The organism is Campylobacter iguaniorum (genome assembly GCF_000736415.1).
In the GTDB taxonomy this organism is placed as follows: Bacteria; Campylobacterota; Campylobacteria; order Campylobacterales; family Campylobacteraceae; genus Campylobacter; species Campylobacter iguaniorum.
Genome location: NZ_CP009043.1, coordinates 1,380,175 through 1,495,517 on the forward strand (window position 1 = coordinate 1,380,175; position 115,343 = coordinate 1,495,517).

Here is a 115,343-nt window from a genome sequence, read left to right on the forward strand (position 1 = left end):
GAGTAGATAGCGAAGAAAATACATTTATAGAAATCGACGAGCTAAGAGCTGTGATGAGTATGAAAAACCGTATAAAAAATGAAAAATTTGTAGTCGGTAATGTCGTAAAAGCAGTGATAAAAAGTGTTCGCTTAGACAAAAAAGACGGCATAAAAGTAGAGCTTTCAAGAACATCGCCAAAATTTCTTGAAGCACTTTTAAAAGCTGAAGTCCCAGAGATAAAAGACGGCGGCGTCATCATCCAAAATAGCGCTAGAATACCTGGAAGAAAAGCGAAAGTAGCTCTATTTTCAACCACTCCAAACATCGATGCAGTAGGCGCAACTGTAGGTATAAAAGGTGTGCGTATAAATGCAGTCAGCAACGAACTAAACGGAGAAAATATAGACGCGATCGAGTATAGCAGCGAGCCAGCGATTTTTGTAGCGCGCGCCCTTGCTCCAGCTATCGTAAGCAGTGTAAAAATAGATGATAAAAAAGCTATCGTCTCTCTTGTGCCAGAGCAAAAAAGCAAAGCCATCGGAGCTAGTGGTATAAATATCCGCTTAGCAAGTATGCTAACAGGCTATGAGATCGAGCTTCACGAGGTCGGCTCAGCTCAAAAAGAGATAAACAACGAAGAGGGTCTAAAAAACCTAAAAGCACTATTTGGCGAGTAAACTTAACCAAATTTGAAGTCTATTTTAGGCTTCAAATTTAACTTTTAAATTCGTTTAATTTAACTCCAAATTTAACCCTAAATTTGACTTACGACTTTACAAGGATTTCCATACGCTTTTGCGTTTGATGCGATGTCCTTTACTATCACACTTCCAGCACCGATCAGCGTGTCATCGCCAATGCTTTTGCCTTGAATTACGCAGCTTCCTATACCTATCCAAGCTCTTTTGCCTACTTTTACATTGCCAGCTAGGGCTACTTTAGGGCAGATATGAGCGAACTCACCCACCACGCAGTCATGCTCGGTAACTGAGCCTGAGTTTAAAATCACGCCGTCGCAAATCAGCGCATTTGCATTTATCACAGCGTTTGGCATAATGGCAATGCCGCGTCCAAGCTTAACACTACTTGAAATCACCGCACTTGGGTGGATTAAATTTACCACGTTAAATCCAGCAGACCTAACCTTTTCTTGCAACATTTGTCTAATTTTGCAATTGCCAATTGCAATAAAAATATCAAATTTAGGTAAATCTGGGCTAAATTTAAGCTCACTGGCATCATCTAAAAAAACAATCTCATCATAGCCAACGCTTCTTGCCACGTCCGCCACGACTTGCCCATGCCCGCTAAATCCATAAATATAAATTTGCTTCATTTTATTTAATTATGTCCGTTAAATTTCTCAGTTGTAGCCATTCCGTCTTTGCTGATTCCATCTTTCTTTATCACTTTTTTAATGGTTAGAAGAGCGATTTTTAGATCAAGCATAAATGATAAATTTTTAGCATAATAGCTATCAAATTCAAACTTTTTAGCCCAGCTTATGGCGTTTCTTCCATTTACTTGAGCAAGTCCAGTTATGCCTGGACGCACACTGTGGCGGAGCTTTTGCTCATCATTATAAAGCCCCAAATACTCTATCAAAAGTGGTCTTGGACCAATAAAACTCATATCGCCTTTTAGCACGTTAAAAAGCTGAGGAAGCTCATCTATGCTAAGACTTCTTAAGGCTTTGCCAAACTCGCCAAGCCTGAGTTCATCGCTTAGCAAATTGCCGTTTTCATCTTTTGCATTACTCATCGTTCTAAATTTATATATATTAAATATTTTTTCGTTTTGCCCAGGTCTTGCTTGGGTGAAAATCACAGGCGAGCCAAGACGTTTTTTGATAAGAAAATACGCTACAATCATAATAGGCGACGATAAGATTATCAAAAAAACCGCACCAACAAAATCAAAAAATCTTTTAAAAAACGCTCTATACATCCAAAAACTCCTTATAAACTTTAAGGTATTTTTCTACAATTATAGGCTCATCATAGTTTTCAAGCACCAGCTTTCGCCCATTTTGCCCCATTTCCAAAACCATTTTTTCATCATCAAGCAAAATCTCTATTTTTTTAGCCAAATCTGCACTATCTTTTACCTTGCAAACTAGTCCATTCACGCCGTCCTCCACAGCTTCCACACACCCAGAGGCGCCACTTACCACGCAGGCTTTTGCCATACTCATAGCTTCTAAAACAGTCCTTGGAAAACCCTCTTTATAACTTGGCAAAGCGTATATATATGCACCTTTTAAAAGCTCTTTTACATTGTCGCTCCACTTGATCCACTTGACGTTTTGGTTGCGTAAAAACTCACTTGTAGCACTGCTTGGATTGCCCTCATAAGTATCTCCCACAAAGACAAACTCGCAGTCCAAGCGATCTTTTAAGATATTTGCTGCTTCATAAAACTCTCTTACGCCCTTATCCCAAAGTGCCCTACCCATCATCAAAACAACTTTTTTATCACCAAATTTATAAGCTTCCACCTTCTTGGGATCAAACAAATTTGCATTTACGCCTACGCTTTTTATGCGTCTAACCTTTTTTTCTTCTATCAAAGATTTGCTAAGCATGTAATCAGGATCGCTGTCATTGACAAACACGCAAGCATCGCTCATCTTGAATGCTTTTTTGTATAGCATTTCTATGGCTTTTCTTACAAGCATGGATTTTAGGTCATTATGGATGTAAAAACTCCCCATGCCCTCGACTAAATTTATAACAGTTTTTATACCAACTTTTTTGGCTGCAAATGTGCCAAAAACATTTGATTTGTGCGCTCCAGTTTGAAGCATATCTAAGCTTAGCTCTTCTAATGCAAGGGCTAAATTTTGCGTATCACGGCTGACTTTTAGCGGATTTAGGCTGGCTTTGTCTAGCTCGTAAATGATAGTTTTAAACTCGCTTTTGATATTTGGAGCATAAGCCCCATCTGGAATGATAGCAAAAACCTCATGTCCACGCTCTTTTAAAGCTCGCATTATAGGGGCTCTGAAGTAATACACGCTCATATCAGAGTGTGATAAAAAACCAATCCTTGCCATAGTTAGCCTTTTAACTTATAAACTTTTGCACTTGGGTCTAAAATAACTGGCTCAAACAACTCTTTATCATAGTTTTCAAGTACAAAAAGCTGGATATAAGCTGAGTTAAACGCCTCTTTATCCATTACCAAAAATCTACCATAATCAGTCATATAAACGACGTAAAATCTACCATTTTCATCGATATTATGAACCTGCTTTTGTAGTTTCATATCCTTATCATACATGGTTTGCACGTAAGTATTTACCCTAAAAGTTTTCCCTGAAAACGAGACAGTCGTAACATCGTTTGCTATGGTTAGTCCCTCGCTCAAGACTATTCCATTTGAACCTTGCATAAATGAAGTCGAAACTATAAAAAACGGATCTGCATACTCCTTGCCACTAAGCAAATCAAGCCTTGAAAACTTCGCAACAACTGGAAAAATCCCCATCATACGATCAGGAAGATAATAATAAACATCTCTAGTTTTTGGAGTTGTAATATTTAGATCACCTAAATTTAACAAAAAGTCATTTATGTTTGTAGCGTTATAATCTTTTAGCATCTCTTTTAAATTTGAGTTAAATTTATCAGTGTAGCTTTTTTCAGTGTATTCTACTTCCAAACGCCCCATTTTGGCTGATTTGACTTGATTGTTTGCAAGAGCGAAACTTACAGCGAAGTTATCCTTGCCAAGGTGTTTGCCTCCGTCAATGAGAGTTTTGGTATCGCTATAATATCTTATAGCATATCCATAATCCCACCACGCAAGTGTGTAGTCTTCTGGCTGAGCGATCTTTTTTAGTCTATCCAAAACTGAAACTTCGCTATTCATAAAAACGCTCAAAGGCTTATACTCGTAAACATGCACAAACGACGGACACAAGGCAAACAAGCTTAATGGAAAAAGCAACATCGCAGAGATATCTTTTCTAAATTTAAGGTAAAATAAAAAATACGCTATAACAAATATAGGCAAAATCAGCTTAAATTCATCTATCATAACACCATTGCCAAGCTGTACCAAACCTAATATAACAATAGGCAAAAATGTGAATATAGATATAAGATAAAGTGCGATTTTTCTTTGTTTTTTGTCTATTTTGATTAAATTCACAAGGCTAATTAAAGCATATCCAAAGCCAAGAGCCATCATCGGAACCGCATATATAGTAAATCTAAGCCCACCTTTTAAAGCCAAAAATCCAAGCCCTATCATAGGAAGCGCGACTAAAAATATGCGGTTTTTGAGGCATAACAAAGTATAGCCGATGACTGAGATCAAAAATACAATTTCATGTCCACTAATCCTTTTGGCAAATAGTCCAAAATCCACAATGCCTGATTCCATGATTGTTTGATTGACGTTAAAAAACTTAAACACAACCCCATCGCTATCACTCACTGAGCGAAATACATAAAATTTGAGCTGGAACCAAATCGGATTTAACCCACCAAAAAATACAAAAATAGAGCCGACTAAAATAGCTAAAATTATCATAGTTTTTAAATTTATAAACCTTGAGCCAAATTTAATAAACAAAAACAAAGCTACAATAAGCAAAGCCCTTACGAAATACTCAACTCCAGTAATGGCTAAAATCATAAATAAAATTGCTTGATAATTTAAGATATTTTTTCTATCAAAAATCAAAGTATAAAGCAAGAAAAAGCCTGTAATTGCAGCGTTTAAAGAGAAGCTTGATGGATACCACCAGCTAGAAATCAACATAGAAAACGCAATAATCAAAAACGATCTCAAATCCCTTTTTACGCTCAGTCTAACTAGTCCCCAAAATGTAAAAATCGGCAATGAAATGATAAGCATATCAGTATCATAATATCCTGCCATAGTGCGGTTATAGTAGCTGTTTGCGATACTTGCGACAAGCGCTGCGATAAATCCTGCAGACGTTAAAGAGACCTCTTTTGCCATTAAAATAATAGGAATCACCACAAGTCCAGCCAAAAACACGCTTAGATATACCATCACAGTTTCTAGGCTAAATGGGCTAAATTTGACCACCAAATAGCTAAGAGTAGAAAGTGGAGTGCCATAGTAGCTCAGATCATTTGGCTGGTGAAATCCAGCTATCATATCCCTTGCGCCCTCAGCGTAAGCGTAGCCGTCATTTGTGCTTATCATAAGCTGATTATTCCAAAAAAACTCAGCATAATCACTCGCCCAGTAAATCCACTCAAACCTACAAATCACGCTAAAAGCGTAAGCTAGAATGATGAGAAGCAAGGTTTGTGATCTAAAAATCATCAAAAAGTTAGCTAAGTTTTTCATAAATTTCCTCTAAATCTTTTATAAGTTCTTTACAAATTTGATTTTTATCAAAAAAAGAGGCTCTTATGATAGCGTTTTTTTCATAAATTTTCACCCATTCTGGCTCGTCAATGGCTTTTTGCATAGCGTTTATCGTGGAGCTTTCATCATCTACGCCGACCAAGACGCCCCACTGACTATCTCCAAGAAGCTCTCTAGCTCCACTTTTGTGATCGCTTGATATGACAAACCTACCGCAAGCAAGCGCTTCAATAAGTGCATTTGAAAAGCCCTCAAACAAGCTTACAAAGACAAAAGCATAGCATTTACTCATATATTTATAAGGATTATTTTCAAAGCCAAGAAGCTTAACACGCTCACTTAAGCTTAGCTCATTTATAAGGTTTTGCAAATAATCTCTCAAAAGCCCATCGCCGATGATGAGAAGGTCTTTATCGCAGTTTTTAAGCTTAGCGTAAGAGCGTATCAAAAGCTCATGATTTTTGCCACTATCAAGCCTACCAACGCTCAAGAAAAACGGCTTTTCATAGCTTATAGGCTCGCTTGCTTTAGCTCTGACAAGGTCTAAATCCAAAGCGTTATAAAGCACACGCATTTTGACTGGATCGATTCCAAAATTATCTTTGAGATCATTTAGATTTCCAAGACTGTTTGGGTAGATAAAATCAGCCTTTGGATAGAGCCATTTAAGCAAAAATTTGCTGATTTTTGATTTAAAATTTGGCTCTTTGTATAGCACGCTTGGGGTCGAGCATTCATTCATGATTAGTGGCTTTTTATCACCAAAAATCCTGGCTAACCCAGCCACATAACAAGGGCGATTCATCCAGACAAAGTGCATATCAATGCCTAAGCTTTTGCAAAGTTTTTTGTATTTTAAGCCCAAAAATGGAAGCTTTAAAAGCTTGATAAATCCATTTTCAAATGGCGCTGATTTTTCGATATAATGGACTTTTACATTACTTGGAAGCTCATAAAAGATAGTGTCATTCATAAGCACCAAATGAACCTCATAAAACTTCACAAGCTCACCAAGCAGATTTGCCACGACCCGCTCAGCCCCACCAGCACCCATAGAATATATAAATACACTTAATTTTTTCATAAAAAATTCCTAATCATTTTTCACACTCTTTTATAAATTTATACCATTTTTGTATTATATTTTTTATATCAAATTCATCTCGCTTTAAATTTGCATTTTTAGTCAAATTTTCTCTTAAATTTTCATCTTTTAGGACTTTTTCTAGCTCACAAGCAAAACTTTTCGGGCTAAAATCACTACTTATAAGCCCATCAAAGCCGTTTTTTATAAGCTCATTTGCACCATTTGTCGGCGTCGCCACCCGCAAAACGTCATAAAAAATAGCTTCGACAAGCACATTCCCAAAGCCCTCGCTTTTTGAGCTAAGAGCAAGGATTTTAGCCTTTTCATAAAGCACGCTTACATCATTTACGTGACCCAAAAACTTCACTTCAAGCTCCAAATTTATCGCCATTTGTTTAAGCTCATTTTCCAAGCTTCCACTTCCAGCTATCCACACTTCCCAGCCTTTAAGCAAACCTCTATCAACCAAACTCAAAGCTTGCAAATATATATCATATCCCTTGACATTTTCAAGCCTACCGACGCTCAAAATCACATTTTGCTTTGGCAAATTTAAGCTTCCTGATTTAAAAACTGGATTATACATCAAGGCTTTGTTTTTGACAAATTTATAATACTCAAAATCCACCGCACTAAGTACGCTAAGCCCGTCCGCAAATTTGTAGCTAAAATCCCGTATAAATCGCCAAAATTTAGACTTCAAAAGGTCATGACTGACGTGCTCTGTGACTATCAAATTTACCTTCATAAACGCAGTTGAGATGATTAAATTTATATTTGTTTGATCCATAAACGAGATGATGACGTCTGGTTTTTGACTTTTTATATACTTTCTTATTTTGATAAATTTACTAAATTTAGTCCAAATACCACTTTTTTCATATATATTTAAATGCGTCTTTTTGCAATCAAATTTATATAGCCCCAAATCCTCTTCAAAATAGACTATTTCGCAGCTTTCCCCACACTTTATAAACTCATTGCAAAGTGCTTCTAAAACACGCTCGCTGCCACCATTTCTAATGGCTGAAATAAAAAACATTATCTTCATTTTTTGGCTTTTTGTATGAAATCTACCCACTGATTTTGGATAGTTTTTATGTCAAATTCGCTTTGTCTAACTCTAGCATTTTGAGTCAAATTTGCGTCTAAATTTAGTGCTTCTTTAAGCTTTTTTGCAAAACTTTCAGGCTCAAAATCACTACTTATAAGTCCATCAAAACCGTCTTTTATCAGCTCTTTTGCGCCGCTCGTTGGCGTCGCCACCCGCAAAACATCGTAAAAAATCGCCTCTATAAAGGCATTTCCAAGCCCTTCAAATCTCGAGCTAAGAGCTAGGATTTTGGCTTTTTTATAAAACTCATCGATATTTTGCACCATACCGCAAAACTCAATATCAAGGTTTATGTTTTGAGCTGTTTTTTGCAGATTTACTCTCTCATCGCCATCGCCTAAAATAGCGATTTTCCAGCCTTTTAGCTCGTTTTGGAGCAGTTTTAAACTAGACAAGAATATATCGCAACCCTTTGGCTCAATCAGTCTTCCAACAAAAATTATAAGATTTTCTTTAGGCTGGCTTAAATTTGACGGGACGAAATTCATCGGATTGTATATTATTTTAGTATTTTTGACAAATTTATAATACTCCAAATCCTCTTTTGTCAGCACGCTAAGACCTGTAGCAAGTGGATAAAATATGCGTTTTAAAATACGCCATTTTAGGCTCAAAAACTTACAATAACTATGCTCAGAGATAAAAATAGGCGTTTTAAGCCAGGTACTTGCGGCAAGAACAAGTAGATTTGTGCTATCCATGAAGCTTATTACAGCGTCAAATTTGCCACCATTTATCACATTTCGCAGTGCTAAAATTTTACTAAAACGCTTTTTGAGATTGCCGATCAATCCAAAATCACTAACCCCATACTCTAAACTCATCAGCTTTACATTTTGGTTTATTTCATAAAACGGCTTAGCATCATCAAATCTCAGTAGACTGATCTCATGAGCGTTTGAGAGGGCATTTGCTAACACACTAGCCACTCTCTCAGCGCCACCAGCCCTAAGAGTCGAAATCACAAATAAAATCCTCATCTAACCTCGCTTTTTGGTCTAATTATACCCAAAATTTTGCCTTTTAACATGACTCTTTGGCTCCTCGAAAACACTAAAAACAAGCTTAAAAAATATCCAACAGCTAAAAATATTAAACTATAAAGCCCAAATCCCCACCAATTGCTGATTTGAATAAAAGTTTTTAGCCAAAACATCAAGCCTAAAATCGCCCCAAAAATCGCAACATTTCTCACAAAAATAGGATAAAAAATCCCTAATCTTTGCTCTAAATTTAACCCAGCATTCATCACGTCAAAGCAAATAATACGCAAAGCATAGGCAATGCTTGCAATAATAGCGATACTAAATAGCCCACCACCATGAAATTTCAGCCAGTAAATTTGAGCCAAAACCACACCCACAGACATTATCATATTTGCCACGGCTGGGCGTTTAAGCTTGTTTGTAACTGTGTTTAGGCTAAGAAGCGGCTGCATAGAAGCTATCAAAATCACAGGAGCCAAAGCGACCATAGAAAGCTCATAAATGAAGCTGATTTGCTCACTTGATTTAAACGGCAGCCAAAGTGAGTAAAACTCCACGCCAAGGCTAGCAAAAATCGCAACTGGCGTAATAGATATAAAAGCCAAAGTCTTTAGAGCAAATTTCACCTCAGCGACCAAGGCGGAGATATTTTGCTTAGAATAAAGCTCGATGAATTTAGGCACAAAACTAGCCCCAACCGTGCCAATGAATGACTCAGCTATCATAATAGCAGCCTTTGAAACCGATAAAACGCCCATTGAAGCAGCACTTATAAAGATGTTTGCAAGAAGCAGATCAACGCCGTTTATGAGCGTGTGACTAAGCATATTGAAGCTATTCCAAGCTCCGGAGCTTACTAGCTTTTTTATCAAGCGTAGGCGAAAAAGTCTAGTCCTAAAAACAAGCCCAGTATTTAGCTTTTTGGTGATATAAATCGCACTGACAAACACAAAAACCGAAGCCGCCAAAGCACTAATAGCAGTATAAAATATCATCGGCTTAAAAACACTAAAAAGCACCACCAAAAGCCCTGCAAAAATCGCCGAAGAGATAGCGTTTCTTACTGAAATCATATAAAGCTTGTTTTTGACAAAGGCGCTCACGGTCAAAACAGCATTAAACAGCCCCAAACAAAAATTGATAAAATAAAATAGCATTGTTAGCTTGACATCGCCAACAAGGGCGTCTGAGACGTTTATAAACTCTTTTAAATTTAGCAAGAAAATAGCACTAAAGGCACAAATAATCAAACAAAATATAAAATTTACCAATAAAACCGATGAATAATATTTGCTAGCTTGAAGCAAGTTGCCCTTGTGATACTCGTAAGCCACGAAGCGACCAGCCACTGAGTTTATGATGATTGTTAGGATATATCCATAGCTCACAAGTGAGTTTGCAAGCCCCAAAAATCCATAAGCTTCATCGCCTAACACCTTTAAGATAAAAGGCGTTAGAAAGAAGTTTATAAGCATTTGGATAGTAAAAACTACGATGCTAGAGATGAGATTTAGAGCCATTTGTGTAAAGCTAAATTATTTTAGCTTTTTCTCCCACTCTAGCGCTGAGCTGATGATAAGCTCTAGGCTATCTTTTTTTGGTTTCCAGTTTGTTTTGGTTTTTAGCTTATCAGCATTTGAGATTAGCACAGCTGGATCGCCATCACGCCTACTAGCGTTTATGACTTTAAAATCCACGCCACTTACTTTTTTAGCAGTCTCAATGACTTCAAATACGCTAAATCCCCTACCATAGCCCACGTTAAATATATCGCTATCATTTGAGCTAAGATACTCAAGCACCGATAAATGCGCACTCGCAAGGTCTTCTATATGTATGTAGTCACGCACGCAGGTGCCGTCTTTGGTCGCATAGTCAGTCCCAAACACGCTCATAGACTCTCTTTTACCAGTTATTGTTTGTGTTGCGACTTTGATAAGATGGGTTGCGTTTGGATAGTTTTGACCGATTAGTCCATCGCTGCTAGCTCCTGCGACGTTGAAATATCTCAAAATCCCATATTTGAAATTTGGATTTGCCGCGGCGGCGTCTTTTAAAATCCATTCAGTCATAAGCTTGCTTTTGCCGTATGGATTTATAGGATTTTGAGGGCTTTGTTCGCTTACTACGCCACTTTCTGGCTCGCCGTAAGTCGCAGCTGTAGAGCTAAATATAAATTTACCCACGCCGTATTCTATCGCCAAATTTATCAGATTTGCAGCGTTTGCGGTGTTGTTTAGATAGTATTTGAGCGGTTTGACAGTGCTTTCAAACACTTCAATGAAAGCCGCAAAATGTATAATCGCATCAAATTTATGAGTTTTAAAAATCTCTCTTAGGCTAAAAGTATCGCTCAAATCACACTTTATAAACTCAAATTTACCCACGCTCTCAAGAGTTATTAAAGCCTCCTTGCTTCCACTGTAAAAATTATCAATCACAGTGACGCTATCATTCCCACGCTCAAGCAAAGCCTTTAGCACGTGTGAGCCGATATATCCAGCCCCGCCAGTTATCAAGATGTTCATTTTGTCCCTCTTATTTAGCATTAAATTTGGGCAATTATATCTTGTTTGGGCTTAAATATCACGTTTAAAAATAAAAATAGCAAGCAAAAATAAAATAATAAAGCCAAGCAATATTAAATTTAACACTATCCAGCCGCCATTTGCTAGGACAAATCCCACGCTTGAGCTTGCAAGCAAATTTGCCCCAAAAACGCTGATAGCATTTAGCCCTTGTAAGCGAAGTTTATGCTCTGAGTTTATAGCATTTAGCATAAATGTTCCACCATTAAAACTAAACGCCCAGCCTATACCAACAAGCACCAAACTCACCCAAAATCCCCAAAAACTAACACTAAAAATCGCTACAAAAACCGCAATCAAATAAAATAAAATCCCAAGCAAAATCAGTCTAAAAGGTGATAAACTCTTTAGAAAAAATGCCAGAAATAAGCTTGGTGCATACATCGCTATGAAGTGCCACACAAGCACACTTTTAGCTGCGTCGTAGCTAAATTTATATTGGCTCATCGCAAGCGGAGCAGCATTCATAATGAGCGTCATATAAGCAAACCCAAATGCACAAGCCATAGTTGCAAGGATGAAATTTGGCTCTTTTATACACGTCATCAAAGGAGCTTTTGGGAGCTGATTTGTGGGCTTTAGTGGAGTTAGGGCTAGGGGTAAAGTGATAATAAAATTAATCACGCAAAGTAAAAGTGCAAATAAAAATGAGCCAGCAAAAGGCGCTTCAAACATCATCGTGCCGATATTTGCCAAATTTGGGCCCAAAACCCCACCCATTATTCCGCCAGCCACGATGAGCGCTGTGGCTCTATTTTTGTCATTTTGAGTGGCTAAGCTTAAAGCTTCGCTGGCTAAAAATCTATAAAATTGATTAAGTGCGGTGAAAAATCCAAGCAAAAAAGTAGCAAAACAAAATAGATAAAATAGTCCATTTATCAGTGAAAATATAGCAAAAATAGCGCCCAAAGCACCAATCAAAGAAGCCCACAAAAAGACCTTTTTTCTACCAAATTTTTGCATTAAATTTGATGAAAATAAAACTGCGATAAAAGCCCCACAAAGTGTCGCAGAAATAGGAAACGTGGCAAAACTACTACTATAGCAATTAGGACAACTAGGAGTTTTAGAGTACAAAACGCCATCCAGCAGCCACTTGCCAGCTAGTCCACTACTAAAAGTCAGCAAAGAAACAACAGCTCCGCTAAAGCCTTGCCCTAGAAGCAGTAAAATTATATTTTTGTTTAGAAAGATAAATTTATGCAATTTTAAAATGTTTTACCTTAATTTTAATTATTCGTTTAAAAAGCAAACACTCCAAAAAATAAAAATATCACTACAAATATAGCAACAATGATGTTGTTTGCTATAAAATCAAATATCGCCCTAAAAGTAGCCTTGATGCAAGCGTGACTAAAAGCCCCTTTTAACTCCAATATCGTTTTTAAATCCTCTGCTTCAAACAATCTAATATAGTTTATTTTTTCTTTTTCCATAGCCATTTTATAAGAAAACTCATCAAATACACCAATTTCTTTGCTCAGTGAGTAGAGCATACCATAAATCCCGTCCATCAAAGCTGCGTAAGATGAATAGTCGCTACGTGCATTTTGCATTTTTAAATTTGCTAGCAAAAAGCGGTAATTATTTATCAAATCAATATTATTTAAACCAATTTGTTTTGAAATCAAAAACACTTTTAGCTCTTTCAAATCTTCATTGCCAGCAAGTCTGCCTTTGGCGTATTCATCGATATAATCAATATTTGATCTATCAAATTTATCCATCAAAGGCGACCCAAAAGCAAAAGCGCACAACAATGCTGTTATCACGCATATTTTCATTTACGATTTTTCTACTATTTTTTCAGATATATAGTACAAAACGCCAATATAACAAAAAATATAACAATGCCGACCATTATCCAATCACTTGAAGTAAAGCTCATATTAATCCTTTTAATTGATTTGCTTTTTGCAATATATAAACTATCCTACCAATCTTTTTTCTTGCTTTCTAGCTTTTCGTCCATGTATTCCCAGCCTTTTACGCACCACTCTAGCTCGAAACTACCTTTCGCATATCTATCTGTACATTCCCATTTGCCTTGACCCAACTGCCTAAAAATCGCGCCCTCATCGTAGTATTTACGCTCTTGCTTATTGCTTGCTTCATAGACTGGCCACGCGCTTAAAGAGATGGCAAAAAAACTGATTAAAAGTATAAATTTTCTCATTTTAAATCCTTATTTTGATAGTATTATATCACTTTTTACTCGCAAAAACACTGGAAATCTTGGTTTATTAAATTTAGTCAAATTTTGGTATTTATACGTGATGATTGAACCGATTTTTGGCGGGTTTGCCCTTTGAAAGTCACTAAATCCTGAGCCGATTTTGAAGCTAACGCCACTAAAAATATCCTTGCAGACTAATGAGCCTAAAACGCCAGCATATTTGCCATTTCCTTTACGCAGCTCCACGACTTCGCACTCGCTATCTTTAAACTTTTTGAGCTTTAATATTTTGGAGCTTCTACCGCCGATATAAGCAGCGTTTGGGTCGCGTACGACTATCCCCTCACCACCTATAGCAGTAACATCATCAAGAAAATCAAAAGCCATTTGATTTGAGCTGACTGGTTTTTGGTCTATTACATTAATAAATTTATTTGGATTTTTAGCCAAAAACTTACGCAAAATCTCAAGCCTAGCCTGCAGATTTCCACTAACTTGTGGTAGGTCAAATATCATAAACTTAATGCTTTGCCACTCATTGCTTGGATGGGCATCACTTACGATGCTTGTGATTTTTTCAAACTCTCCACGCTGGCTCCACAGCTCACCGTCGATCATAAACGGCGGGAAACTCTCTAGCCACCAAATAGGAGCATTTATGATTTTACCATTTTTGCTTTTTAGATTTTTGCCATCCCAGATAGCGCGCACGCCGTCAAATTTTTCGCTCATTACCCAGCCGCTTAGATTTTCATCTTTATACTCTTTTAGGAGCATAACCTCAGCGTGTAAAAAGCCAAAAAGTAAAGCAAAAACAGCTAAAAATCTCAAATTTAGCCCTTGATTTGGTAATAATCCAAATACCAATCGACAAATTTAGCCACGCCGTCATTTACGCTTGTGTTTGGTTTGTAGTCAAAATCCTTAACCAAATCACCCACATCGGCGTAAGTCGCTGGCACGTCGCCTGGCTGGATCGGCATGAGATTTTTGTTTATCTCTTTGCCAAGTCTTAGCTCAATAGCTTTGATATAATCAAGCAGTTCTACTGGGGAGTTGTTGCCTATATTATAGACTTTGTACGGAGCACTTGAAGTGGCTGGATCTGGGACTTTGGAGTTCCATTTTGGGTTTGGCCCTGCTGGATTATCAATGCATTTTATCACGCCTTTTACGATATCGCCCACGTATGTGAAATCTCTTAGCATTTTGCCGTAATTATACACATCTATGCTCTTATCATGCACGGCAGCATCAGTGAATAAAAACAGCGCCATATCAGGTCTGCCCCAAGGTCCATAAACGGTAAAAAATCTAAGTCCAGTAGTAGGCAGCCCAAAAAGATGGCTATAAGTGTGCGCCATTAGCTCGTTTGATTTTTTGGTCGCAGCATAAAGGCTGATTGGGTGATTTACGCTCTCATGAGTGGAAAACGGCATATTTTCATTCAGTCCATAAACTGAGCTTGAGCTTGCATAGACTAAATTTTGCACGGCATAGTGGCGGCAACACTCTAGGATATTGACAAAGCCAGTTATATTGCTATCTATATAAGCATGTGGATTGATGAGTGAGTAGCGAACCCCAGCTTGTGCAGCGAGATTTACTACAACGTCAAATTTAGCCGCTTCAAAGAGCTTTTTCATAGTATCAAAGTCTTCTAAGTTTGCCTTAAAAAAGCTTAAATTTGGATATTTTTCAGATTTTATAAGCTCATTTTCTTTGATATTTTGGCGTTTTATGCCAAGCTCATTAAGTCTTGCGTATTTTAAATTTACATCGTAATAGTCATTTACGCAGTCAAGCCCGACGACCTCATCGCCACGCCTAGCAAGCTCAAGGCTTAGATGAAATCCGATAAATCCAGCCATTCCTGTTACTAAAATTTTCATATTTTGCCTTTAAATTCGTTTGATTTTATAAACAAGAGAGTTTGAGAGATCAAAATCTCTAAATTTATCATGTGCCACAGCCAAAACCACAGAATCAAACTCGCTAAATTTAGGCTCATTTACAAGATTTATGCCATACTCTCTTATCACATCATCATTATCAGCCCACGGGTCGCACACGCTCACATCGCAGCCAAAATCCTTTAGCTCAGTGATAACATCTATTACGCGTGAGTTTCTGATGTCTGGGCAGTTTTCTTTGAATGTTATACCAAGCACCAAGACTTTTGCACCATTTACTTTTAAGCCATTTTTTATCATCAGTTTTACAGCCTGATCAGCATGATAAATGCCCATATTATCGTTTATTCTGCGACCTGCTAGTATCATTTCAGGATGATAGCCAAGCTCTTGAGCCTTGTGAGTTAGATAATACGGATCCACGCCGATACAATGCCCACCCACAAGACCTGGACGGAAGCCCAAAAAGTTCCATTTAGTACTTGCTGCGTCAAGCACTTCGTTTGCGTCGATATTCATCTTGTTAAATAGCATCAAAAGCTCATTTACAAAGGCGATATTTATGTCACGTTGAGTGTTTTCGATGACTTTGGCAGCTTCTGCTACTTTAATGCTACTTGCTTTATAAACTCCAGCTTTTATGATTTTAGAATACACAGCTTCCACAATTTCAAGGGCTTTAGGGCTACTTGCTGAGATGATTTTTTTGATTTTTGTGACGGTATGCTCTTTATCGCCTGGATTTATACGCTCTGGGCTATATCCACACTCAAAATCCACGCCAAATTTCAGCCCACTTGTCTCTAAAACAGGCACGCACTCATCTTCAGTCACGCCTGGATAAACAGTGCTTTCATAGACGACTATATCACCCTTTTTTAGCACTTTTGCGATGCTTGCACTAGCTTTATATAATGGAGTTAGGTCTGGGCGTTTGTTTTTGTCAATCGGAGTTGGCACTGTAACTACGTAAAAATTGCACTCTTTTAAATCATCTAAATTTGAGCTAAATTTCATGCCATTTTTGATAACTTTTGCCATTTGCTCGCTGCTTAGCTCAAGCGTCCTATCAATGCCGTTTTTTAGCTCATCAATGCGTCTAGCGAACAAGTCAAATCCGACCACGCTAAACTCATCACTAAAAGCAGCCGCCAAAGGCATACCAACATATCCAAGCCCGATAATACCGATTTTTATATCTTTCATTTTTACTCTTTTTTTAAATTTTGTAAATTATACGTTAAAGTTTTATAAACTTTCTTTAAGCCTTGCTATCTCATCATCCACAAAAGCCCCAAACACGCTCGTGTAACTCATATCTGGCTTTTTATCTTTCAAAAACTCACTCATAACCACGATATAATCAGCGTAATCATCACGCGTCAAATTGCCCCTTAAAAGCTCGTATTTTAAGAAAAGCCAATACGTATTTAGCGTGTCACTCTCGCAATATTCGTTGATTTTTTCTATTTTGTTATCGTAAAACATTTCAAGGACTTGGTCGCCATGCACGTCGTATTTGCCAGGGAGATTTAGCGCCGCACAAAGCGTGTCAAGCTTCAGACCGCCAACAGCCTTAAAATCGCTAATGTGATCTAATAAATCAAGATGAAAAACACCATCATAGCGGCTGCGATAATTGCACCATTTATCCTTGCCGTTTTCCTTGTCGTTTGTGCTAAAATACGCGCTTGATTGCAGGTTGTATTTCATCGCTCTAACCATAAGCATCGGCAGGTCAAAGCCACGACCATTGAAGCTGACAAGACGCGGATTAAATTTGTTGATAAAATCGATAAATTTAGCGATTTTTTCTTTTTCATTGTCACCTTGCATGGTCGAAACTCGCAAAAATCTACCAAATCTATCTGCCATCACAGCCGAAATCGCCACAACTTCGTGGTAGCAAACTGGCAAAAACTCACTTCCGCTGCTTTCTTTTTGCAAATTCATAGCCGCAGTTGAGAGCTTTTTGGGGTCGATTTGCCCGTTTTTTTTGCATACTGCGACCACTTCAGGTGGCAAAGTCCGCTCTAAAAGCCTAGCATCAGGAATGGTTTCGCAGTCAAAAACACAAATATATTCGCTCATTTTTTTACCTTTGATTTTTGCATATTTTACACAAAAGTTTGTTTTTATCTAATTAATTATATAATTTAAATTTTTTAAAGAGGTATTATGAGAGAGAAAATAGAGTATTTTTTGGTTTTATTTGTCATAAAACTTAGCAAAATTATGCCAAGCAAATTTATCTATTTTTTGCTTGAAAAAATTGCAATTTTACTATTTTATATACTCAAATCAAGGCGAAATTTAGCCATAACAAACCTAAAAAATGGACTAAATTTAAGCGACCAAGAAGCTTATAAAATAGCCAAGCAAACATTCATCAGTGTATCCAAGACAGCTTGCGAGAGCATACTTATTTTTAATGATAAATTTGATTTTGATAAGATGATAAACGATAAAGATATTATCAAACAAACATTCCAAAATCTTAGCTCAAACAAATCAGCCCTCATCATCACAGCTCATTTTGGCAATTGGGAGGCACTCTCTCACTACGTCGCCAAGATAGGCTATCCGCAACTCGTCATCGCCAGAGAGGGCAATAACCAGCTTATAGAAACCAAAATTACCAAACCATCAAGGCAAAAATTTGGCAATATTTTAGCCTACAAACATGAAGCCATGAGCAAGATGGTAAAACAGCTCAAAAATGGCGGACTTATCGGGCTTTTGCCAGATCTTTTTGCTGGTGGTGCAAACAGCATAGTGACGAACTTTTTTGGTAACCGTTGTCGCACGACAAAATCAGTAGCATCTTTGGTGCTAAAATACCAAATTCCAGTCATTGCGATATTTTTCAAAAGAACTCAAAATGGCACTTATGATCCAGTGATTAGAAAATTTGATTTTGAATTAACTGGCGATAAAGATTTAGACACACAAAACATAGTCCAAGCTTGCAACGATACCATAGAAAGCGTCATAAGAGAGTCTCCAGATCAGTGGTTTTGGATGCATAATAGATGGAAAAATGAGGATTTGGACTAATGAGGGCTCTTATTTTAAGTGACGGCAGAATCGGTCATGAAAACCAGCCAATAGCCTTTTGCAAACTCAAAAATATAGATTATGATATATTGTACGTGAGTTATAAGCTTAAAATACTAAAAACACTTTCGTACATTTTGGATTTTTTTGGGGTTTATATTAAGATTTTTGGCTCTGAGCTGGTCTCAAATAGCTATGATATAGTAGTCGGCGCTGGAAGCGGGACGTATTATCCGCTTAAATTTTACGCAAAAAAACTAAATGCAAAAAGTGTAGCGATGATGAATGCCAAAGGCTATAAAAACAGCTTTGATCTGATGTTTGTGATGAGTCACGACGCCAAAAACTTAGCTCCAAACTCCATCTTGCTGCCAGTAAATGCCAACTACAAAAGCCAAAATCACTTTTATAAACCAAGCAAACCAGCCATTAGCTTCATTATCGGCGGGACAAACAAGAACTCGCAGTTTGACGAAGCAAAAGTTTTGCAAACCATAAAAGAGATAATGAGCAAATTCAAAGACCATGAAAAGCTCATAACCACTTCTCCAAGAACCCCAAAAAGCCTAGAAAACGAGCTTGAAAAGCTAAATTTCGACTATAGTGTGATTTATTCCAAAAATAAAATAAATCCGATTGATGATTTTTTAGAATTTAGCGATTACACTTTTATCACGTCTGATTCTACTTCGATGATAAGCCAAGCAGTGTGCTGGGGCAACGCTAACGCGCAGGTCATTAACTACCAAAAAGATGGTTCAAAATTTGGTAAGTTTATCTCAAATTTAGCCCAAAAAGGCTACTTGCATATCTATGATGGAAGTGTGCAAAAAACCACTAAATTTGACCTAATATCAGCATTTAAGAAAGTAAATTTATGAAAATAATCCAAATGCTACCTGAGCTAAAAGAAGGTGGCGTAGAGCGTGGCGTAGTCGATATCAACAAAGCCTTAATAAAAGCTGGCGTCACCTCAATAATCATGAGCAATGGCGGCAAATTAGCAGAACAAATCACAAAAGACGGTGGAGAGCACATCAAATTTGACCTTGCTAGCAAAAACATTTTTAGCGTCATTTGGCGAGTTTGGAAGCTTAAAAAACTACTAAAATCTATAAATCCAGATATCATTCACGTGCGTAGTCGCGTCCCAGCGTGGCTAGTATATTTGGCTAACAAAAGCCTAAAAATCAAAGTCGTAAGCACAGTTCATGGGCTAAACTCACCAAATTTTTATAGCAAAATAATGATAAAAGCTGATGCGATCATCACACCAAGCAACTGCGTAAAAGAGCACATCATCAAGCATTTTGACACTGATACTAACCTCATCACAGTCGTGCCAAGAGGCGTGGATCTAAGCGCCTTTGATCCGAGCAATTTAGACGCTGAATTTATAAATGAGTTTAGGCAAAAATATAAAATCTCAAAAGATGATTTTGTCATCTCAAATATCGGACGCATAACGGAGCTAAAGGATTACGAAACATTTATAAAAGCCACAAACGAGCTTAAAAAAATAAAAAAAGTCAAAGCCTTGATAGTGGGTGGCGTCCATCCTCGCAAACAAAAATATTATCAAAGCTTAAAAGATTTAATATCAAATTTAGGCTTAGAAAACGAAGTGATTTTCACAGGCTCGCAGAGCAAAATAGCCGAAATCTACTCTATCTCAAACGTCGTTGTAAGTAGCTCCAAAAAGCCTGAAAGCTTTGGTAGAAGCGTGGCTGAAGCTCTAGCACTAAATACTCCAGTCGTCGCCTCAAACCACGGCGGTGTAAAAGATATAATAATAGATGCCAAATTTGGATACTTTTTTGAGATAGGCGATTTTAAGGGACTTTGCGATAAGATTTTACTTGCAAATGAGCTTAAATTTGATGGATTTAAATACATAAAAAACAATTTTTCATTTAAACAAATGTTTGATAAAACTATGGAAATTTACAAAAAGGAATTGTCTTGACACAAAAAGTAATGCAATATTTTAAAGAACAAAATCCGCAAATTTTGATATTTAAATTCTTTCTTTTTATTTGGATTATGAGTATTCCATTTAAAAATTCAATTTACCAAATTTCTTTTGTAATATTAAATTTATTTTTTATAACACATCTTTTATATACAAAAAACTTCAATAGCATAAAAGATATTTTATACAAAACAAGATTTTTAACCATAGCTTTTATAGGTATTTTTTTATCTATGATTATCTCAAATTTGCTAAATTTGCAATACATATCCACAAAAAGTTGGAGCTATATTTTTCTTTTTATTTTTAGATATGGGACAATATTTTTGGCTTTAGCATATTTTTATAAACTAGAATATTTTTCAAAAAAAGAGATTATATACTTTATTTTTTCTGGTTTAATCTTGCTTGCTTTAACTTCTATTTTTTACATCATCAAAGATCTTGAAATGACTAGAGGTTTAAGCGGATCTCTTGGTAGTAGAACTGGTTTTGGACTGTTTATGGGGCTTGGACTTGTTTTAAGCTTTATTGTGATTAAGCATAAAATCCTAATGCCAGCTTTAACTATATTTTTTATTTTCTTTACTATTTTTTCATTCGCAAGATCATCTTGGGTAGCAAGCACTGTAGCCATAGCTGCTTTTATATTATTAAATTTAAAAACAATCCGTAAAAAAGATATTTTATTTTTAATTACACTATCTGCTCTTATACTTATATTGTATTTTGGCTTTGAATCATTTCAACAAAGATTTGCCACACTTATGGAAGGCAACTCAACACATAGATTTTTTATATGGTCATATTGCGTGGATATGATAATGCAAAATCCAATTTTTGGATATGGGATGGACGTTTTTAGAAATCTTCCAAATAGCCCTGCTTTGCTATCTCCAGATTGGAATTCTACTCATAATATGATTTTAGAATCGCTACTATATACAGGACTATTTGGGGCTATATTTTGCTTCTGGCTTGTTTCAATAACATTTTTCAAAACACTTAAAACAAAAAATTATCAACTATTTGCAATTTTTACATATATATTTGTGGTTTCACAGTTTGATTTTGGTGCATATATGTCAAAAGAGTTATTAAGCTTTATTGTTATTTTTACATTTTTAGCCTATAGTTCAAACTTTAAGGAGTCAGTGTGATTCGTATAATATTATCTATAATTGTGGTTTTTCTTTTAATAACTTTTATCATTTTTTCTATACGTTTTACATGGTGGAGAAAGAACGTTAGCTACGAGTACCCACGTATTTTGATGTATCACATGATAAGCGAGCACTTACCAAAAAACAAGTCTAAATTTAACCGCTTAAGAGTCAAGCCAAAAGAGTTTGAAAAACAAATAATCTGGCTGAAAAAACATGGATTTACCAGCTACACCTTAAGCGAACTTGTAAATTTAAAAGAAATCCCACCAAAATCAGTAGTTATAACTTTTGATGATGGTTACAAAGACAACTTCACAAACGCTTTTACCATACTAAAGAAGCATAATTTCAAAGCAACGATTTTTATCGTAGTAGATAGATTTACCAAAAACTGGGCGACTGATAAAGATCTAAATGAATCAAGCGATGAGCTAAACGCAGAAGAGATGCTAAGCAATGACGAAGTGGCTCAAATGATAGCCAGTGGGCTTATAGAGATCGGATCACACACTATGGATCACGCAAACTTGCCAGCTCTTAGCACTGATGAAAAATGGGCGCAAATACAAAAATCAAAAGAAAATATAGAAAATATTTTTGGGACGACTTGTGAAACTTTTGCCTATCCGTTTGGATTTTTTGACAACGAAAGTGCATTAGCTGTGGAAAAAGCTGGATACAAAGCAGCAGTAACCACTAAAAATGATGTTTATAAAAAAAGCGTTTATAACAAATATAAAATGCCACGTATAATGATTTCAGGTCGCCAAGGAATGCTTGCGTTTAAACTAAAGATAAAAAACGGACGTGTTAGGTGAAAATAGCCTATTTCTCATGCTCTACCATATATGGCGGAGTTGAAAAAATCATCATCGAAACGTTAAATGAACTTTGCAAAGATAATGAAATTTTACTCATAGTTCCTCGTGGTTGTCAGTACAAAAACCAGCTTGATTCTAAAGTCACAATCTACGAATACAAAAGCTATGATAAAAGATATAATCCATTTTTATATGCTGAAATTTACAAAGTTTTAAAGGATTTCTCAGCTCAAATTTTGCACTCTCACGCTGCAAAAGCCACACAAATCGGCTTTGTCATATCTAAATTTATGGATTTTAAGTTTATAGCGACTAAGCACAACAACAGAAAAGGCAAGATTTTTAACCGTGTTAAAAATGTGATTTGTGTCTCAAAAGCTGTGGCTAACACTGTGAATCACGAAACAAAAACGCTATATTTTGGTATCAAAAATCAAGCTATCAAAAGAGATTTACCTGATATTTTCACCATTACTGCTGTTGGCAGACTAGATCTTATCAAAGGATTTGACCAGCTTATAAAAAGCGTTCAAATCCTGGATTTTCCATTTATTTTGCAAATCATCGGCGATGGCAAGGAAAAAGAAAATCTGCAAAATCTTATAAATGAGTTAAGCTTAAATGATAAAGTAAAGCTCTTAGGATTTAGAAGCGACATCGCGCAAATCCTAGCAAACTCACACCTTCAAGTCATAAGCTCACTTAAAGAGGGATTTCCAATAAGTTTAATAGAAGGGATTTTTTACTCCCATGTTTTAATTTCAACGCCAGTTGGCGGCATAGTTGAGATTTTAGATAGCAATTTTTTTATAGAAAATAATAATTTTGCAACTAAAATAGAAGAAATCTACCAAAATTATAATGATTTTAAAACCAAATTTGCTCAAACTCACTCTAAATTCAGACAAATTTTAACATTTGAAAACTATATTTTAAATTTAAAAAATTACTATAAGGAAGTTAAGTGAAACCACTAAAAATAGTACACTGCGGTATTTTTAATGAAAAAACCAATGGCAAGGAATTTTATTCACAAGACCGTAAAATCTCTCATGGTTTGCACCAAAATGGTCATTTTGTCTATGATTTTAGCTATAGAGATGTAGAAAGAGGACTTAGAAAATTTGGTTTAAAAAACTTGAGTACCAAAAAAATGAATCAAAAACTAATTCAAATTTGTAAAAATTTAAATGCTGATTTATTACTACTTGGCAAAGCAGAGAAGATTGAGCCAGACACGATACAAAGCATAAAAAATGAGCTGCCAAATATCAAAATCGCACTTTGGTATGTCGATCATCTAGAAGAAAACCAAGCTTGGTTTGACAAACTTAAGCTAATTGATCTGTTTTTCTATGCAAACGCCCTTAATCTACAAAAGCTCTCAAGCAAATACCCAAATGCAATATTCTCATTTTTCCCAAATATCAGTGATGAGGCTTTTGATTTGAGCTTAAATTTAGAAAAAAATATCGACGTTATTTATATCGCTAGAGATTATAAAGAAGATGTTCGGTTTAAATTCGCCACTATGCTAGATGAATTTTGCAAACAAAACGATATAAAACACAAAATTTATGCCAGCTTAGGTAATCCACCGATTTTTGGTTATGAGTTTGCAAAAGCCATAAATAGTGCTAAAATAGCTATAAATTTCAACCGTGATGATGAGCTAGAATGCACAAAATCCAACAAACTTCTTGGAGCAAGCGATAGAATGGCGCAGTTTATGGGATGTGGTACTTGTACATTTAGCCCACGTATAAATGGCTTTGAGAAATTCTTTACTGACGGCAAAGATATAGTATATTTTGATAATCCGCAAGATTGTTTTGATAAGATAAAAGAATATCTAAAAGATAATAAATTTAAACAAATTGCCAAAAATGGTAGAGACGCTACACTAGATTTAGCAAATGCGAAAAAAGTAACTAAATTTATGGTAGAAACTATACTTCAAAAACAATTCAGTCAAGATTACGAATGGAGAGAATTTATGTTTAAAAACGGAGATAAAATATGAAAATACTTCATACTTTGCACTGGGTGCAGTTTGCTGGTACTGAAAAAGTATGCGTCGATCTTTGTAATGAGATGAGTAAAAATCATGATGTATTTCTACTCACGAACAATCAGATAAAACCTTATATAAACAAAAAAGTGAATTTGGTCGAAGTTGATTTTCAAAACAATCGCTATAATCCATTTTTTTTATATAAAATAGCTAAAATAATAGATGATATAAATCCAGATATTATCCACTGTCACAATACAAAAGAGTTAGAAATAATATACAACACTAGAATTTTTACAAAAAGAAAAATACCTATAGTTGCTACAAAACATACATTAAGAGCCAAAAAACGATTTAAAAAAGCGGATTTATGCGTGGCTATTTTAGAAGATACAAAAGAAATTTTAAAAGAAGGCTCAATCATAATCAAAAATGGAATGGCATATAAAGAGCCCAAAAAATTGCAAAGAGATAATAAATTTTATATTATTAGTGCAAGCAGATTATCGCCTGTAAAAGGAAATCAAATAATCATAGAAGCACTTTCTATGGTAAATTTTGATTTTAAATTTGATATTTTTGGACAAGGCGAACAAAAAAATGAACTGCAAAATTTAATAAATTCATTAAACCTGCAAGACAAAATTACACTTCAAAGCTTTAGCGATAATTTACAAGATCATCTTTTTAGCTGTGATGTCCAAATAATCGCTTCGATTTTTGAACCTTATGGACTTACTGCGATTGATGGAATATATTATTCACCACTTTTACTATCTACAAAAACAGGAATTTGCGCTCAAATTTTACCAGATGAATTAATTTTTCAAACAGATCCAAAATCACTAGCCAACAAACTAAACGACATATACACAAACTATAATGAGTATAAAGAAATATTTGCAAAAATCAAAGCAACAAAGGATAAATTTAGCGTAGAAGCAATGGCAAACAACTATCTAAATGCTTATGAAAATTTGATAAAAGATATGAAATGATATATTTATTATACTTTATATTAGTGGCTGGATTTACTGGCTTTAGCTTGCGTTATAACTGGTGGCGAATGCCACAAAGCTACGCCAAAGCAAGAGTCTTGATGTATCACTCAATCAGCGAGCATTTTGGTGAAAGGCACGATAAATGGCGAGTGAAGCCAAGCGATTTTGAAGAGCAAATATCATGGCTACACAAAAACGGATTTCAAAGCTTCACTATAAGCGAACTAGCAAATTTAAAAGCCATTCCAAATAAATCAGTCGCCATAACATTCGACGATGGATACGGCGATAACTATGACGTAGCTTTTAAAATTTTAAAAAAATACAACTTCAAAGCTACTATATATTTAGTGCCAAATCAGAGCTCAAACCACTGGGAAAAGCAAAACACAAATCACCTTGCAAATATGCTAAATACTGAGCAAATTCAAAAGATGCAAAGCTCAAATTTAATAGAGTTTGGCTCACACACTTCAAGCCACGTAAATTTAGCCACTATAAACGCAAATGAGCTTCAAAATGAGCTTCAAACCTCCAAAAAAGATGTAGAAAACATCACGCAAACGCCTTGCACGGCATTTGCATATCCATACGGCAAATATAATGAAAATATCAAAAATGCCGTTATAAATGCAGGATATAAAAACGCTGTCATCGTCAAACGTGGGCTTTATACTCCAAATGATGATAAATTTGAGATAAAACGCATCGGAGTTTTGGGCACTGAGAGCTTTTTTGACTTTTACCTTAAATTTACAAGGATAAGGAACAAACTATGATAAAAGCTTCAGTCTATATCATCTGCCAAAATGAAGAAAAGCATATCAAAAGATGTTTAGAGAGCGTAAAAGACTTTGATGAAATCATCATCGTCGATAGTGGAAGCAGTGACAAAACGCTTGAGATAGCTAGCGCCTACACAGATAAGATTTTTCATCAAGATTTTTTAGGTTATGCTAAGCAAAAAGAGTTTGCCAAAAATCTTTGCTCGCATGAGTGGGTGTTAAATTTAGACGCCGACGAAGAGCTAAGTAGTGAGCTAAAAAATGAGATAATCACCACTATCCAAAATGACGATTGCGACGGACTTGAAGTAAATATATTTAGCAAATATTTAGGCAAATTTCCAAATAAGCTTTGTAAAGCCATAACAAGAATAAGATTTTTTAGAAAAAATCTCGGCTCGTATGGAGCAAAACTCGTCCACGAAAGCATCTCCTTAAATGGAAAAGTAAAAAAAAGTAAAAACTTTATTTACGACCACGGACTCACAACAATCCAAACGCAAATAGATAAAATAAACTCATATTCATCTCTTAGAGCTAGCGAAAAATCAAACAAAAATAGATCCGCATCATCTTTAAAGCTTATTTTTGTCTTTCCTTTAGCGTTTTTCAAATCCTATATTGTAAGGCGAAATTTTTTAAATGGAAAAAGAGGCTTTATACTCGCTGTTATTTTGGCTTTCTACGCATTTTTAAAAGAGGCAAAACTCTACGAACAAAATTTAAATAATAAAAAGAATTAATCTTTATATTTGTATAAATTTATTAAATTTATACAAATTTACCTTATTCTGATTATTCTAATAAAAATAAATTATTAATTTAAAAAAATTAAGTTAAATTTATCTCATTTATTTTTTAGTTACTTTTTTAGTTATATAATTTTAAAATTAAAAATTTTATTTAAGGAAAATAATTATGAAAAAAGTTTTATTTGCTTCAGCTTTAGTTGCTTTTGCTTGTTCTGCTGCTTTTAGCGCTGATGGTGCTACACTATTTAACAAATGTAAAGCCTGTCATGGTGCAAAAGCTGAAAAAGTTTATCTAAACAAAGTTCCAGCTTTAGTTAGCGTTGATGCTGCTGAGAGACTTGCTCTAATGAAAGAGTACAAAGCTGGCACTATAAATGGTGGCAAAGGCAAATTCAACATGGGTGCAGTTATGAAAGGTCAAATGGCTAGCCTAAGCGAAGCTGATATGGCTGCAGTAAACGACTACATCTCAACTCTAAAATAACTTACTGGTGGGCTAGTCCCACCAAATACTTATAAAAATTTATCACAAATTCAGATTATTACCATTATAATACAGCATTATTTTTTTGCAAAAGGATTAAAAATGAAAAAAATGTTAATTATTTCAGCAATCGCTGCTTTAGCATGTAGTTCAGTTTTCGCTGCTGATGGCGCAACAATCTTCAAAAAATGTGCTGTTTGCCACGGTCAAAAAGCTGAGAAAAAATACCTAAACAAAGTTCCAGTACTTACTGAGATCGATGCTGCTACTCGTCTAGCTGATATGAAAGCTTACAAAGACGGCTCTCTAAACGGCGGTAAAGGCAAAGTTGGTATGGGTGGAATCATGAAAGGTCAAATGGCTCCATTAAGCGACGCTGACATGGCTGCAGTCAATGACTACATCTCAACTTTGAAATAATTCAAAACTTAATCAGGTGGGCGATAACCACCTGATTTTTTCTTCAGTATCTCTTCTTTTCGTTTTTCCATATTATAAGCATCATTTAGTGCGTCTTCACTATCAAATTTCGTTCCATCAAGAAACTTAGAATAATCATCAAACTGTCTACTTTTTATCCCCCAAAGCAAGCCAAAAAGAGCTAAAGCTCCAAGCAAAGTCGAAATTCCCAGCATTATTGCGATTATTGCACCCATTTTTATCCTTTAAATTTAACTCTCAAAGCAGCTGAGTTTATCACCACTATGATCGAGCTTAGCGACATAGAAATCGCTGCAAATAATGGTATAATAAATCCAGCCATAGCTAGAGGCACAGTCACGGCATTATAAACAAGCGAGAAAGCAAGATTTTGTTTGACTGTTTGGAGTGTCATTTTTGAGAGTAAAATAGCGTTTTTGAGCGAGTTTAAATCATCATTTAGAAGCACCACATCGCTTCTCTCCACACTCAAAGCTGCTCCACTTCCAAGGCTTATCCCCACACTCGCACTACTTAAAGCCACTGCATCATTTATCCCATCTCCTACCATCACGACTGGCGATTTGTCGTTTAGCTCTTTTACGATTGTAGCCTTTTGGAGCGGATCTTTTGAGTAGTAAAACTCGCTAATACCAAGCTCATTAGCCACTTTTGAAGCGACTTTTTCATTGTCTCCTGTTAGCATTATTACCTTAAATTTATTTGCTTTTAGCGAGGAGATCACATCTTTTGCTTCGCTTCTTAGCTCATCTGCTAGCTCAAAGACAGCCACGACTTTCTCATCTATGCTAAAGCAATATAGCGAATTATCACTGCTAAACTCAAACCCAGACATAAAATCCACGCTTCCACCTTTTAGAGCTTGATTTTTATACCTAGCGCTAACGCCTTTGCCTACAATGTTTTGCACATCTTTTAGCTCGTAAATTTCAGCGTCCAAACTACTCATCACAGCCTTAGAAATAGGATGAGTCGAAACGCTAAGAAGCGAATAAAGCAGACTCATATCAAACTCATCAAATTTGGTCGCTTTTACCACTTTTAGCTTTGATTTTGAAAGTGTTCCAGTCTTATCAAAGACAATAGTTTGGCACTTTGCAAGGCTTTCTATGATTTTAGCTTCTTTAAAGACGATTCCCTTTTTTAGCCCTACCCCAAGACCGACTAAAGTCGCAACCGGCGTGGCTAGAGACAAGGCACAAGGACAAGCGATGATGATGACTGAAACAGCGATTATAATGGCGTTTGAGACGCCTGTACTAAAAGCCCAAAACAAAAATGTAAGCAAACCAAGAGCAAGTATGGTAAGAGAAAATTTAGCTGAAATTTGATTTGCCATTTTTTCGATATTTGGTTTTTTTAGACTTGCACTCTCTAATAAAGCGATGATTTTGCTTAGCATTGAGGCCTCAAAGCTAGTAGTGACTTCATACTCCAAGCTCCCGTCCAAGCATATCGCGCCGCTTGTTATCACACCCTTTGGAGCTAAAAGCACAGGCAAACTCTCACCACTCAAACTAGAATAATCAAAGCTCCCAGCTCCAGCTACCACGACCCCATCTATCAGCACTCTTTCTCCTGCTCTTACGATGATGATATCACCTAGCCTCACGTCATTTACGCTTCTTAGCTCATAAGAGTTTCCTACTTTTACACTCACTTCGTTTACTAGCATTGAGCTAAGGCTATCAAGGCTATCGATCGCCTTTTTTTTGCTTATTACTTCAAGAAATTTACCTATAAAAACAAAGGTGATTATCATCGCCACTGAGTCGAAATACACCTCACCATTCCTGCTAAGCATCGCATAAACTGAGTAAATATAAGCTATACTCGCCCCAGCTGCCACGCTTAGATCCATGCCTACAGTTTTGTTTTTTAGCCCCACGTAAGCTGAGCGGAAAAACTCACTTCCAGTGTAAAATAGCACCGGACTTGCCAGCACAAACTCAGCAAAATGCAAGATATCTTTGATTTCTTTACTCATTCCGCTAAAATATCCGCCATAAAGTGCGATCGCCACCCACATTATATTCATCGTGCAAAACACGCCCACAAGCATCTTTGCATAAAACTCACGCCGCTTTGCGCTGGCTCTAGCCTCTGCTTTGTTTGGGTCGTATGGGACTGGATTGTAGCCAATTGATTTGATTAAATTGAGGATTTCTATGAGCTTAATCGTGCTATCGTCCCACTTGATCTGAGCTTTGTTTGTAGCGGCATTTATGGATATTTCGGTGACGCCAGCAGTGTTTGCAAGGACTTTTTCATTTAGCCACACGCAAGCTGAGCAGTGAATCCCGTCTATGATGAGATAAATTTCGCTAAGCTCCCCATCACTTTTGACATAATTTTTATAGAAATTATCTACATTTTCAAAGCTTGAAACACTGGCTTTTACGTGGTTTTCCTTGCCAAGCCTCTCATAAAACTCGCCAAGCCCATTTGAGTTTAAAAATCCATAAACATTCTTACAGCCATTGCAGCAAAACTCATTTCCAAGCCCGTCTTTGATGATACCGCTATCATCAAAGACGCCCTTGCAGTGAAGACATTTAAATTTACCCATAAAATCCAACTTTTAAATTTAGCTGATTATATAAAAATATCGCTTAATATAAAAAATAATTTGTTCTAATTTTGTCACAAATAAATTTTAAAAACTACTTTTGTAGAATTAGGCAAGAAATTTGGACTATCATTCTAACGATATTTTTTACTTTTATCGTATAATATTTCAAAATTTAGGAGTATAAAATGCAAAGCAGAAGAGAATTTATGCTAAATTTAACCAAATTTGCAGGAGGGCTGGCGATCATGAACTCAAATTTATTTGCCGCTAATAAAGAGCAAATCCCAAATATAGTCTTAAATAATGGCGTGAAAATGCCTATTTTAGGCTATGGGACATATAAAATCACAGGTGATGAAGCGACTTCTTGCACACTTGAAGCCCTAGAAGTAGGCTACAGACTCATCGATACAGCCCAAATGTACCATAACGAAAGCGAGATAGGCGTAGCACTAAAACGCGCTCAAATACCAAGAAATGAGCTTTTTATAACCACCAAATTATCTTCAAATATGTCATACAAGCAAAGCATAGAGAGCGTAAATTTATCTATGAAAAAACTAGGCTTAGACCAGCTTGATCTCTTGCTTTTACACTGGGATTTTAGCGACTCATTACAGATGTATAAAGCTATGGAAGAAGTCCATAAAAAGGGCATTGTAAGAGCTATTGGTATTTCAAATTTTAGCGCTAAAAAATATATGGAATTTATACAAAACGTAGAAATATTACCCGCCATAAATCAAGTAGAAGCTCACGTTTTTACCCAACAAAAAGATTTACAAAAAGTATCTAAAAACACTATTTTAGAAGCTTGGAGTCCATTTGCAAATGGCAAAAATGGGTTTTTCAAAAATGAAATTTTAAGCCAAATAGGTAAAAAATATGGAAAAACAGTAGCCCAAATAGGACTTAGATTTTTGATACAAAACAATATAATCGCGATCCCAAAAACCACCAAAAAAAGCAGAATGATCGAAAATATAAATATTTTTGATTTTAGTCTTGATAGCATGGATTTAGCTCAAATTTCAGGCTTAGATATGGATAAATCGCTCTTTGGGTGGTATGAGTATAAATAATTTTTAAGATTAAAAATAAAATCTAAGATTTAAGATTGCGAATTTAAGCAGTTTAAATTTTAGATTTCTTGACAAGTTTATAAAATTTGTATAAAATCTCAAAATTAAAACTACATAACACTATTCATTGTGACTGCGTATTATCACAAATTTTAAAGAGGTTTAATGGAAAATAAAGACAATGTCAAAGAGCAAAACGGGCATGCAAATGCTTCAAATGGTAGAAAACAACACACTCGCACACATATCCCTGTAGATGGTTACAAAATCGAAGAATTAAGACAACTTGACCTTGATAGTTTGGTATTTATCGCTGATGAAGTTGGCGTCGAAAATCCACGCGAATTTCGCCGTCAAGAGCTTGTGTTTGAGATACTAAAAGCTCAAACCAAACAAGGCGGTTTCATACTTTTTACAGGTATTTTAGAAATCGTCCCAGATGGTTATGGCTTTTTAAGGGCGACTGATGCAAATTTAAGCGATTCAGCAAACGATACTTACGTAAGCCTAAGCCAAATCAAAAAATTTGCCCTTCGTGTGGGCGACATCATCACAGGACAAGTTCGTGAGCCAAGAGAGCAAGAAAAATATTACGCTCTTTTAAAGATTGAAGCAATAAACTATAAATCTATCCAAGAAGCCAAAGAAAGACCACTTTTTGACAATCTAACACCTATTTTCCCTACTCAAAAACTAAAATTAGAATACGATCCAATGAAGCTCACTGGTAGAGTTCTAGATCTTTTCACACCTATTGGCAAGGGTCAGCGTGGACTCATCGTCGCCCCTCCAAGAACTGGTAAAACCGAGCTTATGAAAGAATTAGCTCACGGAATAGCCAAAAATCACCCAGAAGTAGAGCTTATGGTTTTGCTTATCGATGAGCGTCCTGAAGAGGTCACTGATATGCAAAGATCAGTCCATGGCGAGGTATTTAGCTCAACTTTTGATCTTCCAGCTATCAACCACGTTCGCGTCGCTGAGCTTGTCATCGAAAAAGCAAAAAGAACAGTCGAAATGGGCAAAGATGTAGTCATCTTGCTTGATAGTATCACCCGCTTGGCGCGCGCATACAATACAGTCACTCCAAGCAGCGGTAAAGTACTAAGTGGTGGCGTGGATGCAAACGCACTTCACAAGCCAAAACGCTTCTTTGGAGCCGCTAGAAACATCGAAAACGGCGGAAGTCTTACTATCGTGGCAACTGCTCTTATAGACACAGGCTCACGTATGGACGATGTGATTTTTGAAGAGTTTAAAGGCACAGGAAATAGCGAAATCGTGCTTGATAGAAATATCTCCGATAGAAGAATTTATCCAGCTATTAATATCCTCAAATCAGGAACTAGAAAAGATGAACTTCTTCAAGGACGTGATAATCTTGGTAAAATTTGGGCTATAAGAAACGTTATAGCGACAATGGAAGACATAGAAGCACTCAAATTCCTATACTCAAAAATGCTAAAAACAAAAAGCAATGATGAGCTATTAAATAGTATGAACGATTAGGATTTAGCTTGAAAGCCTTAGCACTCAAATATCGCCCAAAAAGCTTTGATGAGCTTATCGGTCAAGATATCGTAGCTAGTAGTTTATCTCACGCACTAAACTCAGGCAGACTCGGTCATGCTTACCTTTTTTCTGGGCTTAGAGGAAGTGGCAAGACAAGCAGTGCTAGGATATTTGCTAAGGCGTTGCTGTGTGAAGCTGGAGTGAGTGCTCATCCATGTGAGACTTGCGAAAACTGCAAAATGGCAAACGAAGGTCGCCATATGGATATCATCGAAATGGACGCCGCAAGCCACCGCAAAATCGACGATATAAGAGAGCTTATAGAACACACCAAATACTCTCCATCAAGTGCTAGATTTAAGATATTTATCATAGATGAAGTTCATATGCTTACTCGTGAAGCATTTAACGCTCTTCTAAAAACCCTCGAAGAGCCACCAGAATATGTCAAATTTATCCTTGCGACAACTGATCCGCTCAAGCTTCCAGCGACCATACTTTCAAGGACACAGCACTTTAGATTTAAGCCTATAAGCAAAAATGACATTGTCAAGCACCTTGAGTTTATTATGAATAAAGAGGGTATTCCTTTTGAGCCAAAAGCACTTGAAATCCTTTCAAGAAGTGGTTCTGGAAGCCTTAGAGATACTCTGACTTTGCTTGATCAAGCCATCATATTCTCACGTGAGTCAGTCACCCAAAAAGCAGTCACTGATATGCTTGGCCTCCTTGATCCAGACCAGATAGAAAAAATCATAAATGTCATATCTTCAAGAGATAAAAACGAGCTTTTAGCACTTTTAAGAGAGCTTAGTGGTAGCGACGCAGAGCTCATCATAGACGAGCTTATAATAAATTTGAAAGATAAATTTATCAACCAAAATTCAGAGTTTAGTTTGCTTGTTTTTGAGAGATTTTTTAGAGTTTTATCAGAAGCAAAAAGTATGCTAAGTCTTGGCAGTGACCCTGAATTTACCCTTTATGTAGCGTTATTTATGATGCTTGAAGCATTTAATCTAACAGATATAAACGACGCTATCAATGAAAATTTAGCTCCAAAAACGACTTCTATAAGCAGCGTTTTAACACCAAAACCAGCCCAAATAATACCTCAAAAACCAGCCCAAAAATCTCCTTATGAGATGTTTGTAGCTGGGATTTATGATAGAGATTATGAGCTTGGAAAGTGCTTTGATGAGTGCATAGAGTTTGTGGAATACAAAGATGGTACACTTGTTTTAAGCTCAAGTGCAAGCGGGCAAAATCAAGAGATCTTGAGAAAATCATCTAAGATAATCATGGAAATTCTCAAAAAATCATTTAGTCAAACCGCCAAAATCCAAATCAAAAAAGCTGATGATACCCCAAAGACAAATGAAGAAAAAGTAAACGACGCTATGCAAAAGCTTTTGGCAACGTCTACAAATTTAGAAGTAAATAAAAAAGATATAGAACCTGCAAATTTAGAAGTAAGCAGCGAAGAAATAAAGCCAGTAAATTTAGAAGCAAATTTGCAAAATACACCAGCAAAAGAACCAGCTAAAATCAGCTTAGATAATATCAAAAACGATGAAAGCTCCAATATAAAATCAAATATAAAAGAGCTTTCAAGACTATTTGGCGAACCTGAAATTATAAGAAATAGCGATAATTAATCGCTATTTTGTTTCTAAATCCCACGCTAAGACTGTGTTGCCCTCACTGTCGCTTACTGCGTCGCCCATACCCATTATATTGTATCCAGCGTCCACGTAATGCACCTCTCCAGTCACGCCGCTAGCAAGGTCGCTTAGCAGATACATTCCACTTTTGCCCACATCTTCGGTGCCTACATTTCTTTTTAGCGGTGCGTTGCACTCATTCCATTTCAAAATCATTCTAAAATCACCGATTCCACTAGCAGCTAAAGTCTTGATAGGTCCTGCGCTTATGGCATTTACACGGATATTTTGCTTGCCAAGGTCGTGAGCTAGGTAGCGAACACTACTTTCAAGAGCGGCTTTGGCTACGCCCATTACGTTGTAATGTGGAACAAATTTTGGCCCACCAAGATAAGTTAGAGTAAGAATAGAGCCACCATCTTTTAACACTGGTAAAACCGCCCTTGTAAGGCTAATAAGTGAAAACACGCTAGTTCCCATCGCGATATCAAAAGCCTCTTTTGTAGTGTTGATAAACTCACCCTCAAGTGCTTCTTTTGGTGCGTAAGCCACAGCATGCACGACGAAATCTATCTCGCCAAAATCAGCTTTAATCTTATCAGCCAAGCTGTCCAAATGCTCTTTGTTATTCACGTCAAGCTCATATATAAGCTCACTTCCAAGCTCACTAGCGATTGGCTCGACACGTTTTTTGATAGCGTCATTTAAAAATGTAAAAGCAAGCTGGGCACCTTGATCCTTGCAAGCTTTTGCGATACCATAGGCGATACTCATTTTATTTGCAACGCCGACTATTAACCCCTTTTTGCCATTCATTATCATAAATTTTCCTTTTTAAGCTTTGATTAGTTTGATGAAATTTTCCACGTCCCAGCTCGCAGTGCCGACCAAAACGCCATCGCAGTTTGGAATTTGGCTTATATCAGATATATTTTTTTCATTGACGCTTCCACCGTATAAAAGCGGTGCGTTACACTTGCTAGACATAAACTCCAAAACGCCACTTATGACTTCCACGCTTGCACTTTTGCCTGTGCCAATAGCCCAAATCGGCTCATAAGCGATGATTAAATTTTCATATTCTAAATCGATATTTTCTAACTGCTCGCTTAAAAACTCCTTTGTAGAGCCATTCATGTGAGTGATATCATCTTCGCCGATACAGTAGATGATGTCCCAATTTTTTGATTTTGCAAAGTCAAATTTAGCCTTTAAAAGCACGTCACTTTCCCCTAAAGCTCTTCTTTCGCTATGACCGATAAGAACTGTAGTTATACCGAATTCATCAATCATATCAGCGCCGATTTCGCCTGTAAATGAGCCATTATCGCAAGGATAAAAGTTTTGCACGCCTTGAGTAAATTTAAACTTATCTTCACTCAAAGCGCAAAACGGAGGAAATACAAGAACACTCTCACCGTTTAACGCTGATGAGAGTTTAGTTCCATACTCTTTGAAACTTTTTCTTGTGTGATTGCATTTTAAATTTGCTGCATAAATCATTCTTCTTCCTTTAAAAGAACCTTAACTCCTGGTAGCTCTTTGCCCTCTATTAGCTCCAAACTCGCCCCTCCGCCAGTAGAGATAAAGGTAATCTCATCAGCATCACCTGCACGCTCTACCACATCAGCAGTATCGCCACCGCCGACAACAGTAGTCGCAAAGCTCTCAGCGATCGCGTGGCTCATTTTCATGCTACCTTTGCTAAATTTATCCATCTCAAAAACGCCCATAGGACCGTTCCACCAGATAGTTTGAGCATCGCTCAAAACCTCACGGAAAAGTCTCACGCTAGCTGGCCCTATATCAAGCCCCATCCAGCCATTTGGGATCTCTTGGGTTGAGACATATTTGATAGCACTATCAGCGCTAAATGTCTGAGCTGCTACCACATCGACTGGCAAGTAAATTTTAACCCCAAGCTCACGGCCTTTTTTAAGGATATTAGCTGCTTCTTCAAGAAGCTCTTCTTCAAGAAGCGAATTTCCGATATTTTCGCCCATTGCTTTTAAAAATGTAAACGCCATACCACCACCGATGATGAGTTTATCAACTCTTGGGAGCAGGTTTGTAAGCGCTTGGAGCTTGCCACTTACCTTGCTACCGCCAGTTACAGCTACAAATGGACGCGCTGGACGCTTGATAAGATTTTGAGCGAATTCAATCTCTTTAATTAGCAAAAATCCAGCAGCTTTATGCTCGTTGTCATAAAGTTTTGTGATAGCATGAACCGATGCGTGAGCTCTATGGCACACGCCAAATGCGTCATTTACGTAATAATCACTAAATTTAGCAAGCTCGCTGGCTAGATTTTCATCATCTTTTGTCTCGCCTTTTTCAAAGCGTAAATTTTCTAGCATCATCACTTCGCCATGCTTTAAATTTGCCGCCTTTGTTTTAGCGTCATTTCCTATCACGTCGCTAGCAAAAATTATCTCTCTATCAAGAAGTCTGCTAAGGCGTTTTGCCACTGGAAGAAGTGAAAATTTATCCTCAAAGCCGTTTTTTGGGCGACCTAAGTGACTAGCTAAGATAACGCTGCAGCCTTGATCTAAGACGTATTTTATGGTTGGTATTGCTGAGCGAATTCTTCTATCGTCAGTTATATTGCCAAACTCATCCATAGGCGTATTAAAATCACATCTGATAAATACCTTGCTACCTGCTTTAAACTCAATATCTTTTATTGAAATTATTACGCTCATTCTATCTCTCGCTTATAAATTTAGCCATTTCAACAAGCCTTGTGCTATAGCCCCATTCATTGTCATACCACGCCATGATTTTTATCATATCACCACAGATAACTTGAGTAAGGTCAGCAGCTACGATACTTGAGTAGCTAGAAGTGCAAAAATCACTACTTACTCTCTCATCAAAATCAACTAGCATAATGCCTTTTAGGCTTGTTTTACTAGCATTTACAAAGGCTTCATTTAGCTCTTCTTTACTCACGCTTTTACCCAAAACCGCTGTCAAATCCACCATAGAAACATTAGCTATCGGCACTCTGACGCTTTGACCGTGAAGTTTGCCATTTAGGCTTGGCATTACTAGTTTCATAGCTTTTGCTGCGCCTGTGCTTGTTGGGATTATGTTTTGTGCTGCGGCTCTACTTCTTCTAAAATCCCTGCATTTTACATCTACTAGGCTTTGTCCGTTTGTATAGGCATGAACTGTAGTCATAAGACCTTTTTGGATACCATAAAGATCTTCAAGAACCCTTGTTACTGGGCCAAGACAGTTTGTAGTGCAGCTTGCATTTGAGATGATTTTTTCGCCGTTATATATATTTGAGTTTACACCAAGTACAAAAGTCGGAGTATCATCTTTAGCTGGGGCACTCATGACGACCTTTTTCGCACCTTGTTTTAGGTATGCTTCGCACTTCTCAGTAGTCAAAAACTTGCCAGTACATTCTAGCACGACATCAACCCCACTTAAATCAAGGTCGCTTATCTCTCTAGTGCTATATACTCTTATTTTCTTTCCATCAACATCGATATAATCATCATTTATAACATTTACTTCTTTATTAAATTCACCATGCACAGTGTCGTATTTGAGCAAATATCTAGTCATTTTACGCTCAGCTGTGTCGTTTATAGCCACAAGCTCGTACGCTGGATCATTTAAAATGATTCTAGCAGCACATCTTCCGATTCTTCCAAATCCATTGATTGCAACTTTTAATGCCATTTTATTCCTTTTTTGGGTATAATTAAGCTTAATTTTACTAAAAAAAAGGTTAAAATATATTGAATATAGCAATTTTTGGCGGAAGTTTTGACCCACCACATAATGCTCATGACATCATAGTAAAAGAGGCTTTGCTAAATTTAAAAATTGATAAGCTCATTGTAATCCCAACATACCTAAATCCATTTAAAAGCCAGTTTGGAGCCAGCCCAAAAGAGCGTCTAAAGTGGTGCCAAACCTTGTGGCAAAATCTGCCAAAAGTGCAGATTTCGGATTATGAAATAATGCAAAATAGAGCAGTTGCTAGCATCGAAAGTGTAAGGCATTTTAAGCAAATTTATGAGCCAAAGATTTGCTACCTTATCATCGGCGCAGACCAGTTAGAAAGCTTAGAAAAATGGTATAAATTTGATGAGTTAAAAGATGAAGTTTGTTTTGTCGTAGCAAGTAGAGATGATATAGAAGTGCCATCAAATTTGCAAAAACTAAACATAAATGTTAGAATATCTTCAACAAAAGTTAGAGATGAGCTTAAATTTGACCAAATTCCAAGCCAAATCTTAGATGAAGTTACCAAATTTTACAAGGAAAAAAATGCAAAATAGAATAGAAAAAATAGTTAAGCTTTTAGATGATAAAAAAGCCGAAAACATCGAAGTAGTCGATATGCAAGGCAAGGAATATCTAGCTAAATTTGTCATCATCGCTACTACTTTGACAGGTCGCCACGCTTATGCACTTTTAGACGATCTAAAAACAGAGCTAAAGCCTGATGGCGAGGAGTTTTTAGGCGTAGAAAGTAGCGATGATTGGACTGTAATCGATCTTGGCGATATTATGATCCACCTTATGAGCGAAACTTACAGAGCAAAATACAATATTGAAGAGTTTTTAAAAGAGCTTAAAAAATAAATTTGGGTATTGCTACCCAAATATTTTCCCTAAAATATATCCGATAAAAATCAACCAAATAAATAGTATTGTCGCTAGGATAAAAGGCGTTTTGCCAGCGTTTTTAAGAGCGTTTTTGGTGATTGTAAGACCAAGTGCTCCCATAGCCATGCAGAGCAAAAACGTGTCTATGAAGTTTATAAAAGGTAAGGTGCTGCGTGGGAAAAATGGAAGCGAGCCGACTAAAACTGCGACTAAGAACCATACCGCAAAGTATGGAAAAGACGCCCTTAGACCGCCCTTGCCTTTTTCTCCTATGAAAAATAAACTAAAAATAGATAAAAATATCAAAAACGGCACAAGCATCAAAACTCTAAGCATTTTTGTGATGACTGCGATCTCGCCAGCCTTGTCTCCTATGGCATTGCCAGCTGCGACTGCGTGGGCTACTTCGTGCAAGCTGATACCACTCATAAATCCAGCCGCCGCCTCGCTAAGTCCAGTAGCTCCAATAGCAAAGCCAAGTGGATACAAAAACATTCCCAAAGTCCCAAACACAACCACAGTGCAAACTGCGATGCCAACTCTATTTGCTCCACCTTTTGTGACGCTCTCTGTAGCTAGCACGGCTGCAGCTCCGCAAATGCTTGATCCTGAGCTTATCAAAACTGCTGATTTTTTATCTAGCCCAAGCCTAAGACCTAGAAAGTAGCCGATCAAAAACGTGCTAAACACGACTATGAAAGCTGAGATAATACCGCCAAATCCAACGCTCAAAGCATCGCTCACGGTAAGTCTAAAACCATAAAATATAACGCCAAGTCTGAGAATTTGTTTGGTGCAAATGGCTAAAACTCCACTACGTGCTATAAATTTGACCGTGGAATGAGCCGTGTTGCCAAGAATCGCGCCCAAAATAACAGCGATGATAAGCGGAGATATCCCAAGACCTGCAAACGCTGGTAAATACGACAATCCAAGAGCAATAGAGCTTAAAATAAATATAAACGCCCAAGCGTTTAACCGCCTTTTTTTGTATATATTTTTGTGATTATTCATAACTTGCCTTTTAAATTTGGTGGAATTATATCTTAAAATCTTTGATATAAAAAATATATTTTTTATGTTATAATCATATATTTTATATATAAGGATATGGCGTGACAATCAAGCAAATCGAACACTTTTTAAAGCTATACGAATTAAAAAACGTAAGCCAAGTCGCCAAGTCTTTTGACATCTCACAATCAGCAGTTTCAAACTCAATAAAAGAGCTAGAAAGCTCATTAAATGGCAATCTTTTTGATAGAATTGGTAAAAATTTGATACCAAATCAAAAAGGCAAGCAGTTTTTTGAAGAGGTTTTGCCACTGTATAAAAACATAAAAGAGCTAGAAGAAAGAATGAAATTTGCAAGGATTTTGAGACTAAATTTACTCTCTAGCCAAAACGTCGGCGTCTATCTTTTATCAAATTTAATAGGCGATTTAGCAAGGCAGTATAGCCTTAAATTTGCCATTGCAAACACCCACAAAATCATCACCGAAATCTTAGAGCATAGGTGTGATGTAGGACTTATAGAAAGCAATATAACCAGCCCAAATATAACCAAAATAAAAATTGTAAACGATGAATTAGTCGTGGTTTGTGGCGATAAAAGCTTTGCAAATAAGAGCTTTTATATCGATGAAATCGCTGGATTTGAGTGGATCATGAGAGAAGATGGATCTGGCACAAGGCAGACATTTTTAGCTGGGATCCCAAAGGGCGTGGAGATAAATGTGGTCTTAGAAATCAACTCAACTGAAGCCATAAAAAACGCCATAAAAGGCAAGAGATTGTTTAGCGTTTTGCCTAAATTTGCTCTTGAAGACGGCATCTATCCGCTCAAAATCAAAAATATCAAATTTAGCAGAGATTTAAGCATAGTTTTTCACGCTAAGAAGGCAAATGACGATAAATTTATGGAGCTAATCACAAGGCTAAAAGACAGCCTGGCTGCCTTTTATAGCTTTAGTGTTCCATCTTGTCTTTAGCAGTGATACCCATCAAATTTAGGGCCACTCTAATGCTAAGAGCCACGACAGAAAAGAGTTTTAGTAGTTCATCTTCGCTATGGCTTCCTACTACTCTGTTTTCGTTGTAGAATTTATGGAAGCTTGCGCTTAGAGATTTGAGATAATCAGGTAATTTGTGAAGTGCTCTTGAATTATAAGCATCTTCTAACACTTCAGGCAAAGTCAGTGCCTCAAATAGCAAATTTTTGCCATTTTCATCTAAATTTGCCAAGCTTGCATTTGCCACGTCTTGTGGGGATTTGCCAGCTTTTGCAAAGACTTGATTTACCCTTGCGTGAGCGTAATTGATGTAAAAAATCGGGTTTGAGCTGTCTTGTTTTTTAAGCTCGTCGATATCAAACTCAAGGCTACTTGTATTTGCTTTGGAAATAAAAATAAATCTAAGTGCGTCGCTGCCGATCTCTGCAAGGATATCACTCATCAGCACAGCAGTTCCAGCGCGCTTACTCATTTTAAATGGCTTACCGTCTTTGAGCAAGCTTACCATTTGCATCAAAATCACTTCAAGCTTGTTTTCATCATAGCCTAAGAAGCGTATCGCAGCCTTAAGCCTTGCGATGTATCCGTGATGATCTGCGCCCCAGATATTCATATATCTTGCGTAGTTTTTTTCAAATTTAGCATTATGATAGACGATGTCGCCAGCCAAATATGTCGGTCTGCCGTCATTTCGCACGACGACTCTGTCATTGTCATCGCCAAGCTTGGTGCTTGCGATATAGACAGTATCATCTTTTTTATACATTTCGCCGCTTTGCTCAAGCTTGGCAATAGTCGGCTCTAGCTTGTCATAAAGTGCCTTTTCGCTAGCCCAGCTCTCTATAAAAATCCCAGCGTCACCAAGATCTTTTTTGATGATTTTTAGGACTTCGTCTTTACCAAAATCTGCAAGCTCTAAATTTCTACTCTCATCATAAAAAATCTCTTTGCCAAATTTCTCAAACGCCATTTTCGCAATTGGCTCTATGTATTCGCCTCTATAGTATTTTTCTGGATATTCCACGCTTTCATTAAAAAGCACCTCTTTAGCATACAAGCTAATAGACACTCCAAGCAGATCTATCTGATTTCCAGCGTCGTTTATATAGTATTCTGTGGCTATATTTTTGCCGATGTGTTTGCCGATGCGAGCTAGTGTATCGCCATAAACTGCACCCCTAACGTGACCTATGTGAAGCGGGCCAGTTGGGTTGGCGCTGATATATTCGATAAATAAGCTATCACTCTCATCAAATTTAGCTGAGCCAAATTTATCCCCGCTTTGCAAAGCCTGATTTGCCAAAGAGTCCAGAAACTCGCCATTTAGCTTGAAATTTAGATATCCATTTACACTAAAAACATCAAAAAATTTATTGCTATCAAATTTAGCAGCCAAATCTGCCGCAATCACGGCTGGAGCTTTTTTCAGCTCACGAGCCAGCCCAAAAGCAAGCGGACTTGCATAGTGAGCTAGGTTTTTGTCTTTTGGTTTTTCTAAGACAAAATCACGCTCTAAAACATTATAAATTTCACTTTTAACAGTGTTTTTCATCAAGCGTTCTTTGTAGTTTCAGTTGTATTTTTTACCTCAGCATCTTTTGAAGTGGTTTCGATTTTTTCTACTGGAGTTTCATCTTCCATCTCTTTTTTGAAAGATTTTATGCCTTTACCAACGCCTTTTGCAAGCTCTGGAATTTTTTTAGCCCCAAACAATAATACAATAATAGCCAAAACTATCAGCCAATGCCCCATACTAAAACTACCCATTTTATCTCCTTAAATTTAGTGATTTATTCTAACACATTTTTATAAATTTAGCAAACATTCCAGTTCTCTACAACGGCGTTTATATCGTAATTATCGCTTCTTACGCCAATTGATTGGAATATCGCTTTTAAGCTCTCATAAGACTTTTGCAAATCTTCATTGATGATGATATAATCATACTCATCTATATGACCCATTTCAGTAGCGGCGTTAAATAGCCTATTTTCGATGACCTCATCGCTATCTGTACCGCGTGATTTCAGGCGTTTTTTTAGCTCATTTCTGTCTTTTGTAGTGACAAAAACTGAAGTTATAATGTCATTATAGATCTTTTTAGCTAGATGAAAGCCTTGCACATCTATATCAAAAATAACGATTTTGCCTTCTTCTAAAGCGGCTTGAACGGGCTTTAAGCTAGTTCCATAATAATTTTTATGTACGCAAGCCCACTCTAAAAATTTACCCTCTTTTATATCGTTTTTAAACTCTTCTTCGCTGATATAATAATAATTCACGCCCTCTTTTTCGCCATCTCTTATTGCTCTTGTCGTGCTTGAAATAGAAAAATAAATATTGTCAAACTCGCTCATGAGCTTTGAAAGCAAGGTACTTTTGCCACTTCCACTTGGCCCACTGAGTAATAAAATTTGTCCACTCACGCCTTTTCCTCAAAACTTATATTTATTTTGATATTTAAATCTTTTAAAACTTCTTTTAACGAACTAGAGTTTAAAGACATAGATATCTCATCTGAAATCTTCTTTGCGATACTGCTTTTTATTCCGTTTATATCATCAGATTTTTGAGCTAAATTTGGCGTTACTTCTTCATTTAAAGCTACTTTTACATCATTTTCATCTAGCTCTTCGATCTCTTTAAAACTCTCAAAATCTGGCTTAGAATCACTACTAATCATACTTTCATCTTCTTTTGGGGCTTCGTCTATGGTTTCAAAGTCAGAATCATCAATCTCGTCTAATTCATCATTTAGCTCTTCAAGATTAGGCAAATCTTCTAGCTTCATATCTTCTAATTTCACATCTTCTTGCTCGGCTTCATCTAACTCCAAATCATCTTCTATCGCCTCAGCACTTACATCCATATTGTCTATCTCTTCAAGCATATTGCTAAGCTCGCCAAGCTCATCATCTTTGCTATCATCTTTCTTTTCTAGAGCAGGTTCGTCTTCTAAATTTAACTCTTCTTCTAAACTTGGCTCTTCATCCAAATTCAACTCTTCCAAATTTGGCTCATCTTCGAGCTTCATCTCATCTAAATCTTGCATGACCTCTTCATCATCGCTTGTTTCTTTAGGCTCTTCATTTTGATCTTCTATCTTCTCTATCTCTTCTTCTTGGATAGTTTCATCAACTTGAGGCAACTCCTCAAGCTCATCTAAAGATTTGCTAGTTTCTTCTTTTTCATCAAAGTGATCAAGCTCTAAATTCTCATCATTTAGCTCATCAAGATCAAGCTCGTTTAGCTCTTTATCTGCGTCATCATCATCTTGGAATTCTTCTAAATCATCAAGGCTTAAATCGCTGAAATTTTTACTATCAAGATCGCCAAATACATCGTCATTCAAATCTTGAAATTCGCCAAATTCATTTCCTAATTTGACATTATTATCCAAATTGCTATCACCATCTAATGGCTTTAGATCATCTATGTTTTGGAAGCCGTCAATATCGGGTTTTGTAGTCTTAAGTGTTGCTTTTTCTACCATATTTATAAAATCAGTTGGCAAAAATGGTTTTTCTAATACAAAATGCTCATCCAAGCTTTCATGTTCTCTAGGGACCAAATACACAACATTTTTTGCATAAGCATGATAATTGGCGTCTGGCTCAAATAATCCGCTATCGCATATAAGTAGATCATTGCCTAACTCTATATCTTCAAGGCTATTAACTTCTGTAAAATCATAACCTAATTTTGAAAGACTAATACCAACCAAGCGAGATACTGCTGGATTATCATTTAGCAACGTGACTTTCATATTTGGCTCCTTAAGAACTATTTTCATTATTTTACGCTATTTTTTATTATTAATAGCTTTATTTAAAAAAATAAGCCCGGCATATCGTTTAACACTTGCATCATAAGAGTGGTAAAAAGCTTAATAATAGCTGAAATTATAGCTGTTAAAACCATAAAAGCGATAGCGATTTTGATCGGAAATCCAACGACAAGTAAGTTAAATTGTGGCATTGTTTTCATAAGCATACCAAAAATCAAATCCGCCAAAAGAGAGAGTGCAAGGATAGGAAATGAGATAATAAAGCCAAATAAAAAGAGATTCATCACGCCTTTTGCCATGTATTTAACTAAATTTTGATCTGGATAAAATCCACCAAGCGGGATAAATTCCAAAGAATAAGCGATAAACTGCAAAACAATATGATGGCCATCAAACAGCAAAAATGCAAGCAAAACGATGAAATTTAGTATATTTGAGATGAGTGGTGTATTGACGCCGCTTTGTGGGTCTATCACGCTCGCCATGGAAAATCCCATTATCATCGAAATCTGCTCGCCAGCAAGTTGCAAAGCCCCAAAAACAAGCATAAGCAAAACTCCAGCACAAATCCCAAACATAAGCTCACTAAGAGCTTCAAGCACCAAATAAACTATCTGCAAATCAGCTAAATTTGGCGGTGGGCTAGCAAGAGGAAATAAAAAAATACTAAGCATAAAAGCAAGTGCGGTTTTGATGATGATTGGGATTTGAGTATGGCTAAAAAATGGGAAAAATATCATAAGCGCGCCAGTTCGCACGAATAACAAAAAGAATGTGATTACATTATTTTGCCCGAGATAATTTACAAATTCCATAGCCCTACTTAAAAATGATTTGTAAATTTAGCTAAATTTAACTTAGATTTTCTAGTATTTTGTCATGAAGTCTAAATTTGAAGTCGCATTTGGCAGCTAGTGCGTCATCGTGAGTGACTAAAACAAGCGCTGCATTTTGGGTTTTGACATAGTCAAATATCACGTTCATGACTTCACTCGCGGTCTCTTTATCAAGGTTGCCAGTAGGCTCATCAGCAAAGATTATGCGTGGCTTTTTGCTCATCACTCTTGCTATGCTAATTCGCTGTTGCTGTCCACCGCTAAGTTCGCCAATTTTTTGATTTATTACCTCATCGATTTTGAGCTGTTTGAGTAAATTTGTATCGATTTTTTGACCACTTAATATATTTGCAAGTTCGATATTTTCATAAGCACTAAAGCCTTTAAAAAGATAATGCGCTTGAAAAATAATACCAAAATCAAGTCTGCGAATCTTCAAAAGCTCATTTTGTTTTAGCTTATAAATTGGCTTATCATTGTAAAAAACCTCTCCACTTTGCGGTTTTAGAAGTGTCGATAAAATATGTAAGATTGTGGATTTGCCACTACCACTTACGCCTGTGATGGCTGTGGTGGTAGCTGGCTGTATGTTTAAATTTATGTCGCTAAAAAGCGGATAATCAAATTTATGTGATAAGCTTACCGCTTTTAGCATGAGATTATGCCATTTGAGCTGCTACTTCAGCTGCAAAATCTTCAGTCTTTTTCTCTAAGCCTTCGCCTACTTCAAAACGAACATAGCTTACGATTTCGATGCTACCACCAAGTTTTTTAGCCTCATCAGCTACAACTTGCTCGATAGTTTTTTTGTCATCCATTACATAAAATTGTCCTAGAAGTGTAAGACGTTGGTCAAGTTGAGTGTTATCAGCGATATATCTGTCGATTTGACCTGGCAAAATTTTATCCCAAATTTGCTCTGGTTTGCCTTGTTTTTTAAGCTCTTCTTTTAGATGCTCAGTAACTTTAGCTATGATGCTATCGTTTAGTTGAGCGCGGCTTGCAAACTCAGGTATTTTGTGAAGTGGTTTTTTAAGACGCACTAGCTCTTCGTTTTCTTTCTCAAGCTCACCTTTAAGTGCTAAATACTCTTTTTCGACAAAATCAGCGTCAAATTCTTTATAGCTAATAACTTGAGGTTTCATAGCAGCTGCGTGCATACAAAGGTTTCTTAAAAACTCATGTATTTTTGATGCAGTCTCTTCGCTATCGCAAGCAGCACCGATCAAAACACCAACGCGGCTATTTGAGTGGATATATCCAGCAACAGCGCCTTTATCTCCAGCTTTTATAGTTTCAAATCTTCTTACAACTAAATTTTCACCGATAGTTGCGATTTGGCTTTGGAAGAACTCTTCAAATTTAACACCATTTATTGAGCTTTCTTTAAGCTCTTCAACTGTGCTTATATTGTTTGATTGCACATGAACAGTTGTGTTTTTCACTAGATCAACAAATGTTGCATTTTTAGCGACAAAGTCAGTTTCTGAGTTGATTTCAGTTATAGTCGCAGTTTTGTTATCACTACTTACGACTACGCTTACAAGACCTTCGCTAGCAAGGCGGTCAGCTTTTTTAGCTGCCTTGCCAAGACCTTTTTCTCTTAATATATCAACTGCTTTTTCCATATTGCCTTCAGCTTCTTGTAAAGCTTTTTTGCAATCCATCATTCCAGCTCCGGTGCTTTCGCGGAGCTCTTTTACCATACTTGCACTAATTTCCATTATTGCTCCTCAAAGTCAGCTTCGCTCATAGCCTCAGCTACAACTTCGTCTTTTTCTTCTTGGCTAACTGGAGCTACTTCTTCAGCCGCAGCGTCTTGATCTCTAAGAGCTTTACCCTCGTTGATAGCTTCAGCCATTTCTTGGCAGAAAAGTTGAACGCTTCTTATAGCATCGTCATTTCCTGGGATTGGAAAGTCGATAGTGTCTGGATCGCAGTTTGTATCGATTGGAGCAACAACTGGCATTCTTAGTTTGTTTGCTTCAGCAACAGCGATTTTCTCTTTTACTGTATCGATGATAAACATCATATCTGGTAAGCTTTTCATATTTCTAATACCGCCAAGAGTGTCTAGTAGTTTCTCTTTTTTGCGTCTTAGCATCAAAGCTTCTTTTTTAGTTAATAAATTTATAGAGCCATCTTCTTCCATAGCTTCGATAACTTCAAGTTTTCTTATTGATTGTTTGATTGTTCCAAAGTTTGTCATCATACCGCCAAGCCATCTGTGATTTACATAAGGCATACCGCATTTTTCAGCGTATTCTTTTACTGCTATACCAGCTTGTTTTTTTGTACCAACAAATAGTATAGTTTTGCCCTCAGCAGCAGCGTCTCTGACAACATTATATGTATATCTAAAATATCTGATAGTTTTTTGTAGGTCTATTATATAGATACCTTTTCTCTCGCCAAATATGAATTTCTTCATTTTTGGGTTCCATCTGCGTGTTTGGTGACCGAAATGCACACCACATTCTAGTAAATCTCTCATAGTAACCATGAGTTTCTCCTTGTAAAAAATATTTAGTTTCTTCCTCTGTGCCCCTTAGTGGCGTGTTTGCCACAACTAAATAAGGACTGACACATGTGAAATGAAGCTTGGATTATACTAAATTTTATATAAATTTAAACTAAAACTAAGTTTGCTAAATTTAGATTTATTAAATTTGAATAGGAATAATTTTATCTTATTTTAAGAAGCATTTCTGTATCATTCGTACTATGATAATAGATATCAATACTATTAATAAAGGAACTATGAATGAAAAAACTAACCGCACTTTTGTCCTTATTTGCTGCTTCTGCCCTAATGGCTGATATAAACGTCTATTCATCTCGTCATTATGACTCAGATAAGCTAGTAATCGATGCATTTACCAAGCAAACTGGCATAAAAGTCAATGTCATTCAAGACAAGGTTCAATCCCTAATAGGGAAGCTTGAGCTTGAGGGCAAAGACACTACGGCTGATGTTTTCATGACTGTTGGTGTGGGAGATTTATACACTGCAAAGGTAAAAGGACTACTCCAACCAATAAACTCAAAAATTATAGACCAAAACATTCCGTCAAATTTAATGGATGCAGACAAAAACTGGATAGGCGTGACTTATAGGGCTAGTATTTTAGCCTATGATCCAAGCAAAACAGACGTAAAAGAGCTTTCTACTTATGAGGCGTTGAGCGATGCTAAGTTCAAAGACCAAATTTTAACTCGCTCATCAACCGCGTCGTATAATAGGCATTTAATTGCGTTTTTGATAGCAAAAGACGGCGAGGAAGCAACTCAAAAATGGGCTGATAATCTAGTAAAAAACTTCGCTAGAAATCCAAAAGGCAATGACCGCGATCAAGCAAAAGCCATAGTCGCAGGAGAAGGCAAAATCGCTATCATGAATAGCTATTATATAGGTAGAATGTCAGTTTCAAAGGATCCAATAGACCAAGAAGTTTATAAAACTCTTCGCATATTTTTTCCAAATCAAAATGACGGCGGAACTCATATAAACTTAAGTGGTGCTGGCGTGACAAAATATACAAAAAATTACGCTGAGGCGGTTAAATTTGTAGAGTTTTTGAGTACAAGTGAGGCTCAAGAACTGTTTGTCAATCACAACTTCGAATTCCCAACCAATCCAAATGTAAAAATCCCTCAAACAATGAAAGATTGGGGTGAATTTAAAGTAAGCAATATAAGCTTTGATGAAATAGGCAAAAACCTTATCAAAGCTGGGCAAATAGCTGATAAAGCCGGCTGGAAATAAGCCTTGCTAAAGCTAAAAAATCGTATTAAGATGCTGGATTTTTGGAATCTGGCATCTTATTTTACCTTGCTTTTGATAATAGCACCGATATTTTATATCTTGCTAAATATCTTTAATAGCTCAAGCGAACAAACTAGCTCTTTGCTTGATTCTAGCTTGAATGAATACCTTATAAATAGCTCTATTATCGTATTTTTCACGGCTTTATTTACCACTATTATTGGAGTTTTTCTAGCGTATTTTGAAAGTTTTTATGAGTTTAGATTTAAAAAATTTTTCAAATTTGCTTTAGTGCTTCCGTTTGCCGTGCCAAACTATCTTTTTGCTTATATTTACGCTGATTTTTTCAGCTATTCTGGCTGGCTTGTTGCGTGGCTTAGAAGTGAATTTGGTATAAAAGTGCACTTTGATATGATGAATATTTATGGAGTGATTTTTATCTTTACAATCTCGTTTTTTCCATATGTTTATATTATTTTGCGTGGATTTTTGGCTAAATTTTCTGTAAATTTAATAGAGAGCGCAAAAAGCCTTGGTAAGAGCGATACTTATATATTTTTTAAGGTTATCTTGCCACTTAGCAGGGCTGCTATTGTAGCTGGAGCTTCGCTTTGCGTAATGGAGAGCTTAAACGCATTTGGCACGCCAAACTACTATGGCGTGCATGTTTTTAGCACTGGGATTTACAAGGCTTGGGTCGGATACTCAGACATAAATGCAGCTATTAAGCTAGCTGGGATTTTACTTTTAATTGTGTTTTTCTTTTTGTTTGTAGAGAGGATTTTTAGGAAACCTACTATGATGACTACGAGCAAAACTCGTCGCCAAAAGCTGCAAAAACTCTCTAAAAAATCCGAAATTATTGTAATTGGAGCGTTTTTTGCAGTATTTTTTATCAGCTTTTTATTTCCGATGATAAATTTACTCGTATGGATAAATAGAAGTTTTGAGAGTACCAACTGGGCTCATGTCTTTGATATCAGCCAAAACACGCTACTTCTTACGATTTTTTCTACGATTTTTATCATCGTTATAAGCTTGTTTTTGACCTTGGTTTCACGCTTTCAAAAAGGCAAGGCAAAGCTACTTTCAAATTCGCTAGCAAATATCGGCTACAGTGTGCCTGGAAGCGTGATAGCTATAGGTATGCTTATGATTTTTATATGGTGTGACAAGCATCTAGCTAGCGTTTATGGCTTTTTGGGCATTGAAAAAAGCCTATTTTTGACCCTAAGCCCCGTGATACTGATATTTGCTTATGTGATTAGGTTTTTATCGCTTGGATATAATGGCATAGAAGCTGGGCTAAAAGCCTGTAACAAAAGCTGTTATGAAGCTAGTTTGAGCCTTGGATATGGGCGTTTGGCGACATTTTTTAAGGTGGATTTCGCGATGATTAAGACCAGCATTTACAGTGCTTTTATACTTATATTTATAGAGATTATCAAAGAGCTTCCGCTCTCTTCGCTGCTCTCCCCGCCAAATTTTAGAACCCTTGCTTTTGAGATAGACAGATACGCCAGTGATGAGCAGCTTGCGATGACTGCCGTGCCGTCTCTTATCATTATTGTATTTTGTTTTGTGCTTTTGAGTTTGTTTTATAAAATCCAAAAAAAGGATAAAATTTGAGTTTTTTACATATTAGTGAGCTTGATTTTGGCTACGAAAAAGATAAAATCATAAATAAATTTAATCTCAGCCTAGAAAAAGGGCAAAAACTTGCAATTTGTGGTGCTAGCGGAAGTGGCAAAAGCACTATTTTGCGTCTTATTTCTGGGTTTGAAATGGCTAGTAGTGGACGCATAATCCTTGAGGGCAAAGACATCACATTTACCCCGCCGAACAAAAGAAATATCGGATATTTGTTTCAAGATTACGCGCTTTTCCCGCACCTAAATGTCAGTGAAAATATAGCATTTGGGCTAAAAAATATCATGAAAAAAAATGAGATAAAAGATGTGGTAAATAGGCTGCTAAAAGTAGTGAGCCTTGAGTCATACGCCTCTTCTTACCCACACGCACTAAGTGGCGGCCAACAACAAAGAGTAGCTCTAGCAAGAGCCCTTGCCCCAAGCCCCAAGCTACTGCTTTTAGATGAGCCATTTTCTGCGCTGGACTCACACCTAAAAGATGAGATAAGAAGCGAGATAAAAGAGATTTTAACCTCTTTTGAAATCACCTCTATCTTAGTTACTCACGATCAAGACGATGTGGAGAAATTCGCTACAAGTTGTATCAAACTAAGTGCTTGATTAGGATTTACTTAGCTGTGAGTTTTCTTTGATACGCTCTAAACCTTCAAAGATCCCAGCTATTTTTTGAAGGTCTTGAGCTTGCAAGTTAATATCTTTTTTGGCTAGTAAAATCTCTAAAATTTGAACATTTCCGCCAAATATCGAGCCAAATTTTTTATCATTTTGGATTATTTTAAGCGTGTCTAAATCCTGCGTTTTAAACTCATCATACATATTTATCCTTAGTTCAAATTTTCAAATCGCCGTCTTTGATGAAGCCAAATTTACGGAACATTATATCAAGCCCAAAGACTAAAATTAAAGGCGCTAAAATCTCCAAAATCATAACTCCCCAAAACGCATTTGCTCCACCTGCCCCAAATGTCTGGATCTGCCCTACAAAGCCACTAGTTCCCATTCCAGCACCAAATTTAGTACATTCTAGCTCAAAAATAGTAGTCGCAACCGGTCCTAAAATAGCCGAAACTATGATAGGTGGCAACCAAATAATAGGCTTTTTGAGTATGTTTTTAAACTGCAACATCGAAGTGCCAACAGCCACTGAAATAACCATGCCTATGTTATTATCCCGCCTTGACATCACAGCAAAGCCAAGCATTTGCACGCAGCACCCGACAACAGCAGCCCCACCAGCGATACCGTCCAAATTTATCCCGATAGCTATCGCAGCGCTCGAAATCGGCGCAGTCAAAGCCATCCCCATCAAGACAGCCACGACGATGCCCATCACAAATGGCTGCTTTGTGGTCGCACTACTCACAAACTCGCCAAGCGTGGTAGTCACAAGATGCACGCTATCAGCTATCAAAAGATAAAACATGTAAGACATAAAAAGGCTAAAAAGTGGCACCAAAACGATATCTAAAGGCGTTTTTTTGCTCATCACATATCTTAGCACCAAGCTAGCACAAATCACCACAAAATAAGTAACAAAAGGATCATTTATCGCTCCGCACAGCCCACCAGCAGCCGCGACGCATATCATTTTTATACCATTAAATTTCAAAGCCCAAGCAATCCCCACGCCAATACCAACGTGAGTTAGCCCTTTTAATATCCCGCCCAAATCACTCAAAACGCCAAATCCACTAAGCTTACCAATTTGGTCAAATATTACTCCTATAATAAGCGTCGCAAACAAGCCATACGCCATGCCATTCATCGATACAATGATATAGTCCCAAACCCTCTTCATAGCTCCCATTTACAAACTCCTTTTTGTATTTTAGTCCCTCAAATAAGCAAATCCGCAAAACCTGCCAGTAATAGCGTCTCTTCTATATGAGTAAAATCTCTCATCGCAATGCGTGCAAATTTGGCTAAATTTATAACTCGCTACGCCCAAGCTCTCAAGCTCATTTTTCAAAGCTGCGTCCATGTCAAATTTAGCTCCATTTTTAAATGCGTTAAATGCTCCAAGATCCAAATCCCCTATTTCATAACAATTTCCCTTGATATTTGGGCCGATTATCACTTCTAAATTTGCTGGATTTGAACCCATTTTTCTTATGGTTTTGCTTAAAATTTTGCTGATTACTCCAGCGCGTCCTGCGTGGATCACTGCGACTTTTGGAGACGCTCTATCAAGCACCAAAATCGGCGAACAATCCGCCACCATCACGCAGATCGCCACGCCCTTTAGGCCAGTTATGAGTGCGTCACAAGGCGGGATTTTAGCGTCTAAATTTGAGATTTCACTCACCACGTCGCTGTGGATTTGCTCCATAAAAATAAGCTTTTTTGCCCCTATTTTTTGCCTTAAAATCTCTCTATTTTGCTCCACATTGCCCAGCTCATCGCCGACATGAGTGGCTAAATTTAGCCCAGCGAATTTACCCTTGCTAACCCCACCAAATTTAGAGCTAAACCCAGCAAAAGCAAAGTCATCATCAGTACAAACTAGCATAAAAATCAGCCTTCTCCCAGCTCAGCTCATCTTTTTTGGGCAAATTTAGCATTCGCTCCAAATACCTTGCCAGCAAATCCGTTTCGATATTTACCCGCCTGCCGACTTCAAACTCCCCAAAAAGACTGTCTTTAAGGCTGATTGGGATTATTGTCAGACGCACAGAGTCGCTTAGGACTTCATTTATCGTCAGACTCACGCCCTCGACTGCGATAGAGCCTTTAGTAGCGACAAGGTGCATTATGTTTTTTGGTAATTTGATGTAGAAATTTACCCCAGTTTTTAGTGGTTCGATTTTGGTTATCACGCCAAGCGCGTCGATGTGTCCTTGCATCAAATGCCCGTCCAGCCTATCTCCTAGCCTCATGGCTGGCTCGATATGCACTCTATTTTTGTAGTTTTCTATGGCTAGAAGCTCTTTACTTTCACTACTAAGCTCCACGCTAAATCCGCCTTCACTCACACTAACCACGCTCAAGCAAGCTCCATTTACAGCGATACTATCGCCAAGATTTGGCTTAAAATTTGCTGCCAAACTCAAGGTCTTGCCGTCAAATTTGACTACTTTTGCTATCTCTCTTATAAGTCCATTAAACACGTTTTTTCCTAAATTTAATTGCGTAATTATATGTAATTTATGCTTTTTTTACAATCAATTCTATGAATTATTTTACTTTGCATTTAACCCAAAATGAGCTTATATCGTTATAAATTTATAATTTTAAAAGCAAAGTATAATGATTTAGTTTAAATTTGTATCAAATTTACACAATTTGGCTTCTTGATAAAATAAAAAAGAGTTTAAATTTATCCCAATTTATACTTTTTTTACACTAAATTTGATAAAATGTCAAATTCGAAAAAAATAAAGGTTTTATTATGAATTATGATGTGATAGTTGTCGGTGGTGGACACGCTGGAGTAGAAGCAAGCCTAGCAGCTGCTAGAATGGGCGCTAAAACCATGCTTATAACCATTCTGGCTGAGCAAATCGGAGCTGCGAGCTGCAACCCAGCCATCGGAGGACTTGCTAAAGGTCACCTTGTCAAAGAAATAGACGCACTTGGCGGACAAATGGCGCTTACTACTGATAATTGTGGTATTCAGTTTCGCCTCTTAAATGAGAGCAAAGGCCCAGCAGTACGTGGCTCACGCGCTCAAATCGACATGGATAGATATAGAATTTACATGAGAAATATCTTGCTAAATACGCCAAATTTAGAGGTCACTCAAGAGATAGCTACTGAGATTCTTACTCAAAATGGCGAGATTTGTGGCGTAAAAACTCACCTTGATAATACTTATAACACCAAAAAACTCATCATCACAACTGGTACATTCCTAAACGGTCTTATTCACGTGGGATTTAACAAGCTTGAGGCGGGTCGCGTGGGTGAGCTAAGTAGCAAAACGCTTTCAAGCTCGCTTAAAAGTCTAAATTTTGAAATGGGCAGACTAAAGACTGGCACATGCCCAAGAGTGCTAGCTAAAAGCATTGATTTTAGTGTGCTTGAATTACAAAACGGCGATGAAAATCCAGCTCCATTTAGCTTCCGCACAAAGGATTTTAACCCAACGCAACTCCCTTGCTACATCGCATACACCAATGAAACCACTCACGACATAATCCGCTCAAACTTCGATCGCGCGCCACTTTTCACAGGTCAAATTCACGGAATTGGCCCAAGATATTGCCCAAGTATTGAAGATAAGATAAACCGCTTTGGGGATCGTGACCGCCATCATCTTTTTATCGAACCTCAAACTCTTGAAGCCACAGAATACTATATAAACGGCTTTTCTACAAGCTTACCATACGACGCTCAAGTAGAGATGCTCCACTCAGTAAAAGGCTTCGAAAATGCTAAAATCGTTCGCCACGGATATGCGATCGAGTATGACTACGTCGCACCAACAGAGTTAAAACACACTCTTGAAACCAAAAAAGTAAAAGGTCTGTATCTAGCTGGTCAGATAAATGGCACCACAGGATACGAAGAAGCAGCAGCGCAAGGGCTAATGGCTGGAATCAACGCAACCCTAAGCGTCCAAAACCGTGAACCGCTCATACTAAGACGTGATGAGAGCTACATCGGCGTGCTTATCGATGACCTTGTCACAAAAGGCACAAAAGAGCCTTATAGAATGTTTACAAGCAGGGCTGAGTTTAGGCTACTTTTACGTGAAGAAAATGCAAATTTGCGTCTGAGCCAGTATGGGCATGAGATCGGACTTCTTCCGCAAGATGCTTATGAAAATATGATGAAACTAAAGGCAAATTTAGAGCGTGGAATGGAGATACTTCTGACTAAAGAGCTTAGCCCAAATAAAGAAAATTTGGCATTTTTAGCCAGCATGGATGAAGACGCTATAAATGAAAAAGTAGCACTCCAAAAAATAGTGGCTAGAAAAAGCTTCACCATAGAAAAACTAAAAAAGCTTGATGAATATTTCGCAAATTTAGATGATGAGAGCCTAAATTTAGTGCTTACTGAAGCCAAATACTATCACTACATCGCCCAACAACAAATCGAAGTAGAAAAGATGAAAGGGCTTTTAGATATCAAAATCCCAAGCGATCTTGAGTTTAAAAGTATAAGCGGGCTAAGCAACGAAGTAGTAGAAAAGCTAAATAAATTCGCCCCACCTACTCTAGCAGCCGCCTCAAACATCAGCGGAATCACGCCAGCAGCCATAGACATACTTCACATCGCTATAAAGTATCACAGCAAAAACGCTAAATGATAAATGCGTTTATATCTGGATTTAGCCTTGGGCTGTCGTTTATTTTAGCCATTGGCGCTCAAAATGCCTTTGTGCTAAAACAAGGCATCAAAAAGGAGCATATTTTGGCTGTCGTGCTGATATGCTCGCTATCTGACGCTATTTTAATAAGTCTTGGCGTGGGTGGATTTGGCTATATATCTAAAGAATTTCCATATATAAATTTGATAGCCAAATACGGCGGATTTGCATTTTTATTTATTTATGCTTTAAAGAGCTTTTATTCATCCCTTAAACTCTCTCACCAAATACCAGATAGCCAAAACTCACATTCAAGTTTAGCCAAAATAGCGCTCGTCACGCTAGCCTTTACTTGGCTAAATCCGCACGTTTATCTTGATACTGTGATGATAATTGGCTCATTTTCGCTTAAATTTGGCGAGTTGGCTTGGTATTTTGGATTTGGGGCGATGAGCGCTTCTTTTGTATTTTTCTTTAGTCTTGGATACGCAGCTAGAGTTTTGATACCACTATTTCAAAAGCCATTGTCTTGGAAAATACTTGAGTTTATCATAGGAGTTATTATGCTGAGTTTAGCCATTACACTTTTGTTATCATAAAATAATAAATTAAGAATAAAATTAGCATATAATAAATTTTCTTACAAAAATCAATAAATTAAATAAATTTTTAATTATAAAATGATAAAATTGTAGGTTCTAAGCTGGTTTTGCACTATTTAGGATAAATTTTGCAATTTTAGTTTATTACAAATTATTAAATTTGATAGATACAAAAAATAAATAAATAATCAAATTGAAAGGAAAAAAATGTCTGTTAAGAAGCAAGAAAGACGTGATTTTATCGGCATGGCGTTCGGCGCTGTTGCTGCTGTGGGCGGCGCTTTTGCTCTTGTTGGTATGAAAAAGTCTTGGGATCCACTTCCAAGCGTAAAAGCAGCTGGTTTTACGACTGTGGATCTAAGCCCCATGCAAGCAGGAGAATTTCGCCAAGTAGAGTGGCGTAAAAAGCCTATTTTTATCATCAAGAAAAATGCTGATATGAAACCAAACCCAGCAAGAGATGTAGTAATAGGCGAGGACAAATACATGGTAGCAATCGGCCTTTGTACTCACCTTGGCTGTATTCCTAGCTGGAGCCCAAGCGATATGATGTTTAAATGCGCATGTCACGGAGGCGAATTTGACGCAAGTGGAGTAAATACATTTGGACCACCACCAAGACCACTTGATATTCCACCATTTAAAATAGACGGCACTAAGCTTGTTCTAGGCGAAGAAGGCCCAGAATACAAAAAACTAGCCGGCATAGCGTAAGGGAGGAAAAATGGCACATATTACAAAAGCTACTAGCGTTAAAGATTGGTTTGACCAAAGAATCGCTCTAACAAAATTATGGAACGTTCTAGCCGGTCAATACTGGATCCCAAAAAACATCAACTTTCTTTGGGCAATGGGCGTTATTTTGACTGTTTTATTTACAGTTTTATTTGTAACTGGACTACTACTTGTAATGTACTACAAACCAGATGCAAATTTAGCATTTGATAGCGTAAACTACACTATCATGCAAGAAGTCGAGTATGGCTGGCTATGGCGTCATATGCACGCAGTTGCAGCTTCAGTTATATTCCTTATCATTTATATCCACGCGTTTGTAGGAATTTATTATGGTTCATACAAAAAAGGTCGTGAGATGATATGGATAAGTGGTATGCTACTTTTCTTAGTTTTCTCAGCTGAGGCATTTAGCGGATATATGCTACCTTGGGGACAAATGAGCTACTGGGCAGCGCAAGTTATCACTCAACTTTTTGGTGGTGTTCCTGTGATCGGTGATGCTCTTGTAGAGTGGATTAGAGGAGATTACGCAGTTAGTGATCCTACACTTACAAGATTTTTTATGCTTCATGTTTGCTTACTTCCTATAGTACTTATCATGATAATCGTGATCCACTTCTACACTCTAAGAGTTCCTCACGTAAACAACCTTGAGGGTGAAGAGATAGATTTTGAGCTTGAAGCTGAAAAATACCTAAGTGGCGATACAAAAAATTCAAAAGTTATTCCATTTTGGCCAGGATTTTTAAGTAAAGACTTCATGTATGTAAGTTTCTTTATGATATTCTTTACATATTTAGTAGGTTTCCACTTTGGCTTTGCTATGGATCCTATCAACTTCGATCCTGCAAACGCTGCAAAAACTCCTACACATATCTACCCTGAGTGGTATTTCTTGTGGCAATATGAGATTTTACGTGGATTCTTCTTCGATATTGGACCTATGAAAGCTGCAGATCTTGGTGCCTTAGCTATGGCATTTGCTGGTATTTCACTATTTTTCATGCCGCTTTATGACAGAAGTGACGTTGTCGCTCCAGCTCATAAAAGAAAAGGATTTTTCGTATGGTTTTGGTTACTTATAATAGACCTTATCATCCTAACAGTATATGGAAAACTTCCACCAACAGGATTTAACGCATGGATTGGATTCTTCTCTTCTGTTGCTTATCTAGCACTATTATTAGTCGTGCTTCCTGTTATAACAATCATGGAAAGAAAGGGGAATAAATGAAAGAGTTAAAGGCGTTTATAGTAGTAGTTATAGTTACAGGTATAATCTACTGGGGAGTTGAGCCTTACGCACATTCAGTTTTAAACCCTCACGTTGAACCTGCAAATTTTGACTTCGCTAAAGAAGATGTAAATTTAGCAAAAACAAATGAGCAAGCTGCAAATAAAGCTCTAGAAGCAGCAAAAGCAAGCGGCAATGAAGATATCATCAAATCAGCTACAAAAACTCTAAATGATACTAAAGCAAATTTAGACAAATATACAGCGTTTTGGAATGATATAAACTCAATTGACCTTGCAAAAGGTGACGCTGCAAAAGGCGCTGAGCTAGTAAATGCTGCTGGATGTACTGGATGTCACGGTATCAAAACCGCTAATATCCCAGCTCCAATGGACGATAGAAGCGCTAGCGAAAGCTTTGGCGTAACTCCTCCAGATCTAAGCGATATAGGCTATTTATATGACCCTAAATTCCTAGCTGCACTTATCAAAGATCCAGCTATAGCACTTAAAGTTAGTCATAAATTTAACGACAATAATCCATTCCCAATGACTGCATTCATGGGCGCTGGTGGTGATCTAAATGCCGAAGTAGCTGACCTTGTAGCGTACTTCAAAAGCATAGCTCCAAAAGAGATGAGCGACAAAGAAGTCTTCGTAAATAGCTGTTCAAGATGTCACGATATGAAATACGCAAACGTATTTACAAATGGCAACAAACAAAGCATAGCAGCTTATCTTGGTATGACACCTCCTGATCTATCTATGTATATCAGATCTAGAAGCAATGATTATCTAAACAACTTCATCAACGATACTCAAAAAATGCTTCCAGGTACTGCTATGCCTCGTGTCGGCTTAAATGAAAAAGCCCAATCACAAGTCATATCATACATGGAAAAAGTCGGCGATAGCAAAAAGGCTGAGAGAGAAACTACATCACTTTATATGATGGGCTATTTCTTAATCCTTGGCATCTTCGCTTGGGCTTGGAAAAGAAAAATCTGGTCTAAACTTCATTAATATTTAGTGGAATTTAATCAAATTTAGCTTGGGTTTGCGGATCTCCGCCCCCCCCCCCCAAGCTTTTATAAATTTATCCTTAAAACAAAATTCAAATACAATAACTCCACTCTAAAATAAACTAAAATATATTAAGATAACAAGTGTTAAATTTGTGATATATAAATTTATTTTTATTATTACCGATTTATGAATAAAATATAAGGTGTTTAAATGTATTTAAATCTGCAAAGAGGATTTTCGTACGACGCATTGCAGTTTATGCAAAAATATAAACCATATGTAAAAGGCAACATCGAAATAGACGTGGATACTGTTGTCATCGACAAACTTTTATACCTAAACTCTAGCAAAGTAAATATATCGGCTACTGATATAAAATTAAAAAATGGTGAATTAATTATAAAAAATGATGAAATATCAATCGCTAAAGGCAAATTAAGCTTTTTGACTTACGGCGTCATAGATGATATGACAATTAGCCAAACTAACGATATCTTAGGAAATTATAAAAAGCCAGAACCTAATAAAAATTTGGAGTTACACATATCTACACCATTTTTGCAAAACATAAGCTACGCAAATAAATTCACTCCAGATGCTGAGCATTATGAGATTAAAAACTACTCAAACCCAAACCAAGCAATCCCAAATTCCTACTACCTTAACTCCTATGCAAACTCAAATTTAATCAACACCAAATTTGGTAAAGCTGAATTATTTTTAGATTTAGCTGGGGATAATGATAAATTAGGCGTTGGAAGCTTTAACTCAAATTCACAGCTATTTAGATTTGATAGTGATGGCAATGGGTTTGTAGATAAAAATGATGATTACTTTGATAAACTAAAAGTTAGGGCTTATGATGAGAATGGAAATGAGATAATAAAGAAGCTTAGTGAAGTAGTTGATAGTATAAATCTAAAAGATTTTATAGATAGTAAAAGTAATGCCTTAAATAAATGGAAAAAAGATGTAAGTGGCAATGGCTGGGATGAAAAGACATATAAACAACAATTTGATATGATAAACTCATATAATCCCTATTCTAACTTTAAAGCTGAAATTAGATATGAGAGTATGAATAACAATGATATAAAAGAGCTTTCTAAACTAGCTGATAAAGATGGCTGGATAGATGCTTCAGACTTACAAGGATTAGCAAATCTGGCTTATGCCAAAAAAGGATTTAATGGCAATTATAAATTAGAAGAGCTTAATTACTCAAATGATAAAGTAGGCTCATATAACCAATACTCTAAATTTAACTCTTTATATGAAGATTATATGGCTGAGATTAATGCATTAAATGGATTTTTTGATAGTTATAAACAGAGTGCTAGTAGTGAGATTTTAGCTGAGTTTGTGGATATTATAAAAAATCCTAGCCTTAAATCAACTCTAATGCTAAATTTAGAAAAAGAATTCACCAATCTAACTGGCCTTAAATTTACCCTAGCAAACCTAGAAAAAGTCAAAAATAGCTTTGAGAGTGATAGAAGTTTAGCAGCTAATATGCTAAAAGACACAGACGCACTAAGTGCTATAAGAATAAACAAAAATGGAACATTTACTCTTAGATTTAATAGTGGAAGAGAGATAAATGTAGATAAGCTATATAAAGATAGTGGCAAAGCATTTGATATTGAGCTAAATATAAACGCTGATTTTATGAGTGAAGATGAATTAAATCAAAGCTTAGATTTAAGTGTAAGTATGGCAAATATAAAAGATAAGCTTACAGGCGAAGTACAAACAAAATCTTTAAAAGAGCTTGGAGTAAAGATAATAAATAAACTATTAAATGGTAAATTTGCACTTCATACAAATGATGGTAAAAGCATAATAGTAGATCAAATTTACACTAAGATAGATCAAAATCAAGATACAAAAGAAAATAGTGGATTAAATAAAGAAGATGATAAATTAAACAGACAAAACAATGAATTAAATTTGATAAATGATAAAGTTAGATTTTATCCCAAACCTCTTAGGGTTTGGGCGTAAATTTTAGGCATAAAAGCTCAAAGCTGGCTCATATATGAGTCATCATAAATCCCATCAGTTCGCTCTTTTACCGTTTTATCCCAGCCTGGAGCTATGGTTTTTAGCTCCTTAAATTTGCTTAGCAAATGCTCGTTTTGTTTTGGTGCGTAAAATAGCTGATTTACCTCCATTACGCTCATATTTGCCGCGTCTTTTTCTATCACTTCTACCACATCTCCAGCCTTGCAACTCCCAGCACTCAAAACACGGTAATACCAGCCAGTAAGCCCAGTTTTGAAAATCTCTTTTGTGAAGTTTTTCTCATCCCAAACTCCAGCTATCTTAAAACAAGGCTTTCTTGGTTGGCTCACTTGCAAGATAATAGAGCCGATTTTATGCACGTCGCCCACGTGGACGCTATTTTCATCCATACCATCGATGCAGAGATTTTCGCCCATGAAGCCTATTTTCATCTCTTTACCAAGATATTTACTCCAAATTTCATAATTTTGCAAGCTATTTGCAAACACAGCTTTTTGCTCTCCGCCGTGGTGTTTTGTGTCGCTTATCTCATCGCCTTCAAAGCCACTTTTAGAGCAAAACAGCTCACCCTCTACGCTATTTTTAAGCATTCCAGTCTCGAAGCTCACATTTGCGCCATTTACCTTTTGAATCTTGCCGATATGCAGTGAATGCACCCTCATCTAATCTCGCCTCCAAAAAACACTTTCATCATCAAATTTGCACTTTCTTTGGTTAAATTTGATATAAATTTATCCATGACTGGTTTTTCTTTCCAGATTTGCTTGCTCACTCCAGATAGGCTAGCTAGCTCATCTTTAGCCTCTTTTATGCTTTTTACATCATCGATTAGCCCCAAGCTCACAGCCTCACTGCCCAAAAATACTCTTGCATTTGCCCAGTTATCTTTAGCTTTTACATCAAGCCCTCTAGCACTCGCCACATCGGTATAAAACATCTCGTAGCTTCTATCTATCAGCCCTTGAAGCTCTGCTTTTTCTTCATCGCTCCACTGCCTTGCAAATGTCCCAGCTTCTTTAAATTTACCAGCTTTTATGGTTTGGGCTTTAATACCGATTTTATCGGCTAACTCTTTGATATTTGCACCTTGCATTATCACGCCAATCGATCCGATGAAGCTACCGCGGTTTGCGTAGATTTTATCCGCCCAAATCCCAGCATAATAACTCCCACTAGCCATTGTTCCACTCGCATAAGCTATGGTTGGCTTTTTGCTTGCAAGCTCTTTTATCGCGTCACTCATCGCAATACTTGGCGACAATGCCCCACCAGGACTATCAATATCTAGCAAAACGCCCTTTATACTATCATCATCCATCGCAGCATAAATCTCGTCCAAAACCTCATCAGCCAAAACTATCTCGCCTTTAATGTCAATAGTGGCTAAATTTGGCACTTTTGGAGTGCTTGAGTTTGCCAAAATCAGCACAACAATCAAGAAAAAAATCGAACTTTTAAAATAAGTATTGACAAACTTAAAAACAGCCACAAATGGCGCAAAAATCATCTTTAAAATTTGCATAATTCACCTTTGATATATAAATTTTTAACCTCCTTTGTATGGAGTATGAGTTGCAAGGCAAGTTGATCTAACTCTTGCAAATTTAACCCACCAAACACGCTTATATCGGCTTCTTTACCAACTTCTATAACCCCATTTTCTAGCCCTAAGGCCTTAGCCCCCCAGCTTGTAGATGCGCTAAGAAGCGTTTTTGCAAGGGCTAAAATCTCCATATCGCTATGAGTAAATAAACAAGCCCTAAGCTCATCAAAAAAGTTAAGAGTGTTGTTTGAGCTAAGTCCGTCTGTAGCGATGTTTACAGGGATTTTAGCATTTAAAACTTTTTGCAAATTTAGCTTTTTTTTGCTTAGAAGTCTGTTTGAGCGAACGCAATGAGTTATAGAGTGAAATTTGGGGTCAAATTTACTAAGATAATCATCAGCAAAAACGCAGTGCGTAAAAAGAGTTTTAGCCCCCTCAAAATACGCTAAAAATGAGCTTGGATCATACATTGGCTTGGCAAATTTATTGAAGCTCATAAGCCAGTTTTTAAACTCGCCATTTCCGCTTTCTAGCCAGTTTTTTTCATGTTCACTTTCTAAAAAGTGAGTAGAAATTACCAAATTTTGCTCTTTGGCCAAATTTAGCGCCATTTTAGTAAGTTTTGGGTGAGTTGAGTAAGGCGAATGCACAGAAATCGCTGGGATAAATTTATCACTTTTAAAGTTATTTGCCCTCTCAAATCTATCCATAAATTTATCCCAATTTGCCCCTACCGCCTCATCACTTGAGCCCAAAATCTCACTAAAAAACACAAATCTCGCTTGTGAGCTGGCACAAATCTCAATATCACTCCCAAAGCTAGAAATCTCGCCGATAGTCCCCACGCCGCTTTTCATCATCTCTAAAATAGCGTTTTGCATGGCTGATTTTTTAGCCTCAGCGCTCAAACTTTCTCTATTATTTATCACGCTTTTAAGCCAGTTTATGAAATCGCCATAACTCAGGCTTGAAACATTTGAGCTAAACTCAAGATGAGTGTGCGGATTTATAAATGCTGGCATCAAAATATCATTGCTAAAGTCCAAAATTTCAGCATTCGGATAAGTTTTTGCAAGCTCGTCAAATTTAGCAATACTACGAATTTTCTCATCAAAAGCAACTGCAAAATCTTCTAAAATATCAAATTTTTCATTACAAGTTATTATATATTTTGCTTTTATGATTTTCATTATTTATCCTTTAAGAGCCAAAGATTATAGCAAAAATTTAGCAATATTTTTGTACAATCTTAGTTAAATTATTTTTTAAGGATTAAAATGAGCGATCAAATGAAAATCATGGTTATCCAAGGACCAAATATCAATATGCTAGGCAAAAGAGAGACTGGAATCTACGGTCATATGACTATGGAAGGCATACACGAGCAAATGAAATCAGTCGCTGATCAAGCTGGCGTGGAGATCGAGTTTTTCCAAAGCAATTTTGAGGGCGAAATCGTAGATAAAATCCAAGAGTGCCTTGGCGAATTTGATGGTATTATCATCAATCCAGCAGCCTACACTCACACTTCTATCGCTATAAGAGACGCTATCTCAGCAGTCAAGCTTCCAGTTATCGAAGTACATATCAGCAACATTCACCAAAGAGAAGAGTTCCGCCAAAAAAGCCTTATAGCTCCAGTAGCTGCAGGTCAAATCGTAGGTTTTGGGCCAGTTGGATACCATTTAGCCATGATGGGAATGCTTCAAATTTTCGAGCAAATCAAAGTAGTAAGGGCTAGAGCCGAACAAAATGCGTAATTTTATCTTAAAAGATGAAAATGCCGTATTTTTCGAGTGCGGTTACTCTTGCGATAATGAAATTTTTATAAGCGTTGATGGGCGTGGATACTTCATCACAGATCCACGCTACTACATAGAAGCCAAAGAATGCGCGAAAAACTGCGAAGTCATAGAAGCCAAAGGCAACTTAATCAAAGAAGCTAGGCTGCTTCTAAGAAAACTTGGCGTCAAGATGATCTGCTTTAATCCAAACGATTTTAGCCACATGGAGTACAATCTTCTTAGCTACAATCTTGGGGTGCATTTCATCCAAAGACCAAATTTTTCGCAGATAAAAAGAATGGTTAAATCTAAATTTGAGATAGAAATTCTTAAAGACGCGGCCAAATTTGGTGCTGAGAAATTTGACGAGTTTGGCGAGTTTGTAAATAAATTTGGTATTGGAATGAGCGAAAAAGAGCTAAATTTTCACGCTCAAAATATCTTTAAAGGCAGTGGCAAATTTGGTCTAAGCTTTGCGCCAATTGTAGCGATAAACGCAAACGCAGCCAAAGCTCACGCACTTCCAAGCGACACTATTTTGCAGCTTGGCGACCTGCTTTTGCTTGATGCTGGAATCACTTATAAAAGATTTTGTTCAGATAGGACAAGGACAGTTTGCGTGCAACCTGGCTTTAAATTTGACAAAAATCAAAAGTTTGATGACGCCAAAAAAGATGAAATTTACAGTATCGTAAAAGAAGCCCAAAAACTAGCTATAAATGCCGTAAAACCAGGCGTACAAGCTAGTAAAATAGATACAATTGCAAGAGAATATATAGCCAAATTTGGCTATGCAAAAGAGTTTTTCCACTCCACGGGTCATGGCGTAGGACTTGACATACACGAGCTGCCAAACATAAATGCCAAAAGCAGCGTGATCTTGGAGCCTGGAATGGTCTTTAGCGTTGAGCCTGGGATCTATTTGGAGGGCGAATTTGGCGTTAGGATTGAAGATGTCGTCGTAGTCACAGATGATGGATGTGAAGTTTTATAATGCAAACTTTAAGGCTATTTGAAGCAAAAAGCATCATAAAATCAAAGCTTTTTCCATCATCACGCAAAAGCGTAAACGCGTATAAATACCAAGCCCTCATCGGACTTGGTGGCAACATCGGCGATACGAAAAAACGCTTTGAGATGTTTTTATATAAAATCAAGCAAGATAAGAGATTTTTTATAAAAGAATCATCAATTATACTGAAAAATAGTGCGTTTGGATTTAAGGAGCAAGATGATTTTTTAAATGCTGCCTTGCTGCTAGAAACCTCACTTTATGCCGGAGAGATTTTGAAGCTTATGCAACATTTCGAGCAAATTTTTAAACGCAAAAGAAGCTTTAAAAATGCTCCAAGAACGCTTGATTTGGATATTTTATATTTTAGTAAAAAAACAAGAAATTCACCTAGACTAAAGCTTCCCCATCCTGGAGCTAGCAGCAGACTAAGTGTTATCATCCCAATTGGATCGATGAAAGGAATATAATGGCTACAGTGCTGAAAACCTTTACTGGTGAGAGCGCCATAGAAGCGCTTAAAAGAGCAAAAGAAGAGTGTGGCGAAAGCGCTATGCTAGTCACAACAAAGCAAATTCAACCAAAAACGCTCAATAAAAAACCAGTTTATGAAATCCTTGTAAGCGTAGAAGTAGATGAAAAGCCAGCTCCTAGCAAAGAGAGCATAGATAACATAAAACAGCAAATTTCAGCCTACACAAAAGGTAGCTACACAAAGTCAGCCGCCCAAGCCCTACCACAAGCCGATGAGAGCGTACTTCTAAACATTTCAAAAGCAGCTAAAGAGATAAGCAAGGTAGCAAACGTCACCCAAGCTCAAATAGATAATGTAACAAACGGCGAAGAATACAATAAAAAAATCGATGATGTAGCCAAACAAGTAAATAAGCTAAATGACAAAATTTCGCTCATCGCTGATATGATTTGGGATGATAGAAGTGAGCTTAGAGATGATATAACCATACCTCCTGAGTTTTCTACCATATACAAGCTTGCTAAACAAAGCGGTATGAAAAACGAGCATTTAAAATCAATAATGCAAACAACAATCCAAAATATGCCAGCTTCTATGAAGGCAAATGGAACTGCTGTAAGAAGGTATTTTTACTCACTTTTAAGAAATATGCTTCCTTGCAGAAATGAGAATTTAGATACCAAAAAACAACGCATAATGATGTTTGTCGGCCCAACTGGAGTTGGTAAAACAACAACGCTTTCAAAACTAGCTTATAAATTTGCCCACAGTGGCGATGTGAGATACAAAACAGGTATAATCACTCTTGACACTTATAGATTAGGAGCAGTCGAGCAGCTCTTCCAATACGCCAAAATAATGAGTATACCGATACTTGATGCCATTGAACTTGAAGATTTCAAATCAGCCCTAAAAAGTCTTAGCAATTGCGATTTAATCTTGGTCGATACCATGGGAAGTAGCCAATACGACAAAGAAAAGCTAACAAAACTAGATAAATTTCTAAAAGGCTGTGGAGCCAAAATAGATGTAAATTTAGTCCTTTCAGCTGGATCAAAGGTAGAAGATTTGCTTGAAATTTACGATAATTTTTCGTTTTTAGACATTGACACTCTTATTATCACCAAATTTGATGAAACAAAAATCTTTGGCAATGTCTTTTCATTAGTTTATGAAACGAGCACGCCAGTGAGCTTTTTTTCTATAGGGCAAAACGTCCCAGATGACATAGTGGAGGCTAGAAGCGAGTTTTTAGTCGAGTGCGTTTTAGAAGGGTTTAGCAAAGGAGATGATGATGGATCAAGCAGATAAATTAAGAGAGCTAATGAGCTCAAACAAACCAGCAAAATCCACTCATTTCATAGCCATAACAAGCGGCAAAGGCGGAGTTGGCAAATCAACAATTAGTGCAAATTTAGCCAATGTCTTAGCCAAAAATGGGTATAAAGTAGGTCTTTTTGACGCTGATATTGGGCTTGCAAATTTAGACGTCATACTAAATGTCAAACTCAAAAAAAATCTTTTAAATGTGCTAAAAGGCGAGTGTGAGCTTAAAGATATACTAATAAAAGTCAAAGAAAATTTGATCCTCATACCCGGAGATAGTGGCGATGAGATATTTAAATTTAACGACCAATTCATACTAGAAAGATTTATAAGCGAAGCTAGCGTGCTTGATGATCTAGACTTCATCATCATCGATACTGGTGCTGGAATTGGCTCAAATACCCAAGTATTTTTGCAAGCTTGCGATGAGATTATCGTAGTCACAGTCCCCGATCCTGCAGCTATAACTGACGCTTATGCCACCATAAAAGTCACATCAAAAATGAAAAAAAATATATACATGATGCTAAATATGGTAAAAAACGAAACCGAAGCCGTGCGTATCTTTGAAAATATCAAAAAAGTAGCCAAAGCAAATATACCCCATGAGCTTGATCTTGAGCTTCTTGGATATATCGAGCTAGATAAGATGGTCTCAAAAAGCATAAAACAAAGAACTCTTTTTAGCGATGACGCACCACATATCAGCCCAAGCATAGAGCTAAAAAAAGCAGCCAGCAAATTGCTTTATAAATTGGAACGAAAAGTGCTTGACGATACGCAAGATAGAAGTTTTAGTGGCTTTTTTAAACGTCTTGTGGAACAATTTTAATCAGGTTGGACAATTGAAAACAGATAATTTCATAGCTTTTTTTACTGTTTGTGGATTTTTTATAGGACTTATGTTTGTCGTCATAAAAATAAACGATCCAGTTGAACTAGTCTTTTATACATTGCTTATCACATTGTTTTTTTATATCACAATTCACATAGCTATCATGAACTATGTAGATGCGAGCAAGACAAACGCAGCTAGATTTAACAAAGATAAATATGAAGAGGTAAATGACTACCTCATCAATGAACTAGCTATAAGAGAAAAAAAACTAGAAAGCATCATATCAATCACTCCAGAAAAAATAATACTAAAAAAACAAGGCAAAAAGCATGAACGAGTTAAAGCAAAAGCAGCTTGATGCCTACCAAATGACTCTCAAAAAAGAAAGAGATGATTTAGTACTATCATATATGCCAGCGCTCAAAGCAATGGCTTTTAGGCTCAAAACTAGACTTCCAGCATTTATAGATGCAAATGATCTCATAAGTATCGGCGCAACCCAAATGGTAAAACTATCCAAAACCTACGATAAAGAGCAAAATGACAACTTTTGGGGCTATGTCAAACAAAGAGTTTATGGCTCTATGCTAGATTATTTAAGAGGGCTTGATACTCTTAGCAGGGGCGATAGAAAGCTAGTAAAAGAGATAGACGCGGCAATAAATGATTATTTTAATAAATTTGAATGCGAACCAGATGATGCCTACCTTGCAAATTTACTTAGCATAGAAGAGAGCAAAATCAGAGAAACAAGAAATCTAAGCGATGTTTGCGTAGCACTTCCTTTAGATGAGCAGTTTGAGATACTTAGCGATACAAATGTAGAAAACAAGATAGAAAAAGACGAGCTTATAGAAAAAATTTCAGAAGTTTTAAAAGACTTCAACGAACGCGAACAGATGATAATACAACTGTATTATTACGAAGAATTAAGTTTAAAAGAGATAAGTGATATTTTAGAAATCACAGAGTCTAGGATTAGTCAAATTCACAAAAGACTCATAACTAAAATTAGAGAAAGGCTAGGATTTTAATGGCTGATATTTTAAGTCAAGAAGAGATTGATGCCTTATTGCAAGTCGTAGATGAGGATGGCGATACCGCAGCCGTATCAAACGATACACCCATAGAAGAGCAAAAACAAGTCATCATATATGACTTCAAGCGTCCAAACCGCGTCAGCAAAGAACAACTTCGTGCAGTAAAAGGCATACACGATAAGCTCTCACGCAACCTAGCTAGTCAAATTTCAAGCATTATGAGAAGCATCGTTGAGATCCGCTTGCACTCAGTAGATCAGATGACTTATGGTGAGTTTTTGATGAGTTTGCCAAGCCCTACTAGCTTTAACGTCTTTTCTATCAAGCCACTTGATGGAAACTGTGTTTTGGAGATAAATCCAAGCATCGCCTTTCCTATGATAGATAGGCTTCTTGGCGGCAATGGCGATGGATTTGAGAGCAACAGAGAGCTAACAGACATCGAGATAAATTTGCTTGATGCAATTTTGCGTATAATGATGCAACGTCTAAAAGAGTCATGGTCAAGCATCACAGATATGTATCCAAACGTAGAAGCCAAAGAAAGTAGCCCAAACGTCGTCCAAATCGTAAGCCAAAACGAAATCGTCATCATGGTCGTTATGGAGATCATTATCGGTAATTCAAGCGGAATGATAAATTTATGCTATCCTGTTATCTATCTTGAGCCGATCCTAAGCCGCCTTGCCAACCGCGATATAATGCTTGGCGAAACAAGTGCAAAAAAAAGCCGAAATAAAGAGTTAAAGACGCTAATCGGACGTGCAGAAGTGCTATATGAAGCGATTTTAGGCAAAAGCGTGATTAGCGTAAGCGAGTTTTTAAATTTAAAAGAAGGCGATATACTAAAGCTAGATAGAAGTGCTGATGATAAAGCTATTGTCTGCATAGATAAAAAAGACGTTTTCTTAGCCGAAATCGGTCTTCATAGATTTAGAAAATCTATCAGAATAGATGAGCTTATCAAAACAGATAAAGATGAAATAAAAACCATACTAGAGCAATACGAAGAAGACAGAAAAGCCAAAATAATGGCTTATCAAGAAGAAGAAAATAAAGAACCTGAGGAAGATGACGATGATGAATAAATTTTTAGACATTTTTACAAATGAATGTAAAGCAACCATTGAAGGTTTGACTGGTCATACCCCAAGTTTTGGTAGTGTTGCTGAGTATGATGCCCCTACTCAAGATGGCATTCGCTCGCCTATAGTCATGGCAAATATCGCAGTAAGTGGCGATCTAAATGCTAAACTAGTCTTGCTCGCTACACCACTTCTAATAAGTGCTATAAATGACTGGATGCTTGGTGAAGAAGAAATAACTGGCAATGAAGATATAGGCGATGATGAACTTGACGCTAGCAAAGAGATATTTTCTAATATATTTAGCGCTATTTCATCAAATATCAATGCTCAAAAAGACATGCCAAAACTTAGTTTTGAAATACAAAAAGTTAGCTTTTTAGACGATACTCAGCCAATAGAGTTAAGCTCTTATGAAAAGTTATTTTTATATCAAGTTGGTATCGATGAGATTTCGGAGCAACTTGGTTTAGCGGTTGATTTTGCTTGTTCTAAATTTTTTAACAAATCAGAAGAGGTAGCGCCCAAAAAAGAAGAAGCACCGAGCAAAAAAATAGAGATAAGCGAAGAGATAAGAAATATCGGACTCATCATGGATGTAAGGCTTCCTATAAGGGTTCGCATAGGCTCAAAAAAAATGCTTTTAAAAGATGTTTTGTCTATGGATATCGGCTCAGTTATCGAGCTAAATCAGTTAGCAAATGACCCGCTTGAAGTCTTAATCGGAGATAAGCCAGTAGCTCTTGGGGAAGTGGTGATAATAGATGGAAACTTTGGCGTCCAAATCACAGAAATAGGAACCAAAAAAGAGAGACTAGAGCAGTTGAAATAATTGCTCTAGTTTTTAATCTTCTAAATTTAAATCATCTAGATCAAAAAACGTATCTTTGTGTATATTTTCAAAAGCAGCTTGTAAGCTGGTGAATAATTTTGGATTTTGGCTTTCTAAATTTGCCAAAAGTTCCTTTGTCTCATGTCTAGCGTGCGGCATTTTCACATCAAATCTCATCGCTGGACAAGCCTCATCGCCAATGACAAATAGCTCATTTCTAGTAGCATTATCTCTTAGCTGACGCTCACGCACATTTATAAGTGGACGGATCAAAATAAGACCGTTTTTGGCTTTGTATTTTGGAGCTAGGGTTCTTAGCGCTCCATTATAAGTGAAATTCATAAAAAAGCTCTCAGCAGCGTCATCAAGATGATGAGCGATAGCAAGTTTGTTAAATCCATGCTCCAAAGCATAAGTATAAAGATATCCACGTCTCATACGGCTAAAAAAACTACAAAAGCTCGAATTCTTACGAATCTTATCCTTGCTAATTTCAAAAATAGAGCTATCAATCACGCTATGCTTGATCCCATGCTCTTCGCAATGCTTCGTAAGATAAGCGTAATCCTCACCCATGCCATAGCTCAGCGTAACAGCTTCAAACTCAAATTTCTCTGGAGTTACGTTTTGAAAATGCTTCAAAATATGAGCAAGTGCTAGGCTATCTTTGCCACCACTTAGCCCAAGAAGTATCCTGTCGCCCTTTTCAAACATCTTATATTTGGCGTTTGTTTGACCAACTTGACGGATAAGTTTTTTGCTTAGATCTATCATAGATACTCTACCATACCAAGAACAAATTTAGCTGATTTTTGAGCTACTTCTTCAAGGAATTTATCAAAATCAATCTCCGCGCCACCATTTGCTTCATCGCTGATAGCACGCATTAAAAAATACGGGATATCAAGAGTAGCGCATACTTGACCCACGCTAGCACCCTCCATCTCGACAGCATCAGCATCAAAAGTTGATTTGATCCACTCTTTTTTCACAGGGTCACATATAAATTGATCCCCGCTAGCTATAACTCCACCGACAAGATTTATGCCATTTTTAGCAGCAACTATTTTAGCAATCTCATTAAGCTTATCATCTGTTTTTTCATAGACATTTATACCAGGGACATAGCCATAAGGATGCCCAAACGCACTTATATCAAGATCGTGCTGAACTGTGCTTGTAGTATAAAGGATATCGCCGATTTTTAGCTTTTCATTTAAAGCCCCAGCAACTCCTGTAAATAACAACATCTCACACTTAAATTTTTCTATAAGCAATGTAGCAGTTAGCGTAGAGTTTACCTTGCCTATCTTTGAATAAGCTATAACAAGGTCATGATTTTTATATTTAGCTAAATAAAACTCGTTTTTAGCGTATTTTACAGTTTCGTAATTTTGAAGTTTATCTAAAAGTGGGGCTATCTCATCTGACATAGCCCCAAGGATTGCTATTTTCATGCTAGCTCCTTTAGCGCCTCTTCAAGTGAGCTTAAATTTGATATGCTAAATGTAGGTTTTGATGTGATTTTTTTATTCATACCTTTTAAAACACTAGCTCCAAACTCAATAAAACAATCTACTTCATCTTCATAGTTTTTGATACTTTGTTTGTATAAAACTGGCTTAACCAACTGCTCTTTTAGAAGCTCAAGCGCATCAGATTTTGTAGAGTATTTGTGAGATGTTACGTTTGAAACAACCGGAGCAAAGCTATCTTTTATAACAGTTTTTAGCTCATCAGCAAGGCTCAAACTCGCCTCTTCTAAAATAGGGCAATGGCTAGCCACGCTCATATCAAGTAGCATTGCTCTTTTAGCTCCAGCTTCTTTGAAAGTGGCTTCCAATGACGCTAGATCATCTTTTACTCCAGCTACTACTATTTGGCCATCGCAGTTGTAGTTCGCAGCCCAAACGCTCTTATTTGAACGTGAATTCAGGCAAATTTCTTCTACTTTTTCATCTGATAAACCAAGTATAACCATCATTCCAGCTCCCTTACCCATGCAAGCTTTAGTCATAAATTTACCACGCAAATTTACAAGTTTGATACACTCAAGCATATCTAGCCCACCACTCACACCAAGAGCAGAAAACTCACCCAAAGAGTGACCTAGGCTAAATTTTGGGGTTAAATTTGATGAATCTTTAAAAGCAAGATAAGTCATAAAAGAGTTTAAAACTATTGCTGGTTGGGTAAATTCAGAAAGTCCAAGTTTGTCATTTTCTTTAAACATTAACTCTTTAAAGTCAATACCACAAAAATCACTCGCACTATCTAAAAGCTCTTTTGCCACACTGAAATTCTCATAGATTTCAAGACCCATGCCAAAGCTCTGAGAGCCTTGACCTGGAAATAAAAATGCACTATTCATTATATTTCTTAGTGATGATGTTTTCCGCAGCATCCGCCGCCATCTTTGTCATGATGCTCGCCACCACAACACTCATCTTTGTCATCATGATGATGGTGTCCGTGTCCGCCGCAGCACTCATGACCCTCTTCATGGTGGTGATGACCATGACCGCCACATCCGCATACGTGAGGCATAGCTACGACGCCAGTTGCTTCTTCATCAGCGTCAGCATCTCTATTCTCAGTTACTTTTACATTAAACTCTAAATCTTTGCCAGCGTAAGGATGGTTGAAATCGACTGTGACTTCATTATCACTGATATTTTTTACTGTTACTCTTACAGTGCTTCCATCTTCTCCCTCACCAAAAAGCTCCATACCGACATTTAGCTCAATACCAGCAAATTGCTCTTTTGGAAGCACTTGAAGTGCACTCTCATCATACTCGCCAACACCATCAGCTGCTAAAATAGTAACAACTGTGCTTTCTCCAGCTTTTAAATTTAAAACACCAGCTTCTAAAGCTTCTAAAACTTGATTTTTTCCACTTACAAATGCTATTTCTTGTGAATCAATATTTGACTCTAAAAGTTCGCCAGTTTTAGCGTCTTTTAGTTCATAAAACATTTTTATTACTTTTGACATTTATATTCTCCTAAAAATTTAAATATTTATTTGCGATTTGGTGAAGCTTTTGCTTCTTTACTATCTGGGTAAGCTTGTTTTAATGCCCCATAAAATTTATTGGCACTTTTTTTGTCACCAGTTTTATCAAAGCTAATTGCTGTATGATATAAAAGCTTTGGCATATAATCTGCCTTATCATATAGCTCTACACTATTTTGATAATACGGTATAGCTTGAAGATAGTTTTTTTGAGCATATTCTATCTCACCAAGCATAAAATTTGAATATGCTGGTTTGTGATTTTTATCTGCCAAATGCTCAAAATACGCTTTTGCGTTTACGTAGTCTTTTTTCTTATATGCATTGTCTGCATCTTTTAGTATATCAGCTAAAGATTTACCATCTAAATTTGATTTTTTTTCTATATTATCGCTTGGTGTTTGTTCGTTTTGACCTGCGACATTTCCAGTTTTACTAGAGTTTATAGAATCAATTAAAGAGCTTAACTCAGAAATTGCTTTGGTAATTTTTTTGTAATTTTCTTCTTGGATAGCTTGATTTTTTTTAACAATCTTTTTTAAATCTGTAATTTCATTAGTGACATTTACATCATTAATATTGATTTTATTTTCAAGCTCAGAAATTCTAGTATCTAAATTTACACTAGATTGATTTAATCCATCTACCACGGTTCGAAGTCCCTCTATACTCTCTTGAGCATAGCTTATATCGGATTGAACACTTCCAATATTTTGGTTTAATTTTTCGACTTTTTGTTTGTTTTTTAATAGAATTTTTTCGTTTTCGGTAAGGCCGTAAGGATTTTCTTTATCAAGGTTGCCTGCATCAAATACTGAAACTTCAGCATTTAAAGTTACAGCCCATAAAAGGGCTATAACTAATAAAGTTCTTCTCATAAATTATGGAAGTACTTTGAACTCGTCGCGACGATTTTGAGCGTCACAAGCTTTTGTTTTTTCAGTACATACAGGTTTGCTCTCACCATTACTTGTAATTTCAATTCTATCAGCACTAACACCTTGATTTACTAAAGCATCTTTAGCAGCTTTAGCTCTTTTTACGCCTAGAGCGTAGTTGTATTCATCACTACCCCACTCGTCGCAGTTACCTTCAACCATAACTTTAAGAGCGTCTGCACCATTTTGGTTAAATAGTGAAGCGTTTGTATTTACAACACCTTGCATATCTGAACGAATGTTAAATTTGTCAAAATCAAAGTAAACATTTTTTACTTGGCTTTGTATTTGGCTTGCAAGAGCACTTAATCTTTCTGCATCACTCATATCAGTACTTGACATAGAGCCTGAGTTATTGTTTGCATTGGCATTCATGTCTACTTCTGGAGCTTTTGAGCTACAACCAGCCATAAACAAAGCACCAGCAACAGCTGAAACTAAAACTAAATTTTTCATTTCCTAACCTTTAAATAAAAATTTGTCGCAATTATATCATATTTTATAATTTTTGCATCACAAAAAAAATATTTTTTTAAAATTTACCAATCTATAGATTGTAATTTACCAATTCTTAAAGGAAATTGAAAACTTTTATTTTCATTTACCCTTATTATACCAACAGCACTTTCGTTGCCAGAATTCTTGATAAATACGATACTACCGCCATCGCTTGAAAATCTAGGATACGTATTTACACCACTTCCAGTAAGCTGTCTTATATAATCACTTTTTGTGGATATAAGATACAAATTAAATGTTTTTGTGCCATATTCATTTGAGCTTTCACGACTTGAGTAAACTACATAATTTTGGTAAGTTGTAACTGAGTTGTTATTTTTGCCGTGAAAAACCATTTGCTCGACAACTCCGCCATTTACACTAGTTGTAAATACATTTGGGTAGCCCATTCTATCACTTACAAATACAATTTTTGTATCATTTTCTACGAAATTTCCATTTACATCTATGCCTTTGAAATTTGTAATTCTAGTTTTTCTATTTGTTCTTAAATCATACAAAAATATATCACTTTGGTCATCTGGTGCCATAGTAAGAAGCAGTTTGCTACCATCTTTGCTCACATCAGATGCGACTATCATACCTGAACTTGTTGTGATTTTTGTTTTTTGACCAGTTCTTAGATCATATCTAAAGAGTGTTGGAACTGATTTGATATATGAAGTGTAATAAAATGCACTTTGGTCTTTGTTTGCCCATTTTGGGAAGATGTTTAGGCCACCACTTAAAATAACTTTTTGGTATGTCAAAGTATAATCAGCCACTATGATATTGCTTTTGCCTGGAGATGTATATTGAGAAATTATAATAGATTTATCCATCCAATCAATCGGTGATAAATTTAGATTTCTTGCTATATCAGCAACGCTAGTGTGAGCCAAAAATGGGTATTTTGCAAGCTCTGATTGAGTGAAAGCACCCTCATATCTAGTTGTTCCATTTTTTGCATTTATAAGCTTAACTTTTAGAGCTAAGCCGCTACCTTGATTTGTTATAGCATATCGCAAGATAAGTTCTGGATTTTTGCTATTTGCTAAATTTGTCTTATAATCGCCATCATAAGTGCTAGTATAATAATCCTCTATAACCTCAAAAGAAGAGCCGACCTTCAAATCCCCAATCATAATCTTAAAAAATTTATTTTTAAGACCAGCGTTTGAAAAATTTGTTGTAGCATCTTGAACCAAAATCCTTGGTAAAACTACGCCACGATTCACAACTTCAATAGTCGCATCAGCAGCGCTCAGGCCTATACAAAAAGCCACCAATAACAATAACTTTCTCATTTTTTCTCCGTATTAATCAATTTTATCTATAAGCATTGTAGAAATGGTTTTCGCGCTTCCATCTGGAGGAGCTGGAAAATCCACATCTTTTAAATTTTCTAAGAAGTCTTTTACTTTATTATTAAATTCACTGTTCAAAGATTTTTCGTCGATATTGTAACTAAGTTTTCCAAATTTATCTATAATAAAAGTTACTTTTGCTTTATCATTTGTATCTGCTTTATATCTGACCCATCTTTGTTGTATGATTTCTGTGATATCACCAAAATATTTATTGTATTCACCAGTCATTCCAGCTTTTGGTGCTTTTGCGGTTATGTCTTTTTGAAGTGCATTAAATATATCGCTTGCACTTTTTGTAGAACTAGTCTTTGCATCGCTTTTTTTATTGCTTTGAACTGCAGCTGGTTTAGATTTTTCTGGTTGTTTTATTGGTTTTACTTCACTAAAAAGATTACTCAAATTTACACTTGGTTTTTCTTCAACTACTTTTTTGACAGGCTCTTCTTTTGGTTGTGGCTCCTTAGGAGCTGAGTCTTTGTTTGTAGTTTTGGATTTATCCTCTGTTGGCTGATCTTTTTCTTCAAGCTTTGCTTCTACTTTTTTCTCTGCTTGTTTTGGAGCAACTACAGTATCAGCAACCTCTGTTTGAACTATAAAAACATCCATAAAAGCGTCTTTTTGGTTTGTATATTTTTTCGGCTCTTCTCTTGTATAAATCTTAAAAAAAAGAATAAAAATAACAAGCATATATAAAACAATAGCAACAATAAAAGAGTTAAATGTCTGATATTTAACTCCGATTTGTGTAGATTTTTTAGCCATTTGTTTCAAGTGCGACTTTAGTAAAACCAGCGTTTTTCATGCTTTTAAGAACAAACATAACATCATCATACAAAAGTCTTTTATCAGCTTTTATATACACAGGTGAGTTTTTATCATATCTTTGCGAGATAAGCACTAAGTTATCAGCTAGTTCAGATAACTTCATATTACTTTGGTCTATATAGACGGTTCTTTGGGCGTCTATCCTAACTGTTAAAGTCTTTAAATTTTGCGATACTACCTTTGTTTTAGAACCATCTGGAAGAGTTATTTGCTCTTCATAAATGATTGCTGGAGTTGTAACCATAAGTATGGCAAGCAACACAAGCATAATATCGACAAGTGGAGTTATATTTAACTCCGGAGTTTCATCAAGATTGATCATTATTAGTTATTGTCTTCTTTAAGACTTAATAAAACATTAGCTTCTCTTCTTATGAGAGATAAAACTTCATAAGCTTTTCTTTTTATAAGAAGGTTAAAACTATATGCAGGAATCGCAACAAATATACCACATCCTGTAGCAACAAGTGCTTCAGAAATTGCAGGAGCTATAACGCTAAGTGAGCTACTTCCACCACCAGCTCCAAGTCCTGAAAACGTCTCTAATATGCTAACAACTGTTCCAAAAAGCCCTATAAATGGAGATGTTGATGCTATTATAGAAAGTGCTGTTAAACCACTAGTGGCATTTGCTTCAGCTAAACTTATACAGACCTCAAAACGCTCTTTTGTAGGATTGTCGGTAGCACATTTTTTCAAACTAGAATCCACGCTTACTGCTTTTGCACCCATAAGTATAGACTCTAGTGCAGCTTGCTCACGTTTTTTCCATGAATTTAAACCAGTATATCTTGAAAATAATACTGTAAAACTAATAATAAAGTATAGAGACAACCAAGTTAAAACTATGATTGTCACTACACTACTTTTAGATAAATAATTTAGAAAAAGGTCTAAAAAACCTAACACTATTTTGCCCTTGCAGCATTTTCTATGCGTGATAAAGCAGTAGCAAATATTCCATTTCTATCGCTCATACTACTCACAAGCTCTTTTGCTTTTTCTATGGATTGTGCTAATTCACTTTCTGTATTACCAGATACATAAACAGCACCGTCAGCCAAAACAACGATTTTATTTTCGTCTATTTTAGCATATCCCCAGTCAATAGCAACAGCATCATGAGTACCGTCAACATTTTCTATATCAACAACGCCAACTCTCAAAAGCGAAACAAGCGAGGCGTGCCCAGGAAGCACACCAAATTCACCTTCGCTGCCAGGAAGTACTACCATTTTGGTATCATTTGAAAATATAAGTCCCTCAGGAGTTACTATTTCTAAATGTATTGTGTTCATATCGCTTCCTTTTTGGCTTATGCCTTCATCTTCTCAGCTTTAGCGATCGCCTCATCAATATTTCCTACCATATAGAACGCATTTTCTGGTAGATGATCATATTTACCTTCTAAGATACCTTTAAAGCCAGCAATAGTCTCTTCAAGGCTTACATATTTACCAGGACTTCCTGTAAATACTTCAGCAACGAAGAATGGTTGAGATAGATATTTTTCTATCTTTCTAGCTCTATCAACTGTAAGTTTATCCTCTTCACTAAGCTCATCCATACCAAGAATCGCGATGATATCTTGCAAATCTTTATATTTTTGAAGTACGGCTTGGACTCCACGAGCTATTCTATAGTGCTCTTCACCAAGAATTTGGGGGTCAAGCATTCTTGAAGTAGAATCTAGTGGATCAACTGCTGGATAAATACCTTTTTCAGCAATAGAACGGTTAAGAACTGTTGTAGCATCAAGGTGAGCGAAAACTGTCGCAGGCGCTGGGTCAGTAAGGTCATCAGCTGGAACATAAACAGCTTGAACTGATGTAATAGAGCCTTTTTTAGTTGAAGTAATTCTCTCTTGAAGTTTACCCATTTCACTAGCTAGTGTTGGTTGATAACCAACCGCACTTGGAATACGACCAAGAAGAGCTGACATTTCTGAACCTGATTGAGAGAAACGGAAGATGTTATCAATAAACATAAGAACATCTAGTCCCATCTCATCACGGAAATATTCAGCCATTGTAAGACCAGTAAGAGCAATACGGTTTCTTGCCCCTGGTGGTTCACTCATTTGTCCGTAGCATAGAGCAACTTTATCCAAAACGCCAGATTCTTTCATCTCGTTATAAAGGTCATTACCCTCTCTTGTTCTTTCACCAACACCAGCAAATACTGAGTAACCGCTGTGTTTGAATGCAACATTGTGGATAAGCTCCATGATGATAACTGTTTTACCAACGCCAGCACCACCAAATAGTCCGACTTTACCACCTTTTGCATAAGGAGCAAGTAAATCAACTACTTTAATACCAGTTTCAAATATTTCACTTTTTGTACTTTGCTCTTCAAAAGCTGGTGGATCTCTATGGATAGACCATTTTTTATCAAATGACTCTTCAGAGCCTTCATCTATCAAATCTCCAACAACGTTGAAAATTCTACCAAGAACTTTTTCGCCAACTGGAACACTAATAGAAGTACCAAGAGCTGTAGCCTCTAAACCTCTTGTAAGACCTTCACTCATATCCATAGCAATTGTTCTTACACGATTATCGCCAAGGTGAGCAGCAGTTTCAAGAATAAGTTTATTTGTCTTGCCTTCAACTGTAAAATTTACTTCAATAGCTTCGTTAATCTTAGGCAAGTAGTCTTTGAAATCAACATCAACTACAGGACCTATAACTTGGCTAATAATACCTTTCATTATCACTCCTTATAAAATTACTTCATACTCTCGACACCGCTTATAATCTCTATAAGTTCTGTCGTAATGCTTTCTTGTCTTGCTTTATTGTAAGCAAGTTGTAACTCTTTAACTCTAGCTTTTGCATTGTTTGTTGCATTATCCATAGCTTGCATTCTTGAGCTGTGTTCAGCTGCTAAAGAATCAACTAAAGCATAATACATACTATATTCAAAATACTTTTTCATAAGCTCATCAAGTATTTTTTCGTCATTTTCTGGCTCTATTTCGATAAGAGAGCTAGAAATGCCGACATTATCGATAGATGGAACATCAACAGGAACAATATCATTTACTCTTATTTCTTGAGAAATCATATTTTTATAACCATTGTGAACCAATATAACTTTGTCAGTTGCTCCAGATACAAAATCATTTATAGCATCGCTAATGACTTGTTGTGCTTTTTCATAAGTTGGAGCCGAGCTAACGCCTCTGTAGCTTTCTAGTATTTCTATACCTTGAAAGTTAAAAAACTCAATACCTTTTTTACCAACTGCTCTTAATCTAACTTTGATTTTTTTAGATTTATACTCTTCTATCATATTTCTTATAGTTTTGATAGTAGAGATGTTAAATCCGCCACAAAGTCCCTTATCAGCAGTAACAAAAATGATATCCACTTTTGAAACAGGAGCTTCTAAATCAAAAAATTTGCTATCTTTGCCAACTATTTTGAATTGGTTGATTTTATAAGCTATTTCGCTTATCACCTCATTTATCTTAAGAGCGTAAACACGAGAGTGACGAGCTGCTTCTTCTGCTTTTTTAAGTTTAGCAGTAGAAACAAGCTTCATCGCTTTTGTTGTTTTTTGCGTGTTTTGAACGCTCTTAATCTTCCTTTTTATATCTTTTAAATTTGACATATCTTAGCCTTATTCAGCGCTAAATGTTGCTTTAAATTCATTTAATGCTTTAATTAACATTTCCTCGATATCTTTATCAAGCGCTTTTTTAGTTCTAATTTGTTCAAAAATTTCTGGATATCTTGCTTCTATATATGGATATAGCTCAGCTTCAAATTTAGTCACAGCATTTACTGGAACATCATCAAGATATCCTTTGCTTCCTGCAAAAATTATAATAACTTGGTTTTCAACTGGAAGTGGGCTATATGGAGGTTGTTTAAGAACTTCAACCATTCTTTGACCACGCTCTAGTTGTTTTCTACTGCTCTCATCAAGATCACTTGCGAATTGTGCGAACGCTTGAAGTTCACGGTATTGAGCAAGGTCTAGTCTTAGCGTACCAGAAACTTTCTTGATAGCTTTGATTTGAGCTGAACCACCAACACGGCTTACTGAAAGACCAACGTTGATCGCTGGACGAATACCTGAGTTGAAAAGATCACTCTCTAAGAATATTTGACCATCAGTAATAGAAATAACGTTTGTTGGGATATAAGCTGAAACGTCGCCTGCTTGAGTCTCGATAATAGGCAATGCTGTAAGGCTTCCTGCTCCAAGTTTATCACTTAGTTTACTAGCTCTTTCAAGCAGTCTTGAATGTAGGTAGAAAACGTCGCCTGGATAAGCTTCACGACCTGGTGGTCTTCTTAGGATAAGTGACATTTCACGGTAAGCAACTGCGTGTTTACTCAAATCATCATAAATGATAAGTGCGTGGCGTGAGTTATCACGGAAATATTCACCCATAGTAACACCAGCATATGGAGCTAGGTATTGAAGAGCTGCAGCGTCACTTGCACTTGCATTTACTACAATTGTATAATCCATAGCACCGTATTCTTCAAGTTTTTTAACAACTTGAGCTACTGTTGATTGTTTTTGACCGATAGCGACATAGATACAAACTACATCTTGACCTTTTTGGTTGATTATAGTATCTATCGCAACTGTAGTTTTACCAGTTTGGCGGTCACCGATGATAAGCTCTCTTTGACCTCTACCGATTGGAACAAGACCATCAATAGCTTTGATACCGGTTTGCAATGGCTCATGAACTGATTTTCTAGCCATGATACCTTTTGCTTTTTCTTCAATAAATCTAGTTTCAGTAGCTTCGATAGCGCCTTTTGCATCGATTGGCTCACCAAGAGCGTTTACAACGCGACCTATCAAAGCATCGCCAACTGGAACACGAAGAAGTTTGCCAAGTCTTTTTACGCTTGAACCTTCTTTGATTTGGCTTGATTTACCAAGAACAACGATACCAACGCTGCTTTCTTCAAGGTTTAAAGCCATGCCTTTTTCGCCGCTTTCAAATTCAACCATTTCGCCAGCCATGACATTTTTTAGTCCATAAACATTTGCAACACCATCAGCGACTGATATTACTTTACCAGTTTCTTCTACATCAACGCTTAAATCGTAGTTTTCAATGCGTTCTTTGATGATACTGCTAATCTCGTCAGCTTTTAATTTTACACTCACGCTTTTACTCCTTATTAAATTGCTTTTAAAATATATTCGCTCATTTGAGCTTTAAGTCTATCTATAGAGAAACTAACCTCTACTCCTAAATCATCTAACTCTATTTTTATTCCATTGTAATCGTTTTTAATCTTTTCAAAATCTATTTTTGATCCAAATTTAGAAGAGAATTTTTCTTCCAACTGAGCTTGTTGATTTTGATTTAATTCAAAGCTACCAGATATTAAGCCCGTAAAAGCATTATCTCTGATTGATTTTTGATATGAGAATTCTTTTGAAATTTCTGGTATTAAAGCAAGTCTTTTATTGTCTCCTAATAAAGATATAAAACTGCGAATTTTATCAGAACCATTATCTAATAAAGAATATACAAAATTTGCCTTTTTAGCTCCATCTATATCTGGAGAATCAAGTATAACTTTAAGTTTTTCTATCTTAAAAGCCGATGCAAGAGTCACTAAAGCACTCTCTACTCTATCAAATTCATCAGAATTTAGACTAGCGATTAGAGCTTTTACATATTTTTTAGCTACTACTTCTTTCATTAACTAACCTTTTTTAGTACTAAATTTACAAACTCATTTTGATCAATCTTAAGAGTATCACCAGCAAATACCTCTTCTAAGACTTCATTTACAACGCTTCTAACAATCTTTCTCTCTTCAAAAGATTTTTGCTCTTCAAAAGATTTTTCTAAAAGATTTAGCTCGTTTTGAGCTTCAGCATTTATTTTAGCTACCAAATGCTCAGCCTCTTTTTTTGCAGTTTGTATAAGCTCATTAGCGTTTGATTTTGCTTCTTCTACTTTTCTTAGAGCATCTTCTCTTTGAGCTTTAGAAGCACGAAGTTTATCTTGGATAGACTCTAGTCTTGCTGAGATTGAGTTTATTCTGCCTTTGTAAGCATTTTTTACAGGTTCTGCTATAAGATAGTACAAAATACCAGCAAAAATAACAAAGTTGATGGTTCTAGCAACTATGTCATAATCAGGCTCACCAGCTGGAGTAGATGCGAACATAAAAGCAGGAACTAATAGCAATGATAAATATTTTTTCATTTTAATCCCTTACATTCTTGATAGTTTAGCACTAAGGCTGCTTTTAAACTCTGGAAGTTTTTCTAAAAGCATACTTTTTAGCTCAGCCTTTTTGCCTGCTAACTCTTTTGCAAAAAGCTCATAATCGGATTCTAAAGCATCTTTTTTTGCTTGAACTTTTTTAGCAGCCTCTTCTTTAGCCAAGCTTGAAGCTGCTTGCTTTATAGAATTTGCTTCATTTCTTGCCTCAAGTATTATTTTATCAACTTCTGCTTTGCACGCTCCAACGTCGCTAGCATTTTTACTTGCGCTCTCTTCATCTTGTTTTATTGATGTATTTCTGTCATCAATAAATTTTAAAAGAGGCTTGTACAACATAGAATTTAGAACAAAAATCAGTCCTAAAAAAATCACAACCGTAACTAAAAGCAACGGTAGATCAATTTGTAACATTAAATCTCCTTAATAATTTCGTCAACAAATGCAATATTAGGTGAGTATTTTACAATATTAAATACTAAAATTTACTGAATTTTTTCAATTATTTTTATCAATGTACTAATTTCTTCAGTATTCTTTATATTTAATATAATCTTTTTGCCATTTATTTGGCAATCTAAACCAATATTTTTTATTTTATCTTTTAGCAAATTTAAACCATCACTGTAATCTTGTTCGGCTTTTGAAATGTTGGCTGGTTTTTGATCTTTGCTCTTTAGTCTTTTTACCAAATTTTCAGTATCACGCACATTTAGTCTTTGACCGACTATGGTATCGACGATCATTTTTTCATCATTTTTTTCAAGACCGACAATGATTTTAGCGTGACCTTGAGTTATTTTGCCATCTTCAATTAGCTTTTTTGTGCTTTCATCTAAATTTAGCAAACGAAGCGTGTTTGTGATCTGTGTTCTACTTTTTTTGATGATATTTGCTAGGGCTTCTTGAGTTATTTTGTACTCATCAATAAGCTCTTTATATGAGTTTGCAAGCTCGATTGGGCTTAGGTTTTCTCTTTGGATATTTTCGATTAGCGCAAGTTCGCGTAAATTTTGATCTTCTAAATTTGCAACTATTGCCTTTATGCTATCTCTTCCAAGAAGTTTTGTAGCCCTAAATCTACGCTCGCCAGCTATCAAAGTATATCCGCCATTTGAGCTTTTAACGACGATGATAGGTTGGATAAGTCCGTGTTTTTCTATACTAGCAGATAGCTCATTTAGAGCTTCTTCATCAAAGTGCTTTCTTGGTTGGTATGGATTTGGAGTTATTTTTGAAATTTCTATATCTGCTATAAGGTCTTTGTTTAACTCTTTATCATAAGCATTTTCCACATCTTCAAGTATCGCGCTGAGTCCTCTTCCTAGTGCCATTTTTACCCCATTATCGAATAAGCTAAATTCTGATACGCCACACTACCGCTTGATTTTATGTCATATAAAATAACTGGTTTTCCAAAGCTTGGACTTTCAGCTAGTTTGACATTTCTTGGTATGATGACAAATCCTTCATCTGAATTTGCTTTAAAAAGCTTGTTTTCAAAGTGTTTTTTGAGATCAGCGACGGTTTCTTTTGATAAGTTGTTTTGCGCACTATACATTGTAGGCAAAAAGCCTTTAATGGTTAGTTTTGGGTTTATTGATTTTTTTATAACCTTTATAGTATTTAAAATTTGTGCCAAACCTTCCATCGCATAAAACTCACACTGAATCGGTATAATAACGCTATCGCTAGCACTAAGTGCATTTATAGTAAGACTTCCAAGAGCTGGTGGACTATCGATAATCAAAAAATCATAATCATCTCTAAGCTCGGCTATTTTATTTTTCAAAATTGCTTTATAATCTTTATTTTGTTCGTTAAACTCTTGCTCGATTCCTACTAGACCGATATTTGATGGTGCTAGATGAAGAGTTGATATCTCAGTTTTTAGTATGATTTCACTAAGTTTTTTTCTACCAGTTAGTACGTGATAGATGTTAAACTCATAATCACTTCGGCTAAATCCCAAACCAGTTGTCGCATTGGCTTGTGGATCTATATCTACTAGAAGGACTTTTTTTTCAGCTACTGCTAAAGAAGCAGCCAAATTTACAGCAGTCGTTGTTTTTCCTACGCCACCTTTTTGGTTGGCAATGGTTATAACTTCACTCATCTTAAAGAATATACCTTTTTATTATTTATCATTATCGAGCCGTCCTCTAGCAAAATAGCGTCTTTAAGACTTACTGGCTCTCCACCAATATGAGCATCAAATACCTTGGATTTGTCAAATTCTATCAAATATTTGCTAAAAATTTGCTTCCACGAAAAGCCTAAATTTAAATACTGAATAAATCCATTTACAATATTTTGTGGTGAAGTTTCGATATCTAGGACGTTTGCAAAGCTCGGAGAGTTTTTTAAATTTATCCCAATTCCGCAAATATATACATTTTTTATTTTAGTTGTTATCACTCCACCGATTTTTTTGTCACCTAAATAAAAATCATTCGGCCATTTGAGCCAAAGCTTGGAGCCACAGCTCTTTAAATATTCGCTCATCAAAGCCGCAAAATATATGCTAGCTGAAGCTGGTTTTAGGTCACTTGGCAATGAATTTTCATCAACGCAAAAGCTAAAATACAGATTCCCCTCTTTGCTTTCCCACTCATTTCCACGACTTCCAACGCCGTTTGTTTGGACTTTTGCAACTAGTGCAAATGGTGGATTTATCGCTCCGCTTCTCACAGCGCCGATAAGCTCATCTTGCGTTGAAACGCAACTCTCAACAAAACTTACTACCAACGCTTAGCCTTTTTCCATTTATATAATCTTTTGCTTTTAGCTCTTTTTTGCCCGGCTCTTGAATGGATTTGATTTTGATAGATTTTTTAGCACAAGCCACGACAAATCCATCATCGCTGATAGCTAAAATCTCTCCAGCGTTTCCATTTAAATTTGATATTTCTAAAGAAGTGATTTTCGTGCCATTAGCTAAAAACACTCCAGGCCAAGGATAAAAAGCTCTAAATTTAGTCCAAATTTCATCCCCGCTTAGCTCAAAGTTTATAAGCCCGTTTTCTTTTTTGATTTTGCCACATTTTGAGCTTAGAGCATTAAACTGCGAAACTCCATTGATTTCATCAAATTTATCCAAAGTTTTTATGGTTAGCTCTGCTGCCATTTTAGAAAGCTCATCAAAAAGCTGCGAAACACAAAACCCACTAATATCCAAAACGCTAAAGCCCAGCATATCGCCATCATCGAGTCCCACGCCCATTCTCATGGCAGTTACTCCACTAAATTTTTCATTTTTTAAAATGGCTTCTTGAATCGGACTAGCACCTCTAAATTTAGGCAAGATTGAAGCGTGTAAATTTATACAAGGCGCAATCTCTAAAATATTTTTAGGCAAAATCTGACCATAAGCTGCAACCACGATAAAATCAGGTTTAAGTGAGCAAATTTGAGTATAAACTTCATCATTTTTTAAATTTAACGGCTGAAAAATTGGAGTTTTGTAGCCGTTTTCAAGCATAAATTTTTTCACATCGGGTGGGGTTAAAACCATTTTTCTGCCAACTGGTTTGTCTGGCTGAGTAAAAACTCCTACGACTTCATAATTAGATCTAAAAAGCCTTTTAAGTATGGTAGTTGCGTAATCAGGCGTCCCCATAAAAACGATTTTTTTCACTTTTTACCTTTAAAAATCGTACCGCCAATTTGGTTGTCATTTAACAAAAACTCTCTAGCCACGCTAAGATCAAATCCACTAGCTAAAAACATATCTTTGCCGTTTTGCATCAAAAACGCGGCAGCTTGGAGCTTCGTCGTGATGCCACCAGTTCCATGTGAGCTGCCTACTTCACTTCTGTTTTCTTGCTCTTCTTGGCTGAGTTCATGGACGACTGGGCGGATTTTTGCGTTCTTATTAGTGCGTGGATCGCTGTCATAATATCCATCAATATCGCTTAAAATCACTAGCAAATCAGCATCGAAATAAAACGCGACCGAGCTTGAGAGTCTGTCATTATCGCCATATAAAATTTCGCTGATCGCCACTGCGTCGTTTTCATTTATGATAGGGATTATTTTATTTGCTAAAAGCCCATTGACGACATTTAGCGCATGATTTGTCTTTTTTCTTGAGTCAAAATCCGCAGCAGATAAAAGTAATTGCGCTGCTTTTTTGTCCCATTTTGCAAGCGTTCGGCTGTAGATTTCCATCAAATACGGCTGACCTATGGCTGAGAGGATTTGCTTGTTTATGACTGTAGTTCTTGGCAAATCGAGCTTAGTCTGACCAGTGCTGATAGCCCCAGAGCTTACCAAAATCACTTCAAATTTATCGCTTAAATCACTTAAAAATTCGCACAGCCCTGCAACTCGTTTTTCACTGATAGTGTGGTCGTCGCTGATGACGTGAGAGCCGACTTTGATGACGATTCGTTTCATTTGTAATTTTACCTTAAATTTAGAGATAAGTTGGTAATTATACTATTTTGCTACTTAAATTTAAGAGGTTTTGTTTTATTAAAATTCCAAATATATATAATGCATTCAGTGCATAATATTGGATAATTTTTGAATACACATGATAAATTAGCCCAATTTTGGGCTAATTTACTCACCTTTTATAATCTCCAAAAGTCCAAATTTTAACTCTTTTAGATTTTCATTTGTTACGCTTGATATTGGCATGACAAAAAATGGTTTTGTATGGTCGTATTCATAGATTTTTTGTTTGGTTTCCAAGCCAAATTCAGCCAAAAACTCTTCTATTTTTTGCTCGGCGTCACTGCTAGCATCAAGCCTTGTTAAGGCAATAGCAAAGTCACGTTTAGCTAAATTTGGAGAGAATTTTTCCACTTCGCTTTTGAGCGTTTCAAACTGCTCTTTAAGCGAGCGATAATTTGCCAAATCTATCATATAAAGCAAAACTTTTGTTCGCTCAATGTGCTTTAAAAACTTAATTCCAAGCCCTCTACCGTCGCTAGCACCTTCGATAATGCCAGGAATATCTGCCATGATAAATCCGCTAAACTGATCGACTTCGACAAGACCTAGCTTTGGGGTAAGTGTGGTAAATTCATAGTTTGCGATCTGAGGTTTAGCATTTGAGATAGCTGAAATCAAAGTTGATTTGCCGACATTTGGAAATCCAACAAGTCCTACATCAGCGATAAGTTTTAGCTCAAGACGGATATTTTTGCTCTCACCTGGAAGTCCTGGTTGGGCTTTGGTTGGAGCTTGATTTACGCTGGTTTTGAAGTGAACATTGCCAAGACCACCTTTTCCGCCACTCAAAAATAGCTCTTTTTGTCCCTCACTAGTCATATCCAAGAGAAGCTCATTTGTATCAGCGTCATAAACAGCAGTTCCAGGAGGAACGATGAGCTCTAGATTGTCGCCTTTGCGTCCAGTCATGTTGCGTGGAAGTCCAGGCACGCCGTTAGCGGCTTTCATGGCTCTTTTGCCTTTATAATTGGCTAAAGTATGTGTGTTATTATCTACGATGAAATAAACATCGCCACCATTTCCACCATCGCCACCGTCTGGCCCACCAAGTGGAACGTGTTTTTCACGGCGAAAACTAGCACATCCAGGACCGCCTTTTCCACTACTTACACTAAAACTTGCGCTATCTACGAACATCTGTTTTCCTTAATACTTTGGAGAATTATAATAAAATTTTGATTAAATTTAAATAGAAGAGGAGAAGCCCTAAGAGTAGGGCTATAAAAATTAAGCTGCTGGATAAACAGAAACTTTCTTTCTGTCTTTGTCTTTTCTTTCGAATTTTACAAATCCATCAACAAGTGCGAATATAGTATGGTCTTTGCCCATGCCTACATTGTTACCTGGATGTGTTGCAGTTCCTCTTTGGCGGATAATGATATTTCCAGCTCTTACAAACTCACCACCGAATTTTTTAACACCTAAGCGGCGACCTATACTATCACGGTTATTTTGGGTTGAACCTTGACCTTTTTTGTGTGCCATTCTTTACTCCTTAGGCTTTTATACTTGCAACTTTAACGCGAGTGTATTGTCTTCTAAAACCGCGTTTTAATTTTGAGTCTTTACGTCTGCGTTTTTTGTAGATAACAACTTTTTTGTCTTTACCTTCGCAAACTACTTCTAAGACGACTTTTGCACCCTCAACAAATGGTGCACCTACCTTTAAACTGCCGTTATTTACTGCTAAAACTTCAGTAACTTCGACACTTGCTTTTGCTTCAGCGTCAAAATGGTCTAAATTTAGGAAGTCGCCCTCGCTAACTTTATACTGTTTTCCGCCGTGTTTGATAATCGCGTACATCAAACTATCCTTTATAAATTTGGTAGACCAACAAGCATTTCTAAATTTAAAATAGAGAAAATTTTGGGAGCTTATTTGGCTATGAAACGTGGATTATACTCAAATTTGCATAAATTTAAGTTGAAATTATATATAAGATTGTTAATAAATTTGAATTTTGAATATAAAAACTATGAGAAAAACTCTCCGTAAAGGAGAGTTTGAGAATTATAGTTCTGGTTTTGGAGTAGCTGAAGTACTTCTTGGGAACATTGGGTAAGTAACTTTTGGCATTGTACCAGTTAGTGAGTTCAAGAAAGTTACGATGCTTGCAGCTTCTGCGTCACTTATCTCGATACCAAGTTGAACGCTACCCATAGTTTTAACTGCTTCTTCAAGTGACCATATAGCACCATTGTGGAAGTATGGAGCAGTTTCAGTTACGTTTCTTAGAGTTGGAGTTTTAACCATTCCATTTGCATCACCTTTGAAATCTCCGATGTTTGCGAATTGGTATTTTCCAGCAACTTCAAATGCTTGCATAGTACCACCAAGATTTACACCAGTATGGCAGCTTACACAGCCTTTGTCTATGAATAATTTTAAACCAGCTTTTTCAGCTTTGTTTAGAGCTTTTGTATCACCTTTTAGGAATTTATCAAATTTCGATGGAGTAAGAAGTGTTCTTTCAAATGCTGCGATTGAGTCAGCTATGTTGTCGAATGTAACACCTTCGTTGCCATAAACTTTTTTGAACTCTGCAACATACTCTGGCAAAGAAGCGATTCTTTCAACAGCTAGTTTAGCTGGAGTTGCCATTTCTGGTTCAGCTTCGATTGGTCCTTTTGCTTGATCAACTAAAGTCATAGCACGGCCATCCCAGAATTGTGTTGTATTTAATACTGAGTTATAAACTGTTGGTGAGTTTAGGTGATGTGGGTTAGCAGTCCATTTGTGACCAACTGCAGCAGCTACACCGTCAGTACCGCCAAGACCTAGGTTGTGGCAAGTATTACAGCTGATGATACCGCTTTTTGAAAGACGTGGCTCAAAATAAAGTTTTTTACCAAGTTCAGCTTTAGCTTCAGTATAAACGTTTGGTTTAACACCAATTTCTTTAAGCATTGCATCAACTTGTTTTTGGTCGCTTGGAAGTGCTATTAGGCCTGAATTTTTTGCCTCTTTTAATAAATCAGCATCGCTTACAGCAAACATTGAGCTTGCAAGTAAAACAGAACCTAAAAATAGTACAGAACTTTTCATCATTTCTCCTTCGGTGATAAAATATAAGTGAAATGATATACTAATTAAAATTAAATTTAAATAAATTTTATTGTTAATAAAATATTATTAACAACTATATTTTTAATCTTTGTGTGACATTATAACAATATCTTATAGTCATTAGGAGAGTATTTATCCCTTTATTACTATTTTACGAACTCAGATTTTTTATAAAAAAAATAATATAAATTTTTTTTATAAAAATACTTAAAGGAAATTTCTTTTAATTTTGTTATATTTTTATGAAAATTTTAATAAATCTGATAAACGCTTGCCATAATAAACAAGAAAATAAAGCTAATAAGTAAGCGAATTTAGATGTTTTGAAATTTTCATATTTGATTTTTGCTAAGTTTTTTAACTTTTTTAAATAGATTATTTACCAAATTTACAAAGAATATTATGAATTAAATTTAGCCCTCAAAACGAGGGCTAAAGGATTAAACAGTGGTTAAAAACCTGTGTTTTTTATCATTACTCTTTTACGATATACGTTTGACACTTCAGCAGCATCTCCGACTAAAAGAGCATTTGTCGCACAAACAGCCGCACACATAGGCACTTTGCCCTCAGCTATGCGGTTTTGACCGTATAAGTGGCGTTCAGATTCGCTATTTGTCTCTTCTGGACCGCCTGCACACATAGTACATTTATCCATCTCGCCTTTGATACCAAAAGCTCCGTCTCTTGGGAACTGAGGCGCACCAAACGGACAAGCGTACAAGCAATATCCACATCCTATGCACTTGTTTTTGTCATGTAAAACAATGCCGTCTTCTCTGATGTAGAAGCATTTAACAGGGCAAACTTGAGCGCAAGGCGCGTCGGTGCAGTGTTGGCAAGCTATCGTACTTGATACTTCTTTGCCCTCCACACCGTCATTTAGCGTGATGACCTTACGGCGATTTATACCTACTGGAACCTCATGCGCTGAGCTACAAGCAACTTGACAAGCAAAACAGCTTATACATCTGTTTTTATCTACATAAAATTTCATTCTAGCCATTACTTATCTCCTTGCTTATTTCTCATCAAAGAATGATGTTTTAAACATACTTTGGTCCTCGCATCTTTCTATACGACAAAGTCCAGCATTGAACTCAGAAATCTGAGTAACGATGTCAAATCCATAGTTTGTGACGGTGTTTGAACTCTCACCTATAGTGTATGGTTTTGTACCTTCTGGATATCTTGCACTTATATCGATGCCTTGCATAACGCCCGCAAAGTTGTATGGCAAGCAAAGTCTATCTGGTGTAACGCTGTTTGAATGGATACATTTGACTTTGATCTTTGTGCCTTGAGGAGCGTGTATCCACATCATCTCACCATCTTGTATGCCGTGTTTTAGAGCAAGCTCTGGATTTACATGAGCGAACATATCTGGCGTGATATGAGCTAGATATTTACTTGTTCGCTCAAGCATTCCTGCACCACTTAAATTTACCAAACGCATAGAACTCATGATAATAGGGAATTCCTTGCTCCAATCTTTTGCGTTTTGCTCAGTTTTATACTTAGTTGCGACACGGAAATTCTTAGCTTGATCATCAAATGTAGGGTATTTTTCTACTAGATCTTGACGTGGAGAATGGATAGGTTCTCTGTGTTTTGGATACTGATCGACAAACTCCCATACAATCGCTCTTGCTCTTGCATTTCCACAAGGGCTAACGCCTGCTTCTTCGCATTTTTTAAGGATAATTCCACTGTAATCCATGCTCCAGCTATCGCCCATTTGAGCTTTTTCTTCAGCGCTAAGTGTGATACCAAGGACTTTTTCTATATTGGCTTTTGTGATTTGTGGGTAGCCACCTTTTACTTTTGATCCTGCTATCGTAATGCTCTCATCAGCTAACTGACTAACACCATTATGCTCAAGACCAAAACGATTTCTAAAGCCCATACCGCCTTTCCAAACTGGTTTTGTGATATCATACATTATCGGTGTGCCTGGGTGATTTTTGTTCCAGCAAGGCCATGGAAGACCATAATACTCACCAGCAACTGGGCTGCCTGGTTTTCCCATTAATGTATCTGGATCAAAATTTTGCCAGTTTTCTTGATGCTTTCTAAGGCGATCTGCTGTTCTACCGACGTTTCCGATGCTTTGAGTTGTTCTTGCTATCTCATTTGTAGCATCATCTGGCCAAGTGAAGCTATCTTTTACTTTAACTATCTCACCGCCACGAGCTTCCATCATCATACCCTTGACATACTCATCATAAAAGCCAAATTTCTTAGCAAATTCCATCATTATTTCATGATCTTGTTTTGCTTCATAAATTGGAGGTATGACTTGAGTTCTCCACTGCGCTGAACGGTTTGTCGCACTTACGTAGCCTTCACTTTCAAACTGAGTAGAGGCTGGAAGTATGTAAATTCCATCTTTTCTATCGCTTAAAACCGCTACTTCATTGACAAAAGGCTCAACTACAACAAGCATATCTAGCTTGTCTATCGCCTCTTGAATTTTAGTAAGTTGGCTCATAGATGTTATACCAGTTCCTTGTACCCAAAGAACTCTTAAATTTCCACTTGAAAATGTATTTTCTTCTTTTAAGACACCTTGCCACCATTTTGAAAGTGAATAACCCTTTTCATTTCTCCAGTTTCTATCTTCTGGATTTTTTGGATCGTGATAGAAATATTGTTTAAATTTAGTACCTTTTACATCTTCGCCAAGCTTGTCTCTAGGCTCTTTTACACTTGTTGCGAAACGTTTTACAAACTCGTCGTAATCTTGCCCCCAACCCTTACAAAAATGTTTCCAAGCTCCGTCACTCAAACCATAATATCCAGGAAGTGAGTCTGCAAGGTTATTCATATCTGTTGCACCTTGGACATTGTCGTGACCACGAATGATGTTACATCCACCACCTGCTTTGCCGACATTTCCTAAAACAAGTTGCAATAATGCCCAAATTCTTGTATTTGAGCTACCTACTGAGTGCTGAGTAACGCCCAAAGCCCAAGCCAAGGTCGCTGGTTTAGCAGTAGCAAATACACGAGTTACTTCTTGTAATAAATCTGCTGGAACGCCAGTTACATCTGCTGTTTCTTCAGGAGTCCATTTTGCTGCTTCAGCTTTTAGAGTTTCTACTGAATAAGCACGGTTTTTGATCATCTCTTTATCTTCCCAACCATTTTTGAAGATAAGATGAAGCATACCATAAGCCAAAGCTATATCTGTTCCTGGTCTTAAACGAACGAAATAGTCTGCTTTTGCAGCTGATTTTGTATAAACTGGATCTACGACTATAAGTTTACAATTATTTCTATCTTTTGCTTGAAGCATGTGTTTAAATCCGATTGGATTTGCAACTGCTGAGTTCGCACCTACTAGAAATATTGCTTTTGAATTTGATGTCACGTCACCGAAGTGATTTGTCATTGCGCCATAACCCCAAGTATTGGCCACACCGGCCACTGTTGCGCTATGTCAAATACGTGCTACGTGATCTATATTATTAGTACCCCAAAAGGCTGCGAATTTTCTAAAATAAAATGCTTGTTCGTTGCTAAATTTAGCTGATCCAAGGAACTCAACTGAGTCTGGTCCATCTTCTTTTCTGATTTCAAGCATTTTGTCGCCGATCTCATTGATAGCTGTTTCCCAGCTGATTCTTTCCCATTTTCCATTTACTTTTTTCATTGGAAATTTGATGCGTTGTTTTGATTTTGTAAGATCGATTTGATCTATACCTTTACAGCAGTGGCTTCCTTGAGATATCGGATTATCTATCGCCATATCTTGTCTTAGCCAAACGCCGTCTTTAACCTCAGCTTCTATACCACAACCTGCCGAACAAATAGAACAAACTGTTCTAACTTTTTTTGAGCCAGGGAATGGGTTTTTTATCTCTTCATTTGTAGCAGTTCTTAAGGTATCATTTTCCTTGCCAAATGCCATAGTGCTTCCAGCACCAAGAGCAGCTAGCTTCAAAAATGAACGTCTGCCGATGTGAGCTTCACTCATTTTTGCCCTTTCTAATACGCTATTTTATAGTATTTATTCCAAGCTTCACTTTTATAGTAAAGCACCTCTTTTTTCTTGCTTTTGCCGCTGACTACGCCATTAGCATCTTGCTCGCTGTAAGTTTTGCTACTAGCTAAAGCATTTGTCGCTACAACGCCAGCACCAGCAATAGCGCCGACTTGCAATGCTTTTTTAAGGAATTCTCTACGATTTTCCACAGTCGATCCTTTCATAAAGTAATTTATATTTTACTTTTGTTTACGCTTTATTTTACTTTAAATCAAATCAAGACTTCATAACAACTTTTAGTTAATAATATATTTTTATTTTACCTTAAAAATATATTAAATTATATTTTTGTGAATTCATCCCAATTTATCTTGCTTTTTTGTGTTGGCATTTTTGTTTGATATGGTTTTTTATTTAGAGAAATTTCAGCCATACTTTGCTCAAAAACTGGAGCTTTTAGCCCTAAAACTGAGCGTTCTAAAGCTATAAAATTTGCAAATATATTTATATATGCTTTGAAAAACACAGCCTTTTTATGCTCGCTCATCATCTTTATAAACTCATCACAAAAGTCATTTATCAGACTCTCAAAAAGCTCTCTTGAAAGTGCCAAATCCTCTTTTAAAAGTGTAGACATAAGCTTAAATATAAAACCTAAATAATCCTCACTAACCTTACAATTTTGAGAATCTCTTCTAAATTTGGTTCTTTTTAAGATTTCTATAACCTTAAGGCGTTTTTCTCCATCATCCCTACCCTCAGCGTAAAAACTAGCCGTGAGCGGAACATTGATGTAGCTTAAATCAAACAAAACAGCGTTTTGCTCCTCTTTAAATTTCGCAAAATCAAAGCTCAAAATCGTCTCAAAATCAGCAATATTTGAGCTATCAACTGGGCTTGTTGATAGATATTTTACCTGCTCTATAAATTTATCAAAGTTCGCACTATCTTCATCATAAAACAAAGGATATGCCAAAAACTCGTAATAATAACTTCTTGCAATATCTAAATCACTCATCAAAATCTCCATTTTCAATTTGTTTTTTCAGCATCAATTTGGCCTTGCACTCACCACAACAATAAAGCGTTTTGAGCTTGTCTGGGTCGCTTGCAAAGCTCGCTTCTAGCAGTGTGGCGATCTTTTTTACAGATTTTACAGTAGCAAACTCTTTGCCGCATTCCACGCATTTAAAAAGCTCATCTTGAGCTAATGTTTGATACTCAAAATAGCTCTTTTTAAGCTCCATGCCATCTCTTATGACCTTGATAGTTTCACTCTCAGCACAGCTCGTTTCACAGTATCCACAAGTAGTGCAAAGTGAGGCGTTAAATTTAATAGAATTATCACTTTTATCAGCGTATAATGCCCCCACGTTACAAGCTCCCACGCATGATAGACAAAGCGTGCAACTATCAGTATTTATCTCGACTTTTCCATATCTTACAAGCTCCCCACAACCAGTCTTGCCATAATCTTCATCTTTTATCATATTTAAGAGATATTTTGCGAAAATTTCACGTTTTTTTAGATTATAAAAGTTTATTTCTTGCTTGCTTGCTTCTATAAAACCGGCTAAATTTAAAGCTTCATTTAGTGAGCTTAAATCATTTGCTTTATATACTGATTTTGTTTGGTATATTTTTTCATAAATTTCATTTACTAAATTTAGCGCCTCATTAAGTGGTGGCATAAATTCTTTACCATACAAAACTACGCTAGCCCCACTCGTGCAAACTAGCTCCATTAGATGTTCGTGACTTAAGAAATTTAGCGATTTTACAAAAAGCGGCAAGACATTTGGCTTCAAATTTACATCCAAACTTTCAAGCTCCACGCTATCATCAACGACTAAGATTATGCTATCTTTATACAGCTCCAAAACCTCGCCAAACGCCCTTCTTGGTATAAAATTAAAGTCCAGCGATCCACTTGGACATACGCTCACACAGGCTCCGCATGATACGCAGTCGATGTGTGAAAAGACAAGCTCTTTTGTCTCGTCGTTTTTCATGATAGCTACAGTCGGGCAGACATCCACGCACTTAGCACAGTGCAATGTTCTCCTGCCTTTGTACTGACAGATATTTGCGTCATAGTCAATAACTCGCTTGTAGTTATAAACTGGACTTACACTATTTACTAAGCTTAAAATCTCATCGCTAGCCAAATTTGCCGCCTCAAAGCAGCCACTTTGCCTAAGCATATAATCTTTTGCATTTTTAACAAGCAAAATGCTAAAATCTATCTCAAATTCATCATTATCTCTTAGCACTACAGCCAATAATTCGCCTATCTCACCGTAGATAAATTTAATCTCATTATGGCTTAGTTTGATGACTTTAAATCCATTTTGGGCTAGCAAGCTCACAGCCTCGCTCTCATCATTATCACTCACAAACAAAATATTTTTGCCGATTTCCTTAGCCAAATCCACGTCCATACTCAGATCAAATCCACTTGCTCTAGCCTCATAAATCTTAAGAGTGTTTTTTGACTTTACAAGGGCGTTTTCAGTGCTATTTTTAAGATAAAAATTTATCTCTTTCGCATAAATTTCAGCATTTAGCTTTGGAGAATTTGACACCAAATATCTATCATTTGTGGCTAAATTTAAACTCTCAATGCTATCGTCTAAAGGTATTTCATCACTGTTTTCATTCAAAAATGCAAACTCACGCATCACTTTCCTTAATTATCGAAATGTAACCTATTTTACATTTATTTATATTAATTATAACTGACGATTTTATACTAATCTTTCTATGAAAAGGAAAAACAAAAGTAAAAAATGTTATACTTAAATTAACCTTTTTAATGGAAAAATTATGCAAGTAAAATTACCAAAAATAGACAAAATACCAAAACTTGAGATTTTTAAAAATTGTTTTGTTCCAGCTCTTTTGCAAATCTCAAAAGACGTCATAAACGAAGCTAGAGAGACCAAAAAGCAAATCTCGCAAGATGAAATCATCAAACTAATCAAAGCAGAGTATAATAAATTTGACGCTCTTAAAACAAAACCGCTTATAAATGCAACCGGGGTTGTCATTCACACAAATTTAGGTAGAAGTCCGCTAAAAGCTGAAATTTTTGAGAAAATTTTACCTCAAATTTGCTCATACTCAAATCTCGAATACAGCACAAATGGCGGCAAAAGAGGCGACAGATACGCCTACACAAGCGAGCTTCTAAAGCTTCTTAGTGGATGTGAGGACGCTCTTGTAGTAAATAACAATGCGGCGGCTGTGTTTTTGGTGCTAAACACATTTGCTAAAGGCAAAGAAGTCATCGTCAGTCGTGGAGAGCTAGTAGAGATTGGCGGAAGCTTCCGCGTGCCTGAGGTGATGAATGAAAGTGGTGGCATCTTAAAAGAGATAGGCACAACAAACAAAACCCACCCAAAAGACTATGAAAACGCTATCAATGAAAACTCAAAAATGATTCTTAAGGTGCATAAATCAAACTACGATATAGTCGGATTTAGCAGTGAAGTTGGGATTGATTTTATCTCAAATTTAGCCCACGAAAAAGAGCTTTTAAGCTACTATGACCTTGGCAGTGGATATGCTAGCGAGCTGCCTTTTAGCCTTGGCAAAGATGAGCCAAATATCAAAAAAATCCTCCAAAGTGGCGTTGATTTAGTGAGTTTTAGTGGGGATAAGCTTTTTGGTAGCGTTCAGTGTGGGATAATTTTAGGCAAAAAGGAGTTGATCGCTAAGCTCAAATCAAATCAGCTTTTGCGTATGCTACGAGTGGATAAAATCACGCTTGGTGTGCTAAATGAAACGCTAAAAGCGTATTTGAATAAAGAATTTAACAAAATTGCGATAATGGAGCAAATTTACAAAAGCACTGATGAGCTTGAAAATATGGCAAAAACGGTGAAAAATAGCATAAATTTACCTTGCGAGATTGTGCATTCCACAACGATTTTAGGCGGTGGAACTATGCCAAATAAGCACTATCCCACAACCACACTTAGCTTTAGTGGAAATGCGAACCAAAATGAGGCTAAATTTAGACAAGCTGGCATTATTGGCAGGATAGAAAATGGCGAATTTATGCTTGATTTTCGCTCTATTTTGAGCTCAGATTTACCAAATTTAATATCAATATTAAAGGCGATGCATGACTAATCTAATAATCGGAACTTCAGGTCACATAGATCATGGCAAAACAGCCTTAATAAGGGCATTAAACGGCTTTGAAGGAGATAAGACAAAAGACGAGTTAGAGCGTGGAATTACCATAGATCTTAGCTTTTCTCATCTCCAAAATGAGGATACAAATATAGCTTTCATCGACGTCCCAGGACATGAAAATTTAGTCAAAACAATGATAAGTGGCGCGTATGGATTTGATGCTTGTATGCTGGTTGTGGCTAGCAATGAGGGTATAAAAGCCCAAACAAAAGAGCATATCGAAATACTAAATTTACTTGGCGTTAAAAACATCATTTTAGTCATCACAAAGTGTGATTTATCAAGCAAATCTGAGCAAATTTCACTACAAGAAAATATTTTTGAGCTGATAAAAGAATACCCAAATTTAAGCATTTATGAGACGTTTTTTGTAAGTATAAAAGACGAAAATAGCATAAATGAGCTAAGGAATTATCTCTTTACTCTAAAACCAAAATTTCACGATGAAAGCACTATTTTTAGGTACTACATCGATAGGGTTTTTAGTCTCAAAGGTCACGGCACGATCGTCACAGGATCAGTCATCTCTGGCGTTTTAAAAGCCGGCGAAAAGATTTTAAATCTAGATCTAGGCGAGACTTTCACGGTTCGCTCTATCCAGATCCACGACCAAAACGTAAGCATAGCCACGCCGCCAAACAGAGTAGCAATAAACCTAAGTGGCAACAAGCTAGACAAGATCCAAAAGGGGCAAATTCTAAGCAAAAAAGGCTTTTGGCGCAGATTTAACCAAATCGATGCTAAGGTCAGCTCAAGCTTGCTTAAGCACGGCGATGAAGTGCTATTTTGCGTGGGTTCAGCGCAGTTTAAAGCTAAAGCTGTAAATTTAAAAGATGATTTTTGGACGTTTAAATTTAGCCAAAATGTCTTTTTGCAATTCAAAGAAAAATTTATCATCTTGCAAAATAACCATGCCATAGGCGGCGGCGAGGTTTTGAGCTCAGTTTTGGAGCCACTTAAAAAAGAGCAAAAGATTGAGCTTTTAAAAGCCCTTAACAAAAATGATTTTGAAACGGCATTTTTAATGCTGGCAAAAGTCCATAAACACGGCTTTGGACTAATCTCAGCAGTGCAAAGATTTGCCTTAAGCACTACTGAAGCCCTGCAAATCGCTCACAAGCTTGAAGGCCTATTTATCGATGATGAGATCGCTTGTATCTACTCGCAAGACGCACTTTTGGACATTAAAAAATTTATAGAGTTTTTGATACACAAAAACCCAAACGCGCTTTTTTCGCCAACTAGCATAAACTTAAAGCTCACGTGGGCTTCGGTTCCACTTATTGAAGTTGTTTTAAATGATTTAGAACAAAGCAAAATCGTGCAAAAAAACGGTGGAATTTACGCCAAATTTGGAGCTGATTTTGACAAGCTAAACGAAAATGTGGTCGATCAAATTTACAACATTTTGTTGAAGCAATCATTTACTCCAGACGCTCCGTACAACATCTACGATAGCCTAGATATCGACCGCATTACAGGCGATAACGCTCTAAAAATGCTAACAAAATCAAAAAAAATCATAAGGCTTGAGCATAATCTTTTCATAAGTGCTGCGGCTTTAAATGAAGTGATGAGCCTACTAAGAAATATCATCAAAATTGAAGGCAAAGTCAATATCACAAGTGCGAAAAATCATCTAAATTTAAGCAGAAAATACGCCCTTGCTTATCTCGAATATCTTGATAATTTTGCAGATATTAAGAAATTTGAAAACGATAGGCTTTTTATTTAGAAATAACTTCTATAATGCCAAAAATCAATATAAAGGGTTACAATGAAAAAAGTTATTGCTTGTAGCGTTGCTGCTGCGAGTTTTGCATTTGGAGCAAGTGATGCTCAGATTTTAGAGCTTTTTAGTGCTGCAAAAGATCAAGGATTAAGCGTCACAATAGACTCAAAAACCAAAGTCGCAGATGGCAAATTTGAACAAATTGTTGTCAAAATCAGCGACGGAAGCCAAAGCCAAAATCAAGTTTTATTTAGCGATGGTAAATATCTGTTTCCAGATATCATAGACACAGACAAAAAGCTATCTTATGCCAATGAGTTTAACGACCAAAACCAAAAAGCCGAGATGAAAGCTGGCTACAAAAAACTGGCAGAAGTCATCAAATCTCTTGATAAATCAAAAATCATAACTCTAGGAAATGACCCTGCAAAAGCTACAAAATATCTTTTCACAGATCCACTTTGTCCATACTGTAGACTTGAGCTTGCCGATATAGAAAAAGAGCTTGAAACTTCAAATTTAAAAGTCATCTTAGCTCCGATTCAAAGCCACGGCATAGAAGCTGTTAAAAAATCAATAGCGATAATGAACGAAGTAAAAGACCTAAAAAGCGATAGCGACAAGATAAAAGTGTTTAGAAAATACTTTGCCGAGGACGCCAAAACACCAACAGGCATAAGCGATGAGCAAGTCAAAAAAGAGCAAGAAAACATAATGAGATATTTTGAAACTGGAGCCATAAGAGGCGTCCCTGCGTTTGTAAACGAGAGTGATTTGAAATAAATATAATAAGGAATCTTAAACTAGGTTCCTTATATCTACTAAACTACTTCTTAAATAAACTAATTTTTAAAAATAAATTTGATAAAATACAAAAATATTAAGGACATTAAGCCATGAGAAGTATTTGCGTCATTCCTGCACGTGGTGGAAGCAAAAGAATTCCACACAAAAATATAGTAGATTTTTTCGGCAAACCACTTATAAGTTATGCCATACAAACAGCCAAAAAAGCTGAAATTTTTGATGAAATCATAGTTTCTACAGACGATGAAGATATTGCAAATATATCTATCAAATATGGTGCAAACGTACCAAATCTTCGTCCAAAAGAGCTCAGTGATGATTTTACAAGCAGTGATGAAGTAGAAGATTTTGTTGTCAAAGAGTTTATAAAGCAAGGACAATATTTTGATATATCATGTCAACTCTATGCTACTGCAGTCTTGCTTAAACCACAATTTTTAAAACTAGGCTATAAAGCACTTCTTAATGATAAAAATTTACAATACAGTCTTGGGGTTTGCGAATTTCCCTCCACTATCTTTAGATCATTTGAACTAATAGATGATAAATGCAAAATGTTCTATCCAAATCATTATCTTACTCGTTCGCAAGACTTACCAAAAGCATATTTTGATGCTGGACAATTTTGTTTTAGACGTCTAAATATCCCAAGAGAAATAAATGTATTTGATAAATGTACAAAAGCCATAATATTGCCACGCGAGTTAGTCTGCGATATAGACACTATGCAAGATTTGGAATTTGCCAAAAAACTTTACGCTATTAGTATAAAGGATAAAAATGACTAAACTCAATTTCCCACTAGTCGTAAAACCAAGCGATAGAAGTGCTGGGCGTGGCGTAAAAAAAGTAAATAATATAAATGAATTAAAACAAGCGTTCAAAGAGGCAAAAGAAATATCAAATAATAAGATTGTTTTGATTGAAGAGGTTTTAAGCGGACAACAATTTAGCATAGAGACAATATCATCAAATAAAAAACATCAAATAATAGCCATAACTGAGGAATTCTTTCGCGAAGGCGTAAATGAAGGAGACTATTTAGAAACACAACATTTGATTCCAGCTAGGATTGATGAGATTAGTAAAGAGATGATCCAAACTGAAATTTTTAAGATTTTAGATGCATTTGATGTCAAATTTGGAGCTTCTCACATAGAGCTTAAATTTAAAAACAATAAAATAAAAATCATAGAAGTCGCCAGCAGAATGGGTGGTCTTAGAAATACAATGGTACGCGACGCTTACGATACAGATTACAACAAACTACTTTTAGATTCAAGTTTGAAAAAAAATATTTTTTTAGAAAATCAAACAGTCAAATTTAACTCTATTGCTAAATTTATTTACACTAAAAATGATTACGAAGTCTATAAAAATATCAAGGCAAATTACAACTCACTCATAACAGATGATTTTGTGAATGCCAATGATAGCACTAATTTTTCATACGCATCAAATTTACTTGACTCAAAAGGCTTTTATTATATCAAAATCCCTCTTAGACAAGATCCAGATACTTTGCTTAAGGATTAAAATGGAACATTATTTTATAATCGGTGGCGGAAGTTTGCAGCTAGAGTTTTTGCGTGTAGTAAAACAAAATGGTTTTGTAACCCATTGTTTTGACTACGATCCAAACTGTATTTGCAAGGACGAATGTGATATATTTCACCTAATTAGCATTGATGAAAAAGACAAAATCCTAGAACTTGCTAAAACATACAATATAGCAGGTATCGGCACTACAGCTACTGAGCTAGGCAATATCACAGTGTGCTATGTCGGTGAAAAGCTAGGGCTTGGGACGAACTCTTATGAAACAGCTCTAAACACTACAGATAAGAGCAGAATGAAAAAAATCTTTACTAAATTCAATATCCCAACAGCAAAATATATAGAAATTTCAAATGATGATGAGTTTGAAGCGCTTTTAAAAGACTTAGGGGGGGGGGTAGTTAAGTTTGTCGTAAAACCAAGCGATAGAAGTGCTGGGCGTGGCGTAAAAAAAGTAAATAATATAAATGAATTAAAACAAGCGTTCAAAGAGGCAAAAGAAATATCAAATAATAAGATTGTTTTGATTGAAGAGGTTTTAAGCGGACAACAATTTAGCATAGAGACAATATCATCAAATAAAAAACATCAAATAATAGCCATAACTGAGGAATTCTTTCGCGAAGGCGTAAATGAAGGAGACTATTTAGAAACACAACATTTGATTCCAGCTAGGATTGATGAGATTAGTAAAGAGATGATCCAAACTGAAATTTTTAAGATTTTAGATGCATTTGATATTAAATTTGGTGCTTGCCATATAGAAATAAAATTAGATGGAGATAAAATAAATATCATAGAAATAGCAAGCAGGATGGGCGGCTGGAGAAATGTACTTATAGAAAATTCTTACTGCATCAACTACAATTATTTGCTTTTGCAAACTAGTTTAAAAAATGCACTTCCAAAAATAGACAAATTTCCAAATTTCTACTGCTTAGTTAAGATAATTTTTACACAGCTTGATTATGATTTTTATAAATTTATGAAACAAAATAGATCATCTATGATAGTAAATGACAATGTATCTATCACGGATGAGACTAAATTTAAATACTCATCAGACCTGCTTGATGCAAAAGGATATTACTATATCAAAATACCAAAAAATGATAATCCAAATTTATATATCAAACAAGACATAGCTACTTTTTAGCAATGACTCTAATAAAAACATCATCTTCATCTTCAAAAGGAGCAAAACCTTTATCTTCTTTGGCGAAAATGATTTGAAAACCAAGACATTTTAAATCATTACAAAGCATATCAAAATCTAAGAATCTACGATAATGATCTTGGAAAATATATTCGTTTTCGCTAATTTCTTCACCTTTTCCAAATAAAGAATTCTTCATACCGCGAACTTCTATACAAAATAATCCATTAGTTTTCAACGCGGAAACAACCCAAGAAAAAAGCTTTTTTTGCTGAGAAGCATTAATACTGTGAATAGTAAAACGTGAATACACAACATCGTAAGATTCATTTTCTGTAGCTAATTCACAAAAATTTTCACATTTAAAATGCAAGCTATTGTTTTGATATTTTTTTTGTAGAAATTCTATTTCATTTTTGCAAGCGTCTACAGCAGTTACTTTAATGCCATTTTTTGATAAAAATACAGCATCCCTACCATTGCCGCAACCGAGTTCAAGCAATGAGTAATTTTTTAAAAAATAATTGTCTAAACAAAAACTAGAAAATAATGAGTGGGCAAATGGAATGCTATTAGCTTTATAAAAGTTTTCCCAATATAAATTTCCTATACTATCATTAATAGAAATATTTGCACGTAATTCAAAATATCTATATACAACATCTATTAAAAATAGCGCGGCAATTAGGTAAAAAAACGCATCATAATACTGTGTTGTAATAGCACAAACTATTAAAATTGCAAGCAAACTTGCATCTATTCCCAATATAAAACCACGTTCAAAAAGAAATTTTTTAATACCAAATCTATAAATTTGTTTTAGCTTTCTTAATTTTTTGACTATATAAAAAGTGCATACCAACCCATGCAAATTCATCATAATTAAAACAGCTAAAAGTGCGAATATATCAATATCATAAGAAATATAAAGAACAATAAAAACTGCATTAAATGCTATTTCATCGACAAAAACATCAAGATAGTGACCAATTTTACTAGATAAATTTTTATATCTTGCTAGCATTCCATCAATATGATCTAATAGACTATATATAAAAAATGATAAACCGGCTAATAAATTTTGATGAGTAAAAATATAGTAAAAACAAAGTGAAACAAATAAAAAACTTACTATTGTTATTTGATTTGGAGTAATTTTAGTTTTTACTAACGGCAATAAAATAAATCGTTGTATAATAAGTACGCGATATAAATACTCTGTAATATAATAAGTCTTTCCTTCTAACCTTTGTGATTTTTTCAATTTTTCATCTAAATTCATTAAGAATCCCTTTTTTTATTTTCAAACATCGTCACAAACAAGCTTTTATTGATATTTAGTAAAATATTTTATTAAAATCTAATTCGCTAGTGCGATGTATATTAAATTTGCTATTAATATTTTCTCTTATTGCTAAACGCTTTTGATAATTTAAATTTTGTAAAATTCTTAAAATTTCATCATCTTTTGCATTTACTAGCATTCCCATTTCAACACCAAATTTAGCTAAATTTTCTTGATTTTTTGCTAGCGTTATTCCGATAATAGGAACTCCTAAACATAAAAATTCATAAGTAGTCTGCCCTAATCCACATATACCTATATCACACATACTCATTAGTTTTGACATATCAGCGTTATCGTGACATTTTATGAATGTATTTTGCAAACTTCTTACTTCATCTTTAAATTTAAATGCATTAGTTATAGCTACGTTTAGCGTGATACCATTATCTTCTAAAAATTTTTGCAAATTTACAATAATTTTTTTGGTTAAATTATTGTCATCACTACCACCAAGAGTAAGAAATATATTTTTTATATTTTCATTTATTTTAATTTTTTGAGTATTAAAAAATTCATCTCTTAGTGAACAATAATCAAATATAAGCTTAGTTCTTTTAGATATTTTATAATCCAACTGCCTTGCATATAGATTTTGATTAAAAATATAATCTACATCATAAAATTCAAGTTCGCATTCGTCATCTATACACATAACTTTTTTAAACTTAGTTTTTATTTCTGTAAAAAAACTAGCAGGCACATCATAACTATCCACTATTAAAAAATCAGCTTTCAAAACAAAAATATCACTTAAGTTGTTGATTTTTATCAAATTAAATCCACACTTTTCAACTATGTGATGCCCCGTTTGATACTCTATTTTATTATCACTTACAAAACATACATCAAACATTTTTAGACTATCACAAAGTACAAGCATACGCATAATATGACCTAGCCCTATACACTCTCCACCATTTGCGTATAGTAGAATTTTCATTATTTTACCAAAGTAATCATATAATCATCATCTGCAAAACTATCATTTTCATGTGATTTTAGAATTCTATTTATTTCTATTTTTGAGAATTTATAAAACAAGCGTTTTACTTCATCTTTATCAAAAAAATACATCGGCATTCCATTTTCTTTAAATGCTGATTTTGCACTATCACTTTCATTGATAATAACTTGATATCTATCTTGTTTTATACTTTTTTCATATCTATAATCATTTAGATTTCTAACCACCACATAAGCTTTTGCCTCTGGCTTCAATACCCTTCTTATCTCGTCTGCTGCCTTTTGGATTATCTCTTTTGAGTTATAGTAAAGAACACCATAGCATATTAATCCATCAAAAAAATTATCACTATATGGCAGATCACTTACACTAGCTACTTCAAGATTTGCATTTAAAGAATTCTCATCCAATAAACTTTTAGTGGCAATAATACCATTTGATGAATAGTCACACCCATAAGCATTATAGCCAGCTTCTGCTAGAAACTTTACATGTCTTCCAGCACCACAACCAAGATCTAATATTGTTCCACCTCTGGTGAAATTCCTAAATACAAAAGTTACAACATCATCACTTGGATATTTTGGTTGATGACGTTTTTCTTTGTGAAGCTCACACCATTCATTTTGATTTTGCATTATTACTCCTTATTTTTATATAGTTTTTAAGATTATATCGATATTTTGCTTAATTTGATTTTCGCTTATACTTTCATCAAGCCATAAATTTACTACTTGTTTTTCAAAGATTCTAGAGTTCTTAAGATCACAACACTTTCCATTAAAAATCTTATCATTACACTCATACCATGAACTACAATCTATATTTTTACTTCGTAATTTTTGTAGAAATTCATCTCTATTTTGACCTATAAAGCGAAAAGTCCATCTCCAAGGCACAGTGTCATTAGAAATTTTAGGATTTATGATAAATTGATGTTTTAACTCACTTTGATAAATTTTAGCCTTTTTTCTCCTAGCGATATAAATATCATCAAGCCTGTTTAACTTTTCTTCTAAAACTTCATTTTCGCTTTCTTTATATAAAAGTGTATATTCTAAAAGCAACTCTCTAATTTTATTATAATAGTCTGCTTTATGCTTATCTATAGCATAATACCTATTCCTATACTCATCAAAAGCCTTTATATAGTTGCTAGGGCGTAAAGTCAAGGTATCATTTATAAACCTTATCTTATCTAAGTATTTATTACTCAAAACCGCACCCCCCCCCATTTCATTTTGTAAAAATTTGGTATGACCAAAACTTAATATAGCAAAATCTGAGTTTTTATCTATTTTATATGTTTGAGCACAGTCTTCTACTATAAATATAGACTTTTCTTTACAAAAATCTATTATTCTTTCATCACATATATGACCGTAGATATGAGCCAAAACAAGCGACTTAAAACCAAATCTTTCATAGCTCTCTTTAACACTATCAAAACTAAGTGTAAAATTATCTAAATTTATATCTCCAAAAATAGGCTCAAGACCAGCTTTAATAGAGGCACAAGAGACTTGCGGACAAATAATGTTTGGTATCAATATATTTTTGCAACCAATATCTTTTAAGTGTCTGAAACAAGAATATAACGCACTGGTTCCAGAGGCAGTATATATGCAATCTTTTGCATTAAATTTTAAAGAAATACTTTTTTCAAGACCATTCATAATTAAAACCTTATATCTAGTATATTTAACATTTTATTATACACTAAAGTTTAAGATATATTTCAAAAAGTCGATATATGATGAATAAAATTCAGAAAGATTAAGATGAACTATCAATCGTCAAGACCATACATAATAGCTGAAATGTCAGCGAACCACTGCGGGGATAAAAACTTAGCTTTTAAAATAATCAAAGCAGCCAAAGAAGCTGGAGCAGACGCGGTAAAGGTGCAAACCTACACAGCCGACACTATCACCATTGACTGCAAAGACAAAATATTTATGACTAGGGAAGATGGGCTTTGGGCAGGGCAAACATTATATGATTTATACAAAAAAGCATACACTCCTTGGGAGTGGCAAAGCGAGCTAAAAATATACGCTGACGAGATTGGAATAGACTTTTTCTCAACTCCGTTTGATTTTAGCGCAGTGGATTTTTTGGAAAGCATTAACGTTCCTATGTATAAAATCGCTTCTTTTGAAGCAATTGATTATCCGCTTATCAAATATGCTGCTAAATTTAAAAAGCCCATGATAATCTCAACTGGGATTTCAAGCTTAGAAGAAATTTATGAAGCAATTGAAACTTGTAAAAGTGCAGGAAATAATGATATCACCATACTCAAATGTACTTCAAGTTATCCTGCAAAAATAGAAGACATGAACCTTGCTACTATAAAAGATATGCTTGAAAAATTTTCTCCTATGGGGGTAAAAGTTGGTCTTAGCGACCATTCTATGAGTTTAGAAGTTCCTATAACAGCAGTAGCGCTTGGGGCTAGCGTGATAGAAAAACACTTCACCATAGATAGGACTTTAGGCGGGGAAGATAGTGGTTTTTCACTAAATAGAGATGAGTTTAAAGCTATGAGTAGCGCAGTTAAAAATACTTATAAGGCGCTTGGAAGAGTGAATTATGACATAAATGAAAATAATAGAAAATTTGCTAGATCGCTTTTCGTGGTAGACGATATAAAAATAGGAGAGATTTTGACCTCTAAAAATATCAGATCTATAAGACCAAACAACGGACTTCATCCTAAATTTTATAATGAAATTTTAGGAAAAAGGGCAAAAGTAAATCTCAAATTCGGTCATCCTTTAAGCTTGGATGATTTTGAGTAAATTTTAAATAGACTTTTTGATTTAAGTAAATTTGGTTGAAAATCAGCCAAATTTACTACTAAAACTACTAAATATAACCTTGATCTATCATAGCATCAGCTACTTTTCTAAATCCAGCGATATTTGCACCAAGCACTAGGTTTCCAGCTTGTCCGAACTCAACTGAAGTATTATAACTATCTTCAAAAATATTTGTCATAATAGTATGAAGCTTGTTATCAACCTCATCAAATGTCCATTTTTGCATACTTGCATTTTGGCTCATCTCTAAGCCACTTGTCGCAACGCCACCAGCATTTGCAGCTTTTGCAGGACCAAATAAGAAGTCATTTTTGCTAAGCATAAAATCAATCGCATCAAGAGTACTTGGCATATTCGCACCCTCACACACCAAACGGCAACCGTTTGCATAAAGAGTTTTGATATCAGCTAAGTGAAGCTCATTTTGAGTAGCACTTGGGAATGCTGCGTCACAAGGTACAGTCCAAACGCCGTTTTTACCAGCTTCATAAGAACTCACTGGAGTAAATATTGCTGATTTTTTCTCATTTACATACTCTACTAAACCTTTTCTTTCGACCTCTTTTAAGCGTTTTAAAAGAGCTAGATCGATGCCCTCTTTGTCATAAATAAAGCCAGTTGAGTCGCTCACAGTAACTGGAAGTGCGCCAAACTGATAAAGTTTTTCTACTGTATAGATCGCCACGTTTCCAGCGCCACTGACTGCACATACTTTGCCCTCAAGTGAGCCACCAGCCTTTTGAAGCATCTCTTTTGCGAAATACACTGAACCATATCCAGTAGCTTCAGTTCTTGCAAGACTTCCGCCCCAGTTTAGTCCCTTGCCTGTCAAAGCTCCGTCAAATCTATTTGTTAGTTTTTTGTATGCACCAAACATATATCCGATCTCTCTACCGCCCACGCCGATATCGCCAGCTGGCACATCTTTTACGTCACCTATAAGTTTGTAAAGTTCATACATAAACGCTTGACAAAATCTCATGATTTCGCCATCGCTTTTGCCTTTTGGATCGAAGTTGGCTCCACCTTTGCCACCACCCATGCTAAGCCCAGTTAGTGAGTTTTTGAAAATTTGCTCAAAACCAAGAAATTTGATGATATCAAGGCAAACTGACGGGTGAAATCTAAGACCGCCTTTGTATGGTCCAAGAGCTGAATTGAACTCAACGCGGTATCCAAAATGGCTGCATGGCTCATTTTTGTCATTCATATAAGTCACCCTAAACATTGTAGTACGCTCAGGCATAACTATACGGTCGATTATGCGATGTTTTAGGTATTTGTCTTCCCTAGAAAGAAGTGGCTCAAGATTACGCAAGATTTCTGTTGCAGCTTGTAAGAATGTAGTTTGTCCAGGACTAGTTCTTTTGATGTGTTCAAGAGTTTGATCTATATATTCGTGTACTCCCATTTGTAACTCCCATTTTTAAGATTTTGTATTTGATTATATAAAAAAAGATTTAAAGGTTACTTTAATTTTTAAATTTATGGCAAATTATTTTTTTAGGAGTGTAAATTTGTAGCACTATTTTGGGTCAAAGTTAAATTTTTTAGCCTCATTTAAAAATTTCTTTAAAGATTTCTTTTCTTTTATACCCATTTTATAACTTATAAAATTTAAATACCACTTTATATCACTACTTTTGACACCTCTAGTGGCTGCATAATTTTCAATAATATATCTTGGTATTTTTATTTTATGCTTTAAGAATTCTTTAACAAGTTTTTTATAGCCACTTTTGTTTTTGATATAAGTAAATCGACCAAATACAAACGGCAAGCCTGTTTTAGCATTCCAAACCTCACCCATATCGTAAAATGCGTCTTTGCCGTCTTTTAAGTAGGCTTTTAGTGCATTATCTCCGATGATAACTTCACCATCTAAAGACAAAATTTTGCTAAGCATATTTGAGCTCATGGAAGCAGGATCTAGCCTTTTAGGGCTATTTTTACGGACTAAAACTGATTTTACGCCCTTTTTTGAGCATATTCCAAAATCTAAAGTTTTGTATTTGCTTCGCCTACTTTCCACGCTTGAGATAACAGCAGCGTCCACTCTAGCATAATAAAGATCCTTGCAAAGCTTGCTTGGGACGCCTTTTTTGTATTCGATAGATTTTTTTACTGCATTTTGAAGTGGATAACGCTTCAAAAAGACATGAAATGGGAGTAAATTTAGATAATCAATCTTACCAAAAAGCATATCTTGACCTAATTTATAGTGTTAAAAACTCTATCTCCAGCATCCCCAAGACCTGGGATTATATAGCCTTTTTCATTTAGCCCTTTATCGATGGCTGCGGTATAGACCTCAACATCTGGATAAATTTCACTAAATCTATTTAGCCCCTCAGGAGCTGCAAGAATAGAGATAAATTTAATCTTTTCGACGCCTTTGCTTTTTAGAAATTTAACCGCGTCAATCGCCGTACCACCAGTAGCAAACATCGGATCTATGATGATTGCAAGGCGTTCTTTATGGTCTTTTGGAAGTTTAGCGTAGTAAAACTCAGCTTCAAGTGTTTGCTCGTTTCTTTGAAATCCCAAAAATCCCACGCTAGCATCAGGTAAAAGCTTAAATACGCTATCAAGCATTCCAAGAGCAGCACGTAAAATCGGGCAAATCATAACTTTTGTAGCCATTTTTTTAGCTTTTGTGGTCGCAACTGGGGTTTGCACCTCTACATCTTTTAGCCCAAAATCTCTACTCGCCTCAAAAAGCATGAGATAAGTTATCTCATCGACAAGCATTCTAAACTGAAATGGATCTGTGTTAATATCTCTTAAAATAGCGAGTTTGTGTTCTATTAGCGGATGTGAGATTAGTTTGATATTTTGCATTTTATTTCCTTAAATTTAACCGGTAAATTTAATGAAATCAGATAAATTTAACCCAAAATGCGAAGCCACACTTTGGATTTATTTCATTAATTACCCAAAAAGTTTTGGGTAATTATAGTCAAATTTAGCTTAATTATTGGAGTTTTTTAAGTTGTTCTACGTAAGCTGCTTTGTCAAATTCTTTTACCAAGCTCACTCCGTCATTTACAGCAGCTTCTGCGACTGCTGGAGCTACTACTAAAAGCACTCTTGGATCAAATGGTTTTGGTATGATATAATCTTTGCCAAATTTAATCTCTTTGCCATTATACGCATCTCTTACGCTGCTTGGGACTTCTTCTTTAGCTAGCTGTGCAAGTGCTTTAGCTGCTGCCATTTTCATATTTTCGGTGATTTTTGTAGCGCGGACATCTAAAGCACCTCTAAAGATAAATGGAAAGCCCAAAACGTTATTTACTTGGTTTGGATAGTCACTTCTTCCTGTTCCCATCATAATATCATCTCTCACGCTAAGAGCATCTTCTGGAGTGATTTCTGGGTTTGGATTAGCTAAAGCAAAAATAATAGGATTTGGCGCCATGCTTGCTACCATTTCTTTGCTTACGACGCCAGCTTTTGAAAGCCCAAGAAACATATCAGCACCCTTCATTGCATCGCCTAAAGTTCTAGCCTCAGTGTCGATGACAAACTCTTTTTTCTCAGCATTTAGATCAGTTCTGCCACTGTGTATTACGCCTTTGCTATCTACCATAGTTATGTGTTTTACGCCAAGATTTCTATACATTCTAGCGCAAGCTATACCAGCAGCGCCACTACCACTTACTACGACTTTTACATCGCTAGCTTTTTTGCCAGTTATTTCAAGAGCGTTTATAAGTCCAGCAGTTGTGATCATCGCTGTGCCGTGTTGGTCATCGTGCATAACTGGAATATTTACGCTCTCTTGAAGTTTTTTCTCTATATAGAAGCATTTTGGAGCGCAAATATCTTCAAGATTTATACCACCAAATGTAGGAGCTAGGGCTTTGCAGATTTCAACTATTTTATCTGGATCTTTTTCGTCTAATTCTATATCAAAAGCATCTACGTTTGCGAATTTTTTAAATAAAACTGATTTGCCTTCCATGACAGGTTTGCCAGAAACTGCGCCGATATCACCAAGTCCCAAAACTGCAGTTCCGTCGCTGATAACTGCTACAAGGTTACCTTTGTTTGTGTATTTATACGCTAGCTCTGGATTTGCTTCTATCTCTTTGCAAGGTACTGCAACGCCTGGAGTGTATGCAAGACTTAGGTCGTCTGCTGTTTGGCATGGTTTTTTTACATTGATTTCTATCTTACCATTTATATGGTACTCTAGGGCTTTTTCTCTTAAATCCATTGTTTTTCCTTAAATTTTACTTGTGTTTATTTTGTAATTTTACGATTATAGCCAAAATATTTTTATTTATAATTAAAACTTAATTTTACAATATACTTTTTAAACAAAATGTTACTTTTTGTAAT

General features: G+C 36.1%; 121 protein-coding genes (1 of these 121 running past the window's edge). 44 read left to right on the forward strand and 77 right to left on the reverse strand.

Annotated elements, in window-relative coordinates; genetic code table 11:
• A protein-coding gene (gene nusA, locus CIG1485E_RS06950; RefSeq protein ID WP_038454910.1) for a transcription termination factor NusA crosses the window boundary here: on the forward strand, positions 1-659 show its 3' portion. The gene continues 436 nt to the left of window position 1, outside the view; only the last 659 of its 1,095 coding nucleotides appear in the window; its start codon lies beyond the left edge, outside the window; the stop codon is at positions 657-659.
• Between the two features lie 77 nt (positions 660-736).
• On the opposite strand, the gene pglD is transcribed toward nusA, so the two are convergent.
• From pglD to CIG1485E_RS07030, 16 genes are all read right to left on the reverse strand, one after another.
• On the reverse strand, positions 737-1,318 hold the full coding sequence (pglD, locus tag CIG1485E_RS06955; protein WP_038454912.1) for a UDP-N-acetylbacillosamine N-acetyltransferase: 582 nt from the start codon (positions 1,316-1,318) through the stop codon (positions 737-739).
• 5 nt (positions 1,319-1,323) lie between these two features.
• Positions 1,324-1,929 carry an undecaprenyl phosphate N,N'-diacetylbacillosamine 1-phosphate transferase gene (pglC, locus tag CIG1485E_RS06960; protein ID WP_038454914.1) on the reverse strand — a complete coding sequence of 202 codons (606 nt, stop codon included), beginning with the start codon at positions 1,927-1,929 and terminating at the stop codon, positions 1,324-1,326.
• Positions 1,922-3,037, reverse strand: coding sequence for a N,N'-diacetylbacillosaminyl-diphospho-undecaprenol alpha-1,3-N-acetylgalactosaminyltransferase (gene pglA / locus CIG1485E_RS06965; protein WP_038454916.1), 1,116 nt, complete (start codon positions 3,035-3,037; stop codon positions 1,922-1,924). The genes pglC and pglA overlap by 8 nt, the downstream gene beginning before the upstream one ends.
• Before the next feature lie 2 nt (positions 3,038-3,039).
• Positions 3,040-5,313, reverse strand: a complete 2,274-nt coding sequence (locus CIG1485E_RS06970; RefSeq protein WP_038454918.1) for an STT3 domain-containing protein — start codon at positions 5,311-5,313, stop codon at positions 3,040-3,042.
• Positions 5,297-6,418 carry an N-acetylgalactosamine-N,N'-diacetylbacillosaminyl-diphospho-undecaprenol 4-alpha-N-acetylgalactosaminyltransferase gene (gene pglJ / locus CIG1485E_RS06975; RefSeq protein ID WP_038454920.1) on the reverse strand — a complete coding sequence of 374 codons (1,122 nt, stop codon included), beginning with the start codon at positions 6,416-6,418 and terminating at the stop codon, positions 5,297-5,299. The genes CIG1485E_RS06970 and pglJ overlap by 17 nt, the downstream gene beginning before the upstream one ends.
• 13 nt (positions 6,419-6,431) lie before the next feature.
• Complete coding sequence (locus CIG1485E_RS06980; RefSeq protein WP_038454921.1) at positions 6,432-7,472, reverse strand: glycosyltransferase; 1,041 nt, start codon at positions 7,470-7,472, stop codon at positions 6,432-6,434.
• The gene (locus CIG1485E_RS06985) at positions 7,469-8,515 is read right to left on the reverse strand and encodes a glycosyltransferase (RefSeq protein ID WP_038454923.1); all 1,047 of its coding nucleotides are present in this window, start codon (positions 8,513-8,515) and stop codon (positions 7,469-7,471) included. The genes CIG1485E_RS06980 and CIG1485E_RS06985 overlap by 4 nt, the downstream gene beginning before the upstream one ends.
• Positions 8,512-10,041: an MATE family efflux transporter gene (locus CIG1485E_RS06990; RefSeq protein ID WP_038454925.1), complete on the reverse strand. Its 1,530-nt coding sequence runs from the start codon at positions 10,039-10,041 to the stop codon at positions 8,512-8,514. Before CIG1485E_RS06990 ends, CIG1485E_RS06985 begins: the two co-directional genes overlap by 4 nt.
• A 15-nt stretch (positions 10,042-10,056) precedes the next feature.
• A complete protein-coding gene (galE, locus tag CIG1485E_RS06995; protein ID WP_038454927.1) occupies positions 10,057-11,049 on the reverse strand; it encodes a UDP-glucose 4-epimerase GalE in 993 nt (330 codons plus the stop codon).
• A 51-nt stretch (positions 11,050-11,100) separates the two neighbouring features.
• A complete protein-coding gene (locus CIG1485E_RS07000; protein WP_235183845.1) occupies positions 11,101-12,315 on the reverse strand; it encodes an MFS transporter in 1,215 nt (404 codons plus the stop codon).
• Between the two features lie 35 nt (positions 12,316-12,350).
• Entirely contained in the window at positions 12,351-12,881 is a 531-nt protein-coding gene (locus tag CIG1485E_RS07005; protein ID WP_038454929.1) for a hypothetical protein, read from the reverse strand.
• Between the two features lie 161 nt (positions 12,882-13,042).
• Positions 13,043-13,285: a hypothetical protein gene (locus CIG1485E_RS07010; protein ID WP_038454931.1), complete on the reverse strand. Its 243-nt coding sequence runs from the start codon at positions 13,283-13,285 to the stop codon at positions 13,043-13,045.
• Positions 13,286-13,294: 9 nt separating this feature from the next.
• Positions 13,295-14,116, reverse strand: a complete 822-nt coding sequence (locus CIG1485E_RS07015; RefSeq protein WP_038454933.1) for a DNA ligase — start codon at positions 14,114-14,116, stop codon at positions 13,295-13,297.
• A 2-nt stretch (positions 14,117-14,118) separates the two neighbouring features.
• Entirely contained in the window at positions 14,119-15,177 is a 1,059-nt protein-coding gene (locus CIG1485E_RS07020) for an NAD-dependent epimerase (protein ID WP_038454935.1), read from the reverse strand.
• Between the two features lie 9 nt (positions 15,178-15,186).
• Positions 15,187-16,404: a nucleotide sugar dehydrogenase gene (locus CIG1485E_RS07025; RefSeq protein WP_081867150.1), complete on the reverse strand. Its 1,218-nt coding sequence runs from the start codon at positions 16,402-16,404 to the stop codon at positions 15,187-15,189.
• Positions 16,405-16,446: 42 nt separating this feature from the next.
• Complete coding sequence (locus tag CIG1485E_RS07030) at positions 16,447-17,289, reverse strand: 3'-5' exonuclease (protein WP_038454937.1); 843 nt, start codon at positions 17,287-17,289, stop codon at positions 16,447-16,449.
• Positions 17,290-17,376: 87 nt separating this feature from the next.
• Between CIG1485E_RS07030 and CIG1485E_RS07035 the strand changes: the two genes are divergently transcribed.
• The 12 genes from CIG1485E_RS07035 to CIG1485E_RS07090 all read left to right on the forward strand — a co-directional run bounded on the left by CIG1485E_RS07035 (position 17,377) and on the right by CIG1485E_RS07090 (position 27,670).
• Positions 17,377-18,255 carry a lysophospholipid acyltransferase family protein gene (locus CIG1485E_RS07035; RefSeq protein ID WP_038454939.1) on the forward strand — a complete coding sequence of 293 codons (879 nt, stop codon included), beginning with the start codon at positions 17,377-17,379 and terminating at the stop codon, positions 18,253-18,255.
• Positions 18,255-19,136 (forward strand): ELM1/GtrOC1 family putative glycosyltransferase, encoded by an 882-nt coding sequence (locus CIG1485E_RS07040; RefSeq protein ID WP_038454941.1) that lies wholly within the window; start codon positions 18,255-18,257, stop codon positions 19,134-19,136. The genes CIG1485E_RS07035 and CIG1485E_RS07040 overlap by 1 nt, the downstream gene beginning before the upstream one ends.
• Positions 19,133-20,221 carry a glycosyltransferase family 4 protein gene (locus CIG1485E_RS07045; RefSeq protein WP_038454943.1) on the forward strand — a complete coding sequence of 363 codons (1,089 nt, stop codon included), beginning with the start codon at positions 19,133-19,135 and terminating at the stop codon, positions 20,219-20,221. Before CIG1485E_RS07040 ends, CIG1485E_RS07045 begins: the two co-directional genes overlap by 4 nt.
• The gene (locus CIG1485E_RS07050; protein WP_051870949.1) at positions 20,218-21,387 is read left to right on the forward strand and encodes an O-antigen ligase family protein; all 1,170 of its coding nucleotides are present in this window, start codon (positions 20,218-20,220) and stop codon (positions 21,385-21,387) included. The genes CIG1485E_RS07045 and CIG1485E_RS07050 overlap by 4 nt, the downstream gene beginning before the upstream one ends.
• Positions 21,384-22,211, forward strand: coding sequence for a polysaccharide deacetylase family protein (locus tag CIG1485E_RS07055; RefSeq protein ID WP_200876030.1), 828 nt, complete (start codon positions 21,384-21,386; stop codon positions 22,209-22,211). Before CIG1485E_RS07050 ends, CIG1485E_RS07055 begins: the two co-directional genes overlap by 4 nt.
• Positions 22,208-23,182: a glycosyltransferase gene (locus CIG1485E_RS07060; RefSeq protein ID WP_038454945.1), complete on the forward strand. Its 975-nt coding sequence runs from the start codon at positions 22,208-22,210 to the stop codon at positions 23,180-23,182. The genes CIG1485E_RS07055 and CIG1485E_RS07060 overlap by 4 nt, the downstream gene beginning before the upstream one ends.
• The gene (locus CIG1485E_RS07065) at positions 23,179-24,237 is read left to right on the forward strand and encodes a glycosyltransferase family protein (protein WP_038454947.1); all 1,059 of its coding nucleotides are present in this window, start codon (positions 23,179-23,181) and stop codon (positions 24,235-24,237) included. Before CIG1485E_RS07060 ends, CIG1485E_RS07065 begins: the two co-directional genes overlap by 4 nt.
• Complete coding sequence (locus CIG1485E_RS07070) at positions 24,234-25,226, forward strand: glycosyltransferase (protein WP_038454949.1); 993 nt, start codon at positions 24,234-24,236, stop codon at positions 25,224-25,226. Before CIG1485E_RS07065 ends, CIG1485E_RS07070 begins: the two co-directional genes overlap by 4 nt.
• Positions 25,223-26,008 carry a polysaccharide deacetylase family protein gene (locus tag CIG1485E_RS07075; protein ID WP_038454951.1) on the forward strand — a complete coding sequence of 262 codons (786 nt, stop codon included), beginning with the start codon at positions 25,223-25,225 and terminating at the stop codon, positions 26,006-26,008. The genes CIG1485E_RS07070 and CIG1485E_RS07075 overlap by 4 nt, the downstream gene beginning before the upstream one ends.
• Entirely contained in the window at positions 26,005-26,757 is a 753-nt protein-coding gene (locus CIG1485E_RS07080) for a glycosyltransferase family 2 protein (protein WP_038454953.1), read from the forward strand. Before CIG1485E_RS07075 ends, CIG1485E_RS07080 begins: the two co-directional genes overlap by 4 nt.
• A 175-nt stretch (positions 26,758-26,932) precedes the next feature.
• Complete coding sequence (locus tag CIG1485E_RS07085; RefSeq protein ID WP_038454955.1) at positions 26,933-27,250, forward strand: c-type cytochrome; 318 nt, start codon at positions 26,933-26,935, stop codon at positions 27,248-27,250.
• A 102-nt stretch (positions 27,251-27,352) separates the two neighbouring features.
• Entirely contained in the window at positions 27,353-27,670 is a 318-nt protein-coding gene (locus CIG1485E_RS07090) for a c-type cytochrome (protein ID WP_038454957.1), read from the forward strand.
• A gap of 8 nt (positions 27,671-27,678) precedes the next feature.
• Here CIG1485E_RS07090 and ccoS read toward each other — a convergent pair whose 3' ends face one another.
• Positions 27,679-27,906: a cbb3-type cytochrome oxidase assembly protein CcoS gene (ccoS, locus tag CIG1485E_RS07095; RefSeq protein WP_038454958.1), complete on the reverse strand. Its 228-nt coding sequence runs from the start codon at positions 27,904-27,906 to the stop codon at positions 27,679-27,681.
• A gap of 2 nt (positions 27,907-27,908) precedes the next feature.
• Positions 27,909-30,260, reverse strand: coding sequence for a heavy metal translocating P-type ATPase (locus CIG1485E_RS07100; protein ID WP_038454960.1), 2,352 nt, complete (start codon positions 30,258-30,260; stop codon positions 27,909-27,911).
• Positions 30,261-30,448: 188 nt separating this feature from the next.
• Here CIG1485E_RS07100 and CIG1485E_RS07105 point away from each other — a divergent pair, with 188 nt between their 5' ends.
• The 3 genes from CIG1485E_RS07105 to CIG1485E_RS07115 all read left to right on the forward strand — a co-directional run bounded on the left by CIG1485E_RS07105 (position 30,449) and on the right by CIG1485E_RS07115 (position 34,512).
• A complete protein-coding gene (locus tag CIG1485E_RS07105) occupies positions 30,449-31,345 on the forward strand; it encodes an aldo/keto reductase (protein ID WP_235183846.1) in 897 nt (298 codons plus the stop codon).
• A gap of 165 nt (positions 31,346-31,510) precedes the next feature.
• Positions 31,511-32,854 carry a transcription termination factor Rho gene (gene rho / locus CIG1485E_RS07110; protein WP_038454962.1) on the forward strand — a complete coding sequence of 448 codons (1,344 nt, stop codon included), beginning with the start codon at positions 31,511-31,513 and terminating at the stop codon, positions 32,852-32,854.
• Positions 32,855-32,862: 8 nt separating this feature from the next.
• Positions 32,863-34,512, forward strand: coding sequence for a DNA polymerase III subunit gamma/tau (locus CIG1485E_RS07115; protein WP_038454964.1), 1,650 nt, complete (start codon positions 32,863-32,865; stop codon positions 34,510-34,512).
• Between the two features lie 3 nt (positions 34,513-34,515).
• Here the strand turns inward: CIG1485E_RS07115 and fabI are convergent, their stop codons facing one another.
• From fabI to gap, 4 genes are read right to left on the reverse strand one after another with little or no spacing between them, the layout of a single operon-like run.
• Positions 34,516-35,340, reverse strand: a complete 825-nt coding sequence (gene fabI, locus CIG1485E_RS07120) for an enoyl-ACP reductase FabI (protein WP_038454965.1) — start codon at positions 35,338-35,340, stop codon at positions 34,516-34,518.
• A gap of 12 nt (positions 35,341-35,352) precedes the next feature.
• Entirely contained in the window at positions 35,353-36,021 is a 669-nt protein-coding gene (locus CIG1485E_RS07125) for a triose-phosphate isomerase (RefSeq protein WP_038454966.1), read from the reverse strand.
• Complete coding sequence (locus CIG1485E_RS07130) at positions 36,018-37,223, reverse strand: phosphoglycerate kinase (RefSeq protein ID WP_038454968.1); 1,206 nt, start codon at positions 37,221-37,223, stop codon at positions 36,018-36,020. The genes CIG1485E_RS07125 and CIG1485E_RS07130 overlap by 4 nt, the downstream gene beginning before the upstream one ends.
• A gap of 1 nt (position 37,224) precedes the next feature.
• Positions 37,225-38,217, reverse strand: a complete 993-nt coding sequence (gene gap / locus CIG1485E_RS07135) for a type I glyceraldehyde-3-phosphate dehydrogenase (RefSeq protein WP_038454970.1) — start codon at positions 38,215-38,217, stop codon at positions 37,225-37,227.
• 59 nt (positions 38,218-38,276) lie between these two features.
• On the opposite strand from gap, the gene nadD reads away from it, so the two are divergent.
• Both nadD and rsfS read left to right on the forward strand, forming a co-directional pair.
• Positions 38,277-38,822 (forward strand): nicotinate (nicotinamide) nucleotide adenylyltransferase, encoded by a 546-nt coding sequence (gene nadD / locus CIG1485E_RS07140; protein WP_038454972.1) that lies wholly within the window; start codon positions 38,277-38,279, stop codon positions 38,820-38,822.
• On the forward strand, positions 38,812-39,129 hold the full coding sequence (gene rsfS, locus CIG1485E_RS07145) for a ribosome silencing factor (RefSeq protein ID WP_038454974.1): 318 nt from the start codon (positions 38,812-38,814) through the stop codon (positions 39,127-39,129). The genes nadD and rsfS overlap by 11 nt, the downstream gene beginning before the upstream one ends.
• A gap of 12 nt (positions 39,130-39,141) precedes the next feature.
• Here the strand turns inward: rsfS and CIG1485E_RS07150 are convergent, their stop codons facing one another.
• Positions 39,142-40,167 (reverse strand): YeiH family protein, encoded by a 1,026-nt coding sequence (locus CIG1485E_RS07150; protein WP_051870950.1) that lies wholly within the window; start codon positions 40,165-40,167, stop codon positions 39,142-39,144.
• Positions 40,168-40,268: 101 nt separating this feature from the next.
• Here CIG1485E_RS07150 and CIG1485E_RS07155 point away from each other — a divergent pair, with 101 nt between their 5' ends.
• Positions 40,269-41,144, forward strand: coding sequence for a LysR family transcriptional regulator (locus CIG1485E_RS07155; protein WP_038454976.1), 876 nt, complete (start codon positions 40,269-40,271; stop codon positions 41,142-41,144).
• On the opposite strand, the gene argS is transcribed toward CIG1485E_RS07155, so the two are convergent.
• The 8 genes from argS to rpsB form a co-directional block, all read right to left on the reverse strand.
• Positions 41,122-42,717: an arginine--tRNA ligase gene (gene argS, locus CIG1485E_RS07160; protein WP_038454978.1), complete on the reverse strand. Its 1,596-nt coding sequence runs from the start codon at positions 42,715-42,717 to the stop codon at positions 41,122-41,124. The two genes, CIG1485E_RS07155 and argS, sit on opposite strands and share 23 nt — an antisense overlap.
• Positions 42,717-42,932, reverse strand: a complete 216-nt coding sequence (tatA, locus tag CIG1485E_RS07165) for a twin-arginine translocase TatA/TatE family subunit (RefSeq protein ID WP_038454980.1) — start codon at positions 42,930-42,932, stop codon at positions 42,717-42,719. The genes argS and tatA overlap by 1 nt, the downstream gene beginning before the upstream one ends.
• A 47-nt stretch (positions 42,933-42,979) precedes the next feature.
• A complete protein-coding gene (gmk, locus tag CIG1485E_RS07170) occupies positions 42,980-43,591 on the reverse strand; it encodes a guanylate kinase (RefSeq protein ID WP_038454982.1) in 612 nt (203 codons plus the stop codon).
• Positions 43,588-44,931, reverse strand: coding sequence for a hypothetical protein (locus CIG1485E_RS07175; protein ID WP_038454984.1), 1,344 nt, complete (start codon positions 44,929-44,931; stop codon positions 43,588-43,590). Before CIG1485E_RS07175 ends, gmk begins: the two co-directional genes overlap by 4 nt.
• Positions 44,932-44,993: 62 nt before the next feature.
• Positions 44,994-45,767: a flagellar biosynthetic protein FliR gene (gene fliR / locus CIG1485E_RS07180; protein WP_038454986.1), complete on the reverse strand. Its 774-nt coding sequence runs from the start codon at positions 45,765-45,767 to the stop codon at positions 44,994-44,996.
• A gap of 37 nt (positions 45,768-45,804) precedes the next feature.
• On the reverse strand, positions 45,805-46,443 hold the full coding sequence (locus tag CIG1485E_RS07185; RefSeq protein ID WP_038454988.1) for an ABC transporter ATP-binding protein: 639 nt from the start codon (positions 46,441-46,443) through the stop codon (positions 45,805-45,807).
• A 4-nt stretch (positions 46,444-46,447) separates the two neighbouring features.
• Positions 46,448-47,512: a translation elongation factor Ts gene (gene tsf, locus CIG1485E_RS07190; RefSeq protein WP_038454990.1), complete on the reverse strand. Its 1,065-nt coding sequence runs from the start codon at positions 47,510-47,512 to the stop codon at positions 46,448-46,450.
• Entirely contained in the window at positions 47,512-48,291 is a 780-nt protein-coding gene (rpsB, locus tag CIG1485E_RS07195; RefSeq protein ID WP_038454992.1) for a 30S ribosomal protein S2, read from the reverse strand. The genes tsf and rpsB overlap by 1 nt, the downstream gene beginning before the upstream one ends.
• A 261-nt stretch (positions 48,292-48,552) precedes the next feature.
• Here rpsB and CIG1485E_RS07200 point away from each other — a divergent pair, with 261 nt between their 5' ends.
• The 3 genes from CIG1485E_RS07200 to CIG1485E_RS07210 are packed head-to-tail and all read left to right on the forward strand — an operon-like array spanning position 48,553 to position 51,806.
• Complete coding sequence (locus CIG1485E_RS07200) at positions 48,553-49,554, forward strand: Fe(3+) ABC transporter substrate-binding protein (protein WP_038454994.1); 1,002 nt, start codon at positions 48,553-48,555, stop codon at positions 49,552-49,554.
• A gap of 30 nt (positions 49,555-49,584) precedes the next feature.
• A complete protein-coding gene (locus tag CIG1485E_RS07205; RefSeq protein WP_069107397.1) occupies positions 49,585-51,183 on the forward strand; it encodes an ABC transporter permease in 1,599 nt (532 codons plus the stop codon).
• On the forward strand, positions 51,180-51,806 hold the full coding sequence (locus CIG1485E_RS07210) for an ABC transporter ATP-binding protein (protein ID WP_038454996.1): 627 nt from the start codon (positions 51,180-51,182) through the stop codon (positions 51,804-51,806). Before CIG1485E_RS07205 ends, CIG1485E_RS07210 begins: the two co-directional genes overlap by 4 nt.
• Here CIG1485E_RS07210 and CIG1485E_RS07215 read toward each other — a convergent pair whose 3' ends face one another.
• From CIG1485E_RS07215 to CIG1485E_RS07230, 4 genes are read right to left on the reverse strand one after another with little or no spacing between them, the layout of a single operon-like run.
• Positions 51,807-52,022, reverse strand: coding sequence for a hypothetical protein (locus CIG1485E_RS07215; RefSeq protein WP_038454998.1), 216 nt, complete (start codon positions 52,020-52,022; stop codon positions 51,807-51,809). It lies immediately after the preceding gene.
• Positions 52,023-52,035: 13 nt separating this feature from the next.
• A complete protein-coding gene (locus CIG1485E_RS07220; protein WP_038455000.1) occupies positions 52,036-53,013 on the reverse strand; it encodes a PTS transporter subunit IIC in 978 nt (325 codons plus the stop codon).
• A gap of 21 nt (positions 53,014-53,034) precedes the next feature.
• The gene (gene pgeF / locus CIG1485E_RS07225; protein WP_038455002.1) at positions 53,035-53,715 is read right to left on the reverse strand and encodes a peptidoglycan editing factor PgeF; all 681 of its coding nucleotides are present in this window, start codon (positions 53,713-53,715) and stop codon (positions 53,035-53,037) included.
• Positions 53,699-54,313, reverse strand: coding sequence for a riboflavin synthase (locus CIG1485E_RS07230; RefSeq protein ID WP_038455005.1), 615 nt, complete (start codon positions 54,311-54,313; stop codon positions 53,699-53,701). The genes pgeF and CIG1485E_RS07230 overlap by 17 nt, the downstream gene beginning before the upstream one ends.
• A 281-nt stretch (positions 54,314-54,594) precedes the next feature.
• Here CIG1485E_RS07230 and mnmG point away from each other — a divergent pair, with 281 nt between their 5' ends.
• The 6 genes from mnmG (at position 54,595) to CIG1485E_RS07260 (ending at position 62,063) form a co-directional block, all read left to right on the forward strand.
• A complete protein-coding gene (mnmG, locus tag CIG1485E_RS07235; RefSeq protein WP_038455006.1) occupies positions 54,595-56,460 on the forward strand; it encodes a tRNA uridine-5-carboxymethylaminomethyl(34) synthesis enzyme MnmG in 1,866 nt (621 codons plus the stop codon).
• Positions 56,457-57,059 carry a LysE/ArgO family amino acid transporter gene (locus CIG1485E_RS07240; RefSeq protein ID WP_038455008.1) on the forward strand — a complete coding sequence of 201 codons (603 nt, stop codon included), beginning with the start codon at positions 56,457-56,459 and terminating at the stop codon, positions 57,057-57,059. Before mnmG ends, CIG1485E_RS07240 begins: the two co-directional genes overlap by 4 nt.
• 210 nt (positions 57,060-57,269) lie before the next feature.
• Positions 57,270-57,776: a ubiquinol-cytochrome c reductase iron-sulfur subunit gene (petA, locus tag CIG1485E_RS07245; RefSeq protein ID WP_038455010.1), complete on the forward strand. Its 507-nt coding sequence runs from the start codon at positions 57,270-57,272 to the stop codon at positions 57,774-57,776.
• Positions 57,777-57,786: 10 nt separating this feature from the next.
• On the forward strand, positions 57,787-59,034 hold the full coding sequence (locus CIG1485E_RS07250) for a cytochrome b (RefSeq protein WP_038455012.1): 1,248 nt from the start codon (positions 57,787-57,789) through the stop codon (positions 59,032-59,034).
• Positions 59,031-60,056: a c-type cytochrome gene (locus tag CIG1485E_RS07255; protein WP_038455014.1), complete on the forward strand. Its 1,026-nt coding sequence runs from the start codon at positions 59,031-59,033 to the stop codon at positions 60,054-60,056. The genes CIG1485E_RS07250 and CIG1485E_RS07255 overlap by 4 nt, the downstream gene beginning before the upstream one ends.
• Before the next feature lie 213 nt (positions 60,057-60,269).
• On the forward strand, positions 60,270-62,063 hold the full coding sequence (locus CIG1485E_RS07260; protein WP_038455015.1) for a hypothetical protein: 1,794 nt from the start codon (positions 60,270-60,272) through the stop codon (positions 62,061-62,063).
• Positions 62,064-62,080: 17 nt separating this feature from the next.
• Here CIG1485E_RS07260 and CIG1485E_RS07265 read toward each other — a convergent pair whose 3' ends face one another.
• From CIG1485E_RS07265 to mqnF, 3 genes are read right to left on the reverse strand one after another with little or no spacing between them, the layout of a single operon-like run.
• Positions 62,081-62,746: an MOSC domain-containing protein gene (locus CIG1485E_RS07265; protein ID WP_038455017.1), complete on the reverse strand. Its 666-nt coding sequence runs from the start codon at positions 62,744-62,746 to the stop codon at positions 62,081-62,083.
• Positions 62,743-63,606 (reverse strand): signal peptide peptidase SppA, encoded by an 864-nt coding sequence (gene sppA / locus CIG1485E_RS07270; protein ID WP_038455019.1) that lies wholly within the window; start codon positions 63,604-63,606, stop codon positions 62,743-62,745. The genes CIG1485E_RS07265 and sppA overlap by 4 nt, the downstream gene beginning before the upstream one ends.
• Positions 63,594-64,817 (reverse strand): aminofutalosine deaminase family hydrolase, encoded by a 1,224-nt coding sequence (gene mqnF, locus CIG1485E_RS07275; protein ID WP_038455022.1) that lies wholly within the window; start codon positions 64,815-64,817, stop codon positions 63,594-63,596. The genes sppA and mqnF overlap by 13 nt, the downstream gene beginning before the upstream one ends.
• 99 nt (positions 64,818-64,916) lie before the next feature.
• Between mqnF and aroQ the strand changes: the two genes are divergently transcribed.
• Genes aroQ through fliY form a run of 9 tightly spaced genes read left to right on the forward strand, consistent with a single transcriptional unit; the run spans position 64,917 to position 72,019 of the window.
• Positions 64,917-65,387, forward strand: a complete 471-nt coding sequence (gene aroQ, locus CIG1485E_RS07280) for a type II 3-dehydroquinate dehydratase (protein ID WP_162472320.1) — start codon at positions 64,917-64,919, stop codon at positions 65,385-65,387.
• Positions 65,380-66,405, forward strand: a complete 1,026-nt coding sequence (locus CIG1485E_RS07285; protein WP_038455026.1) for a M24 family metallopeptidase — start codon at positions 65,380-65,382, stop codon at positions 66,403-66,405. Before aroQ ends, CIG1485E_RS07285 begins: the two co-directional genes overlap by 8 nt.
• Positions 66,405-66,893, forward strand: a complete 489-nt coding sequence (folK, locus tag CIG1485E_RS07290) for a 2-amino-4-hydroxy-6-hydroxymethyldihydropteridine diphosphokinase (protein ID WP_038455028.1) — start codon at positions 66,405-66,407, stop codon at positions 66,891-66,893. The genes CIG1485E_RS07285 and folK overlap by 1 nt, the downstream gene beginning before the upstream one ends.
• Positions 66,893-68,209, forward strand: coding sequence for a flagellar biosynthesis protein FlhF (gene flhF / locus CIG1485E_RS07295; RefSeq protein WP_038455030.1), 1,317 nt, complete (start codon positions 66,893-66,895; stop codon positions 68,207-68,209). The genes folK and flhF overlap by 1 nt, the downstream gene beginning before the upstream one ends.
• The gene (locus CIG1485E_RS07300; RefSeq protein WP_038455032.1) at positions 68,190-69,056 is read left to right on the forward strand and encodes a P-loop NTPase; all 867 of its coding nucleotides are present in this window, start codon (positions 68,190-68,192) and stop codon (positions 69,054-69,056) included. The genes flhF and CIG1485E_RS07300 overlap by 20 nt, the downstream gene beginning before the upstream one ends.
• A gap of 13 nt (positions 69,057-69,069) precedes the next feature.
• Positions 69,070-69,420, forward strand: coding sequence for a hypothetical protein (locus CIG1485E_RS07305; RefSeq protein WP_038455034.1), 351 nt, complete (start codon positions 69,070-69,072; stop codon positions 69,418-69,420).
• The gene (locus tag CIG1485E_RS07310; protein ID WP_038455036.1) at positions 69,392-70,096 is read left to right on the forward strand and encodes an RNA polymerase sigma factor FliA; all 705 of its coding nucleotides are present in this window, start codon (positions 69,392-69,394) and stop codon (positions 70,094-70,096) included. The genes CIG1485E_RS07305 and CIG1485E_RS07310 overlap by 29 nt, the downstream gene beginning before the upstream one ends.
• Positions 70,096-71,190 (forward strand): flagellar motor switch protein FliM, encoded by a 1,095-nt coding sequence (gene fliM, locus CIG1485E_RS07315; protein ID WP_038455038.1) that lies wholly within the window; start codon positions 70,096-70,098, stop codon positions 71,188-71,190. The genes CIG1485E_RS07310 and fliM overlap by 1 nt, the downstream gene beginning before the upstream one ends.
• Positions 71,180-72,019 (forward strand): flagellar motor switch protein FliY, encoded by an 840-nt coding sequence (gene fliY, locus CIG1485E_RS07320; protein WP_038455040.1) that lies wholly within the window; start codon positions 71,180-71,182, stop codon positions 72,017-72,019. Before fliM ends, fliY begins: the two co-directional genes overlap by 11 nt.
• Positions 72,020-72,031: 12 nt before the next feature.
• On the opposite strand, the gene CIG1485E_RS07325 is transcribed toward fliY, so the two are convergent.
• From CIG1485E_RS07325 to CIG1485E_RS07480, 31 genes are all read right to left on the reverse strand, one after another.
• Positions 72,032-72,793: a tRNA 2-thiocytidine biosynthesis TtcA family protein gene (locus CIG1485E_RS07325; protein ID WP_038455042.1), complete on the reverse strand. Its 762-nt coding sequence runs from the start codon at positions 72,791-72,793 to the stop codon at positions 72,032-72,034.
• Positions 72,790-73,476 (reverse strand): 5'-methylthioadenosine/adenosylhomocysteine nucleosidase, encoded by a 687-nt coding sequence (locus tag CIG1485E_RS07330; RefSeq protein ID WP_038455044.1) that lies wholly within the window; start codon positions 73,474-73,476, stop codon positions 72,790-72,792. Before CIG1485E_RS07330 ends, CIG1485E_RS07325 begins: the two co-directional genes overlap by 4 nt.
• Positions 73,473-74,390, reverse strand: a complete 918-nt coding sequence (gene fabD / locus CIG1485E_RS07335) for an ACP S-malonyltransferase (protein ID WP_038455046.1) — start codon at positions 74,388-74,390, stop codon at positions 73,473-73,475. The genes CIG1485E_RS07330 and fabD overlap by 4 nt, the downstream gene beginning before the upstream one ends.
• 8 nt (positions 74,391-74,398) lie before the next feature.
• The gene (locus CIG1485E_RS07340; RefSeq protein WP_038455048.1) at positions 74,399-75,016 is read right to left on the reverse strand and encodes an FKBP-type peptidyl-prolyl cis-trans isomerase; all 618 of its coding nucleotides are present in this window, start codon (positions 75,014-75,016) and stop codon (positions 74,399-74,401) included.
• Positions 75,017-75,042: 26 nt separating this feature from the next.
• The gene (locus CIG1485E_RS07345; RefSeq protein WP_038455050.1) at positions 75,043-75,915 is read right to left on the reverse strand and encodes a tetratricopeptide repeat protein; all 873 of its coding nucleotides are present in this window, start codon (positions 75,913-75,915) and stop codon (positions 75,043-75,045) included.
• A gap of 3 nt (positions 75,916-75,918) precedes the next feature.
• On the reverse strand, positions 75,919-76,431 hold the full coding sequence (locus CIG1485E_RS07350; RefSeq protein ID WP_038455052.1) for an OmpA family protein: 513 nt from the start codon (positions 76,429-76,431) through the stop codon (positions 75,919-75,921).
• 83 nt (positions 76,432-76,514) lie between these two features.
• The gene (gene tolB, locus CIG1485E_RS07355; protein ID WP_038455054.1) at positions 76,515-77,780 is read right to left on the reverse strand and encodes a Tol-Pal system protein TolB; all 1,266 of its coding nucleotides are present in this window, start codon (positions 77,778-77,780) and stop codon (positions 76,515-76,517) included.
• A gap of 12 nt (positions 77,781-77,792) precedes the next feature.
• Positions 77,793-78,605: a TonB C-terminal domain-containing protein gene (locus tag CIG1485E_RS07360; protein WP_038455696.1), complete on the reverse strand. Its 813-nt coding sequence runs from the start codon at positions 78,603-78,605 to the stop codon at positions 77,793-77,795.
• Entirely contained in the window at positions 78,598-78,990 is a 393-nt protein-coding gene (locus CIG1485E_RS07365) for a biopolymer transporter ExbD (protein ID WP_038455056.1), read from the reverse strand. The genes CIG1485E_RS07360 and CIG1485E_RS07365 overlap by 8 nt, the downstream gene beginning before the upstream one ends.
• A gap of 2 nt (positions 78,991-78,992) precedes the next feature.
• Entirely contained in the window at positions 78,993-79,526 is a 534-nt protein-coding gene (locus CIG1485E_RS07370) for a MotA/TolQ/ExbB proton channel family protein (protein ID WP_231723677.1), read from the reverse strand.
• 50 nt (positions 79,527-79,576) lie between these two features.
• Entirely contained in the window at positions 79,577-79,966 is a 390-nt protein-coding gene (gene atpC, locus CIG1485E_RS07375) for an ATP synthase F1 subunit epsilon (protein WP_038455060.1), read from the reverse strand.
• A 17-nt stretch (positions 79,967-79,983) separates the two neighbouring features.
• A complete protein-coding gene (atpD, locus tag CIG1485E_RS07380; RefSeq protein WP_038455062.1) occupies positions 79,984-81,381 on the reverse strand; it encodes a F0F1 ATP synthase subunit beta in 1,398 nt (465 codons plus the stop codon).
• Positions 81,382-81,398: 17 nt separating this feature from the next.
• Entirely contained in the window at positions 81,399-82,286 is an 888-nt protein-coding gene (gene atpG / locus CIG1485E_RS07385; RefSeq protein WP_038455064.1) for an ATP synthase F1 subunit gamma, read from the reverse strand.
• A 9-nt stretch (positions 82,287-82,295) separates the two neighbouring features.
• The gene (gene atpA / locus CIG1485E_RS07390; protein ID WP_038455066.1) at positions 82,296-83,813 is read right to left on the reverse strand and encodes a F0F1 ATP synthase subunit alpha; all 1,518 of its coding nucleotides are present in this window, start codon (positions 83,811-83,813) and stop codon (positions 82,296-82,298) included.
• Between the two features lie 14 nt (positions 83,814-83,827).
• Positions 83,828-84,358: a F0F1 ATP synthase subunit delta gene (locus tag CIG1485E_RS07395; RefSeq protein ID WP_038455068.1), complete on the reverse strand. Its 531-nt coding sequence runs from the start codon at positions 84,356-84,358 to the stop codon at positions 83,828-83,830.
• A complete protein-coding gene (locus CIG1485E_RS07400) occupies positions 84,358-84,870 on the reverse strand; it encodes a F0F1 ATP synthase subunit B (protein ID WP_038455070.1) in 513 nt (170 codons plus the stop codon). The genes CIG1485E_RS07395 and CIG1485E_RS07400 overlap by 1 nt, the downstream gene beginning before the upstream one ends.
• Positions 84,871-84,879: 9 nt before the next feature.
• Positions 84,880-85,302, reverse strand: a complete 423-nt coding sequence (locus tag CIG1485E_RS07405) for a FoF1 ATP synthase subunit B' (protein ID WP_038455072.1) — start codon at positions 85,300-85,302, stop codon at positions 84,880-84,882.
• A 71-nt stretch (positions 85,303-85,373) separates the two neighbouring features.
• Entirely contained in the window at positions 85,374-86,222 is an 849-nt protein-coding gene (locus CIG1485E_RS07410; protein ID WP_038455074.1) for a ParB/RepB/Spo0J family partition protein, read from the reverse strand.
• Between the two features lie 2 nt (positions 86,223-86,224).
• Complete coding sequence (locus CIG1485E_RS07415) at positions 86,225-87,004, reverse strand: ParA family protein (RefSeq protein WP_038455076.1); 780 nt, start codon at positions 87,002-87,004, stop codon at positions 86,225-86,227.
• Positions 87,001-87,636 carry a biotin--[acetyl-CoA-carboxylase] ligase gene (locus tag CIG1485E_RS07420; RefSeq protein ID WP_038455078.1) on the reverse strand — a complete coding sequence of 212 codons (636 nt, stop codon included), beginning with the start codon at positions 87,634-87,636 and terminating at the stop codon, positions 87,001-87,003. Before CIG1485E_RS07420 ends, CIG1485E_RS07415 begins: the two co-directional genes overlap by 4 nt.
• Entirely contained in the window at positions 87,617-88,525 is a 909-nt protein-coding gene (fmt, locus tag CIG1485E_RS07425; protein ID WP_038455080.1) for a methionyl-tRNA formyltransferase, read from the reverse strand. The genes CIG1485E_RS07420 and fmt overlap by 20 nt, the downstream gene beginning before the upstream one ends.
• Complete coding sequence (proB, locus tag CIG1485E_RS07430; protein WP_038455082.1) at positions 88,522-89,286, reverse strand: glutamate 5-kinase; 765 nt, start codon at positions 89,284-89,286, stop codon at positions 88,522-88,524. Before proB ends, fmt begins: the two co-directional genes overlap by 4 nt.
• Before the next feature lie 168 nt (positions 89,287-89,454).
• On the reverse strand, positions 89,455-90,486 hold the full coding sequence (gene obgE / locus CIG1485E_RS07435; protein WP_038455084.1) for a GTPase ObgE: 1,032 nt from the start codon (positions 90,484-90,486) through the stop codon (positions 89,455-89,457).
• Between the two features lie 90 nt (positions 90,487-90,576).
• On the reverse strand, positions 90,577-90,834 hold the full coding sequence (gene rpmA, locus CIG1485E_RS07440; RefSeq protein ID WP_038455086.1) for a 50S ribosomal protein L27: 258 nt from the start codon (positions 90,832-90,834) through the stop codon (positions 90,577-90,579).
• 10 nt (positions 90,835-90,844) lie between these two features.
• A complete protein-coding gene (gene rplU, locus CIG1485E_RS07445; protein WP_038455088.1) occupies positions 90,845-91,153 on the reverse strand; it encodes a 50S ribosomal protein L21 in 309 nt (102 codons plus the stop codon).
• Between the two features lie 207 nt (positions 91,154-91,360).
• Positions 91,361-92,395: a cytochrome-c peroxidase gene (locus CIG1485E_RS07450; protein WP_038455090.1), complete on the reverse strand. Its 1,035-nt coding sequence runs from the start codon at positions 92,393-92,395 to the stop codon at positions 91,361-91,363.
• A gap of 472 nt (positions 92,396-92,867) precedes the next feature.
• Positions 92,868-93,422, reverse strand: a complete 555-nt coding sequence (gene fdh3B, locus CIG1485E_RS07455; protein WP_038455092.1) for a formate dehydrogenase FDH3 subunit beta — start codon at positions 93,420-93,422, stop codon at positions 92,868-92,870.
• Positions 93,423-93,437: 15 nt separating this feature from the next.
• The gene (locus CIG1485E_RS07460) at positions 93,438-96,395 is read right to left on the reverse strand and encodes a formate dehydrogenase subunit alpha (protein ID WP_081867151.1); all 2,958 of its coding nucleotides are present in this window, start codon (positions 96,393-96,395) and stop codon (positions 93,438-93,440) included.
• 11 nt (positions 96,396-96,406) lie between these two features.
• A complete protein-coding gene (locus CIG1485E_RS07470) occupies positions 96,407-96,613 on the reverse strand; it encodes a twin-arginine translocation signal domain-containing protein (protein WP_081867152.1) in 207 nt (68 codons plus the stop codon).
• 131 nt (positions 96,614-96,744) lie between these two features.
• Entirely contained in the window at positions 96,745-97,422 is a 678-nt protein-coding gene (locus CIG1485E_RS07475; protein WP_038455099.1) for a molecular chaperone TorD family protein, read from the reverse strand.
• A complete protein-coding gene (locus CIG1485E_RS07480) occupies positions 97,415-99,085 on the reverse strand; it encodes a 4Fe-4S dicluster domain-containing protein (protein WP_038455101.1) in 1,671 nt (556 codons plus the stop codon). The genes CIG1485E_RS07475 and CIG1485E_RS07480 overlap by 8 nt, the downstream gene beginning before the upstream one ends.
• A 145-nt stretch (positions 99,086-99,230) precedes the next feature.
• Between CIG1485E_RS07480 and selA the strand changes: the two genes are divergently transcribed.
• The 6 genes from selA (at position 99,231) to CIG1485E_RS07510 (ending at position 105,859) form a co-directional block, all read left to right on the forward strand.
• A complete protein-coding gene (selA, locus tag CIG1485E_RS07485) occupies positions 99,231-100,541 on the forward strand; it encodes an L-seryl-tRNA(Sec) selenium transferase (protein WP_038455103.1) in 1,311 nt (436 codons plus the stop codon).
• Positions 100,534-102,342 (forward strand): selenocysteine-specific translation elongation factor, encoded by a 1,809-nt coding sequence (gene selB / locus CIG1485E_RS07490; protein ID WP_038455105.1) that lies wholly within the window; start codon positions 100,534-100,536, stop codon positions 102,340-102,342. Before selA ends, selB begins: the two co-directional genes overlap by 8 nt.
• Before the next feature lie 42 nt (positions 102,343-102,384).
• Positions 102,385-103,122 (forward strand): thioredoxin domain-containing protein, encoded by a 738-nt coding sequence (locus tag CIG1485E_RS07495; RefSeq protein WP_038455107.1) that lies wholly within the window; start codon positions 102,385-102,387, stop codon positions 103,120-103,122.
• A gap of 113 nt (positions 103,123-103,235) precedes the next feature.
• Positions 103,236-103,934: a pseudaminic acid cytidylyltransferase gene (pseF, locus tag CIG1485E_RS07500; RefSeq protein WP_038455109.1), complete on the forward strand. Its 699-nt coding sequence runs from the start codon at positions 103,236-103,238 to the stop codon at positions 103,932-103,934.
• The gene (locus tag CIG1485E_RS07505; RefSeq protein ID WP_051870951.1) at positions 103,927-104,682 is read left to right on the forward strand and encodes an ATP-grasp domain-containing protein; all 756 of its coding nucleotides are present in this window, start codon (positions 103,927-103,929) and stop codon (positions 104,680-104,682) included. The genes pseF and CIG1485E_RS07505 overlap by 8 nt, the downstream gene beginning before the upstream one ends.
• 1 nt (position 104,683) lies before the next feature.
• On the forward strand, positions 104,684-105,859 hold the full coding sequence (locus tag CIG1485E_RS07510) for an ATP-grasp domain-containing protein (protein WP_051870952.1): 1,176 nt from the start codon (positions 104,684-104,686) through the stop codon (positions 105,857-105,859).
• On the opposite strand, the gene CIG1485E_RS09220 is transcribed toward CIG1485E_RS07510, so the two are convergent.
• From CIG1485E_RS09220 to CIG1485E_RS07530, 4 genes are read right to left on the reverse strand one after another with little or no spacing between them, the layout of a single operon-like run.
• On the reverse strand, positions 105,849-107,141 hold the full coding sequence (locus tag CIG1485E_RS09220; RefSeq protein WP_051870953.1) for a methyltransferase domain-containing protein: 1,293 nt from the start codon (positions 107,139-107,141) through the stop codon (positions 105,849-105,851). The genes CIG1485E_RS07510 and CIG1485E_RS09220 overlap by 11 nt on opposite strands.
• 55 nt (positions 107,142-107,196) lie before the next feature.
• On the reverse strand, positions 107,197-108,147 hold the full coding sequence (gene pseG, locus CIG1485E_RS07520; RefSeq protein ID WP_038455111.1) for a UDP-2,4-diacetamido-2,4,6-trideoxy-beta-L-altropyranose hydrolase: 951 nt from the start codon (positions 108,145-108,147) through the stop codon (positions 107,197-107,199).
• Entirely contained in the window at positions 108,147-108,809 is a 663-nt protein-coding gene (locus tag CIG1485E_RS07525) for a class I SAM-dependent methyltransferase (protein WP_038455113.1), read from the reverse strand. Before CIG1485E_RS07525 ends, pseG begins: the two co-directional genes overlap by 1 nt.
• Before the next feature lie 15 nt (positions 108,810-108,824).
• Positions 108,825-109,847, reverse strand: a complete 1,023-nt coding sequence (locus CIG1485E_RS07530) for a DegT/DnrJ/EryC1/StrS family aminotransferase (RefSeq protein WP_038455115.1) — start codon at positions 109,845-109,847, stop codon at positions 108,825-108,827.
• Positions 109,848-109,952: 105 nt separating this feature from the next.
• Here CIG1485E_RS07530 and pseI point away from each other — a divergent pair, with 105 nt between their 5' ends.
• Complete coding sequence (gene pseI, locus CIG1485E_RS07535; protein WP_038455117.1) at positions 109,953-110,975, forward strand: pseudaminic acid synthase; 1,023 nt, start codon at positions 109,953-109,955, stop codon at positions 110,973-110,975.
• Between the two features lie 67 nt (positions 110,976-111,042).
• Here the strand turns inward: pseI and gdhA are convergent, their stop codons facing one another.
• From gdhA to CIG1485E_RS07555, 4 genes are all read right to left on the reverse strand, one after another.
• Positions 111,043-112,407 carry an NADP-specific glutamate dehydrogenase gene (gene gdhA / locus CIG1485E_RS07540; protein WP_038455118.1) on the reverse strand — a complete coding sequence of 455 codons (1,365 nt, stop codon included), beginning with the start codon at positions 112,405-112,407 and terminating at the stop codon, positions 111,043-111,045.
• A 114-nt stretch (positions 112,408-112,521) separates the two neighbouring features.
• Positions 112,522-113,199 carry an MqnA/MqnD/SBP family protein gene (locus tag CIG1485E_RS07545; protein WP_038455120.1) on the reverse strand — a complete coding sequence of 226 codons (678 nt, stop codon included), beginning with the start codon at positions 113,197-113,199 and terminating at the stop codon, positions 112,522-112,524.
• A gap of 8 nt (positions 113,200-113,207) precedes the next feature.
• On the reverse strand, positions 113,208-113,837 hold the full coding sequence (gene upp, locus CIG1485E_RS07550) for a uracil phosphoribosyltransferase (protein ID WP_038455122.1): 630 nt from the start codon (positions 113,835-113,837) through the stop codon (positions 113,208-113,210).
• Between the two features lie 133 nt (positions 113,838-113,970).
• Positions 113,971-115,218, reverse strand: a complete 1,248-nt coding sequence (locus CIG1485E_RS07555; RefSeq protein WP_038455124.1) for a malic enzyme-like NAD(P)-binding protein — start codon at positions 115,216-115,218, stop codon at positions 113,971-113,973.
• Positions 115,219-115,343 lie beyond the last annotated feature (125 nt).

What these genes read in the sequence shown, in the direction of transcription:
- pglD (WP_038454912.1), bottom strand. Translation starts at nt 1,318, where the DNA reads ATGAAGCAAATTTATATTTATGGATTTAGCGGGCATGGGCAAGTCGTG.
- pglC (WP_038454914.1), bottom strand. Translation starts at nt 1,929, where the DNA reads ATGTATAGAGCGTTTTTTAAAAGATTTTTTGATTTTGTTGGTGCGGTT.
- pglA (WP_038454916.1), bottom strand. Translation starts at nt 3,037, where the DNA reads ATGGCAAGGATTGGTTTTTTATCACACTCTGATATGAGCGTGTATTAC.
- CIG1485E_RS06970 (WP_038454918.1), bottom strand. Translation starts at nt 5,313, where the DNA reads ATGAAAAACTTAGCTAACTTTTTGATGATTTTTAGATCACAAACCTTG.
- pglJ (WP_038454920.1), bottom strand. Translation starts at nt 6,418, where the DNA reads ATGAAAAAATTAAGTGTATTTATATATTCTATGGGTGCTGGTGGGGCT.
- CIG1485E_RS06980 (WP_038454921.1), bottom strand. Translation starts at nt 7,472, where the DNA reads ATGAAGATAATGTTTTTTATTTCAGCCATTAGAAATGGTGGCAGCGAG.
- CIG1485E_RS06985 (WP_038454923.1), bottom strand. Translation starts at nt 8,515, where the DNA reads ATGAGGATTTTATTTGTGATTTCGACTCTTAGGGCTGGTGGCGCTGAG.
- CIG1485E_RS06990 (WP_038454925.1), bottom strand. Translation starts at nt 10,041, where the DNA reads ATGGCTCTAAATCTCATCTCTAGCATCGTAGTTTTTACTATCCAAATG.
- galE (WP_038454927.1), bottom strand. Translation starts at nt 11,049, where the DNA reads ATGAACATCTTGATAACTGGCGGGGCTGGATATATCGGCTCACACGTG.
- CIG1485E_RS07010 (WP_038454931.1), bottom strand. Translation starts at nt 13,285, where the DNA reads ATGAGAAAATTTATACTTTTAATCAGTTTTTTTGCCATCTCTTTAAGC.
- CIG1485E_RS07020 (WP_038454935.1), bottom strand. Translation starts at nt 15,177, where the DNA reads ATGAAAATTTTAGTAACAGGAATGGCTGGATTTATCGGATTTCATCTA.
- CIG1485E_RS07025 (WP_081867150.1), bottom strand. Translation starts at nt 16,404, where the DNA reads ATGAAAGATATAAAAATCGGTATTATCGGGCTTGGATATGTTGGTATG.
- CIG1485E_RS07030 (WP_038454937.1), bottom strand. Translation starts at nt 17,289, where the DNA reads ATGAGCGAATATATTTGTGTTTTTGACTGCGAAACCATTCCTGATGCT.
- CIG1485E_RS07035 (WP_038454939.1), top strand. Translation starts at nt 17,377, where the DNA reads ATGAGAGAGAAAATAGAGTATTTTTTGGTTTTATTTGTCATAAAACTT.
- CIG1485E_RS07040 (WP_038454941.1), top strand. Translation starts at nt 18,255, where the DNA reads ATGAGGGCTCTTATTTTAAGTGACGGCAGAATCGGTCATGAAAACCAG.
- CIG1485E_RS07045 (WP_038454943.1), top strand. Translation starts at nt 19,133, where the DNA reads ATGAAAATAATCCAAATGCTACCTGAGCTAAAAGAAGGTGGCGTAGAG.
- CIG1485E_RS07070 (WP_038454949.1), top strand. Translation starts at nt 24,234, where the DNA reads ATGAAAATACTTCATACTTTGCACTGGGTGCAGTTTGCTGGTACTGAA.
- CIG1485E_RS07075 (WP_038454951.1), top strand. Translation starts at nt 25,223, where the DNA reads ATGATATATTTATTATACTTTATATTAGTGGCTGGATTTACTGGCTTT.
- CIG1485E_RS07080 (WP_038454953.1), top strand. Translation starts at nt 26,005, where the DNA reads ATGATAAAAGCTTCAGTCTATATCATCTGCCAAAATGAAGAAAAGCAT.
- CIG1485E_RS07085 (WP_038454955.1), top strand. Translation starts at nt 26,933, where the DNA reads ATGAAAAAAGTTTTATTTGCTTCAGCTTTAGTTGCTTTTGCTTGTTCT.
- CIG1485E_RS07090 (WP_038454957.1), top strand. Translation starts at nt 27,353, where the DNA reads ATGAAAAAAATGTTAATTATTTCAGCAATCGCTGCTTTAGCATGTAGT.
- ccoS (WP_038454958.1), bottom strand. Translation starts at nt 27,906, where the DNA reads ATGGGTGCAATAATCGCAATAATGCTGGGAATTTCGACTTTGCTTGGA.
- CIG1485E_RS07100 (WP_038454960.1), bottom strand. Translation starts at nt 30,260, where the DNA reads ATGGGTAAATTTAAATGTCTTCACTGCAAGGGCGTCTTTGATGATAGC.
- CIG1485E_RS07105 (WP_235183846.1), top strand. Translation starts at nt 30,449, where the DNA reads ATGCAAAGCAGAAGAGAATTTATGCTAAATTTAACCAAATTTGCAGGA.
- rho (WP_038454962.1), top strand. Translation starts at nt 31,511, where the DNA reads ATGGAAAATAAAGACAATGTCAAAGAGCAAAACGGGCATGCAAATGCT.
- fabI (WP_038454965.1), bottom strand. Translation starts at nt 35,340, where the DNA reads ATGATAATGAATGGCAAAAAGGGGTTAATAGTCGGCGTTGCAAATAAA.
- CIG1485E_RS07125 (WP_038454966.1), bottom strand. Translation starts at nt 36,021, where the DNA reads ATGATTTATGCAGCAAATTTAAAATGCAATCACACAAGAAAAAGTTTC.
- CIG1485E_RS07130 (WP_038454968.1), bottom strand. Translation starts at nt 37,223, where the DNA reads ATGAGCGTAATAATTTCAATAAAAGATATTGAGTTTAAAGCAGGTAGC.
- gap (WP_038454970.1), bottom strand. Translation starts at nt 38,217, where the DNA reads ATGGCATTAAAAGTTGCAATCAATGGATTTGGAAGAATCGGAAGATGT.
- rsfS (WP_038454974.1), top strand. Translation starts at nt 38,812, where the DNA reads ATGCAAAATAGAATAGAAAAAATAGTTAAGCTTTTAGATGATAAAAAA.
- CIG1485E_RS07150 (WP_051870950.1), bottom strand. Translation starts at nt 40,167, where the DNA reads ATGAATAATCACAAAAATATATACAAAAAAAGGCGGTTAAACGCTTGG.
- argS (WP_038454978.1), bottom strand. Translation starts at nt 42,717, where the DNA reads ATGAAAAACACTGTTAAAAGTGAAATTTATAATGTTTTAGAGCGTGAT.
- tatA (WP_038454980.1), bottom strand. Translation starts at nt 42,932, where the DNA reads ATGGGTAGTTTTAGTATGGGGCATTGGCTGATAGTTTTGGCTATTATT.
- CIG1485E_RS07175 (WP_038454984.1), bottom strand. Translation starts at nt 44,931, where the DNA reads ATGAAAGTCACGTTGCTAAATGATAATCCAGCAGTATCTCGCTTGGTT.
- fliR (WP_038454986.1), bottom strand. Translation starts at nt 45,767, where the DNA reads ATGGAATTTGTAAATTATCTCGGGCAAAATAATGTAATCACATTCTTT.
- CIG1485E_RS07185 (WP_038454988.1), bottom strand. Translation starts at nt 46,443, where the DNA reads ATGCTAAAAGCGGTAAGCTTATCACATAAATTTGATTATCCGCTTTTT.
- tsf (WP_038454990.1), bottom strand. Translation starts at nt 47,512, where the DNA reads ATGGAAATTAGTGCAAGTATGGTAAAAGAGCTCCGCGAAAGCACCGGA.
- rpsB (WP_038454992.1), bottom strand. Translation starts at nt 48,291, where the DNA reads ATGGTTACTATGAGAGATTTACTAGAATGTGGTGTGCATTTCGGTCAC.
- CIG1485E_RS07200 (WP_038454994.1), top strand. Translation starts at nt 48,553, where the DNA reads ATGAAAAAACTAACCGCACTTTTGTCCTTATTTGCTGCTTCTGCCCTA.
- CIG1485E_RS07205 (WP_069107397.1), top strand. Translation starts at nt 49,585, where the DNA reads ATGCTGGATTTTTGGAATCTGGCATCTTATTTTACCTTGCTTTTGATA.
- CIG1485E_RS07215 (WP_038454998.1), bottom strand. Translation starts at nt 52,022, where the DNA reads ATGTATGATGAGTTTAAAACGCAGGATTTAGACACGCTTAAAATAATC.
- CIG1485E_RS07220 (WP_038455000.1), bottom strand. Translation starts at nt 53,013, where the DNA reads ATGGGAGCTATGAAGAGGGTTTGGGACTATATCATTGTATCGATGAAT.
- pgeF (WP_038455002.1), bottom strand. Translation starts at nt 53,715, where the DNA reads ATGCTAGTTTGTACTGATGATGACTTTGCTTTTGCTGGGTTTAGCTCT.
- mnmG (WP_038455006.1), top strand. Translation starts at nt 54,595, where the DNA reads ATGAATTATGATGTGATAGTTGTCGGTGGTGGACACGCTGGAGTAGAA.
- CIG1485E_RS07240 (WP_038455008.1), top strand. Translation starts at nt 56,457, where the DNA reads ATGATAAATGCGTTTATATCTGGATTTAGCCTTGGGCTGTCGTTTATT.
- petA (WP_038455010.1), top strand. Translation starts at nt 57,270, where the DNA reads ATGTCTGTTAAGAAGCAAGAAAGACGTGATTTTATCGGCATGGCGTTC.
- CIG1485E_RS07250 (WP_038455012.1), top strand. Translation starts at nt 57,787, where the DNA reads ATGGCACATATTACAAAAGCTACTAGCGTTAAAGATTGGTTTGACCAA.
- CIG1485E_RS07255 (WP_038455014.1), top strand. Translation starts at nt 59,031, where the DNA reads ATGAAAGAGTTAAAGGCGTTTATAGTAGTAGTTATAGTTACAGGTATA.
- CIG1485E_RS07260 (WP_038455015.1), top strand. Translation starts at nt 60,270, where the DNA reads ATGTATTTAAATCTGCAAAGAGGATTTTCGTACGACGCATTGCAGTTT.
- CIG1485E_RS07265 (WP_038455017.1), bottom strand. Translation starts at nt 62,746, where the DNA reads ATGAGGGTGCATTCACTGCATATCGGCAAGATTCAAAAGGTAAATGGC.
- sppA (WP_038455019.1), bottom strand. Translation starts at nt 63,606, where the DNA reads ATGCAAATTTTAAAGATGATTTTTGCGCCATTTGTGGCTGTTTTTAAG.
- mqnF (WP_038455022.1), bottom strand. Translation starts at nt 64,817, where the DNA reads ATGAAAATCATAAAAGCAAAATATATAATAACTTGTAATGAAAAATTT.
- aroQ (WP_162472320.1), top strand. Translation starts at nt 64,917, where the DNA reads ATGAAAATCATGGTTATCCAAGGACCAAATATCAATATGCTAGGCAAA.
- CIG1485E_RS07285 (WP_038455026.1), top strand. Translation starts at nt 65,380, where the DNA reads ATGCGTAATTTTATCTTAAAAGATGAAAATGCCGTATTTTTCGAGTGC.
- folK (WP_038455028.1), top strand. Translation starts at nt 66,405, where the DNA reads ATGCAAACTTTAAGGCTATTTGAAGCAAAAAGCATCATAAAATCAAAG.
- flhF (WP_038455030.1), top strand. Translation starts at nt 66,893, where the DNA reads ATGGCTACAGTGCTGAAAACCTTTACTGGTGAGAGCGCCATAGAAGCG.
- CIG1485E_RS07300 (WP_038455032.1), top strand. Translation starts at nt 68,190, where the DNA reads ATGATGGATCAAGCAGATAAATTAAGAGAGCTAATGAGCTCAAACAAA.
- CIG1485E_RS07310 (WP_038455036.1), top strand. Translation starts at nt 69,392, where the DNA reads ATGAACGAGTTAAAGCAAAAGCAGCTTGATGCCTACCAAATGACTCTC.
- fliM (WP_038455038.1), top strand. Translation starts at nt 70,096, where the DNA reads ATGGCTGATATTTTAAGTCAAGAAGAGATTGATGCCTTATTGCAAGTC.
- fliY (WP_038455040.1), top strand. Translation starts at nt 71,180, where the DNA reads ATGATGAATAAATTTTTAGACATTTTTACAAATGAATGTAAAGCAACC.
- CIG1485E_RS07325 (WP_038455042.1), bottom strand. Translation starts at nt 72,793, where the DNA reads ATGATAGATCTAAGCAAAAAACTTATCCGTCAAGTTGGTCAAACAAAC.
- CIG1485E_RS07330 (WP_038455044.1), bottom strand. Translation starts at nt 73,476, where the DNA reads ATGAAAATAGCAATCCTTGGGGCTATGTCAGATGAGATAGCCCCACTT.
- fabD (WP_038455046.1), bottom strand. Translation starts at nt 74,390, where the DNA reads ATGAATAGTGCATTTTTATTTCCAGGTCAAGGCTCTCAGAGCTTTGGC.
- CIG1485E_RS07340 (WP_038455048.1), bottom strand. Translation starts at nt 75,016, where the DNA reads ATGTCAAAAGTAATAAAAATGTTTTATGAACTAAAAGACGCTAAAACT.
- CIG1485E_RS07345 (WP_038455050.1), bottom strand. Translation starts at nt 75,915, where the DNA reads ATGAGAAGAACTTTATTAGTTATAGCCCTTTTATGGGCTGTAACTTTA.
- CIG1485E_RS07350 (WP_038455052.1), bottom strand. Translation starts at nt 76,431, where the DNA reads ATGAAAAATTTAGTTTTAGTTTCAGCTGTTGCTGGTGCTTTGTTTATG.
- tolB (WP_038455054.1), bottom strand. Translation starts at nt 77,780, where the DNA reads ATGAGAAAGTTATTGTTATTGGTGGCTTTTTGTATAGGCCTGAGCGCT.
- CIG1485E_RS07360 (WP_038455696.1), bottom strand. Translation starts at nt 78,605, where the DNA reads ATGGCTAAAAAATCTACACAAATCGGAGTTAAATATCAGACATTTAAC.
- CIG1485E_RS07365 (WP_038455056.1), bottom strand. Translation starts at nt 78,990, where the DNA reads ATGATCAATCTTGATGAAACTCCGGAGTTAAATATAACTCCACTTGTC.
- atpC (WP_038455060.1), bottom strand. Translation starts at nt 79,966, where the DNA reads ATGAACACAATACATTTAGAAATAGTAACTCCTGAGGGACTTATATTT.
- atpD (WP_038455062.1), bottom strand. Translation starts at nt 81,381, where the DNA reads ATGAAAGGTATTATTAGCCAAGTTATAGGTCCTGTAGTTGATGTTGAT.
- atpG (WP_038455064.1), bottom strand. Translation starts at nt 82,286, where the DNA reads ATGTCAAATTTAAAAGATATAAAAAGGAAGATTAAGAGCGTTCAAAAC.
- CIG1485E_RS07395 (WP_038455068.1), bottom strand. Translation starts at nt 84,358, where the DNA reads ATGAAAGAAGTAGTAGCTAAAAAATATGTAAAAGCTCTAATCGCTAGT.
- CIG1485E_RS07400 (WP_038455070.1), bottom strand. Translation starts at nt 84,870, where the DNA reads ATGAAAAAATATTTATCATTGCTATTAGTTCCTGCTTTTATGTTCGCA.
- CIG1485E_RS07405 (WP_038455072.1), bottom strand. Translation starts at nt 85,302, where the DNA reads ATGTTACAAATTGATCTACCGTTGCTTTTAGTTACGGTTGTGATTTTT.
- CIG1485E_RS07410 (WP_038455074.1), bottom strand. Translation starts at nt 86,222, where the DNA reads ATGGCACTAGGAAGAGGACTCAGCGCGATACTTGAAGATGTGGAAAAT.
- CIG1485E_RS07415 (WP_038455076.1), bottom strand. Translation starts at nt 87,004, where the DNA reads ATGAGTGAAGTTATAACCATTGCCAACCAAAAAGGTGGCGTAGGAAAA.
- proB (WP_038455082.1), bottom strand. Translation starts at nt 89,286, where the DNA reads ATGAAACGAATCGTCATCAAAGTCGGCTCTCACGTCATCAGCGACGAC.
- obgE (WP_038455084.1), bottom strand. Translation starts at nt 90,486, where the DNA reads ATGTTCGTAGATAGCGCAAGTTTTAGTGTAAGTAGTGGAAAAGGCGGT.
- rpmA (WP_038455086.1), bottom strand. Translation starts at nt 90,834, where the DNA reads ATGGCACACAAAAAAGGTCAAGGTTCAACCCAAAATAACCGTGATAGT.
- rplU (WP_038455088.1), bottom strand. Translation starts at nt 91,153, where the DNA reads ATGTACGCGATTATCAAACACGGCGGAAAACAGTATAAAGTTAGCGAG.
- CIG1485E_RS07450 (WP_038455090.1), bottom strand. Translation starts at nt 92,395, where the DNA reads ATGAAAAGTTCTGTACTATTTTTAGGTTCTGTTTTACTTGCAAGCTCA.
- fdh3B (WP_038455092.1), bottom strand. Translation starts at nt 93,422, where the DNA reads ATGGCTAGAATGAAATTTTATGTAGATAAAAACAGATGTATAAGCTGT.
- CIG1485E_RS07475 (WP_038455099.1), bottom strand. Translation starts at nt 97,422, where the DNA reads ATGAGTGATTTAGATATTGCAAGAAGTTATTATTACGAGTTTTTGGCA.
- CIG1485E_RS07480 (WP_038455101.1), bottom strand. Translation starts at nt 99,085, where the DNA reads ATGCGTGAGTTTGCATTTTTGAATGAAAACAGTGATGAAATACCTTTA.
- selA (WP_038455103.1), top strand. Translation starts at nt 99,231, where the DNA reads ATGCAAGTAAAATTACCAAAAATAGACAAAATACCAAAACTTGAGATT.
- selB (WP_038455105.1), top strand. Translation starts at nt 100,534, where the DNA reads ATGACTAATCTAATAATCGGAACTTCAGGTCACATAGATCATGGCAAA.
- CIG1485E_RS07495 (WP_038455107.1), top strand. Translation starts at nt 102,385, where the DNA reads ATGAAAAAAGTTATTGCTTGTAGCGTTGCTGCTGCGAGTTTTGCATTT.
- pseF (WP_038455109.1), top strand. Translation starts at nt 103,236, where the DNA reads ATGAGAAGTATTTGCGTCATTCCTGCACGTGGTGGAAGCAAAAGAATT.
- CIG1485E_RS07505 (WP_051870951.1), top strand. Translation starts at nt 103,927, where the DNA reads ATGACTAAACTCAATTTCCCACTAGTCGTAAAACCAAGCGATAGAAGT.
- CIG1485E_RS07510 (WP_051870952.1), top strand. Translation starts at nt 104,684, where the DNA reads ATGGAACATTATTTTATAATCGGTGGCGGAAGTTTGCAGCTAGAGTTT.
- CIG1485E_RS09220 (WP_051870953.1), bottom strand. Translation starts at nt 107,141, where the DNA reads ATGAATTTAGATGAAAAATTGAAAAAATCACAAAGGTTAGAAGGAAAG.
- pseG (WP_038455111.1), bottom strand. Translation starts at nt 108,147, where the DNA reads ATGAAAATTCTACTATACGCAAATGGTGGAGAGTGTATAGGGCTAGGT.
- CIG1485E_RS07525 (WP_038455113.1), bottom strand. Translation starts at nt 108,809, where the DNA reads ATGCAAAATCAAAATGAATGGTGTGAGCTTCACAAAGAAAAACGTCAT.
- CIG1485E_RS07530 (WP_038455115.1), bottom strand. Translation starts at nt 109,847, where the DNA reads ATGAATGGTCTTGAAAAAAGTATTTCTTTAAAATTTAATGCAAAAGAT.
- pseI (WP_038455117.1), top strand. Translation starts at nt 109,953, where the DNA reads ATGAACTATCAATCGTCAAGACCATACATAATAGCTGAAATGTCAGCG.
- gdhA (WP_038455118.1), bottom strand. Translation starts at nt 112,407, where the DNA reads ATGGGAGTACACGAATATATAGATCAAACTCTTGAACACATCAAAAGA.
- CIG1485E_RS07545 (WP_038455120.1), bottom strand. Translation starts at nt 113,199, where the DNA reads ATGCTTTTTGGTAAGATTGATTATCTAAATTTACTCCCATTTCATGTC.
- upp (WP_038455122.1), bottom strand. Translation starts at nt 113,837, where the DNA reads ATGCAAAATATCAAACTAATCTCACATCCGCTAATAGAACACAAACTC.
- CIG1485E_RS07555 (WP_038455124.1), bottom strand. Translation starts at nt 115,218, where the DNA reads ATGGATTTAAGAGAAAAAGCCCTAGAGTACCATATAAATGGTAAGATA.